General features: G+C 59.9%; 76 protein-coding genes, 1 pseudogene and 1 riboswitch (1 of these 78 cut by a window edge). Of the genes and pseudogenes, 43 read left to right on the top strand and 34 right to left on the bottom strand.

Annotation, left to right across the window (positions count from 1 at the left end; genetic code table 11):
* Nucleotides 1-302: 302 nt before the first annotated feature.
* Nucleotides 303-1,052, bottom strand: coding sequence for a LuxR C-terminal-related transcriptional regulator (locus ACIOWE_RS06570; RefSeq protein WP_401388840.1), 750 nt, complete (start codon nucleotides 1,050-1,052; stop codon nucleotides 303-305).
* Between the two features lie 381 nt (nucleotides 1,053-1,433).
* Here ACIOWE_RS06570 and ycaC point away from each other — a divergent pair, with 381 nt between their 5' ends.
* Entirely contained in the window at nucleotides 1,434-2,066 is a 633-nt protein-coding gene (ycaC, locus tag ACIOWE_RS06565) for an isochorismate family cysteine hydrolase YcaC (protein WP_401388837.1), read from the top strand.
* A gap of 120 nt (nucleotides 2,067-2,186) precedes the next feature.
* On the opposite strand, the gene ACIOWE_RS06560 is transcribed toward ycaC, so the two are convergent.
* The 6 genes from ACIOWE_RS06560 to ACIOWE_RS06535 all read right to left on the bottom strand — a co-directional run bounded on the left by ACIOWE_RS06560 (nucleotide 2,187) and on the right by ACIOWE_RS06535 (nucleotide 10,381).
* A complete protein-coding gene (locus ACIOWE_RS06560) occupies nucleotides 2,187-2,450 on the bottom strand; it encodes a hypothetical protein (protein ID WP_401388835.1) in 264 nt (87 codons plus the stop codon).
* Nucleotides 2,451-2,522: 72 nt separating this feature from the next.
* Nucleotides 2,523-3,761 carry an MFS transporter gene (locus ACIOWE_RS06555; RefSeq protein ID WP_401388832.1) on the bottom strand — a complete coding sequence of 413 codons (1,239 nt, stop codon included), beginning with the start codon at nucleotides 3,759-3,761 and terminating at the stop codon, nucleotides 2,523-2,525.
* A 7-nt stretch (nucleotides 3,762-3,768) separates the two neighbouring features.
* The gene (locus tag ACIOWE_RS06550; protein WP_401388846.1) at nucleotides 3,769-6,615 is read right to left on the bottom strand and encodes a PAS domain S-box protein; all 2,847 of its coding nucleotides are present in this window, start codon (nucleotides 6,613-6,615) and stop codon (nucleotides 3,769-3,771) included.
* Between the two features lie 215 nt (nucleotides 6,616-6,830).
* Nucleotides 6,831-8,369, bottom strand: a complete 1,539-nt coding sequence (locus tag ACIOWE_RS06545) for a cryptochrome/photolyase family protein (RefSeq protein WP_401388829.1) — start codon at nucleotides 8,367-8,369, stop codon at nucleotides 6,831-6,833.
* Nucleotides 8,370-8,473: 104 nt separating this feature from the next.
* A complete protein-coding gene (locus ACIOWE_RS06540) occupies nucleotides 8,474-9,598 on the bottom strand; it encodes an alkene reductase (protein WP_401388827.1) in 1,125 nt (374 codons plus the stop codon).
* A 105-nt stretch (nucleotides 9,599-9,703) separates the two neighbouring features.
* Nucleotides 9,704-10,381, bottom strand: coding sequence for a type 1 glutamine amidotransferase domain-containing protein (locus ACIOWE_RS06535; RefSeq protein ID WP_401388824.1), 678 nt, complete (start codon nucleotides 10,379-10,381; stop codon nucleotides 9,704-9,706).
* Between the two features lie 210 nt (nucleotides 10,382-10,591).
* Between ACIOWE_RS06535 and ACIOWE_RS06530 the strand changes: the two genes are divergently transcribed.
* Nucleotides 10,592-11,176, top strand: a complete 585-nt coding sequence (locus ACIOWE_RS06530; protein WP_401388821.1) for a TetR/AcrR family transcriptional regulator — start codon at nucleotides 10,592-10,594, stop codon at nucleotides 11,174-11,176.
* 57 nt (nucleotides 11,177-11,233) lie between these two features.
* On the opposite strand, the gene ACIOWE_RS06525 is transcribed toward ACIOWE_RS06530, so the two are convergent.
* The 7 genes from ACIOWE_RS06525 to ACIOWE_RS06495 all read right to left on the bottom strand — a co-directional run bounded on the left by ACIOWE_RS06525 (nucleotide 11,234) and on the right by ACIOWE_RS06495 (nucleotide 18,005).
* Complete coding sequence (locus tag ACIOWE_RS06525; RefSeq protein WP_401388819.1) at nucleotides 11,234-13,672, bottom strand: TonB-dependent siderophore receptor; 2,439 nt, start codon at nucleotides 13,670-13,672, stop codon at nucleotides 11,234-11,236.
* A gap of 99 nt (nucleotides 13,673-13,771) precedes the next feature.
* A complete protein-coding gene (locus ACIOWE_RS06520) occupies nucleotides 13,772-14,740 on the bottom strand; it encodes a FecR family protein (RefSeq protein WP_401388816.1) in 969 nt (322 codons plus the stop codon).
* The gene (locus ACIOWE_RS06515) at nucleotides 14,737-15,243 is read right to left on the bottom strand and encodes a sigma-70 family RNA polymerase sigma factor (RefSeq protein WP_401388813.1); all 507 of its coding nucleotides are present in this window, start codon (nucleotides 15,241-15,243) and stop codon (nucleotides 14,737-14,739) included. The genes ACIOWE_RS06520 and ACIOWE_RS06515 overlap by 4 nt, the downstream gene beginning before the upstream one ends.
* A 96-nt stretch (nucleotides 15,244-15,339) precedes the next feature.
* The gene (locus tag ACIOWE_RS06510; RefSeq protein ID WP_401388810.1) at nucleotides 15,340-16,263 is read right to left on the bottom strand and encodes a LysR family transcriptional regulator; all 924 of its coding nucleotides are present in this window, start codon (nucleotides 16,261-16,263) and stop codon (nucleotides 15,340-15,342) included.
* Nucleotides 16,264-16,375: 112 nt separating this feature from the next.
* Nucleotides 16,376-17,086 (bottom strand): SDR family NAD(P)-dependent oxidoreductase, encoded by a 711-nt coding sequence (locus ACIOWE_RS06505; protein ID WP_401388807.1) that lies wholly within the window; start codon nucleotides 17,084-17,086, stop codon nucleotides 16,376-16,378.
* Between the two features lie 50 nt (nucleotides 17,087-17,136).
* Nucleotides 17,137-17,793, bottom strand: a complete 657-nt coding sequence (locus tag ACIOWE_RS06500; RefSeq protein ID WP_401388804.1) for a DsbA family oxidoreductase — start codon at nucleotides 17,791-17,793, stop codon at nucleotides 17,137-17,139.
* Nucleotides 17,790-18,005, bottom strand: coding sequence for a 4-oxalocrotonate tautomerase family protein (locus ACIOWE_RS06495; protein WP_401388801.1), 216 nt, complete (start codon nucleotides 18,003-18,005; stop codon nucleotides 17,790-17,792). The genes ACIOWE_RS06500 and ACIOWE_RS06495 overlap by 4 nt, the downstream gene beginning before the upstream one ends.
* Before the next feature lie 242 nt (nucleotides 18,006-18,247).
* Between ACIOWE_RS06495 and ACIOWE_RS06490 the strand changes: the two genes are divergently transcribed.
* A complete protein-coding gene (locus tag ACIOWE_RS06490) occupies nucleotides 18,248-18,865 on the top strand; it encodes a hypothetical protein (RefSeq protein WP_401388799.1) in 618 nt (205 codons plus the stop codon).
* A 113-nt stretch (nucleotides 18,866-18,978) separates the two neighbouring features.
* Nucleotides 18,979-19,338, top strand: a complete 360-nt coding sequence (locus ACIOWE_RS06485) for a hypothetical protein (protein WP_401388796.1) — start codon at nucleotides 18,979-18,981, stop codon at nucleotides 19,336-19,338.
* A 202-nt stretch (nucleotides 19,339-19,540) separates the two neighbouring features.
* Here ACIOWE_RS06485 and ACIOWE_RS06480 read toward each other — a convergent pair whose 3' ends face one another.
* The gene (locus ACIOWE_RS06480) at nucleotides 19,541-20,236 is read right to left on the bottom strand and encodes a tRNA (adenine(22)-N(1))-methyltransferase (protein ID WP_401388793.1); all 696 of its coding nucleotides are present in this window, start codon (nucleotides 20,234-20,236) and stop codon (nucleotides 19,541-19,543) included.
* A 115-nt stretch (nucleotides 20,237-20,351) separates the two neighbouring features.
* A complete protein-coding gene (locus tag ACIOWE_RS06475) occupies nucleotides 20,352-21,350 on the bottom strand; it encodes an NAD(P)-dependent alcohol dehydrogenase (protein ID WP_401388790.1) in 999 nt (332 codons plus the stop codon).
* 178 nt (nucleotides 21,351-21,528) lie between these two features.
* Between ACIOWE_RS06475 and ACIOWE_RS06470 the strand changes: the two genes are divergently transcribed.
* A complete protein-coding gene (locus ACIOWE_RS06470; RefSeq protein ID WP_401388787.1) occupies nucleotides 21,529-22,461 on the top strand; it encodes a Gfo/Idh/MocA family protein in 933 nt (310 codons plus the stop codon).
* Between the two features lie 247 nt (nucleotides 22,462-22,708).
* Here the strand turns inward: ACIOWE_RS06470 and ACIOWE_RS06465 are convergent, their stop codons facing one another.
* The 5 genes from ACIOWE_RS06465 to ACIOWE_RS06445 all read right to left on the bottom strand — a co-directional run bounded on the left by ACIOWE_RS06465 (nucleotide 22,709) and on the right by ACIOWE_RS06445 (nucleotide 29,201).
* The gene (locus ACIOWE_RS06465; protein WP_401388784.1) at nucleotides 22,709-23,971 is read right to left on the bottom strand and encodes an NAD(P)/FAD-dependent oxidoreductase; all 1,263 of its coding nucleotides are present in this window, start codon (nucleotides 23,969-23,971) and stop codon (nucleotides 22,709-22,711) included.
* The gene (locus ACIOWE_RS06460) at nucleotides 23,961-25,553 is read right to left on the bottom strand and encodes an aldehyde dehydrogenase (NADP(+)) (protein ID WP_401388781.1); all 1,593 of its coding nucleotides are present in this window, start codon (nucleotides 25,551-25,553) and stop codon (nucleotides 23,961-23,963) included. The genes ACIOWE_RS06465 and ACIOWE_RS06460 overlap by 11 nt, the downstream gene beginning before the upstream one ends.
* 70 nt (nucleotides 25,554-25,623) lie before the next feature.
* On the bottom strand, nucleotides 25,624-26,571 hold the full coding sequence (locus ACIOWE_RS06455) for a dihydrodipicolinate synthase family protein (RefSeq protein ID WP_401388778.1): 948 nt from the start codon (nucleotides 26,569-26,571) through the stop codon (nucleotides 25,624-25,626).
* A 55-nt stretch (nucleotides 26,572-26,626) separates the two neighbouring features.
* Nucleotides 26,627-27,553, bottom strand: coding sequence for a 4-hydroxyproline epimerase (locus ACIOWE_RS06450; protein ID WP_401388775.1), 927 nt, complete (start codon nucleotides 27,551-27,553; stop codon nucleotides 26,627-26,629).
* A gap of 22 nt (nucleotides 27,554-27,575) precedes the next feature.
* Entirely contained in the window at nucleotides 27,576-29,201 is a 1,626-nt protein-coding gene (locus ACIOWE_RS06445; protein WP_401388772.1) for an APC family permease, read from the bottom strand.
* Between the two features lie 221 nt (nucleotides 29,202-29,422).
* Here ACIOWE_RS06445 and ACIOWE_RS06440 point away from each other — a divergent pair, with 221 nt between their 5' ends.
* A complete protein-coding gene (locus tag ACIOWE_RS06440; RefSeq protein WP_401388770.1) occupies nucleotides 29,423-30,193 on the top strand; it encodes a helix-turn-helix domain-containing protein in 771 nt (256 codons plus the stop codon).
* Nucleotides 30,194-30,299: 106 nt separating this feature from the next.
* Here the strand turns inward: ACIOWE_RS06440 and ACIOWE_RS06435 are convergent.
* Nucleotides 30,300-30,479: pseudogene (locus ACIOWE_RS06435) on the bottom strand (DUF6124 family protein); the annotation flags it as partial.
* 457 nt (nucleotides 30,480-30,936) lie between these two features.
* On the opposite strand from ACIOWE_RS06435, the gene ACIOWE_RS06430 reads away from it, so the two are divergent.
* Genes ACIOWE_RS06430 through ACIOWE_RS06420 form a run of 3 tightly spaced genes read left to right on the top strand, consistent with a single transcriptional unit; the run spans nucleotide 30,937 to nucleotide 31,709 of the window.
* Nucleotides 30,937-31,224: a hypothetical protein gene (locus tag ACIOWE_RS06430; RefSeq protein ID WP_401388767.1), complete on the top strand. Its 288-nt coding sequence runs from the start codon at nucleotides 30,937-30,939 to the stop codon at nucleotides 31,222-31,224.
* Nucleotides 31,225-31,237: 13 nt separating this feature from the next.
* A complete protein-coding gene (locus ACIOWE_RS06425) occupies nucleotides 31,238-31,435 on the top strand; it encodes a DUF3885 domain-containing protein (RefSeq protein WP_401388764.1) in 198 nt (65 codons plus the stop codon).
* Complete coding sequence (locus tag ACIOWE_RS06420) at nucleotides 31,425-31,709, top strand: hypothetical protein (protein ID WP_401388761.1); 285 nt, start codon at nucleotides 31,425-31,427, stop codon at nucleotides 31,707-31,709. The genes ACIOWE_RS06425 and ACIOWE_RS06420 overlap by 11 nt, the downstream gene beginning before the upstream one ends.
* Nucleotides 31,710-31,754: 45 nt before the next feature.
* On the opposite strand, the gene ACIOWE_RS06415 is transcribed toward ACIOWE_RS06420, so the two are convergent.
* The gene (locus ACIOWE_RS06415; protein WP_401388758.1) at nucleotides 31,755-33,299 is read right to left on the bottom strand and encodes a class I SAM-dependent methyltransferase; all 1,545 of its coding nucleotides are present in this window, start codon (nucleotides 33,297-33,299) and stop codon (nucleotides 31,755-31,757) included.
* 257 nt (nucleotides 33,300-33,556) lie between these two features.
* On the opposite strand from ACIOWE_RS06415, the gene ACIOWE_RS06410 reads away from it, so the two are divergent.
* From ACIOWE_RS06410 to ACIOWE_RS06325, 18 genes are all read left to right on the top strand, one after another.
* Complete coding sequence (locus ACIOWE_RS06410) at nucleotides 33,557-34,513, top strand: AraC family transcriptional regulator (RefSeq protein ID WP_401388755.1); 957 nt, start codon at nucleotides 33,557-33,559, stop codon at nucleotides 34,511-34,513.
* Between the two features lie 141 nt (nucleotides 34,514-34,654).
* Nucleotides 34,655-36,010: a benzoate 1,2-dioxygenase large subunit gene (gene benA / locus ACIOWE_RS06405; protein WP_401388752.1), complete on the top strand. Its 1,356-nt coding sequence runs from the start codon at nucleotides 34,655-34,657 to the stop codon at nucleotides 36,008-36,010.
* Complete coding sequence (gene benB, locus ACIOWE_RS06400; protein ID WP_401388749.1) at nucleotides 36,010-36,498, top strand: benzoate 1,2-dioxygenase small subunit; 489 nt, start codon at nucleotides 36,010-36,012, stop codon at nucleotides 36,496-36,498. Before benA ends, benB begins: the two co-directional genes overlap by 1 nt.
* A gap of 20 nt (nucleotides 36,499-36,518) precedes the next feature.
* Nucleotides 36,519-37,526, top strand: coding sequence for a benzoate 1,2-dioxygenase electron transfer component BenC (gene benC, locus ACIOWE_RS06395; protein WP_401388746.1), 1,008 nt, complete (start codon nucleotides 36,519-36,521; stop codon nucleotides 37,524-37,526).
* A gap of 178 nt (nucleotides 37,527-37,704) precedes the next feature.
* The gene (locus ACIOWE_RS06390; RefSeq protein ID WP_401388743.1) at nucleotides 37,705-38,466 is read left to right on the top strand and encodes a 1,6-dihydroxycyclohexa-2,4-diene-1-carboxylate dehydrogenase; all 762 of its coding nucleotides are present in this window, start codon (nucleotides 37,705-37,707) and stop codon (nucleotides 38,464-38,466) included.
* A 22-nt stretch (nucleotides 38,467-38,488) separates the two neighbouring features.
* The gene (locus tag ACIOWE_RS06385; protein ID WP_401388740.1) at nucleotides 38,489-39,610 is read left to right on the top strand and encodes a muconate cycloisomerase family protein; all 1,122 of its coding nucleotides are present in this window, start codon (nucleotides 38,489-38,491) and stop codon (nucleotides 39,608-39,610) included.
* Between the two features lie 14 nt (nucleotides 39,611-39,624).
* The gene (gene catC, locus ACIOWE_RS06380; RefSeq protein ID WP_401388738.1) at nucleotides 39,625-39,915 is read left to right on the top strand and encodes a muconolactone Delta-isomerase; all 291 of its coding nucleotides are present in this window, start codon (nucleotides 39,625-39,627) and stop codon (nucleotides 39,913-39,915) included.
* Nucleotides 39,916-40,032: 117 nt separating this feature from the next.
* Entirely contained in the window at nucleotides 40,033-40,950 is a 918-nt protein-coding gene (gene catA / locus ACIOWE_RS06375) for a catechol 1,2-dioxygenase (RefSeq protein WP_401388735.1), read from the top strand.
* A 285-nt stretch (nucleotides 40,951-41,235) separates the two neighbouring features.
* Complete coding sequence (locus ACIOWE_RS06370; RefSeq protein WP_401388732.1) at nucleotides 41,236-42,282, top strand: isopenicillin N synthase family dioxygenase; 1,047 nt, start codon at nucleotides 41,236-41,238, stop codon at nucleotides 42,280-42,282.
* Between the two features lie 27 nt (nucleotides 42,283-42,309).
* Nucleotides 42,310-43,119: a MetQ/NlpA family ABC transporter substrate-binding protein gene (locus ACIOWE_RS06365; protein ID WP_401388729.1), complete on the top strand. Its 810-nt coding sequence runs from the start codon at nucleotides 42,310-42,312 to the stop codon at nucleotides 43,117-43,119.
* A complete protein-coding gene (locus tag ACIOWE_RS06360; protein ID WP_401388726.1) occupies nucleotides 43,116-43,916 on the top strand; it encodes a methionine ABC transporter ATP-binding protein in 801 nt (266 codons plus the stop codon). Before ACIOWE_RS06365 ends, ACIOWE_RS06360 begins: the two co-directional genes overlap by 4 nt.
* A complete protein-coding gene (locus tag ACIOWE_RS06355; RefSeq protein WP_401388724.1) occupies nucleotides 43,913-44,584 on the top strand; it encodes a methionine ABC transporter permease in 672 nt (223 codons plus the stop codon). The genes ACIOWE_RS06360 and ACIOWE_RS06355 overlap by 4 nt, the downstream gene beginning before the upstream one ends.
* A gap of 8 nt (nucleotides 44,585-44,592) precedes the next feature.
* Nucleotides 44,593-46,149 (top strand): sugar ABC transporter ATP-binding protein, encoded by a 1,557-nt coding sequence (locus tag ACIOWE_RS06350; RefSeq protein ID WP_401388722.1) that lies wholly within the window; start codon nucleotides 44,593-44,595, stop codon nucleotides 46,147-46,149.
* On the top strand, nucleotides 46,142-47,167 hold the full coding sequence (locus ACIOWE_RS06345; protein ID WP_401388720.1) for an ABC transporter permease: 1,026 nt from the start codon (nucleotides 46,142-46,144) through the stop codon (nucleotides 47,165-47,167). Before ACIOWE_RS06350 ends, ACIOWE_RS06345 begins: the two co-directional genes overlap by 8 nt.
* 24 nt (nucleotides 47,168-47,191) lie before the next feature.
* A complete protein-coding gene (locus ACIOWE_RS06340) occupies nucleotides 47,192-48,247 on the top strand; it encodes a substrate-binding domain-containing protein (RefSeq protein WP_401388718.1) in 1,056 nt (351 codons plus the stop codon).
* A 219-nt stretch (nucleotides 48,248-48,466) separates the two neighbouring features.
* A complete protein-coding gene (locus ACIOWE_RS06335) occupies nucleotides 48,467-49,132 on the top strand; it encodes a sulfite oxidase-like oxidoreductase (protein WP_401388716.1) in 666 nt (221 codons plus the stop codon).
* Nucleotides 49,133-49,564: 432 nt separating this feature from the next.
* The gene (locus tag ACIOWE_RS06330; RefSeq protein ID WP_401388714.1) at nucleotides 49,565-51,952 is read left to right on the top strand and encodes a TonB-dependent receptor plug domain-containing protein; all 2,388 of its coding nucleotides are present in this window, start codon (nucleotides 49,565-49,567) and stop codon (nucleotides 51,950-51,952) included.
* Nucleotides 51,942-53,312 carry an APC family permease gene (locus ACIOWE_RS06325; protein ID WP_401388712.1) on the top strand — a complete coding sequence of 457 codons (1,371 nt, stop codon included), beginning with the start codon at nucleotides 51,942-51,944 and terminating at the stop codon, nucleotides 53,310-53,312. The genes ACIOWE_RS06330 and ACIOWE_RS06325 overlap by 11 nt, the downstream gene beginning before the upstream one ends.
* On the opposite strand, the gene ACIOWE_RS06320 is transcribed toward ACIOWE_RS06325, so the two are convergent.
* The 3 genes from ACIOWE_RS06320 to ACIOWE_RS06310 form a co-directional block, all read right to left on the bottom strand.
* On the bottom strand, nucleotides 53,309-53,770 hold the full coding sequence (locus ACIOWE_RS06320) for a DUF3574 domain-containing protein (protein WP_401388709.1): 462 nt from the start codon (nucleotides 53,768-53,770) through the stop codon (nucleotides 53,309-53,311). The two genes, ACIOWE_RS06325 and ACIOWE_RS06320, sit on opposite strands and share 4 nt — an antisense overlap.
* Before the next feature lie 185 nt (nucleotides 53,771-53,955).
* Nucleotides 53,956-54,834, bottom strand: a complete 879-nt coding sequence (locus ACIOWE_RS06315; protein WP_401388706.1) for a LysR family transcriptional regulator — start codon at nucleotides 54,832-54,834, stop codon at nucleotides 53,956-53,958.
* Between the two features lie 89 nt (nucleotides 54,835-54,923).
* The gene (locus ACIOWE_RS06310; RefSeq protein WP_401388703.1) at nucleotides 54,924-56,105 is read right to left on the bottom strand and encodes an MFS transporter; all 1,182 of its coding nucleotides are present in this window, start codon (nucleotides 56,103-56,105) and stop codon (nucleotides 54,924-54,926) included.
* Between the two features lie 481 nt (nucleotides 56,106-56,586).
* Nucleotides 56,587-56,799: riboswitch (cobalamin riboswitch) on the top strand.
* A 97-nt stretch (nucleotides 56,800-56,896) separates the two neighbouring features.
* Between ACIOWE_RS06310 and cobW the strand changes: the two genes are divergently transcribed.
* The 6 genes from cobW (at nucleotide 56,897) to ACIOWE_RS06280 (ending at nucleotide 67,512) form a co-directional block, all read left to right on the top strand.
* The gene (gene cobW / locus ACIOWE_RS06305; protein WP_401388700.1) at nucleotides 56,897-57,970 is read left to right on the top strand and encodes a cobalamin biosynthesis protein CobW; all 1,074 of its coding nucleotides are present in this window, start codon (nucleotides 56,897-56,899) and stop codon (nucleotides 57,968-57,970) included.
* Nucleotides 57,971-57,973: 3 nt separating this feature from the next.
* Entirely contained in the window at nucleotides 57,974-61,822 is a 3,849-nt protein-coding gene (cobN, locus tag ACIOWE_RS06300) for a cobaltochelatase subunit CobN (protein WP_401388697.1), read from the top strand.
* 239 nt (nucleotides 61,823-62,061) lie between these two features.
* Nucleotides 62,062-63,063: an ATP-binding protein gene (locus ACIOWE_RS06295; protein WP_401388694.1), complete on the top strand. Its 1,002-nt coding sequence runs from the start codon at nucleotides 62,062-62,064 to the stop codon at nucleotides 63,061-63,063.
* A 53-nt stretch (nucleotides 63,064-63,116) separates the two neighbouring features.
* Nucleotides 63,117-63,719, top strand: a complete 603-nt coding sequence (locus tag ACIOWE_RS06290; protein ID WP_401388691.1) for a VWA domain-containing protein — start codon at nucleotides 63,117-63,119, stop codon at nucleotides 63,717-63,719.
* Nucleotides 63,720-63,920: 201 nt separating this feature from the next.
* Nucleotides 63,921-65,567: a phospholipase D-like domain-containing protein gene (locus ACIOWE_RS06285; protein ID WP_401388688.1), complete on the top strand. Its 1,647-nt coding sequence runs from the start codon at nucleotides 63,921-63,923 to the stop codon at nucleotides 65,565-65,567.
* Nucleotides 65,568-65,952: 385 nt separating this feature from the next.
* Nucleotides 65,953-67,512, top strand: coding sequence for a transporter associated domain-containing protein (locus ACIOWE_RS06280; protein WP_401388685.1), 1,560 nt, complete (start codon nucleotides 65,953-65,955; stop codon nucleotides 67,510-67,512).
* A 93-nt stretch (nucleotides 67,513-67,605) separates the two neighbouring features.
* On the opposite strand, the gene ACIOWE_RS06275 is transcribed toward ACIOWE_RS06280, so the two are convergent.
* Nucleotides 67,606-68,052 (bottom strand): thioredoxin family protein, encoded by a 447-nt coding sequence (locus ACIOWE_RS06275; RefSeq protein ID WP_401388682.1) that lies wholly within the window; start codon nucleotides 68,050-68,052, stop codon nucleotides 67,606-67,608.
* A gap of 341 nt (nucleotides 68,053-68,393) precedes the next feature.
* Here ACIOWE_RS06275 and ACIOWE_RS06270 point away from each other — a divergent pair, with 341 nt between their 5' ends.
* From ACIOWE_RS06270 to ACIOWE_RS06235, 8 genes are all read left to right on the top strand, one after another.
* Nucleotides 68,394-69,242, top strand: a complete 849-nt coding sequence (locus ACIOWE_RS06270) for a transporter substrate-binding domain-containing protein (protein WP_166225486.1) — start codon at nucleotides 68,394-68,396, stop codon at nucleotides 69,240-69,242.
* A 50-nt stretch (nucleotides 69,243-69,292) separates the two neighbouring features.
* The gene (locus ACIOWE_RS06265; protein ID WP_059405928.1) at nucleotides 69,293-69,955 is read left to right on the top strand and encodes an amino acid ABC transporter permease; all 663 of its coding nucleotides are present in this window, start codon (nucleotides 69,293-69,295) and stop codon (nucleotides 69,953-69,955) included.
* A gap of 9 nt (nucleotides 69,956-69,964) precedes the next feature.
* Entirely contained in the window at nucleotides 69,965-70,627 is a 663-nt protein-coding gene (locus ACIOWE_RS06260; protein ID WP_201238421.1) for an amino acid ABC transporter permease, read from the top strand.
* The gene (locus ACIOWE_RS06255) at nucleotides 70,624-71,421 is read left to right on the top strand and encodes an amino acid ABC transporter ATP-binding protein (protein WP_401388678.1); all 798 of its coding nucleotides are present in this window, start codon (nucleotides 70,624-70,626) and stop codon (nucleotides 71,419-71,421) included. Before ACIOWE_RS06260 ends, ACIOWE_RS06255 begins: the two co-directional genes overlap by 4 nt.
* Nucleotides 71,422-71,451: 30 nt before the next feature.
* Complete coding sequence (locus ACIOWE_RS06250; protein ID WP_401388675.1) at nucleotides 71,452-71,841, top strand: RidA family protein; 390 nt, start codon at nucleotides 71,452-71,454, stop codon at nucleotides 71,839-71,841.
* Between the two features lie 148 nt (nucleotides 71,842-71,989).
* On the top strand, nucleotides 71,990-72,754 hold the full coding sequence (locus ACIOWE_RS06245; protein WP_401388672.1) for an IclR family transcriptional regulator: 765 nt from the start codon (nucleotides 71,990-71,992) through the stop codon (nucleotides 72,752-72,754).
* A gap of 43 nt (nucleotides 72,755-72,797) precedes the next feature.
* Nucleotides 72,798-74,012 carry an amino acid deaminase gene (locus ACIOWE_RS06240; RefSeq protein WP_401388669.1) on the top strand — a complete coding sequence of 405 codons (1,215 nt, stop codon included), beginning with the start codon at nucleotides 72,798-72,800 and terminating at the stop codon, nucleotides 74,010-74,012.
* A 131-nt stretch (nucleotides 74,013-74,143) separates the two neighbouring features.
* Complete coding sequence (locus tag ACIOWE_RS06235; RefSeq protein WP_401388666.1) at nucleotides 74,144-75,076, top strand: sugar kinase; 933 nt, start codon at nucleotides 74,144-74,146, stop codon at nucleotides 75,074-75,076.
* A gap of 113 nt (nucleotides 75,077-75,189) precedes the next feature.
* On the opposite strand, the gene ACIOWE_RS06230 is transcribed toward ACIOWE_RS06235, so the two are convergent.
* Nucleotides 75,190-75,465, bottom strand: a complete 276-nt coding sequence (locus tag ACIOWE_RS06230) for a peptidylprolyl isomerase (RefSeq protein WP_025112520.1) — start codon at nucleotides 75,463-75,465, stop codon at nucleotides 75,190-75,192.
* A 51-nt stretch (nucleotides 75,466-75,516) separates the two neighbouring features.
* Nucleotides 75,517-78,054 (bottom strand): PAS domain-containing protein, encoded by a 2,538-nt coding sequence (locus ACIOWE_RS06225; protein WP_401388663.1) that lies wholly within the window; start codon nucleotides 78,052-78,054, stop codon nucleotides 75,517-75,519.
* A 128-nt stretch (nucleotides 78,055-78,182) separates the two neighbouring features.
* Between ACIOWE_RS06225 and ACIOWE_RS06220 the strand changes: the two genes are divergently transcribed.
* Nucleotides 78,183-79,292: a PilT/PilU family type 4a pilus ATPase gene (locus ACIOWE_RS06220; RefSeq protein ID WP_401388660.1), complete on the top strand. Its 1,110-nt coding sequence runs from the start codon at nucleotides 78,183-78,185 to the stop codon at nucleotides 79,290-79,292.
* Between the two features lie 136 nt (nucleotides 79,293-79,428).
* Entirely contained in the window at nucleotides 79,429-83,196 is a 3,768-nt protein-coding gene (locus ACIOWE_RS06215) for a hypothetical protein (protein ID WP_401388657.1), read from the top strand.
* A gap of 48 nt (nucleotides 83,197-83,244) precedes the next feature.
* Here the strand turns inward: ACIOWE_RS06215 and ACIOWE_RS06210 are convergent, their stop codons facing one another.
* The 5 genes from ACIOWE_RS06210 to ACIOWE_RS06190 form a co-directional block, all read right to left on the bottom strand.
* Nucleotides 83,245-85,200, bottom strand: coding sequence for an acetoacetate--CoA ligase (locus ACIOWE_RS06210; RefSeq protein WP_401388654.1), 1,956 nt, complete (start codon nucleotides 85,198-85,200; stop codon nucleotides 83,245-83,247).
* A gap of 52 nt (nucleotides 85,201-85,252) precedes the next feature.
* Nucleotides 85,253-86,026, bottom strand: coding sequence for a 3-hydroxybutyrate dehydrogenase (hbdH, locus tag ACIOWE_RS06205; protein WP_401388651.1), 774 nt, complete (start codon nucleotides 86,024-86,026; stop codon nucleotides 85,253-85,255).
* A gap of 7 nt (nucleotides 86,027-86,033) precedes the next feature.
* Nucleotides 86,034-87,425, bottom strand: coding sequence for a GntP family permease (locus ACIOWE_RS06200; protein WP_401388648.1), 1,392 nt, complete (start codon nucleotides 87,423-87,425; stop codon nucleotides 86,034-86,036).
* Nucleotides 87,426-87,701: 276 nt separating this feature from the next.
* Nucleotides 87,702-89,117: a sigma-54 interaction domain-containing protein gene (locus ACIOWE_RS06195; protein ID WP_401388645.1), complete on the bottom strand. Its 1,416-nt coding sequence runs from the start codon at nucleotides 89,115-89,117 to the stop codon at nucleotides 87,702-87,704.
* Nucleotides 89,118-89,283: 166 nt separating this feature from the next.
* Nucleotides 89,284-89,397, bottom strand: partial view of an ABC transporter ATP-binding protein gene (locus ACIOWE_RS06190; RefSeq protein WP_401388642.1) — the end only. It continues 1,461 nt past the right edge of the window; 114 of the gene's 1,575 nt are visible here — the last part of the coding sequence; the start codon falls outside the window, past its right edge; it ends in the stop codon at nucleotides 89,284-89,286.

The following is an 89,397-nucleotide window of genomic DNA, read 5'->3' as shown; positions in this document are numbered from 1 at the left end:
TCTTCCCAAGACACAGGTCATCTCCTTCGCGATGAGCAATGTGTCTATTAAAAAGTGTCCACCATGTGTCCGAACACCTGTCCACCATGTGTCCGAACACCTGTCCACCATGTGTCCGGTACATACACCCGGGGGGAGAGGGGACTGACTGGGTTGAACTTGCGAGCTAAACCGACTTGAACCACCGAGCCGAACTCGGGGTTTGAAAAACATGAAGATCGGCTCCCTTTCCCCCTCGCCCTCTGGGGGAGAGGGCTGGGTGAGGGGGATGGATCTGAAGTCGTACGCAAAAACCGGGGTTGTCAGGCCGCGCTTGAGGCTGAGGTTTCCAGCGGCGAATACATCCAGCGCATCAATGAATGCCGGCCGCTGATCCCGAGTTTGATGGCGGCGCGTTTGAGATAGCTTTCCACCGTATTGACCTTCAACTGCAACTGCTCGGCCAGTTCCGGCGCGGTGCGTCCGGCGAGCAGGCCGACGCACACTTCGGTTTCGCGATTCGACAGGCTCAACCCCAATTGCTGCAAACGCTCGGTAAAACGCCCTCGCAGGGTTTCCAGTCCCGAGCCTTCCGCCGTCTCTGAGGGGCGTTCTGCGTCAATGCTGGCGGGTTGCAGTGCGTCGATGTGTTTTTCCACCATGGGCAACAGCACTGGGGAAATATCTTGCAAGAGGCTGCGTTCCTGCGCGGAAAAACGCTGGGACTCACCGTTGCGGTAGACCGAAATCACATAGCGGTAACCGTCCTTGCGGCGTGTCAGATGCAATTGCGAGGCGTCGGCGCTAGCCGATGACTCAGAGGTCGGCAGGGCATCGGGCGCCGCGGCACTGTGTTCGGAAAATATCGTTTCGGCCAGCAGGGCCGAATCTTTCAGCGGTTCGAACTCACTGCTGCTGGCGGTGCGCCCCAACGGTTCGACGCGCATCTGCCGAATGTGCGTGGCATCGACCGCCAGTTGGGTGCGGATGAGGTCATGCAGCATGCGCGGGAAATGCCGGCTGCCGGTGCTCGCAATGACTTTGCCGATGTGGGGGAACAGGTATGAATTCATCTACGTCATCCATGAAATTGCGTGATTACAAACGTCCTTTCAGCTTCGTCGACGATCTCCTTGAACGAGCAATTGCTGCAGGAATTGGATCCTATCCTAGTACAACGTACGAGCGACGGCTTAATGAAGGGGTTATTAGTTAATAACCGCTTCGCCTGATCTCCCTGGGTTTCATTGCATACGCGAAGCCTTGCAACCGTATGACAAGGATCGCCGGAAAGTCGGGAAGACGCTGGAAGTCCGCAATCAGTATCGCGCGATTGTCCTTTTTGAGTTGACGGTGAAACGCTTTTCAGCCGATTTATCCCGTTTCAGTGTGTCAGTAATCTGTGCCCATCTTGAACGCAACAACAAATCACACAACTGAAAAGGACTGCACAGATGAACACTCCAACCTACAACCGCCTCAACAAAGACGACGCCGTAGTACTGCTGGTCGATCACCAGACCGGTCTGATTTCGCTGGTGCAGGACTTCTCGCCGAACGAGTTCAAGAACAACGTGCTGGCGCTGGCCGATCTGGCCAAATTCTTCGAACTGCCGACCATCCTCACCACCAGTTTCGAACAAGGCCCGAACGGCCCGCTGGTGCCGGAGCTGAAAGAGATGTTCCCGGACGCGCCGTACATCGCTCGCCCAGGCCAGATCAACGCCTGGGACAACGAAGACTTCGTCAAGGCGATCAAGGCCACTGGCCGCAAACAGATCATCATCGCCGGTGTGGTGACGGACGTCTGCGTAGCGTTCCCGACACTGTCGGCGCTGGCGGAAGGCTTTGATGTGTTCGTGGTGACCGATGCCTCCGGCACCTTCAACACCACCGTGCAACAGGCCGCGTGGAGTCGCATGACCCAGGCCGGTGCGCAAATGATGAACTGGTTCTCGGTCGCCTGTGAGCTGCACCGCGACTGGCGCAACGATATTGAAGGGCTGGGCAATCTGCTGTCGCAGCGGATCCCCAACTATCGCAACCTGATGAACAGCTACTCGGCGCTGACGGCTTTGCAAAAATAGTCGCCACCGCTAATCGAAAGCCTGCCCTGACCAGCAGGCTTTTACTTTTTTCTGACGTTTCAATCCGAATCGTAAGGCCGCGTCAATACTCAGTCTCGAAATTGCCGAAGGGGTCAAAGGTCATGCGCTGAGTTGCTTTTTGCAACGTCTCTTTTCCTGCAGGTAACGTCCTTGCAGGGCCATGATCTCTGTTTTGCTAAGAATGCCCTTTCTTTTGAGGTTCACGAGTAATTGCTCAATTCCGTCCAGTTCCACGACATCACCCGCCAGGCGCGTGATCGTGACCGCCATGCAGCTCAGGCTGTCACGGTCGGCGGTAATCTTGTGTTTCCGGGCGAGCAGGCGAACTTCATTCGCAACGTTGTCAGTGGTTGATCCAGACATTTGGAATCCCTCGTATTCTGTTTCGGAGCATAGCACTGCGTCGTTTCTGCAGGCACACGAGCGAGTTCTCGACTACCCATATCTGGAGGCGAGTCCGGAAGTCGGCGACCCACGCAACGTCTCCGGAACTCCCACCCAAAGCAGCATCACGGCTGTCGCCGCAATCCCCGCCAACGTCAGAAACGCCGCGCTGTAACCCGCCCCTTGCACGACAAATCCGGCCAGACCATTACTCAGCGCCGCGCCGAGACCGAACACGGTGGTCAATGCGCCCAGGCTGATATTGAAATGGCCGGTGCCTTGCGTGAGGTCTTTGACCATGATCGGAAACAGCGCGCCGAACAGACCCGCGCCGACGCCATCGAGCATTTGCACCGCGACCAGCCAATAAGGGTCGTCAGAGAGTGTGTAGAGCACGCCGCGCAGGGGCAGGATCAGAAAACCCGCGAGCAGCAAGGGTTTGCGCCCCCACACATCGGCTTTGGCGCCGACCAGCAGCGCAGCCGGAACCATCACCAGTTGCGCCGCGACAATGCACGCGGACGTCAGTGGCGTGGCCATTTGCAAATTGGTTTGTGCGAGTTTCTGGCTTACCAGCGGCAGCATGGCGGCATTCGCCAGGTGAAACAGCGCGCAGCAAATGGCAAACAGCAGCAATGGCCCGTTACTGAGCAACACTGTCAAACCGGAGGGTTGATGTTGACCTGCGGCGACGGGGTCGAGGCCGCGTGCGAGGTCATGGTCGATGGCATCTGCGCTGACAAAGTACAGAGCGATCACACTGGCGAGGGCCATGCCGGCCATCAGATAAAACACTGCAACGGGACCGAACAGATACGCGAACACCCCGGCGAGCAAAGCGGCGCAGGCATTGCCGGCATGGTTGAAGGTTTCGTTGCGCCCGGTTCGCCGGGTGAACGCTCGCGGGCCGGTCATGCCCAGGGTGATCGCGCAAATGGCCGGGGCAAATATCGAGGCAGCCGCTGCGCTCAAGGCTTGCGTCAACGCCACCAGACTGAAGGACGTCACGAAGGGCAGCAGCAGGCAACTGCCGGTGACGATCAGTGCCGCGATGGCGATCAGTGCGCGTTTGGCGCGGCTGCTGTCGACCAGTGCGCCGGCCGGTGTTTGGGTAATCAGCGCGGCGATGCCGGCAATTGTCATGACCACGCCGATACTGGCCGGGTCCCAGTGGTGCACGGCCAGCAGATAGATCGCCAGATACGGCCCGAGGCCGTCGCGCACATCCGCGAGGAAAAAATTAAGGCTGTCCAGCGACAGATTATTGCGGCGATCCAGATGATTGCTCACAGCAGCCTCACTCGACGTTGGTGGACATCAGATTGCTGACTCGGGCCACCAGGGTGTCGACGGCAAAAGGTTTGGTCAGGACCTGCATGCCCGGTCCGAGCTGGCCGCCACCGATCACCGCGTTTTCGGCGTAGCCGGTGATGAACAAAGTTTTCAGTTTCGGCCGGATTTCCCGGCCCGCATCGGCCATTTGCCGTCCGTTCATGCCGCCGGGCAAACCGACATCGGTGATGAGCAGATCGATGTGTACACGGGATCGCAACGTTTCCAGACCCTCGACACTGTCGGCGGCCTCCAGCACGGTGTAGCCAAGTTCGCTGAGCACATCCTTGAGCAACATCCGCACCGTCGGTTCGTCGTCGACGATCAACAGAGTCTCGCCAGCTTTCGCCACCGGCGTCGCGGTGCTGTGGGTGGCATCGTGACTTTGCTGCGCCTCACCACGATAGCGTGGCAGGTAAATGCACATTGTCGTGCCTTGGCCGACTTCAGAGTGCACGCGCACCTGACCGCCCGATTGCTTGGTGAACCCATAGATCATCGACAGCCCAAGTCCCGTGCCCTGACCGAGCGGTTTGGTGGTGAAAAACGGGTCGAAGGCCTTGGCGATGACTTCGGCGCTCATGCCGGTGCCGGTGTCCGTGACGCAGAGACACAGGTACTCGCCTTCGGGCAGATCGAGGGTTTGCGCAGACTGGACCGCAATCGATCGATTGGACGTTTCCACCGTGATGCGCCCGCCATCGGGCATGGCGTCGCGGGCGTTGATGCACAGGTTGAGCAGGGCATTTTCCAGTTGACTGGCGTCGACCAGCGCCGGCCATAGATCGGGGGCTGCCAGCGTTTGCAAACGAATGCTCGGGCCGACGGTGCGCTGGATCAATTCGGTCATCCCGACAATCAACGTGTTGACGTCGGTCGGACGCGGGTCGAGCGTCTGGCGGCGGGAGAACGCCAGAAGCCGATGGGTCAGGGCGGCTGCACGACGGGTCGCGCCTTGAGCGGTGACCATGTACTTGTCGACGTCTTTCAAGCGGCCCTGAGCGATGCGTTTTTCCATCAGCTCCAGCGCTGCCGATATGCCGGCCAGCAGGTTGTTGAAGTCATGGGCCAGACCACCGGTCAACTGCCCGACTGCTTCCATCTTCTGTGACTGGCGCAGCTTCTCTTCGGCCTGCATGAGATCGGCCGTGCGCGCCGACACGCGTTGTTCGAGATTGTCGTTGAGCGCGCGCAACGCTGCGTTGGCGCGGTCACGTTCGGCCTCGACATTGCGCCGCTCCTCGACATCGATCAGCACGCCGGGGAAGCGCAGCGGGGTGCCGTCGTCAGCGCATTCGACGCGGCCATTGGCTTCGATCCAGTTGTATTTTCCATCGGCGCCGCACACCCGGTACTGATGGGAATAAGCGCCGCCGCGGGCAATCGCTACGGTGATTGCGCCGGTGAGTCCGTCCTGGTCATCGGGGTGTACGGTCTTCGCCACTTGTTCCAGGCTCAGGCCGTCGCGACCCAGCGCCGGGTCAAGGTTGAATACGCGGGCAAAGCCTTCGTCTACGGAGAAGCGATCGCTCGGCAGATCCCAGTGCCAGGTGCCGATAATGGCGCCGGCGGCGAGGGCGAGTTGTACGCGCTCGACGTTTTCCCGGGCGACCGCCTCGCTGATCCGTAATCGTTCTTCCGCGTCTCGGCGTTGGGTGACGTCGCTGAAAAAGATCGCGATCTGCCGATCGGCTGGAGCACCCACGCGAACGGCGCGCACGTCGAACCAGCGCTCAAAGGTGTTGGCGTAACTTTCGAAATTCGCCGGCTCGCCGGTCTTGGCGACATGACCGTAAGTCTCGAACCAGAAGCTTTCCAGATTCGGCGCGAACTCGGTCACCCATTTGCCGCGCAGATTGACCCCGCACTGACGCTCGAATGCCGGGTTGGCCTCGACGAAGAAGTAATCCACCGGGCGGTCGTCGGCGTCGAATTTGACTTTGACAATGGCGAAGGCTGCTTCGATGGTTTCCAAAATAGTGCTGAAGCGTTCTTCGCTCAGGCGCAATGCGGTTTCGGCACTGCGCGAACGGGTCAGGTCGAGCATCGCGCCGATCATGCGTTCGGCTTTGCCGTCGGTGTTGCGGATCAAGTGGCCGCGATCAAGCACCTCGGCGTACGACCCGTCGTCGCAGCGGAAGCGATATTCGGCGCTCCAGGTCGATTCGCTGCCGGCAATCGCCGAACGGATCGAGGCCTGGACGCTGTCGCGATCCTGCGGGTGGACCTGGGCAAAGCGCCAATCACTGGTCGAATCGATGGCGGCGGGCGGGAATCCATAAGCTTGCTGCAGTGCTTCGTTCCATAAGATCTGTCCGGTTTGCAAATCCCAGTCCCAGACCGCATCGCGGGTCGCCTTGACCGCCAGACGATAGCGCTCTTGAGTCTCGAAGAGTGCGCGTCCGGCCAGATGTTCGTCGGTGCGATCACGGAGGATTTTCACAAAGCCCAGATGATCCTGATTGTCAGCGTACAGTGGCATCAGCTCACCCGATGCCCAGAACAGTTGGCCGTCCTTGTGCAGGTGCCAGCGTTCATCAGAGGCACGTCCTTCCAGCAACGCGCGCTGCATTTCCAGTCCGACACGGCCGGCGGCACGATCCGCCGGAGTGAAAAAGCGCTCGGCGCTCTGGCCGAGCATTTCCTCGGCGGTCCAGCCCATGACATTGGCGGCACCGGAGTTCCATTCGGTGATGATGCCCAGTGGATCGGTGACGACCATGGCGAAATCGACCGCGCATTCGAAAATCGCCCGCTGGCGTGCCTCGCTGCTGGCGAGCGCGACCCGGCTGGCAGCAAGTTGCGTGGCCATGTCGAATTGAGCGACGGCTGGCGAAGCCACTGCGCCGCTTTCGAGCGCCTGGCGCAGACGCAGGACCTCTGACTCAAGCGCCTCACGAGTAAGATGTTTCAGGGATTCCACCACTCATGCCTTATTGATTGTTGTGCTCTGAGCTCATTCAACGTACTGCAAACGAACACTCTGGATCACCCATTGACACGGCGCCTCATGCTTAAGTTGCAGCTTCAAAACGACTGACCGTTATCCAGCCTGTCGAGCAGCCCCTGGCCACGCTGCCAAAGTGCCTGTTGCTTGTCCGCAGACATGCGGTCGAGGTTTTTGTAGAGCATGCCCATGCGTTGATTGCCGCGCAGAACATCGCCATGACGGATCAGGAAATGCCAGTAAAGAGAATTGAAGGGGCAGGCGTCATCAGTGGTGCTTTCAGCCACTTTGTAAGCACAGCCGCGACAGTAATCGGACATCCTTTTGATGTACTGGCCGCTCGCGCAGTAGGGCTTGGAACCGAGATAACCACCGTCGGCATGCATCACCATGCCCAACGTGTTGGGCAGCTCGACCCAGTCGAAAGCGTCCATGTAAATGGCCAGATACCATTCGCAGATCTGCTTCGGCGCAATGCCGGTCAGCAAGGCGAAATTGCCGGTCACCATCAGCCGCTGGATATGGTGGGCATAGGCGTGTTTCAGGCTTTGACCGATGGCCTGGCGCATGCAATTCATCTGCGTGTCACCGGTCCAGTAGAACTCCGGTAATGGCCTGCTGTTACCGAATGCATTGCCCTCGGCGTAGTCGGGCATCTTCAGCCAGTAAACGCCACGCACGTATTCGCGCCAGCCGATCAATTGCCGAATAAAGCCTTCGGCGGCATTCAGGGCAACGCTGCCCGACCAATAGGCGGCCTCCACGTCGCTGCACAGCTGACGCAGATCGAGCAGCCCGATGTTGAGCGCAGCGCTGATCCGCGCATGAAACAGAAACGGTTCGTCGCTGGCCATGGCGTCCTGATAATCGCCAAAACCGGCCAGGCCGAAATCCATGAAATATGCCCACAGCGCCTGAGCATCGGCGTGTGTCACCGGGTAGTTGAAGTCGTCTACGGAACCGTAGTGGTTGGCAAAGCGTTCTTTCACCAGCGCGATGACTTCGTGGGTGATGGCGTCTGTAGCGAAGTTGAGCGGGTAGGGCGGCTTGACACCTTTGGGCAGCGACTTGCGATTGTCGGCGTCGAAATTCCACGCGCCGCCAACCGGCGTTCCGTCGCCGTTGAGCAGGAGTCGACTCTTGCGGCGCATCTCGCGATAGAAGAACTCCATGCGCAGCTGCTTTTTACCGGCCGCCCAGTCGGCGAATTCGCCACGTGTGCAGAGAAAACGGCTGTCGCTGTGCCATTCAATCGGCAAACCACAGTCCTTCAACGACTGCTCCAGACGCCAGTCACCGGTTTCGGTCAGGTGCACCTCGTCCGGCTGTAATAGCGCATGCCAGCGCTGCAATTCGCTGGGCACGGTGCCGGTATTGTCTGGGTCGTCGAGCGTGACGTACTGCACCCGAAAGCCCTGGCCGCGCAACGCCTCGGCAAAGTGCCGCATGGCGCTGAACACCAGCACGATCTTTTGCGGGTGATGAGGAACATGGCTGGCTTCCTCCATCACCTCTACCAGCAGAACGGTGTCGCGTTCGCGATCCAGCCCCAGCAACGAGGCGAGATCGAAAGATAACTGGTCGCCGAGGACCAGGCACAGCCGGTGGGTTGCTTTCATGCGAACGGATTCAGCCTGATGAGAGGCAATAGAGTTAGCCAGCGGTCGAGGGGCCTTTGTTCAGATAGTTGTACGGAAATGTGATTTTGTATAGGTTTTTCTGATCAGCCGGGATACATCGGGTAATCGACGTAGCCTTCAGCAGTGCCGCCGTAAACCGTGGCCGGGTTGAGGGCGTTCAACGGCCAGTCGTTGGCGATTCGCGCCGGCAGATCCGGGTTGGCCATGAACGGGCGACCGAAAGCGACCATGTCGGCGAGGCCGGAATCGAGTAACCGCGCGCCGGATTCGGCGTTGTAACGCCCGGCGTAAATGATCGCGCCGCTGAAGGTTTCGCGTACCGCTTGGCGGAAGGTTTGCGGCATGGCGGGTGCATCGTCCCAATCGGCTTCGGCGATAGACAGATAGGCGATGCCGACTGCTTCGAGGATTTTGATCGCTTCAATGTAGGTGGTGTAGGGATCTTCCTCGACCATGCCCAGATACGTCCGCGCTTCATCGGTGGTGCTGAACAGCGGCGCGAAACGCACACCGACTTTTTCCTTGCCGATGCATTCGGCGACGCCTGCCACCACTTCGCGCAGAAAACGCAGGCGGTTTTGCAACGAACCACCGTACTGATCGATGCGCAGATTGCTGTGGGCGGAGATGAACTGGTTGACCAGATAACCGTTGGCGCAGTGCAGTTCGATGCCGTCGAAGCCGGCCTCCATCGCATTGCGCGCGGCCTGAATATACAGCTGAACCAGTTCTTCAACTTCGTCGGTGCTCAGTGCGCGAGGTGTCGACGGCGGCACCAGTTCGCCAGTGCCGGGCGCGGTTTCGATGAACACGCTGACCCGGTCGGTGGCGACGGCGGAAGCCGAAACCGGCGCGGCGCCACCCGGTTGCAATGCACTGTGGGACACGCGACCGACGTGCCAGAGCTGGGCAAATATCACGCCGCCGACCGCATGCACGGCGTCGGTGACTTTGCGCCACCCGGCAATTTGTTCCGGCGTGTGAATGCCCGGTGTCCAGGCGTAACCCTGGCCACGCGGTTCAATCTGCGTGCCCTCGGTCACCAGCAAACCGGCGCCGGCACGCTGTTGGTAATACTCGGCCATCAATTCATTGGCGATGTTGCCCGGCTGGGTGCTGCGCTGGCGGGTGAGGGGTGGCAGGACGATACGGTTTTTCAGGGTGTGCAAGCCAAGCTTGGCGGGAGTGAAGTAAACGCTGTTGTTCATGGGGAACCTTGTGCAGGGATTTATTAGACCAGTCGTCTATTGGGCGGGCAAAAAAAACGCCGTGCGGCACGCGCACGGCGTTCGGGGGTATCGACGCGGCAGGTATCAGCCGAGCATCTTCAACAGTTTCTCGGCAACAGCGGCGGAGCTGGCCGGGTTCTGGCCAGTGACCAATTGCCCATCAGCGACCACATGCACCTGCCAGTCAGCCACTTTGGAGTAACGGCCGCCGAGGCGCTGAAACTCGTCTTCGATCAGGAACGGCACCACGTCGGTCAGGCCAACAGCAGCCTCTTCCGAATTGGTGAAACCGGTGACTTCGCGATGCTGGATCAACGGTTTGCCTTGAGCATTCACAACGTGACGCAGCACGCCCGGCGCATGGCAGACGAAACCGTGGGGCTTGTTGCTGCGGTCAAACGCTTCGATGAGGGCGATCGACTGTTTGTCTTCGGCCAGATCCCATAGTGGACCGTGGCCACCTGGATAGAACACAGCGTCGAAATCATCTGCGCTCACTTCGGCCAGGCGCCCGGTGTTGGCCAGTGCCTGTTGAGCTGCCGGGTCTTGGCGGAAGCGGTCGGTCTCGGCGGTCTGGGCGTCGGGCTCATCACTTTTCGGATCGAGCGGTGGCTGGCCGCCGGCTGGCGAGACCAGGGTGACGTCGGCACCGGCGTCCTTGAAGGCGTAGTAGGGGGCGGCGAATTCTTCCAGCCAGAAGCCGGTTTTCTTGCCGGTGTTGCCGAGTTGATCGTGCGAAGTCAGAACCATCAAGATTTTCATAGAGCACCCTGGGGTTGATCGAGTGGCGTCACTGCGCAACGGATTTGCGCAGCGGCGACACCGGAAGATTGCATGTCGGAGCGCAGCATAGTTTCCAATTAGACCAGTCGTCTAGTAATTTTTTATCCGAAGCTTTTTCAGTGACAGGTGTGGCAAACTTCCGTTCCTCTGAAATAAACGACTGGTCTATTGCCTGGTATTTTGCGCCCCATGAAACCGACCTACGACGATACCCGCCAACACTTGCTCGATACCGGCCACCGGATGATGGCCGAGAAGGGCTTCACCAGTGTCGGCCTCAATGAGATCCTGCAAACCGCCGGTGTGCCCAAGGGCTCGTTCTATCACTACTTCAAATCCAAGGAACTCTACGGCCAGGCCTTGCTTGCGGACTACTTTGTCGGTTATCTCACTGACATGGAGCGACGCCTGACATTGCCGGGGCTGAGTGCTTTTGAACGGCTGATGGATTACTGGCAGGGCTGGCAGGATCGCTGCACCCTCGAAGGGCACGGCGACGAATGTCTGGTGGTGAAGCTCAGTGCCGAAGTCGCCGACCTGTCCGAGTCGATGCGCCTCACGTTGCGTGATGGTGCCGAACAAGTGGTGTCGCGCATTACCCTGTGCATCGAGCAGGGCCAGGCGGAAAAGAGTCTGCCCGGCGGCGATGCCCGCCATCTGGCGGAAACCCTTTATCAGCTCTGGCTGGGGGCGAGCCTGCTGAACAAGTTGCAACGTACCGGGCAATCGTTGAATACGTCGATGGCGACCACCCGGCAACTGTTGGCTGTTTGACGTTCAGGTTGATCCGCCGCAAACCGGCATCCGGCGGATCGACGCTGAACAGATGACTCAGAACTCCGGTGTGTACTTCACGCTGAACATCACATTGCGCGGGTCGCCGAAGTTGTTGTTGCCGTTGAGCTGGTTGTAGGCAGCGGTGTAGTAGCGCTTGTCGAAGAGGTTGTTGGCGTTCACCGCCAGACCGATTTCCTTGCTCAACTGGTAGCCGAGACGGGCACTCCACACGGTGTAACCGGCGACGTCGTAGGTGTGTTCATAACCCAGCGTGTGGCTTTGGGTGGTGAAACCCAGACCAGTGCTGACGCGTTCCCAGTCGCCGCTGAACTGGTAGTCGCCCCAGACCCGCAGCATGTGTTTCGGCGTCCAGGTGCTGAAGACTTTGCCTTCATTGTCCGGGTCATCGAGGTATTTGGTGGTGTTGTAGGTGTAGCCGGCGAACAGTTGCAGGTTGTTCAGGACTTCGCCGCTGATCTCGGCTTCGATCCCCTGACTGCGGACTTTGCCGGCGGCGTTGGAGCAATACCAACCGTCGCAGACCATGCCCGAAGCGAGGTCGTTGACGGCACGGTTTTCCTGGTCGTAGCGGAATAGCGCCAGCGAGGTGTTCACCCGGCCATCCAGCAATTCGCCCTTGAGCCCGACCTCATAGTTGCTGCCCACCACCGGTTTGAGCGCCGAGCCGCTCGCCGTGCGGTTGGTCTGCGGCTCGAACACGTCGGTGTAGCTGGCGTACACCGCCCACTCGCGGCTCAGGTCGTAGACGATGCCGGCATACGGTGTGACTTCGCCGGTTTCGTTCATGGTGCTTTCCGGTTGAGGGATCGCCACATTACTGAAGGCTCTTTGCGTTGCGTACTTGTAGCTGTAATCGAACCAACTGACGCGCGAGCCCAGCACCAGAGTCAGCGAGTCGATCGGTTTTACCCGCCAACTGCCATACAAGCCCTTCTGGCGAATGTCGTATTTGCTCGGCGTTCCTTGGCCGCCCGGTGTGTTCAGTAGCCCTTCGTAACTGATGTCCGGACGGTCATGATCGATGTCGAAAATCGTGTCAGTGGTGTTGTTGTTAAAGGTTCGAGCGTATTTGTCGTCGGACGTGTACTTGGCGTAGTTACCGCCGAGCATGACTTCGTGCTCCATCGACAAGGCTTCGAAATGGCCGGTGAGATTCATGTCGAGACCGAGTTTGGTCGCATCGAAATCCGTCACGAAGTCAGCGTATTGAATACCGCTGCCATCAGGCTTGATCCCGTCGCCGCTGGTTTGCAGCCGCTGACTTTTGCCCTTGTTGGTTTCATCCATGCGCACGGCGCCGACCTTGAACGCCCAATCGTCATTGAAGCGGTGCTCCAGATCGGCGTAAAGCGTGGTGACGTCGATGTCCAGATGGTTCCAGCGCGCGCCGCCGTAGGTCGATCGCGGCACATTCAGCGGCTTGCCGTCGGAGTAGCGGGGCAGGCCACGGATCATCGGGCGTGACTCGCCATCCGAGTTGCTGATGGCCAGACCGAGCGTGGTGTCGTCGCGCAGATCGAAGTCCAGCGCGCCGTACAGCGAGTGGGTTTTGCTCCATTCGTAATCGACGAACGACTGGCTCTGGTCTTCGTCGGCAACGAAGCGCCCGCGCACGGTGCCCGTCGAGTTCAGCGGGCCACCGGCATCCAGTTGCAGGCCGTAGTGATCCCAGGAGCCGGCCTTGCCGGTGATGGTCACGGTCGGCGCATTCTGACCGCGTTTACGCACCAGATTGATCGCGCCACCGGGGCTGCCGGTGCCTTGTAGCAGGCCGGATGCGCCACGGAGAATTTCCAGGCGATCAAAGAAAATCAGGTCCTGTGTCGCCCAGTTACCCAGGGCGTAAGAGTTACGCATGATCGGCACGCCGTCGTACTGCCAGTCGTCGATCTGAAAACCGCGCGAAGTGAGGATCATGCCTTTGCCCACGCCCTGAACACCGACCAGCCCTGTGGTTTTGTTGGCCGCGTCCTTGAGATCGGTAAGGCCCTGATCGTCCATTTGTTTGCGGGTCATCACGGTGACCGACTGCGGAATTTCCTTGAGCGTGTGCGTGCCTTTGCCGATGGTCACGGCCTTTGCGGCGTAGGATCCCGAGCCTTCGGTGGTGGCGCCGTAGCTGCGTTCAACGATGTTGGTGGCACCCAGTTGCAGCGCCGCGTTGCTGTCAGTGGCCGGCTCGACGCTGAAGTTGCCTTGCCCTGTCACGCGTAGCTGCAAACCGCTGCCCGACAGCGCCTTTTGCAGCGCCTGTTCAGCCGGCATCTGGCCGATCACCGCCGGCGCCCGTTTGCCTTGCACCAGCGCTGGCTCCAGCGAAATGATTTGCCCGCTCTGGCCGGCAATCGCATTGAGCGTGCTGGCGAGAGGGCCGGCCGGCAGATTGAAACTCAGGTCTTGCGCCAGCGCTGAGCTCGCCAGGGTTGCCAGGGCAACGGCGACGGGAAGGGTACGGGGCCACGTGTTGAGCACAACATTCTCCTGTTTGTTTTGAAGTGTCAGGAGATAGGAGGGATGAGAAATGAAAACCGGACACAAACAAGAACGATTTTCAAAAAAACTTTTCGCCCATCACTTTTTGCTGATCAATGTCAGCCACGGACTGTAACGATTCACGCGAATCGGCAGGGTTTCGGCCAGGGCGCCGAGGGTGCGTTCGGGGTCGTCCAGCGGGAACACGCCTTGCACGCGCAGACCGCGAATCTCCGGTGCCACGCGGACGAAACCACGATGGTAAGGACGCAGCGCTCCGACCACTTGCTCCAGCGACTCATCCAGCACATTCAAACGCCCGCTCAACCAGTCGGCGCGTCGACGCTCATCGCCGCTGGCCAATGTGATGCTGCGCGGGGAGAGCAGCGCTGCCTGGCCTTCATGAACGATTTGCGTGGTGCCATCGAACAACCGGGCCTGCACGGAATGCTGCAGCACCACGAGGCGACTGGCGTCCTGTTCTTGAATGACCAGGAAACGCGTGCCCAGTGCACGCATTTCGCCTTCGGCGGTGCATACGATTAGCGGACGGCGCGGATCGGGCGCGACATCGATGACCAATTCGCCGTGGCGCAGAATGACCACCCGCTGCTGATCATCGAAACGCAGATCCACCGCGCTGTCGGCGTTCAGGCTCAGGCGGCTGCCATCGGCCAGATTGAACGTCTGTCGCTGACCGCGTCCGGTATGCAGATCAGCCAGCAGCGTTTCTCCCAGGCGGGTTTTACTGCCAAGCAACAGACTGCCACCCAGCAGACCCAGGCCGGCGAGCAAGCGCAAGGCGTCGCGGCGCGAGGCCTGTGGCTGCAACAAAACCTGACGCGCCTCACTCGCCTGGCCGGGCAGGCGTCGATCCAGCGTTCGTACCGTGTTGAACGATCCGCCGAGGCGTTCCTGCAAGTTGTTCCAGGCCTGGCTATGCGCGCGGTCCATCGCCAACCAGGCGTCGAAACGTTGTTGCAGTGCGGCATCCGGGGTGCCGGCGCGAAGCTTGACCATCCAGTCGATGGCCTGCTCGCTGATCGGGTCCAGGCGGGTTTTGCTCATGGCGCCATGTCGCACAGGTAGCACTGGCGCAAGGCCTGTTTCATGTAACGGCTCACCGTCCGCTCCGACAGCCCCAGTTTCTGCGCAATCGCCACGTAGCTCAGCCCATCCAGTTGGCTGTAGAGGAACGTCGCCTTGACGATCAACGGCAAGCCGTCGATGGCCCGGTCGATGGCCACAAGGGCTTCGATCAATTGCAGTTGTTCTTCAGGGGAGGGCGCCAAGGCTTCGGGCAATGCCGAGAGGCGCTCAAGGTAAGCCAGTTCCAGCTTGCGTCGACGATGACGGTCGAAGATCAACCGGCGCGCAATGGTCGACAGGTAGGCGCGTGGCTGCTCGATGCTGTCAGGGTCCACTCGCGCCACCAACAACTGGCAAAAGGTATCGGCGGCGGTGTCCTCGGCGTCCGCGTGGTTACGTACCTGCCGATTGATGTGTTGCAGCAGCCAACGATGATGATCGCTGAAAAAGAATCCCAGCTTGCTGGACGGAAGAGAATGCACTGGTGAGCTTTCCAGATGTTAGTGAGAATCTCTCTCAATACTACCTGCGTGGCCAGAGCCAGTGCAATCGGTCTGTCGTGTCGGGCGTATTTGCCGCTAAAGCGCCGCCCATTGCTCGCGGTATTGCAGAAGAAAATCGACGAAGGCGCGCACGTGTTGCGGCACATAGCGGCCGTGCGGGTACAGCAAGGTGTAAGGCCTTGAGCGACCGCTATAGGTTTGAAGAACCTCGACGAGGCGGCCGTCCGCCAGTTCCTGTTCGACAATGAATTTGTAGGTCTGGAACAGTCCCGCGCCATGCTTGGCCAGGGTTACGCCGCCGAGCACATCGTCTGAGCAGGAGTAACCGCCGTCGGAGAACACTTCACGATCCTTGCCATCTTCCTGAAACAGCCAGGAAATCCGCCGCCCGCTGCTGGGCAGTTCGAACTGGATGCACTCGTGCTGCGCCAGATCTTCCAGGGTCTGCGGTGCGCCCGCTTTGTGCAGGTAGTCGGGCGACGCCACCACCACCAGTCTGGCGTCTTCAAGCAGGCGTGCAATCAGGGTCGAGTCCGGTTGTGCGCGGACGCGGATCGCCAGATCGTAGCCCTCGGCGACGAAGTCGATATTGCGATTACCCAAGTGGATGTCCACTGTGACTTGTGGGTAAAGCGCTCGAAATGCTGGCAGCAACGGCAGAATGCGGTGATGCCCGTAAGTGGTCGGAAGACTGATGCGCAAGCGTCCTGACGCGGTCGTTTGCGCGCCCATGACTTCTTGTTGCGCCTCGACCAGTTGGGTCAGGGCCTGGCTGCACTGGACGAAAAAATTTCGCCCGGCCTCAGTCAACCGAATGCTGCGCGTGGTTCTGGCGAAAAGCCGCGAACCCAGGCGTTGTTCCAGACGCAGAATCGATCGGCTCACCGCTGCCGGTGTCACCCCGGCTAGCTGTGCGGCAGCGGTGAAGCTGCGGGCCTCGGCGGCGAGGCAAAAGAGTTCGATACTGCCCAACTGCAAGTCATCAAAGTGGCGTTTCATAAAGGCGGACACCGAGTCTCAACGGACATTTCATCCCGGTGTTTACTACATGAAACGGCACCGCCGGTATACACCGACAGTGCCGTTTTCTGTTGCAGGGACAACCGAGCAATCAATGCCCCGCGCTCTGACCGCCATCGACGTGCAGGATTTCACCGGTCACGAAGTTCGCGCTGTCCAGATAGAGGATCGCTTGCACGATGTCGTCAATCTCACCCATATGACCCAGCGGATGCAGGCTGCCGAGCGCTTCGTGAGTCTCCACACCATGCATCGGCGTCTTGATGATTCCCGGCGACACGGCGTTGACCCGAATCCCGCGCTTGGCGTATTCGATCGCCAGCGATTTGGTTGCCGCGTTGATGCCGCCCTTGGTCAGCGAGGCCAGCACCGAAGGTACGCCGTCGATGGCATGGTCAACCAGGCTCGTAGTCACGCTGACGATGTGGCCGCTGCTGTGCTTCTCCATCTCGTCAATCGCCAGTTGCGAGATGTGGAAGAAGCCGCTCATGTTGGTGGCCACGACCTGGGCGTAATCTGCCTGGCTGTATTCGGTGAATGGCTTCGCGACAAAGATGCCCGCGTTATTGACCAGCGTGTCGATGCGACCGAAACGGGCCACGGCTTGGCGAATCACGCGCTCGGCCGTTGCAGGATCAGCGATGTCGCCAGCGACGGTCAGAATGTCCGGATCCGTTGAAGGCTGGATTGAACGGGACGTCGCGACCACTTGATAACCGCGCTCACGGAAGCCTTTGACCAGGCCTGCGCCAATGCCCTGAGATGCGCCGGTAATCACTACGACTTTATTGGACGTGCTCATGATGATTCCTCATGTAATCGAGATGAATTGAGTGAACAGATTTTCAAGGGTCAGACGTGAGCGACAACCTGCGCCGCCTGGAGCAGCGCTTGCCGGTAATCAGCGACCGATTGCGATCCGGACAGGAGGTGCCGGTCGTTGATGATCATCGCCGGGACCGACTGGACGCCGCGCTGCTGGTAAAGCGCTTCCAGCTCGCGGACTTCGCGAGTGAACTCCGCAGAGGCCAGCACGGCTTCTGCACGCTGGCTATCGAGCCCCGCGTCCTTGGCCAGATTCACCAGTGTCTGGCGGTCATCAGGTTTTTTTCCATCCGTGAAATAAGCCCGCAACAAGACTTTTTTCAGCGAACGCTGGCGCCCCTGTGTCGAGGCCCAGAACAGCAAGCGGTGGGCATCGAACGTGTTGTAAAAATGACTGCGTTTTTCCAGGTCGAAGCGAAAGCCGATTTCTTCACCGCGTTGAATGATCATCGCGTTGCGCTGCGCCACTTGCTCCGCGGTGCGGCCATATTTGCGCATCATGTGCTCGATCGCGTGTTCGCCCGCCGCTGGCATGTGCGGATTCAGTTCGAACGGCTTGTAGCTCAGTTCAACCTCAACTTCACCGGCCAGACTCTCGATCGCTTGCTCAAGTGCGGTAACGCCAAGCGCGCACCATGGGCAGACAACGTCCGAGACAACATCGACTTTCACCACGCGGCTCATGATGGCGAGTCCGACAACTGTTTGCGGTACTGCGTGGTCGTCATGCCGGCGTAACCCCAGTTATCGGTGTCGACTTCCTCGATGACGATGTGCGTGAGTTTCGGATCCTTGTTGAGCACCCGTTGCATCGTTTCCGTGATCTCCTTGATCACTTGGGCTTTCTGCTCGCGGGTGACGCCATCACGGGTGATGCGCACGCTGATGAAAGGCATTTGAGTATCTCCAGTGGTCAGCCTGTCGGAGTGACGGGCTGCTGTTGGAGAGAACTTTAAGAAGTTGCAGATGGTTGATAAATGGGGTTTCAGGTACATCATTTATGATGTGGTGTATCAAATGCCAAAAACACAGAGCCGGCCTTTGGACCCTGTTCGGCGACAAAACGACGGGGGCGGGTAAGTCAAGTCTGCCTAAACGAGGGGCGCTGCCATAACATCGCGGTCTTACGGAGCAATCGATGATCGATGAAGAACAGCTAGTGGATCTTTATGAAGCCGGCGATGCGTTGGCTGGCGGAGATAGCAGTGCAATGCAGCGTTTGCTTCCACACATGAAAAACCGCGAGTCGTACAGCGACATCCCGGTGCTGTTCTACGTCGCTGAAAACGTGGAGACACTCGATTTTCTTGCGGAAAATGACGTGGATTTTTTTCAAAAAAACAGTTTGGGCGGTGGCTGCTTGCTGCATCGCACGGCGCTGGAAAGTAATGATTCCGTCTTCGCATGGGTACTCGGCTGGTACAAAACCCACAACCTGATTGACGTCCCTGATGACGCGGGCGTTACGACGTTGTCGGCACTTTTGAAACTCGGCCCGATAGAGCGTGCAAGTCAATTGATCGACGCTGGAGCAAGTGTTGACTCAGTGGCGGACAACGCTCTGACCCCGGCGCGACAAGCCGTTTTCCATATGGGAGAAGAAGCGCAGGCCATTGAAGGTCTGAGGATACTTCTAGCGCATGGATTGACCGTGCGTGCGGACGAGGCCGTCTATTTGGCGGACGCCGCGCGACGCATTGAGAGGCACGTTCTTGCCCAGTGGATTGAGGATTGCTTTCAGGAAGTAATACGTTGATATGTTCCGCTAGGTTCAAAACTCGTGCGGCAGGGCTTAAAGGTATGCAGTTCACGCCGTTGGAAAACGTGCTCTGGTCGGCCGGCAAACCAATTTGAAACAAGGACTTGTTTATGCAAAAGGCTGATTCTGTAACGCCGGACCCATCGCAGCAGCAGGTGTGCGACAAATATGGGCTGACACCACACCCTCCCGAGGCGATGGTTGCCATTGCCTTGGACACTCTGCACAAATCACCGATCTACGGGAGCAGAATCACCTTGCCCGAGGGTGGCACAGTCAGTTGGTTCATTCACTGCGGCGAGCACTCGCCGGCCATTGATTTTTATCAAGCGCTGCACGCAAGCCATTTGGTCGATGAGTTGCCGGAGGTAGTGAAGTATCTTTTCCTGCCCGAAGGATCCAGATTCATTATCGACAGAGACGGCTACGAAGACGTCTGGATGGCGGGCGCGGAATCGTCTACCGATTGAAAGTGCAGAGAGTCACGCCACCAGTGAAAGCACGAGATCGACAACACACCGTATGGACTTGGATGGTCCTTAATGGCGACCTCATACAAACCGTGTGAGTCAGACGTTGCAATGAGCCAGGCAGGAAAGAGCCCAAGCGCATTCAATCGCTTGATATCGACCTTGGCGCGAATACTCTGAGCGATGCCTGTATCTATCCAGCTCAGGCCAACATTTCACTGATCCATTGAACTTGCCGGGCCACGTCTTGCACCTTCGCCTCTGGTAAAGCCTGCTGCGCCCGAGCGAACTGGGCCAGCGTCTTCTGCTTTTCATGCAGCCGGTGTTGCCACTTGTTCAGGAACTGCGGACTGCGCGCCTGCATCTGCAGCGGGCCGAAGTACAGTTCTTGATCGGTGTAGAAAACAGACTCTGCACGTTCTGCGACGATGATTTCGTAGTCGAAACGGTTTTCCCGCAGCAGTTCCTCGTGGAGGATGCGGTAGCCGTTGTCCATCAGCCATTGGCGCAGTGGTTGCTCGCCGCCGTTGGGTTGCAGGATCAGGCGTTCTTCGCCGCTCAAATGCGCCTTGCCGCTGTCGAGGATGTCGCGGATCGTCTCGCCACCCATGCCGCAGATACTGACGGCGGTGATCCCGTCGCCAGGCTCGATTGCCGCCAGACCATCGGCCAGGCGCACGCTGATGTGTTGCTGCAGGTCGTTGTCGCGCACCGTGCGTTCGGCCGCATGAAAGGGCGTCAACGCCACCTCACCGGCCACGGCCGCTGCAATCACTTCGCGACGCATCAGCGCCACCGGCAGATAGCCGTGATCGGAGCCGATATCGGCCAGCCTTGCGCCGCTCGGCACATGCGCCGCCACGCGCTCCAGGCGCATGGACAAAGTCTGTTCGTTCAACGGCAACCCCTGATCAATACAAAACTGCGGCAGCGATGGCCGCAAAAGGGCTGCGACTTTGTCGAGCAACGCGCTGGCTGTCAAATCCCGGCGACGAGGATCACGGTGCGAGCCTTCAGCCTGCCAGCGTCGCGTTGTCGATCACAAAGCGATATTTCACGTCGCCCTTGAGCATGCGCTCGTAGGATTCGTTGATCTGATCAGCACGGATCAATTCGATGTCGGAGACGATGCCGTGTTCGGCACAGAAATCCAGCATCTCCTGAGTTTCCGGGATGCCGCCGATCATCGAACCGGCAATCGTGCGGCGTTTCATGATCAGGTTGAACACGTTTGGCGAGGGATGCGGCGAGGCGGGTGCGCCGACCAGCGTCAACGCACCATCGCGCTTGAGCAGCACAAGAAACGCATCGAGATCGTGCGGGGCCGCGACGGTGTTGAGGATGAAATCAAAGCTCTTGGCATGCGCCGCCATCTCTTCGGCATTGCGCGACACGACAACCTCATCGGCGCCCAGTTGTTTTGCCGCTTCGCGTTTCGATTCGGACGTGGTGAACGCCACGACATGCGCGCCCATGGCATGGGCCAGTTTGATCCCCATGTGTCCGAGGCCGCCGATGCCGACCACGCCGACTTTCTTGCCCGGCCCGGCATTCCAATGACGCAGCGGCGAGTAGGTGGTGATCCCCGCGCAGAGCAGTGGCGCGACGGCTGCCAGTTGCGCCTCGGGATGGCGGATGCGCAGCACATAGCGCTCATGCACGACGATGTTTTGCGAATAGCCGCCAAGCGTCCAGCCGGGGGCATCCGGCGTCGGGAAGTTGTAGGTGCCGATCATGCCGTCGCAGTAATTTTCCAGACCGGTTTCGCAGTCGTCGCAATGTTTGCAGCTGTCGACGATGCAGCCGACGCCGACCAGGTCACCGATCTTGAAATCCGCGACATGTGCGCCGACGGCCGAGACGCGCCCGACGATTTCATGGCCTGGTACGCAGGGGAATTGCGTGCCGGCCCATTCGGCGCGCACCAGATGCAAGTCCGAATGGCAGATGCCACAGAAGGCGATGTCGATCTGCACGTCATGGGCGGCCGGCGCGCGGCGGTTGATCTGCATTGGCTCAAGGGGTTTGTCGGATGCCCATCTTTGCTGTTTTGCGCGACGAGGGAATAGCGCATTTCTGTGTAATGCTTGCCTGATCCTGCGAGGCCTTGTGACGTTGTGCAGACAGACGACCGCAGTGTTTGCAGGTAATCTGCCGGTTCGCTGACTAAAACAAAAACAGGAGCCATTGATGCAACCGATCCGTCTCGGTCTGGTGGGTTACGGCAAGATTGCCCAGGATCAACATGTCCCGGCGATTCTCGCCAATCCCGCATTCCAGTTGCTGTCGGTCGCCACGCAAGGCAAACCTTGCGCCGGTGTCGAGAATTTCCAGTCGTTGCGCGAATTGCTCGCCAATGGCCCAAAGGTCGATGCGATTGCCTTCTGCACGCCGCCGCAGGGGCGATTTGCGTTGGTGCAGGAAGCGCTGGCCGCCGGCAAACATGTACTGGTGGAAAAACCGCCCTGTGCAACATTGGGTGAGGCAATGGCATTGGTCAGTCTGGCTGAGCAGCAAGGCGTCAGTGCGCTGTTCGCCTGGCACTCGCGCTATGCGCCCGGCATTGCCGCCGCCCGCAACTGGCTCGCCAGCCGCACCCTGCAAAGCGTGCACATCGACTGGAAAGAAGACGTGCGCAAGTGGCACCCCGGCCAGACCTGGATCTGGCAGCCGGGTGGTCTGGGCGTCTTCGATCCGGGCATCAACGCCTTGTCGATCGTCACGCACCTGCTGGCGCTGCCGTTATTTGTCGAGTCCGCCGAACTGCGCGTGCCCGACAACTGCCAGTCGCCGATTGCCGCTTCGATCAAAATGTCTGACGCACAGCATCTCGATGTGCGCGCCGAATTTGACTTCGACCATGGCCATGACGAACTCTGGAGCATCGAAATTCGCTGCGCCGAGGGTGTTTTGCGTCTGGATAACGGCGGCGCGTTGCTAAGCATCGATGGCGTGCGTCAAGCGGTATCGGAGGAGGGCGAGTACGCGGCGGTGTATCGGCATTTTCAGCAGTTGATTGGCGATAGGGCCACTGATCTGGATCTGCAGCCGTTGCGGTTAGTGGCGGACAGCTTCTTTGTCGGGAGTCGGGTGTTGGTGGAGCCGTTTTACGACGCCATTTGAGTCTGACGCCATTCCAGTGTGGGAGCGGGCTTGCTCGCGAATGCGCAGGGTCATTCAACAACGATGTTGGCTGGCCCGACGCCATCGCTGGCAAGCCCGCTCCCACAGTGATTGTGGTTGTACCCTTCACCTACGTTCACCGCAAAAACCTGTGGGAGCTGGCTTGCCAGCGATGGCGGAAGGTCATTCAACAGAAACTTTGGCTGGCTGGACAATTTCGCGAGCAGGCTCGCTCCCACAATTTTGCTTAGAAACGATCAAGTGTGTAAGGCTCGATACCCGGCAGGCCAGATTCCTGTTGAGCCATCGGCAACACCATCCGCACAACCATCTCCGCCGTCACCGCGGCCTGCGTCAGCCCCAGATGCTGATGTCCGAAAGCAAGTAACACTTTCCCCCCGCACACCTGATCAATCACCGGCAGTGAATCCGGCAACGACGGCCGAAAACCCATCCATGGCGTTGCCGCTTCAGCACTCAGGTCCTTGCGAAACAAGCCCTGACTCAACCGATGCAACTGCCACGCACGTTCCATGCTTGGCGGACGTTGCAGCCCGGCGAATTCGACCGTGCCCGCCAAGCGCAAGCCTTCGGACATCGGCGTCATGATGAACTTGCGTTCGAGCGAGGTGACGGGGAAGGGCAGGCGGTTGTGTTCCTGCGGCAGCATCAGGTGATAACCACGCTCGGTGTCCAGCGGGACTTTCTTGCCGGTGAGTGCGGCGGTGAGTTTTGCCGAGTGCGCGCCGCAGGCGATCAACACGCGGCTCGCGGTCAAGTCCCCCGCAGCGGTCATCAACGAAACACCGTGTGCCTGCACATGGCCGCCCTGAACCTGTTGCTGCACAAAGCTCACGCCGCTGGCTTTCGCCGCTTCGACCAATGTGCACACCACCTGAAAAGGATCGATGAAATGCCCGGTGCGCGGGAAGAACAGGCCGCCCTGAATCTGTTCGCTGAGCTGTGGCGCGGTTTCCTGTATCGCGCCTGCCGACCAGAAATCGACCGGCACTTGCTGTTGACGCATACGAGTCTGGAGCGCCTCGATGGCCTGACGTGATTCGGCACGTTCGAACACCAGCAGCGAACCGTCGACTTTCAATAGTTCGGGATGGCCGATGTCATCGAGCAAACGGTGCCAGGCCTCCAGGCTGCTTTCGTTGAGTGCGCGCAAACCGGCGACGGTTTTCTGGAAAGGCTGCGCCCGCAGGTTCAATAACAACCGGGTGAACCAGGGCAGGGCGCGGGGCATGTATTTCCAGTCCAGTCGCAGTGGCCCCATCGGGTCCATCAGCATCGCCGGCAAGCGTTTGAGAATCGACAAGTCAGCAATCGGAAACACTTGCTCGGTCGCCAGATGCCCGGCATTGCCGAACGATGCACCGTGGCCGGGCTCCTGCTGATCGATGACGACTACTCGCTGGCCCTGACGGGCGAGACGCACTGCACAGGCAACGCCGATGATGCCGGCGCCGACCACGGCGATATCGTACGCGGCGTTATTGGGCATTTTTCGCGGCTTCCCTTTGCCCGTCGAGCAGGCGGCGCAAGTGCAATGGATTGGCTTGCTTCAGTGCGGTGGGCAGCAGGCTGTCGGGGAAGTCCTGATAGCAGACCGGTCGCAGAAACCGCAGGATCGCCGCGGTTCCGACCGAAGTCGTACGCGCGTCGGAAGTGGCCGGGAATGGCCCGCCGTGGACCATCGTGTCACAGACCTCGACCCCGGTGGGCCAGCCGTTGACCAGCAGGCGCCCGGCCTTGCGTTCCAGTGTCGGCAGCAACGCATGGGCTTGTTTGAGGTCTTCGTCGTCAAGGTGCAGCGTGGCGGTCAACTGGCCTTCGAGGTGTTCGATCACCTGACGGATTTCGTCGTCATGGCTGCATTGCACGATCAACGACGCCGCGCCGAACACTTCGGCTTGAAGAGACTGATCTGCAAGAAAGTCAGCGGCTTCGGTGACGAAAACGTGGGCCTGACACTGGTTCGGACCATCACCCCTCTGACCCACAGCAGCAATATGTGCGCGGGCGTTCTCAGACAAGGCATTCACGCTCGCCTCATAGGCATTGAAGATGCCGGGCGTGAGCATCGTCTGCGCCGGGCTACGCTGGATCAGCTCGGTCACGGCAGCCACAAAGCCGTCGAGCGTCGGCCCCTTGCGAGCAATCACCAGACCGGGATTGGTGCAGAACTGCCCGGCACCCAAGGTCAGCGAACTGACAAAACCCTCGGCCAACGCTTGCGCACGATGGTGCAGCGCTGCCGGAAACAGCAACACCGGATTGATCGAGCTCATTTCCGCATAGACAGGTATCGGTTCGGGCCTTGCCTGTGCGGCTTGAAGCAGCGCCAGCCCGCCGCTGCGCGAACCGGTAAAACCGACGGCTTTGATCCGCGGATCGCTGACCAGCGCGATGCCGACTTCGCGGCCAGAGCCGTACAACAGCGAAAACACGCCCTGCGGCAGATCGCAGGCTTTCACCGCCCGCGCCAGTGCCTGGCCGACCAGTTCACTGGTGCCGGGATGCGCGCCGTGCGCCTTGACGATCACCGGGCAACCGGCCGCCAGTGCCGAAGCGGTATCGCCACCGGCCACGGAGAATGCCAAGGGAAAATTACTCGCGCCAAACACCGCCACCGGTCCCAATGGCACCTGCCGTTGCCGCAGATCCGAGCGCGGCAGTGGCTGGCGCTGCGGTTGCGCGGTATCGACGCGTACATCCAGCCATTCACCGGCCCGTACCGTGCGCGCAAACTGGCGCAGTTGCTGACAGGTGCGGCCTCGCTCGCCGAGCAGACGCGCACGCGACAGGCCGGTTTCGGCTGCGGCGCGGTCGATCAGTTCATCGCCGAGGGCTTCGATTTCACTGGCAATGCTTTCAAGAAATTCGGCACGGGTATCCAGGGATGTCTCGCGATAGCGGTCCAGCGCCGCCCAGGCCAACGCGCAGGCTTGCTCGACATGCTCGGCCGATCCGCCGGCATACGCCGGTTCCAGCGCGGCATCCGTGGCCGGGTTGATCCCTCGAATGGCTTCGCGGTTGCCCGCGATACTGTGCTGCCCGATCAGCATGTGGCCCGTCAGAGTCATGGTGCATTCCTGATGAAAAAAGTGATGCCTGCCGCGCATCAAAGATTCACGGCAGGTGAAAGGTGACGAATCAGGCCAAGTCCTGTTCCGCCGACCAGTTTTCGTACCAGTGACGGAACAGCGAATACTGGTTCTCGGCGTAACGACGCTGGGCGTCACTCAATACATCGGTCTCGTTGAAATGCAGGGTGTATTCCTTGTCCCCGTTGAGCACCATCAGGTGTTTGTAATACAGCACCAGATCGCAGCCCTCGTCGAACGACGACAACACCGCCAGCGCCGATTCCAGCTCCCGTGCCTGACGCCGTGCCTTGGCATCGCCCTTGGCCGCTTGCTTGCTCAGGGCCACCAGTTGCAGTACTTCGCGGGGCAGGGCGTTGCCGATTCCGGTGATCGCGCCGGTGGCGTTGCAGTTGACGAAGCCGTGTACCACTTGCGTGTCGACACCGACCATCAGGGTCACTTCGTCATCCTTGGAAGTGATGTTTTCGGCGGCGTAGCGCAGGTCGGCGCCACCGCCGAATTCCTTGAAGCCGATCAGGTTCGGGTACTCGCGGCGCAGTTCGAAGAACAGATCGGCACGGGTGGCAAAACCGTAGTAAGGGCTGTTGTAGATCACCGCCGGCAAATCGGGCGCGGCTTGCAGAATCGCGGCGAAATGGGCTTTCTGCGCGGCAGCCGAAGCGCCCCGGGACAGCACGCGGGGAATCACCATCAAACCCTGCGCACCAACTTTCGCCGCGTGGGCGGCATGGGCAACCGCTTCACGGGTATTCACCGCACCGGTCCCGACAATCGTCGGAATCCCCGCCGCCACCAGCCGCGCCACGCCTTCCTGACGTTCGGCTTCGGTAAGCAACGGCCAGTCGCCCATGGAGCCGCAGTACACCACCGCGCTCATGCCGATATCGATCAGCTCGCGCCCCTTGGCCACCAGTGCATCGAAGTCCGGTTTGCGCTGGGCGGTGCACGGGGTCATCAGGGCTGGCATGCAGCCGGTGAAGATGTTGTCGCTCATTGTTTTAACTCCTTGGCACATCGTTCAAATTGCGGTGAAAAGTCGGCGCGGCAGCTCAGATGCCCCACGCGAACGGGTCTGTTTCGTCGATCAGCAACGTGCTGTCGGCGGTCATGAAGGCGCGGCCGGTGATGTAGGGGCGAATACGTTCGCCTGCCCATTCGAAGCGGCCTTCGAACTGGCTGCCGGTAATGCTTGCCTGCACCCAGCGCGCACCGGGCTGCAACTTGTCGTCGGCAGCCAGGCAGGCGAGTTTGGCGCTGGTGCCGGTGCCGCACGGCGAGCGGTCGTAGGCTTTGCCGGGGCACATGACGAAGTTGCGGCTGTCGGCGTTGGCGTCGTCCGCAAACAGTTCGATGTGGTCGATTACGGCACCGTCCTCGCCGTAGATGCCTTGATCTTCGAGGGCCTTGAGCATCGCCCAGGTGTACGCGGTGAGGTGCTCGACGTTGTCCATCGTCAGCGTCTGGCCATGCTCGGAAACCAGGAAAAACCAGTTGCCGCCATAAGCGATATCGCCCAACACCCGGCCAAATCCCGGCACGTCCACCGGCACCTGTTTGCGGTAGCGGTAGGACGCCACGTTGCCCAGCGTCACGGCGCCGTCGTCATGCAAAGTCGCACTGACCGGGCCGACCGGCGTGTCAATCTTGTGCACACCTGGAGCGATCAGCCCCAGGTACTGCAACGAATTGATCAGGCCGATGGTGCCGTGGCCACACATGCCGAGGTAACCGGCGTTGTTGAAGAAAATCACCCCGCAAGTCGCGTCCGCCGACACCGGCTCGCAGTACAGCGCGCCGACCAGCACGTCGTTGCCGCGCGGTTCCAGCAGGCAGGCGCGGCGCCATGCATCATGTTGATCGCGCAGGGCATCGCGTTTCTCAGCCATGGTGCTGCCGGGCAGATCGGGAAAACCCTTCATCACCAGACGTGTGGGTTCGCCGCCGGTGTGGGAATCGATGACGTGTACTCGTTTCATGGACGTCTCTCGTTTGCAGATTTCAGTAAGCGCCGGCAGGGCGCGCATTCACGGAGGTGGCGGGGGCGGCGACTTCGCTTTCTTCATCGTCCTCTTCAAGGCGCAGCAGATGCGCCGGTACGCCGGTCGCGGCGCCCCAGTAATAAATACCGGTCGCACAGGCGGCCACGACGAGGGTGTCAAATGGATGGGCGAGAATGCCGAGGCCACCGAAGGTGCCGAGTTTCGACAGCACGATAGTCACCGCGTAGAAGGCGATCAGCCATGCAGAGGAACGCACCTGACGCGCCAGACTCAGGTGTGCGGTCGGCACAAAACGACCGCACAGCAGGTATACGACGAACATCAGGATTTGCAGGCCGAGCAGCCACGACACAGTGCTCCAGCCCGACCAGTAGACGATCAGCGCAGCGATGATGAACGACACCGGTCCGAGCACGCCCATGCACTTGACCCGGAACGGCCGCGGCATGTCCGGCGCATTGCGCCGCAATGCAGCCACCGACACGGGTGCCACGGCGTAGCTCAACACCAGTGCTGCGGAGACCACGTTGATCAACGCTTCCCACGACGGGAACGGCAGGGTCCAGAACACCGACAGGGCAAACGTCAGCCACAGTGCCGGGCGCGGGATGCCAGACTTCTCGTCGATGTGGGTGAACACCTTGAAGAAGGTGCCGGTCTGCGCCCAGCCGTAGATCACCCGTGGCGTGGCGTTCATGTAGATGTTGCCGCAGCCACTCGGCGAGATTACCGCGTCGGCGACCACCAGATACGCCAGCCAACCCACACCGAGCGCCAGTGCGATGTCGCGATACGGCAGGGCAAATTCCTTGCTCACACCGGCCCAGCCGTTGGCGAGCATTTCAGTCGGGATGCCGCCGAGGAAAGCCATTTGCAGCAGCACATAGATCAGGGTCGACAGCAGCACCGAGAGGATCAGTGCGATCGGAATCGTGCGCTGCGGATTCTTCACTTCGCTGGCCACCGAGATGATCGGCGTCAGGCCCAGATACGCGAAGATGATCCCGCCCGCCGAGACCGCCATCTCCACACCTGACAAGCCGAACGGCGCAAAGCCTTGTACGTGGAAGTTTTCCGGTTTGAAGAACGTGAACAGCACACCGATCACCAACAACGGCACGATGAACTTGAAGATGCTCACCAGATTATTGGCCTTGGCGAAGGTCTTCACGCTGCGATAGTTGAGCACGAAAAACAGGCACAGCAGCCCGAACTGCACCAGCCAGCCAAGCAGCGTCGGATCACCGGTGCCGGTCTTGGTCAGGCCGGGAAACCACGCCGCCGCGTATTGGCGCGAGGCAACCACCTCGATCGCCACCAGGCTGGAAAACGCGATCAAAGTGATGAAGCCCATCAGGTAACCGAGCAGCGGTCCATGGGAATAAACCGGGTAGCGCACCACGCCGCCGGCACGCGGCAGTGCGGCGCCCAGTTCGCAGTAGACGATGCCCAGCAGCAACACGGCGAAACCGCCCAGCAACCAGGAAAAAATCCCCGCCGGCCCGGCAATCGCCGACACGTGACTGGCCGCGAACAACCAGCCGGAGCCGAAGATCGCACCGAGCCCGATAAATGTGAGGTCGATCAGTGAAAGCTGTTTTTTGAACTTGCCTTGGCCTGACATGGCATCGCCTTCTTGTGAGTTATTGGATAGGCAGTTGTGTCACTGGGACGGCCAGACTTTGAACTCATCAGAGGTTGGGCGATTGATGTTTTGCAGTGGGATCGATGACGAATTCAGCACAATTGCGCCGACGGATCGCGGCGCTCGACAGGGCCGCGGTGTTGCTGCAATCTGCACGCGAACGCTGCTGGGCTATCCGCGAACAGGGGAGAGAATCCTTGATGCAGAACGCGTTTTCGATCCTCTGCCAGGCTGGCGACGGCAACCGTCCGCAAACCCTCGAAGAGCTGGTGGCCAGCACTGCGCTGCTGTTGCCGATGCTCGACGTGATCCCCAACGCGGTGATTTTCATCAAGGATGTTCAGGCCCGATACGTCCTGGCCAACCGCACACTGGTGCAGCGTTGTGGCTTGAAAGACTTGCGTCCGCTGCTCGGTAAAACCAGCGCGCAGGTGTTCCCGGCGCAGCTGGGGCCGGGCTATACCGAGCAGGATCGCAAAGTGCTGGAGGAGGGGTTTGTGCTGGAGGATCAGCTCGAATTGCATCTTTATGGCAGTCGCGAACCGGGTTGGTGCCTGACCCACAAACAGCCGCTGTACAACCGCGAGGGTCAGATTATCGGCCTGGCCGGTATCTCCGTGGATGTGCAGTCAGCCAGCGAAACCCATCCGGCCTTCCAGCGCCTGGCGGCGGTCGACGAGCACATTCGCAATCATTTCAACCGCCGCGTCACACTGGGCGAACTGACGCGCATCGCCGGTATTTCCGTCGCGCAACTGGAGCGCTACTGCAAACGGGTGTTTCACCTGACGCCCCGGCAAATGATCCAGAAAGTAAGGCTGGAACACGCCCATCGACTGCTGCACACCGAACTGCCGATTACCGAGGTTGCGCTGCAATGCGGCTACACCGACCACAGCGCTTTCACCCGCCAGTTCAAGGCCTCGACCGGGTTCACCCCCCGGCAGTATCGTCAGGCGACATCCCCGTAGGAGCTGCGGCACGCTGCGATCTTTTGATCTTGTTTTTAAAAACAAAAAGCAAAAGATCGCGGCCTGCGGCAGCTCCTACGCGATCACTGTGGTGAGGGAGCAGGTGTCAGTCCGGCATCTGCTGATTATCCAGCACCCAATTCACCGCCAGTTCCGCGAGCATGATCAGTTGTGCAATGCCCAGCAGCGCCCGACGCTGCGACGGGGGCAACAGACTGGCAACGTCCTGAGCAATGGTTTTGGCCGAAGCGAGCGCTTCACTGGCATCAGTCAGCAGTTCTTCGTTTTATTTAGCCGCCACGGCTCATCGCTAAACAAGTAAAGGTGGCGGCTGTACGCAGGTTAGCGATCCGGGTCACAGAAACCCCGGGTAGACCCGAAGGTCTCCCACGCACAGCCACCATGACGCCAAATGCAGATCGATAAAAACTGCAATTGAGACTGGGCATGTTGCGTCTGTAAGGTGCCGGATCGCTAAACCCGATCGCTGATTCGTCAGCGACCGCACCACAATAGAACCCGCCCCCAAGGCGCACAAGCCGGCGGATTCTGGCGTAGCTGTAGGCAATTACGCAAGGTCGTGTAGCCTGATTACGTGTCTTGGCGTTTCATTTAAACGTGAGTGTTTAAAAGCAAAAAATTGCAGGTGCGGAGGGCGTTATCGACCAACGGCAGAAGCCTGAGCGCCTCTCATACCCGCTAGACTGAATAGGCCACGAACCTCTTAAGACAGGAATTCCGCGATGATCGGAACACGAAAAGGCCGACACCCGCTGTGGCTCCTGCCCATCCTGATCGCCTTCAGCCTGACGCTCACGTCCGGTTGCTCAAACCGCAAACACTATCCACCCTCGGGCGTCGGCGACAGTTGCTACGCCAAAGCGCTGCCGACGGTCGGAGAAGGTGGCCTCGCCTGGGGCTCCAGCCTGAACATGGCCCGGCAAAAATCCATGGCTAACTGCATGCGTTATGCCGGACGCTCCGGGGGTACGCCGGGTACGTGTCAGGTGGTGTTGGCCAAGTGCAAATGACTAGGGACGAGCAATGTGGTTTCCCAGAGGGGCTGGAGTTGATTGCGGCGCCGCCGATACAGGATTACGGCAGAAAGGGGGTCAGTCAGGCCCGGTTGCATATCTGTATCACCGCCACAATGCCTGGCTGCTGGATTACGACCGGGCTGTAATGGATAGCACATTTGCGAACGCCGCTGTCGTTGCGGGTATCAAACGTCATGACCGATAAAGCCATGCAAGCCTGTCCTCGCTGTAAGTCCGCCGAACAGGTCAGGCTCAAAGCCATTCTGATTGGTGCAGCCAGCCCCGCAAAACGCTTCAACGGTGAGGAGAAAGCAGGTTATCAACGCCTTGATCAACTCGCCGTCGATGAGTGCAGACCCGAGCGCTTGAAAGACTCGCCACTTGAACAACTGGTTGACGGTTTTTACTGCGACCAGTGCGGGCACGGTTTTGTCGCCAGTGAGTGGCTAAAAGCCGAAGGCAACACGCGCTCGCGGTGACAAGACGGGTGACGGCAAGCGAGCTTCACCCGTCTTGTCACCGGATCAAGCAATACCCAACGCCTTGAGAATCACCAGTGATTTCTCGGCAAACACGTGAGCCCGTGCAGTGAACTCAGCGATGTTTTCTTCGGCGGTCATCAGCGGTTTGCCATCCTTGACGAGGACTTCGCCTTGTTCGCCGAGGATCGCCCACGCCAGTTGCGCCCATTCAGTCGGGTGCTGTTGGCCTTGCTTGATCGATATCAGGAACAGTTGTTCGAAGCGGCTGACGGTGACGCCGCCGCCGGTAACCGGGCTGGCCAGCACCTGAATCTTGTCGCTCAACAACGAGCGCGAGCACAGCAACAAATTGAGCTCGTTGCAGCGTGCCCGTACCTGGTTTTCCGCCGCGACGCTCTGGCACGGTGCGACAGCACTCAGTCCGATCAGAACGTTGAGGGCCTGCAATACGTCGTCATAAGGCAGCGCAGATGCTGCGTTGGCCAACTGGCGCAAGGTTTTCGGCGCGTAGTCGTTGGCGGCCAGCGCTTGCAGTACCGGGCCGTAGATTTCGCTCTGCAGCGAGGCTTCGCCCGCAGGGCCGCGGACATGCAGAGGGACGCTTTCGGCTGCTTGCAGCAAGATGAAACGAGTGTTGAACAGGCCTTGGCGCTGTTCCGCAGAGGACAGCCGGGTTGAGCCGCGCACATAGAGGTCGCGACGGAAGCTCTGGTTGACGAAATAGTCACGCGCCTGCTCACGCATGATCGGGTGCTCGATCCCTTCCAGGAAGTCCATGCCATCGGCCCTGAGGTTGAGCGGGTCGACCGAGTCCAGCGGCACAGCGGTGGTGACGTAGTCGAGTTTGGCCGGGGCCATGGCATCGACGACGTCGGTGAAATACATGCAGTCCCAGCTGCGATTGAAGTATTCATGGGCGATGTACTGACGATTCTGCCCCTTGATGCTCTGCAGTTTGGCGTCGAGGTTCGGCACGCTGCTGGCGTAGTTGGGGTTGGCGGCCAGCAACGCTTCGGAAAATTGCAGCGCGGCATCGATGCGTTGATCCGGGCCGGCAGATGCCGACTTGGCGAAGCGATCGTGCAGGCTGAACAGATTGCGCAGCGGCGCCGCAGGCGACCAGCCGGGGAAGCAGTTATAACTGACGTACAGCATCCCGCCGGGTTTGAGATGCCGACGGGCAAACTCGACGATGAGTTTCTGGTTGTCGCGACTGACCCAGGTCCAGATGCCATGCAGGCTGATGCTGTCGAATTGGGGCAAATCATCGCGGGCCAGCAGTTGCTCGAAGCTGTCGTCATACAGTCGCGCGTCGCTGTTCCATTCGCTGGCGAGGGTGCTGGCGTGGGCGGCCTGAGAGGGCGTGAAATCGGTGCCGACCCAGGAACCCGGGTTGGCTGCGGCATGGATATTGATCGAAACGCCTTGGCCAAAGCCCAACTCGCAGTGATAGGCCTGCGTGGATTCCAGAGTGGCAAAGCCGCGCAACAACAAGCAGTAGCGCTGGAAGACAGGATTGATTTCCCGGCTGTAGCTGTAGGTGTAGCCTTCGTCGGTGAAATAGCCTTCGTTCCAGGCGTCGCTCATGCTTTCGTATCCTTTTGTTTCGAGGCTGAAAAGTTGCTCTTATAAGGGGTAGGGAGGAGGCGCCACAAGGACAAAATGCCGCTGAGTATGTCTTTTCGTTTCCCGGTTTCTGCCCAAGACGCCTGAAAACCTTGAAAGTGTTCGATCACCGCCCGCCAAACCTTGGTCCAATTGCCCGTTTCAGCACTCGAGCGTACTGTGGCCTGAGTTACCGCACACCGTGACTCACCATAACGACAAGATCGAGTACCCGCCCCATGGACAGCCATCTGCTGAGTGATCGCAGCAGCGTGTTTCGCCTCGCTGACCCTTATGCCGTCTCCGACTACGTCAACCAGCACGTCGGCCAGCATTTCATCGGCCTGTCGCCATCCACCCATCCGCAAGCCAGCCTCAATCATCGCAAACTGGCCGACCTCGATCTGGCGCGCATCAGTTATGGCGGCAGCGTGCGGGTAACGTCATTGGCGCTGGAAACCGTTTACCACCTGCAAGTCTTGCTGCAAGGCAATTGCCTGTGGCGTGGGCACAAGCGTGAGCAGCATCTGGTGCCGGGCGAGTTGCTGCTGATCAACCCGGACGATCCGGTGGACCTGACCTATTCGGACGATTGCGAGAAATTCATCCTCAAGGTCCCGGTCAGCGTGCTGGAGTCGGTGTGCGACGAGCAGCGTTGGTTGCGCCCGTCGAGTGGCATTCGCTTTCTGCGCAACCACTATCGCCTCGATGAACTGGAAGGCTTTACCAACCTGCTCGCGATGATCTGCCAGGAAGCCGAGGCCAGTGATCCGTTGCTGCGGGTGCAGGAACATTACGCGCAGATCATCGGCAGCAAACTGATCTCGCTGATGAGCACCAACGTCAGCCGCGAATGCCTGAGCCCGCCGAACGTCAGCTTCGAGCGGATCCTCGATTACATCGAACGCCACCTGAAAACTGATCTGCCGGCCGAACATCTGGCCGCGCAAGCGAACATGAGCCCTCGCTCGCTGTATTCACTGTTCGAGCGCCAACTCTGCGTCACCCCGATGCAATACATCCGCCAGCGCAAACTCGAACGCATCCACGCTTGCCTGAGCGATCCGCGCTGCCCGGTGCGCAACCTCACCGAACTGGCACTGGACTACGGCTTCCTGCACCTGGGCCGTTTCTCCGCCAGCTATCACCAGCAATTCGGCGAACTGCCGTCGCAGACCTTCAAACGCCGCCACTGAATCCCCGCCTCGAAACAATCCGAATCACCTGCCGCACCGTCCTGCACAAAACGGATAGCGATCTGCAGGATTCGGATATTGCCCGCCGCAACGTCTCCCTAATCTGACCTGGCCTGAACAATAACAATGGAGGCCCCGGCCATGTCCCTGGGAATCGACTACCTCAATGCCATGCTTGAAGAAGACAAGGAGAAGGGCGCCTATCGCTGCAAGCGGGAGATGTTCACCGATCCGCGTCTGTTCGAACTGGAGATGGCGCACATCTTCGAAGGCAACTGGATTTACCTCGCCCACGAAAGCCAGATCCCCGACAACAACGATTTTCTGACCACCACCATGGGGCGCCAGCCGATCTTCATTGCGCGCAACAAGGACGGTGTACTCAACGCCTTTCTCAACGCCTGCAGTCATCGCGGCGCCATGCTCTGCCGACACAAGTCCGGCAACCGCTCCAGCTATACCTGCCCGTTCCACGGCTGGACGTTCAACAACAGCGGCAAACTGCTCAAGGTCAAGGACCCGAGCGAGGCCGGTTATCCCGAAGGCTTCAACTGCGAAGGCTCGCACGACCTGACCAGGGTCGCGCGCTTCGAGTCGTATCGCGGTTTTCTGTTTGGCAGCCTGAATGCCGAGGTGAAATCCCTCGCCGAGCATCTGGGCGAGTCGGCGAAAATCATCGACATGATCGTCGACCAGTCGCCGCAAGGCCTGGAAGTGCTGCGCGGCTCCAGTTCCTACATCTACGAAGGCAACTGGAAACTCACCGCCGAAAACGGCGCCGACGGCTACCACGTCAGCTCCGTGCACTGGAACTACGCCGCCACCCAGAGCCAGCGCCAGCAACGCGAAGCGGGTGAAGCGATCAAGACCATGAGCGCCGGCAGTTGGGCGAAGAAGGGCGGCGGTTTCTACTCCTTCGATCACGGCCATCTGCTGCTCTGGACCCGTTGGGCCAACCCCGAGGATCGCCCGGCTTACGAGCGCCGCGACGAACTCGCCCGCGACTTCGGTCAGGCCCGCGCCGACTGGATGATCGAGAACTCGCGCAACCTGTGCCTGTATCCCAACGTGTATCTGATGGATCAGTTCAGCTCGCAGATCCGCATCGCCCGGCCGATCTCGGTCAACAAGACTGAAATCACCATCTACTGCATCGCCCCGAAAGGCGAAAGCGCCGAGGCACGGGCCAAACGTATCCGTCAGTACGAAGACTTCTTCAACGTCAGCGGCATGGCCACCCCGGATGACCTCGAAGAATTCCGCTCGTGCCAGACCGGTTACGGTGCCGGCCGTGGCTGGAATGACATGTCCCGTGGTGCCACACACTGGGTCGAAGGCGCGGATGCGGCCGCCGAGGAGATCGACCTGAAACCGTTGCTCTCCGGCATGCGCACCGAGGACGAAGGCCTGTTTGTGCTGCAACACAAGTACTGGCAGGAAACCCTGCTCAAGGCTGCAGCGGCCGAACCCGATCTGATCCCCGTGGAGGCCGTGTGATGAGCAACCTCTACGCCACCGTGCGCGATTTTCTCTACCGCGAAGCGCGTTATCTGGACGACGGCCAGTGGGATCAATGGCTGGAACTGTACGCCGCCGACGCGACCTTCTGGATGCCGGCCTGGGACGACAACGACACCCTCACCGATGACCCGCAAAGTGAAATCTCGCTGATCTGGTACGGCAACCGTGGCGGCCTCGAAGACCGGATATTCCGGATCAAGACCGAGCGCTCCAGCGCGACGCTCCCGGACACCCGCACCTCGCACAACCTCAGCAACATCGAGATCGTCGAGCAGGGCGAGGGTCAGTGCCAGGTGCGTTTCAACTGGCACACCTTGAGCTTTCGTTATCAGGTCACCGACAGCTACTTCGGCAGCAGTTTCTACAGCCTCGATCTGCGCGGCGAACAGCCGCTGATCACGGCCAAGAAAGTCGTGCTGAAAAACGATTACGTCCGTCAAGTCATCGACATCTACCACATCTAGTCGGCACGGCGAGGTCCACCATGAGTTTCCAGATCGCACTGAATTTTGAAGACGGCGTGACCCGTTTCATTGAAGCCACTGGCGATGAAAGCGTCGCTGATGCGGCGTATCGCCAAGGTATCAACATCCCCCTGGACTGCCGCGACGGTGCTTGCGGTACCTGCAAGTGTTTCGCCGAAGCCGGGCGCTATGCCATGGGCGACAACTTCATTGAAGACGCGCTGAGCGACGATGAATTGGCCCAGGGTTACGTCCTCACCTGCCAGATGCGCGCCGAAAGCGATTGCGTGGTGCGCGTGCCGGCGGGGTCGCAGGTGTGCAAGACCGAACAGGCGAATTTCGAGGCCTCGATCAGCGCCGTCCGGCAGTTGTCCGAAAGCACCATCGCGCTGTCGATCAAGGGTGAGGCGCTGAGCAAACTCGCGTTTCTGCCGGGGCAATACGTCAACCTGCAAGTGCCGGGCAGCGAGCAGCGTCGTGCGTATTCCTTCAGCTCGTTGCAGAAGGACGGCGAGGTCAGTTTCCTGATCCGCAACGTGCCTGGCGGCTTGATGAGCAGTTTCCTCACCGGGCTGGCCAAGGCCGGCGATAGCATGAATCTGGCGGGACCTCTGGGCAGCTTTTACCTACGCGAAATCAAGCGGCCGTTACTGCTACTCGCGGGCGGCACCGGGCTGGCGCCATTCACCGCGATGCTGGAGAAAATCGCCGAGCAGGGCAGTGCGCACCCGGTGCATCTGATCTACGGCGTGACCAACGATTTCGATCTGGTGGAGCTTGATCGCCTCGAAGTCTTCGCCGCGCGCATCCCCAACTTCAGCTTCGGCGCCTGTGTGGCTAATCCGCAGAGTGCGCACCCGCTCAAGGGGTACGTGACCCAGCACATCGAACCGCGCCACCTCAACGAAGGCGACGTTGACGTCTACCTGTGCGGCCCGCCGCCCATGGTTGAGGCCGTCAGCCAATACATCCGCGAGCAGGGCATCACCCCGACGAATTTCTACTACGAGAAATTCGCCGCTGCGTGACATCCATTAACCGGGCCAGCACTGACCTGTGGCGAGGGAGCTTGCTCCCGCTGGGGCGCGCAGCGGCCCTTGCTTTTGACCCAGAAAAAGACGGGCCTGCTGCGCAGTCCAGCGGGAGCAAGCTCCCTCGCCACAATGGGCTGCGCGTACTTACGGAAGTGTTTTAGTCGAGGTTGTCATGAACAACAGATTCTCCAACAAAGTCGCACTCGTCACCGGCGCTGCGCAAGGCATCGGCCGCCGTGCCTGTGAACGTCTGCTGGCCGAAGGCGCACAAGTGGTCGCGGTCGACCGTTCCGAACTGGTTCACGAACTGCAAGGCGAGGGCGTGCTGGCGTTGACCGCCGACCTTGAGCAATACGCCGATTGCGCACGGGTAATGGCTGAAGCGATCAACACCTTCGGCCGCCTCGACGTGCTGATCAACAACGTCGGCGGGACGATCTGGGCCAAGCCGTTCGAGCACTACGAAGTCGAGCAGATCGAGGCCGAAGTGCGGCGTTCGCTGTTCCCGACGTTGTGGTGCTGCCACGCGGCGCTGCCGTACATGCTCAAGCAGGGCCGCGGCGCCATCGTCAACGTCTCGTCGATTGCCACCCGCAGCATCAACCGCGTGCCGTACGGCGCAGCCAAGGGCGGCATCAATGCGCTGACCGCGTGCCTGGCCTTCGAAAACGCCGAGCGTGGCATTCGCGTCAACGCCACCGCTCCGGGAGGCACCGAGGCACCGGCCCGACGCATTCCGCGCAATGCCAGCGAGCAGTCGGCGCAAGAGCAGGCCTGGTATCAGGAAATCGTCGCGCAAACCCTCGATAGCAGCCTGATGAAACGCTACGCAACGCTCGACGAACAGGTCGGCGCGATCCTGTTTCTTGCCTCCGACGACGCCTCCTATATCACCGGCGTGACCTTGCCGGTCGGTGGCGGCGACCTCGGTTGAGCACTCTTCAAGGAATACTGAAATGAACCGAATCCTGATTGAAAGTCTGGCCACGATCATCGTCGACCTGCCGACCATTCGCCCGCACAAACTGGCCATGCACACGATGCAGAAGCAGACGCTGGTGATCCTGCGCCTGCGCTGCAGCGACGGTATCGAAGGCATCGGCGAAGCCACCACCATCGGCGGTCTTGCTTACGGTTACGAAAGCCCCGAGAGCATCAAGACCAACATTGATGCCCACCTCGCGCCAGCTCTGATCGGCATGGACGCCGACAACATCAACGCCGCCATGCAGCGGCTGGACAAAATCGCCAAGGGCAATACTTTCGCCAAGTCCGGCATCGAAAGCGCCTTGCTCGACGCGCTGGGCAAACGCCTTGGACTGCCGGTCAGCGAATTGCTTGGTGGCCGTGTGCGCGACAGCCTCGAAGTGGCGTGGACCCTGGCCAGCGGCGACACCGTCCGCGACATCGCCGAAGCCGAACAGATGCTCGATTTGCGCCGCCATCGGATCTTCAAATTGAAGATCGGCGCCAACCCGCTGGAGCAGGATCTCAAGCATGTCATCGCGATTAAAAAAGCCTTGGGTGAACGCGCCAGTGTGCGGGTCGACGTCAATCAGTATTGGGACGAATCCCAGGCGATTCGCGGCTGTCAGGTGTTGGGCGACAACGGCATCGACCTGATCGAACAGCCGATCTCGCGGGTCAACCTATCCGGGCAGGTTCGTCTGAACCGGCGCAGTCTGGCGCCGATCATGGCCGATGAGTCGATCGAAAGTGTCGAGGACGCCTTCAGCCTCGCTGCCGACGGCGCCGCCAGCGTTTTTGCCCTGAAGATCGCCAAGAACGGCGGCCCGCGTGCGGTGTTGCGTACTGCGCACATCGCCGAAGCCGCCGGCATCGCCCTGTATGGCGGAACCATGCTCGAAGGTTCGGTCGGCACGCTGGCCTCGGCGCATGCCTTCCTCACGCTCAACCAATTGACCTGGCACACCGAACTGTTTGGCCCGCTGCTGCTGACTGAAGACATCGTCACCGAAGCACCGAAGTACCACGATTTTCACCTGCACATCCCGAGAACGCCGGGCCTTGGCCTGACGCTGGATGAGCCACGTCTGGCGCATTTCCGCCGCCACTGAACCAGGAGAACAACATGCTCTTCCACGTAAAAATGACCGTGAAATTGCCCGTCGACATGGACTCGGCCGTCGCCACCCGGCTCAAGGCCGACGAGAAAGAACTGGCCCAGCGTCTGCAACGCGAAGGGCAATGGCGACATCTGTGGCGCATCGCCGGGCACTACGCCAATTACAGCGTGTTCGATGTGCCAAGCGTCGAAGCGCTGCACGACACGCTGATGCAGTTGCCGTTGTTTCCGTACATGGACATCGAGATCGACGGGCTCTGCCGCCATCCCTCGTCGATCCACAGCGATGACCGCTAATCCCAATCGACCCATCCACCCCTGAAACCCGTGGGAGCTGGCAAGCCAGCTCACACAGGGAATTTGGTTGTTCCGAGAGAACTGCGTTAACAAAACAACAAGACGAGGTAAACCATCATGACCGTGAAAATTGCCCACACCGCCGAACTGCAAGCCTTTTTCAAAGAGGCCGCCGGTTTTGCCAGCGACGCCGGCAGCTCGCGTTTGAAAAACATCGTCCTGCGGGTGTTGCAGGACACCGCCCGGATCATCGAAGACCTCGACATCAGCGAGGACGAGTTCTGGAAAACCGTCGATTACCTCAATCGCCTCGGTGGGCGTTCGGAGGCGGGATTACTGGTGGCCGGTCTCGGCATCGAGCATTTCCTCGACCTTTTGCAGGACGCCAAGGACGCGCAGATCGGCTTGACCGGCGGCACGCCACGCACCATCGAAGGCCCGCTGTACGTGGCCGGTGCGCCGATCTGCGAGGGCGAGTGCCGGATGGATGACGGCAGCGAGGAGGGCGTCGCCACGGTGATGTTTCTCGAAGGGCAGGTGTTCGATCTGCGCGGCCAGCCCTTGGCAGGCGCTACCGTCGATGTGTGGCATGCCAATGCCAAGGGCACTTACTCGTTTTTCGACCCGAGCCAGTCGGAGTACAACCTGCGTCGCCGGATCATCACCGATGCCGAAGGTCGTTACCGCGCCCGCAGTATCGTGCCGTCCGGTTATGGCTGCGATCCGCAAGGCCCGACCCAGGAATGCCTGAACCTGCTCGGCCGCCACGGCCAGCGCCCGGCCCACGTGCACTTTTTCATCAGCGCACCGGGGCACCGGCACCTGACTACGCAGATCAATCTGTCGGGCGACAAATATCTGTGGGATGACTTTGCCTATGCGACCCGCGAAGGTCTGGTCGGTGAAGTGCTGTTCCGTGAGGACGGCGCCGGCAAACGCCATGCCGAACTGAAGTTCGACTTCCAGCTCCAGCAGGCGCCCGATACTGCCGCCGAACAGCGCAGCCAGCGCCCCCGGGCACTGCAGAACACCTGACCCGCATTCACCTCCACCCTGTAGGGGCTGGCGGAGGCTGCGATCTTTTGATCTGGATTCTAAACAAACAAGATCAAAAGATCGCAGCCTTCGGCAACTCCTACGGGGATGTGCGCGTACAGACTAAGCTAATGCAAAAAAGGTATTTGTCCGGCGTTTTATATATCGATTAGTTTTGGTTCACCAACGAATCAAAGCATCAAACCGATAGACCCCCGATTGCCATGACGGCGCACGCTGAATCGATCAAAGGCTCTTCTGGTTTGGTTCACATGGGAGTGAATCATGCCGCATACCCTCGACATCACCGCATTGCCGACGCTCGACCTTTCGCAGTTCGAAGGCACGGCGCAACAGCGTTATGAATTTCTGGAAAACCTGCGTCACGCCGCTCGCGATGTCGGGTTTTTCTATCTGACCGGCCACGGCATCGACAGCGCTTTGCTCAAGCAAGTGCAAGACCACGCCCGGCAATTCTTCGCCTTGCCTGACAGTGAAAAAACCGCCGTCGGCATGATCAACTCGCCGCATTTCCGAGGTTACAACCGCGCCGCTTCCGAGATCACCCGAGGCAAACCCGACCTGCGCGAACAGTTCGATCTGGGCGCCGAACGTGAAGTCTTGCCGTTGCAACCCGACAGTCCGTTCTGGGCGCGTCTTCAAGGTCCGAATCAATGGCCAGCGGCGTTGCCTGAATTGAAACCGCTGCTGCTCGATTGGCAGCGAGCCATGACGCGGATGTCCCTGCGCCTGCTGCAAGCGTTCGCCCAGGCGCTGTCGCTGCGTTCAGATGCGTTCGATCAGCTGTACGGCGACAAACCCAACGAACACATCAAGTTGATGCGCTATCCGGGACAGCCGGTTGACGCGAGCAATCAAGGCGTGGGCGCGCACAAGGATTCTGGTTTTCTGAGCTTTCTGTTGCAGGACGAACAGGCCGGTCTGCAAGTCGAGATCGAAGAGGGCCGCTGGATCGACGCGCTGCCTCGCGAAAATACCTTGGTGGTGAACATCGGCGAATTGCTGGAACTGGCCACCAACGGCTATTTGCGCGCCACGGTGCACCGGGTGGTCTCGCCGCCGCCGGGCAGCGAACGCCTGTCCATCGCCTTCTTCCTCGGCGCGCAACTGGACGCCACGGTGCCACTGTATCCCTTGCCGACGGCGTTGTTGCGCGAGGCACGCGGGCCGGCCAGTGATCCGCTCAATCCCCTGTTTCGCGATGTCGGCTGGAACTACCTGAAAGGTCGATTGCGCTCGCATCCCGATGTCGCGCAGCGCTTTTATGCCGATGCGCTGCTGCCCGAGCCGCCGGTTCGCAAGACCGCCTGAATCATCATTCGCTCAAGGACACAAAACATGTTGAAAAAAGCAGGTTTGACCCTGGCCGTCCTCGGCGCACTGGTGACCTCGTTCGGTGCGCAAGCGCTGGAGCCCTTGCGTGTCGCCGCCGACCCGGTGCCCCACGCGCAGATTCTGGCGTACGTGCAAAAAATCGATCCGCAGTTAAATCTCAAGGTCATCGAAATCCCCAACGGCGTGAACTCCAACGAGCTGCTGGTGCATGGTGATGTCGACGCCAATTACTTTCAGCATCTGCCGTACCTGAAATCCCAGGAGCAGGCCCTCGGCGAGAAACTCGCGGTGGCGGCCACGGTGCATATCGAGCCTTTGGGCATCTATTCGCACCGGCACAAAAGCTTCGCTGACGTGCCGGTCAAAGGCACCGTCGCCGTGCCCAACAACGTCACCAACCTGAGCCGTGCGTTGTACCTGTTGCAGGACAACGGCCTGATCAAACTCAAGCCTGGATTCAACGACCCGGCAACCGATCAAGCGACGCCCAAGGACATCGCCGAAAACCCCAAACAGCTGAAGATCCTTGAAATCGAGTCGCCACAGATTCCGCGCTCGCTGGACGATGTCGATCTGGCGGTGATCAATGGCAACTACGCGCTCGACGCCGGTCTGGTGCCGGCCAAGGATGCGCTGGGTCTGGAGAAGGCTGAGCACAACCCTTACGCCAATATCCTGGTGACTACGCCAAAACTGCAGAATGATCCACGCATCGCGCAACTGGCCAAGGACCTGACTTCGCCGCAAGTGGCCCAGTACATCACTGATAACTTCGCCGGTTCGGTAATCCCGGTGGCGGGCGGCAAGCCATGATCGTCGTCGAGCAGTTGAGCAAGACGTACCCGTCGGCAGCGACACCTGCGCTGGATCAGGTGTCGCTGAGCATTCCCAACGGCGCGGTCTACGGCATTCTCGGGCGCAGCGGCGCGGGTAAATCGACGCTGCTGCGCTGCCTCAATCTGCTCGAACGGCCGGACAACGGGCGCATTCTGCTGGGCGGTGTTGATCTGACGACGCTGTCCGACCGTGACTTGCGCCGACAACGCCAGCGCATCGGCATGATTTTCCAGGGCTTCAACCTGCTGCATTCGCGCAATGTCTTCGACAACATCGCCGTGCCGCTGGAGATCGCCAAGGTCGCCAAGCCGCAGCGTCATGAACGAGTTCGCGAACTGCTCGATCTGGTCGGTTTGAGCGACAAGGCCGAGGCCTTTCCATCGCAATTGTCTGGCGGCCAAAAACAGCGCGTTGGCATCGCCCGGGCCTTGGCGGCGCGTCCGGCCTATCTGCTGTCGGACGAAGCCACCAGCGCCCTTGACCCGCAAACCACTGCGTCGATTCTTGAACTGCTGCGCGATATCAACCGGCAATTGGGCCTGACCATCGTGTTGATCACCCATGAACTGGACGTGGTCAAGTCGATCTGCGATCACGCGGCGTTCATGGCCAATGGTCGCTTGGTCGAGTCAGGCCCCGTGCCGCGACTGCTGGCCGATCCGCTCTCGAATCTGGGCAGTTCGCTGCGTCCTACCTGCGGACTGCCGCTGGGCCACGACGCGCCCGGGCTGAGCTTCCTTAAACAATACGGCGTACGGGCGGCCCACTCATGAACCGCTCGATCAATTGGCCTGAAATTCTCCAACTTGTGCTCAACGCCACTGGCGAAACTCTGTACATGGTCTTGCTCGCCGGGCTGTTCACGTTGCTGATCGGTCTGCCGCTGGGGGTGTTGCTGTTCATCAGTCGCCGCACCGGTTTATTGCCGATGCCGCGCGTCAATGCGGCGTTGAGTGGCCTGGTCAATCTCGGGCGCTCATTGCCGTTCGTGGTGATGCTGATTGCTCTGATCCCGCTGACCCGGCTGGTGGTCGGCACGACGCTGGGCAGCACCGCCGCCGTGGTGCCGATCACCATTGGCGCTTTTCCGTTTTTCGCCCGCATCGTCGAAAACGCCCTGGACGAAGTCGACAAGGGCCGCATCGAAGCGATCCTCGCCATGGGCGGCGACATGGGTCATGTGATTTTCAAAGTGCTGTTGCCCGAAGCGCTGCCGGCGTTGCTGGCGGGGATCACCCTGACGCTGGTGATGCTGATCGGTTTTTCCTCGATGGCCGGGGTGATTGGTGGCGGCGGGCTCGGCGATCTGGCGATCCGCTACGGCTATCAACGGTTCAACAATGAAGTGATGGTCGCCACCGTGGTGGTGCTGGTCATCCTCGTTCAGGGCGTACAAAGCCTGGGCGATCGGCTGGTGCGTGCGCTGGCACATCGACGTTAAGGAATTTTATGAGTGCACCTGTCGCCGTGGCCTCGGAGCCGCTGATTCGGGTACGTGAGGTCAGTAAGGTATTTGCTTCGAACCGGGCGCTGGATCGGGTCAGCCTGGAGATTTATCCCGCCGAAGTGGTGGCGTTGCTCGGGGCCAATGGCGCGGGCAAATCGACGTTGGTGAAGATTCTCGCCGGCAGCCAAACCGCTGATGGCGGCGAGATTCTGGTGGAGGGGCAGGCTCGGTATTTCAACTCGCCGCTGGCGGCGCGCAGGGTCGGCATCGTCGCGGTGCATCAGCAGATCAACGAAGGCATTGCGCCGGGATTGAGCGTGGCCGAGAACCTGCTGCTGGATGAACTGTGCCGGCCGGATGCGGATTTCTGGCTTAACCGCAAACGTCTGCTGGAGCGGGCGGCGAGCATTGCCGCCGGGCTTGGGTTGACGTTGCCGCTGGAGCAGCCGATCGAACATCTGGGACAGGCCGAACGGCAACTGGTGGTGCTCGCCAGGGCATTCGCCTTGCAGCCGCGTTTGCTGATTCTCGATGAGCCGACGGCGGCGCTATCCGATGCCGAAGCGCAGCGTTTGTTCGGTTTGATCGACACCCTGCGCAGCCGTGGTGTAGCGATTCTGTACATCTCGCATCGGCTGTCGGATCTGCAACGGGTGGCGGATCGCGCCATCGTCCTGCGGGACGGGCGCCTGGCCGGAGAGTTCAGCGCCCGGCAATTGCCCGAGGCGGTGCAAGCGATGCTCGGGCAGGCGCTGGGCGCGCATGTGTATACGCCGCGAGTGGCGGGGCGCGTGGTGCTTGAGCTGAGCGCGATGAAAATTCTGCCGCGTTCGAAGGCCTTCGATCTGACCCTGCACGAAAACGAAGTCGTGGTGCTGACCGGGTTGCTTGGCGCCGGTAAAAGCGAGATCGCCGAGGTGCTGTTCGGCCTGCGTAAAGCGCTGGCCGGCAGCGTGCAACTGGACGGTGCTGACTGGCTGCCGGGCTCGCCCCGTGAGGCTATTCGCAGCGGGGTTTTCTTCGCCGCCGAGGATCGGGCGAGTCAGTCATTGGTGCCTGACTTTTCCCTGCGTCGCACGCTGACCTTGCCGTTTCTCGAACGCTTCACCCGGGGCGGCTTTATCCGCAATCGCGCTGAAGCGGCGGCGGTCGAGGCACAAGTCGCCGCGCTGGGCATCAAGACCGCCGGTATCGACGTGCCGATGACCGCGTTGTCTGGCGGCAATCAGCAGAAAGTCGTGCTGGGGCGCTGGCTGCTCGGGGACGGGCGCGTGCTGATCCTCGACGAACCGTTCCAGGGTGTCGATGTGCGTGCGCGCCGCGAGATCGGCCAACTGCTGCGCGACAGCGCCCACGGCCGCGCAACACTGGTGATTTGTGCCGATGTCGATGAAGCGCTGGACATCGCCGACCGGATTTTGCTGGTGCGCGATCACGCGGTGGTCGCCGAGTACCCGCGTGCCGGTCTCGACCGCGCCACGCTGGTCGCTGCGCTGGCCGGAACCGATGATGATTTTTCTTCCCTTCAAGCCACGCCAAGGAGCAGAGCGAGTGCCTGATTCGAGTTCCCTGATATCGACCGTGCCGGCGCCTGCCGAGCGCCTGCTGCAAACGTTGATTCGCTATGGCCTGTTGTGGCTGCTGGCGTTGATCGTGGTGTTTTTCAGTTTTGCCGAGCCGGCGTTTCTGCGCGTCGGCAACCTGTTCAGCATCCTGCAATCGGTGTCGATTGTGGCACTGCTCGCGCTGGGCGTGACCCTGACCATGGCCGTCGGCGGCCTCGATCTGTCGATCGGCGCGGTGGCGGCGATGAGCCTGATGATCGCCAGTTACGTGATGGTCGTGCTCGGCTGGGGCGCGGTGCCGGCGGTTTTGATCAGTCTGGCGGGCGGCGCGCTGGTCGGGCTGCTCAACGGCTGGCTGATCGTCAAACTGCGCGTACCGGACATTCTGGCGACGCTGGGCAGCATGTTTCTGGTGATCGGTGTGCAACTGATTCCAACCGGTGGGCGTTCGATTGCGGTGGGCATGACCTTGCCCAACGGCGTTGAAACCGAAGGCACTTTCAGTACGGCGTTTCTGGCGCTGGGGCGTGGGCGGCTGTGGGACGTCGTGCCGGTTCCGGTGCTGATCACGGCGGTGGTTGCGCTGGCGGTCTGGCTGTTTCTGGAGCGCACGCGCATTGGCCGCTTGTTCTACGCCATTGGCGGCAACGAGCAGGCTGCGCGGCTGGCCGGGGCGCCGGTGCAGCGTTTCAAACTGCTGGCGTACGTGCTCTCGGCGTTGCTGGCCTCGCTGGGTGGATTGTTGCTTGCGGCGCGGCTGGGGCGCGGCGATGTCAGCTCGGGCAACGGTCTGGTGCTCGATGCGCTCGGCGCAGCGCTGATCGGTTTTGCCGTTCTTGGGGCGAAGAAGCCCAACGCCTTTGGCACGCTGGTCGGTGCGCTGCTGGTGGCCGCGTTGCTCAACGGCCTGACCATGCTCAACGCGCCGTATTACGCGCAGGATTTCGTCAAGGGACTGGTGCTGGTGCTGGCCCTGATGTTCACGTTCGGCCTCGCGCATCGGGCGCGTTGAGCCGCTTTCAGTCAAGGAAGTTGTATGCACGGTTCAATCAGAAATTTCGCCCGGCATTGCCTGGCTGGCGCGGTGTTCTCGGCGCTGGCGCTTAGCGCCCAGGCCAAGGCATTGCCTGGCGCACCGGCACCGTTCGACAAAGGTCAGGTGCAGATCGCGTTGGTCGGTTATCTGTTTTCCGGGGATTTCCCGGAGGCTTATCTGCGCGGTGTGGAGAAGCAGACAGAGGCCTTGGGCGCCAATCTGCGCGTGTTCGATGCGCGGCAGCAGGCGGCGAGTCAGGGCGAGATGATCGATCAGGCGATTGATCTGGGGGTCGACGGGATCATCGTGCAACTGGGCCTGGCGGAAACCCTCAAGGCGTCGATCGACCGGGCCATCGCCAAAGGCATCAAAGTTGTCGCATTCGATGTCGATCTGAATTCGCCACAGGTGACTCAGGTCGAGCAGGATCACCACGCATTGGCGCGTTTGGCGCTGGATCAAGCGGTAAAGGACAACGGCACCCAGTTCGATGCCGGCTACGTGTACATCAGTGGTTTCACGCCGATGGAGCGGCGCGACGAGATCTGGAGTCAGGTGAAAAAGGCCAATCCGGGGATCGTCGAGAAGGCACGCTTCGGCACACTGAATCCGCCGATTGCCAACTCGGTGGCGGATCAGGCCAGCGCCGTGCTGCGGGCGAATCCGGGGATCAGCGTGATATTTGCGCCGTTCGACGAGTTCGCCAAAGGCGCGAAAATTGCCGTCGACGAGGCGGGACTGGCGAGCAAGGTGAAGATCTACAGCGCCGATATTTCCACCGCCGATATCCAGATCATGAAAGAGCCGGACAGCGCCTGGGCAGCGACGGCGGCGGTCAATCCGCAAGTGGCGGGGGCGATCAGTGTGCGCAGTCTGGCGATGTTGATTGCCGGGGAGAATCCGGGGCACCAGGTGCTGGTGCCGCCGACGTTGATCACCCGCAAGCAACTGCTCGATCTGGACGTGAAAAACGTTCGCGACCTGGCACAGAAACTCCCGGCGTTTGGCGATACCGCCAATGTGGCGCGGGCTGAGTGGATACCTGTTTCCAACTGAAAGGCCTCGGCTGACTGAACCACCGCTTTTGCGATCAGGCTCGCTCCCACACAGGATATGTGACGGTCGCAGAAAATTTGCTCACCACAATCAAAACTGTGGGAGCGAGCCTGCTCGCGAAGGGGCCGGAACCTTCACCACTTCGGTGGCTGATCCACCGCTTTCGCGAGCAGGCTCGCTCCCACAGGGTCAGGTTTCACTTTTGAGGTTGGGGTGAACATGCACAACAAAGCTGCGCGATTACGCAAAAGCCGTTCGCCGAAAGCCGATCCCGCATTTGGCGGGCGGTTACCGGCGGGCCAGGTATTGACCGAGCGTTTCCCGATCCTGCACGAAGGTGCGGTGCCGGAATACGACCTGGCGAACTGGTCGTTGCGACTGTTCGGTTTGCTCAACCATCCAGTCGAATTGCGCTACGCCGACCTGCAAGCCTTGCCGCAACGTCAGCTGCAATGCGACATCCACTGCGTCACGCGTTGGTCGAAGTTCGATACGCAGTGGAGCGGGGTGCATCTGCAAGACGTGTTGCTTGCGTTCGATGTTCAACCGCAAACAGCTTTCGTCATGGCCCACGCCGATCACGATTACCAGACCAACCTGCGGCTTGACGACTTGCTGCATCCGCACACGCTGCTGGCCACTCACTACGCGGGCCAACCGTTGACCGCGCAACATGGCTGGCCCCTGCGCCTGGTGGTAGCCGGGCGGTATTTCTGGAAGAGCGCAAAGTGGCTGCGCGGGCTGGAATTTGTCGATCAGGAACAACCGGGGTTCTGGGAGAGAAACGGCTTTCATCTGCACGCAGATCCGTTTGCGGAACAGCGCTTCAGTGCAGAGGATTTGGACATTGCAGAGGATGCCTGGCTGGAAAAGGACTTCGACTAAGAAACTTACCCTGTGGGAGCTGGCTTGCCAGCGATGAGGCCCGCTCACCCACTATCTCTGTTGCCTGACACACCGCCATCGCTGGCAAGCCAGCTCCCACAGGGGGCTGTGTTTACAGTTGTATTAGTTGATTGTTAGTTGGTTCAGGTGTTGGCTCAGCAACACTTTTGTTGAACTAAGGACAGTGCTTTATAGCGATCTAACCTAAGTGTTATTGGTTCTTTTGCGAAAGCCTTCCGCTCGTCTAGCATCCGGTTTCAAGGGGTAACCATCCAATCTGGGGATACTGCGCGTCACCACGTATTTAACGTTTCAACAGCCTTCGCTGCCTTCCTGATTTCTAAAACTACAGCAGACATTGCCGTGCATTGAATGCCGACTTTCTTTTGTCGGTGACGGCCGGGTATTAACTGCGATTCAAGGAGCTGTTACATGCATTACCGTTCCCGTTCATTACTGGCCGCTGCTGTTGTGAGTGCGATCTGGCAACTTCCTGCACAGGCCGAAGAGACATCTGCCAGCGCCGAAAACGAGTCCCGACTCGGCACCGTTCTGGTCACTGGCACCCGCGGCACGTCGCGCACCGTGCTCGACTCGCCGGTTCCTGTGGATGTGCTGACCGCCGAAGACCTGAAAACCGCCGGCGCCGCTGACGGTGAACTGGGCGCGGCGTTGCAGACGTTGCTGCCGTCGTTCAGCCTGCCGCGCCAGTCCAATTCCGGCGGCGCCGACCATATCCGCGCCGCACAACTGCGCGGCATGAGCCCGGATCAGGTGCTGGTGCTGGTCAACGGCAAGCGCCGGCATACGTCGGCGGTGGTCAACGACTCGTCGAAGATCGGTCGCGGCACCGCCCCGGTGGATTTCAACTCGATCCCCATCAGCGCGATCAAACGTATCGAAGTACTACGTGACGGCGCGGGTGCGCAGTACGGCTCCGACGCCATCGCCGGGGTGATCAACATCATCCTCGACGACGCCCCTGAAGGCGGCGAAGTGTCCACCAGCTACGGCGCTTATCACACCCATCAGGACGCCATCGACAAGACCACCACCGACGGCCAGAACAGCGTGACCACCGCCAAGATCGGCACGCGTCTCGGCGAGGAGGGCGGTTTCATTCGTGGCGGCACCGAGTACAAGGATCGCAACCCGACCAACCGCGCAGGCTTCGACGGTTTCGCCGACACACCGGGTCAGCGCAACTACGTGATGGGTGACGGCCTCGCCCGCGACGTCAATCTCTGGTTCAACAGCGAACTGCCGCTGGCGGGCGGCAAGGCTTACAGCTTCGGCACCTACAACCAGCGCCACACCACGGGCGCGGAGTTCTATCGCTACCCGTATGAACAACCGCAGTTCTACCCCAACGGTTATTTGCCGCAGTCATTGGGCGACAACAAGGACGTCTCCGCCACCGCCGGTTTCAAAGGCATGATTGGCGACGACTGGGACTTCGACAGCAGCGTCACCCACGGCCGCAACCGCTTCGAATCATCAACCCGGCGCACCCTCAATGTCAGCCTCGGCGAAGACTCGCCCACCGAGTTCGACACCGGTGATTACGAGCTGCGCCAGACCACTGGCAACCTCGATTTCAGCCGCGAACTGCGCCTCGGCGAACGCTCGTTTGTGCTGGCGGTCGGCGGTGAATACCGCTACGAAAACTACCTGACCTACGCCGGTGACCAAGCCTCTTACATCGGTTCCGGGGCCGACGGCGCCAACGGCCTGCGCCCGAGCGAAGAGTCGGATCTGGATCGCAACGTGTTCGGCAGCTACGCCGAATTGTCTGGCGATCTCACCGATAACTTCTTCGTCGACGCCGCCACTCGCTGGGAACATTACGACGACGCCGGCAGCAAACTCACCGGCAAACTCAGCGGCCGCTACAAACTCACCGAGCAATGGGCATTGCGCGGTGCGGTGTCGAACAACTTCCGCGCGCCGTCGCTGGCGCAGAGCGGCTTCCAGAACACCACCAGTAACTTCGGCGATGGCGGCACGCTCACCGACATTCGCGTGCTCTCGGTCAACGACCCGATCGCCCGCGCACTTGGCGCGGAAAAACTCGATCCGGAAACCTCGAAAAACTTCAGTCTCGGGCTGACCTTCCAGTTGAACGATCGCTTCGACGCATCGCTGGACGTGTTTCGCATCGACGTCAAAGACCGCATTACTCTGTCGCAGCGCATCGGCAGCGATGCCCTGGAAGCCTTCATCAACGACAATTACGGCGTGGCCGGCGTGCACGACGTCAACTTCTTCACCAACGCCGCCGACACCAGCACCCACGGCGCAGAACTGGTGCTCAACTACCACCAGCCGTTTTATGAAGGGCTACTGGGTCTGACCACCGCGTACACCTACAACCACACCAAAGTCACCAGCACCAAAGGCACGCCGTCACAGCTGACCGCACTGGGGATTGGCAATGACGCGCTGGTCGGCGTCGAGGAAACCAACACCCTGACCGACGCCGCGCCGAAGGACCGCTTCATCTTTTCCGCGAACTGGGCGAGTGAGCATTGGGGCCTGCTCGGGCGCCTGACCCGTCAGGGCGAGACCACGCGGGTGTTCGATTTCGGCGACTCGCAACCGGAACAGACCTATGGCGCGGTCTGGCAGCTGGATGCCGAGGTGACGTACAAATTCACCCCGAAATTCAACCTCGCCGTGGGCGGCAACAACGTCACCGACAACTATCCGGAGCGCTCCGGTTCGGCGATCAATTACGGCGGCAACCTGCCGTATGACGTGCTCTCGCCGATCGGCACCAACGGCGCTTACTACTACGCCCGCGCCACCTATGGCTTCTGAGTCGGGGCAGGGACCGGGTCGGCATCTGCCGGTGTTTCAGGCGCTGTTGATCACGCTGGGCATGGTGATCACCACTGACATCCTGAAAACCGCGCCGACCGTGGCGCTCAACGTCGGGCCGGAACATTTCTACCTGGTGTGGGTGCTCGGCGGCGTGGCGTCGATGATCGGCGCGCTGTGTTTTGCCGAGATGGCCACGGCGTTTCCGCATCCGGGGGGCGACTATCACTTTCTGCGCATGGCCTATGGCGAACGCATGGGGTTTGTGTTCGCCTGGTCGCGTTTTTCGGTGATGCACACGGGGTGGATCGCGTTGTCGGCGTTCATGTTTGCCGATTACGTCAATGCCGTGGTGCCGCTTGGGCAGTACGGCTCGGGATTGTTTGCCGGTGCGGTGATCGCTTCGCTGGTTTTGCTCAATCTCACCGGCAAACACATCGGCTTCATTACCCAGACATTGCTTGTCGGGCTATTGGCGTTGGGGTTTCTGAGCATTGCCAGTGCGGGTGTTTTTCTCGCCTGGCAAGGCATCGAACCACCCGCGCCGAGCGTGTCGGCAGTAGCGGAAAACACCGGCATGGCCGGGTTTTCGGCGGCGATGATTTTTGTTTTCCTGGCGTTCGGTGGCTGGAGCGATGCCGCGACATTGTCGGCAGAAGTACGTGACGGTCGGCGCGGGATTTTCATCGCCATGCTGGGTGCGTTGACGGTGTTGATGGTGATTTATCTGGCACTCAACTGGGCGTTTGTCCGGGGCCTGGGATTTGCCGGACTGGCGGCCAGCAATGCGCCGGCGGTCGAACTGTTGAACCGCGCATTCGGCGCGCCCGGGGTGATGCTGATTCTGCTGATGGTCGGCATCGCTGCGATCGCGACCATCAACTCGACCCTGCTGGTCGGCGCCCGCACCACTTACGCCGCCGCTCGCGATGTGCCGCAGTTGCGCAGCTTCGGTGACTGGGACGACCGTCACGGTGTACCGCGTAAAGCGCTGCTCGCGGAAGGTGCGGTGGCGTTGCTGTTGGTGCTGTTTGGCAGCTTCACCCTGAGCGGGTTCAACACCATGGTCGAGTACCTGACGCCGGTGTACTGGCTGTTTTTAAGCCTGAGCAGTGTGGCGCTGATCATTCTTCGCCGGCGGTTTCCCGAGGTACCACGGCCAGTGAAGGTACCGTTGTATCCATTGTTACCATTGCTGTTTTTTTGCTTGTGCCTGTACATGCTTTATTCAAGCGTGACGGTAGTCGGGTGGGGCGCGTTTCTGGGGATTGCGGTGTTGCTGGTGGGGGCGGTGCTTTTGACCGGGTTGAGCCGCGTGGCGTCGACGCCTCGGCAGGCTCTCGAGCAGACTGCGGACTAGAACGACACCTGCGCCGGCTGCGACAAGCGCAACACCGAAAGATCCCCGGTAATACGTTTATACGCCAGGCGAATCGCCTCGATACTCCCCTCATTCTTCGCACTGTTCTCATGCAAAATCACAATGACCTTGGTGCTCAGTCGCTCAGGCTCTTTCGCCCCATGATCTTTCCACTGTCCATACGCATCGAGAACAGTAAAGCCATCGGGAAACCGCGACGTAACTTCCTTGTCGAGAAACTCACGCCAGCGCGCCGGGCTGACCGCGCCTTCCTTGCCATCCAGCGAGCCGACCGAAAAGTACAACTCGGTACGCGTCCATTGCGCCTGCGCCGGGCGCGTCGCGTCTCCCTGCAAGGTCGAACTGGCGGGATCTTTGGTGTGCACGGAAACAGGAGAGGGGCTGGCACAACCGGCGACCGCCACAAACAGTGCCGCCAGTAATAGACGTTGAGGCATGGAATTTCCTTATTGTTGACAGTAGTTGGCAAGTATAAGGGGGCAGATTAATAGCGAGAAAAGACTAAAAAGTGGGTTGAAGCTCTATTTGTGGAATATGCGAAGTGTGGTCAATTAGTTCTACTTCGAATAGCTGTTTACCAAGCGAGGCGGGCGCACCTGAAGTTTCATGCGCCGGCCAGACATCAGCGGAATGCGTTGAGCAGGAAATCGCGCACGTACAACAGGCTGGGGCTCTTGATCACGCTTTTGCGCCACACCAGATACAGCGCGTTGACCGGCGCTTCGCTCGGCAACGTCGGCGAAATCAAGCGACCGTCAGCGATGGCGTCGGCGCATTGGTAATCCGGCAGGACGCTCCAGCCGTGGCCGCCGAGCACCAGGTCCATGATGATTCGCAGATCAGGAATGGTCAGCGCTGCCTGCAACTGTGGCGCGACCTGAAACATCGTCGTCCACAAGGGTCGTACCAGCGCCAGATCTTCGTCAAAGGCAATCAGCGGCACCTGCCTGAGTTGTTCTTCGCCGGGCTGTTGCCCGAGGCGTTCCAGCAGACTCGGTGCGTACACCAGCAACATGCGCTCGGTGAGCAGATGTGCGTAGCCGTGGGAGTGTTCGTCGGGCATCGAGGCGGTGATCGCGAAATCGATCTGAGTAGCTTCTAGCATCTCGTAGATGCGCGTTTTGGTGCCGGTGTGAAAGCGCAAGGTGAAACCTTCGTCCAGCAACGGCGCGAGGCGGGCGGCGACTTGTGCGTGGAAAAAGTCCGGAGGACCGACCAGATGCACCGTGCCACCCTTGATCAGGCCCGGGCGTAGCGAGGCGATCTTGCTTTCCAGACCATCGAGAAACGGCGCCACGGAACGCGCCAGTTCGTCCGCCGCTTCAGTCGGCTCGACACCGCGTGGCAAGCGCCGGAACAGCGGCTTGCCAACCAGCGCTTCGACCGCCTGAATGTGCATCGATGCTGCCGGTTGAGTGATGCCCAAGTGTTCCGCAGCCTTGGAAAACGACTTGGCACGGTACGCTTCGAGGAACGTTCGCAGGTGGGTGAGGTGGCTCATGGTGCTCCGGCGCCCAAAGGGTGAAGGTTGCTTTTACCACTGTGCCTGCCGGAACGGAACGCCATGGCGGCGTTCCGTGCGCTGAGGGCTTATAGAGTCTCAGCCGCCCGATAGCGTGGTGTTGCGGCCATCTGACTCAATACCAGCAACAAGCCCAGCGCCGAAACCGCTGCACCGGTGAGTCCGACGAAGCTCAGACCAACCTGACTGATCGTGACGGCGCCCAGCACCGATCCCAACGCGATCCCGGAATTGAATCCGGCAATATTCAAACCTGCCGCGACCCCATGAGCGTGCGGCGCATGACGCTCGGCAACCCCGATCAAACGCGCCTGCAACGCCGGCACTGCGGCGAAGCTGAACATACCCAGCAGGGCGACCAGCACGCCCATCATCAACGCTGAACCGGAGAATGCCCACATGCCCGCCGTCACCACCACAATGCCGGCGATCAATGCAGCGCTGGCGCGGTCGACGCCCCAGGCATCCGTCAGTTTGCCGCCGAGCACATTGCCGATAGCCGCCATCACGCCATACAACAACATGAACACGCCGACGGTGGCGGCGGTGGTGCCGGTCACCTCGGTGAGCACCGGTGCGATGTAGGTGTAGGCGACGAAGGAACCGGCATAACCCAGCACCGTGACCAGTGCGCCGGCCAACAGCTTGCCGTTGAGCAACGCCTTCAGACTGTGCAACGCCGAGCCGCTGTCGGCAGCGGTTGGCAGCGGATCACGCATGCCGAACAGCAAACCGAAGAAGCCAATCGCACCGAACACCGCAATCGCCGCCAACACCAGACGCCACGACATCACGCCGCCGAGATAGGTACTGATCGGCACGCCAATAGCCATGGCCAAGGTAAAACCACCGAACACCACCGCCACCGCACTACCGGCGCGCCCGGGACCAGCCAAGCGCGCCGCCGTACTCGAAGCCACTGCCAGAAACAGACCATGCCCCATGCCGGCGATGAATCGCGCCACCAGCATCAGCGTCAACGTCGTCGAAAACGCCGCCGCGAGGCTACCGACGCTGAACACCAGCGCCGTGGCGAGCATCACGTTCTTGCGTGACCAGCGGGCGGTCAATGCACTGAACAACGGCGCCGACAGCGTGGCGCCCAAGGCATACGCGGTGATGGTCGCCCCGGTGGCTTCGACGTCGACGCCGAGACTGCGGGCCATGACGTCGGTTAAACCAATCGGCACGAATTCGGCCAAACCCAGAGCGAAAGCGCTGAGGGTGAAGATGTAAATGACAAAGGGCATGTGAGCCTCTCTCGGAAGGGGAAGATGGCGAGAGGCTAGAGAGCAATGATCTATAAATGAAATTGGTTATTCGGTGTATGGGTATAAATCTATTTATGACAACCCCCTGTAGGAGCTGCGGCACGCTGCGTTCTTTTGATCTGCTTTGGCTTTTGCCCTTTAGCCCCTTCGGCAGGCCGAGTGAAGGTGTTCATCCGGGGGTTAGGCGCGCAGCGCCGTTTGGCGAAGCCAAACACATCGAGAGGAGGTGCAGCGCAGCAAACCGTAGGCGATGCCCCCGGATGGACACCGTAGCGAGGGAACACTGAGCCCAAGCGAAGTGCCGTACGCCGGGGGCCAAGCCTTTTGCTTACTTTTCGGCGTCTGGAAAAGTGAGTCGCTGTAAGAGCGAAACCGCCAGAGGCAACACCCGCAGCAACGGATATGCACGCAAAACGAAAAACCCGAAACCCAATCCCATTGACCCTAAACCACACCATGCGTAGCCTTGCACCTTCGAGGTTCTCCGGCAAAAACCGGAGCTAAGAAGGGAACGCGGTCCAAGCCGCGGCTGCCCCCGCAACTGTGAACGGTGAAATTCACTGCCACGCCACTGCCAGCTCAACCCATGAGCCAGCGGGAAGGCGCAGCGAATGCCAGGCTCAAGGCCTGAACACCGTCAGCCAGGAGACCTGCCTCGTCACAGATTTCTCACTACAACCGGGCGGGGTGATCCGGTGGCGAATTCTTCCGCGCGCAGCTGCGCCGCGGATCTCGTCCCGTTTGCCCGCCACCTTGCCAAAGGGCATCCGATGAAAACACTGGCCAAACTCCCCGTCACCATCGTCACCGGCTTCCTCGGCTCGGGCAAAACCACACTGCTGCGACACATGCTCGACAACGCTCAGGGCCGGCGTATCGCGGTGATCGTCAACGAGTTCGGCGAGTTGGGCATCGACGGTGAAATCCTCAAGCAATGCACCATCGGCTGCACCGAAGAAGAAGCCACCGGCCGCGTTTACGAACTGGCCAACGGCTGCCTGTGCTGCACCGTTCAAGAAGAATTCTTCCCGGTGATGCGCGAATTGGTTGCCCGTCGCGCCGACCTCGATCACATCCTCATCGAAACCTCCGGCCTGGCCCTGCCAAAACCGCTGGTTCAGGCCTTCCAGTGGCCGGAAATTCGTAGCGCCTGCACCGTCGACGCGGTGATCACTGTGGTCGACAGCCCGGCCGTGGCCGCCGGCACCTTTGCCGCGTTCCCGGATCAGGTCGATGCCCAGCGCAAACTCGATCCGAACCTGGATCACGAATCGCCGCTGCACGAACTGTTCGCCGATCAACTGGCCAGCGCCGACCTGGTGATTCTCAACAAGGCCGACCAGACCAGCCCGGAAGATCTGGCTCGCGTACGCGCCGAAGTCGCCGAAGAACTGCCGCCAGCGGTGAAGATCATCGAAGCCAGCAACGGTCGTCTGCCGCTGGACGTGCTGATCGGCCTCGGCGCCGGTTCGGAAGAACACATCGATAGCCGCCACAGCCATCACGACCATCACCACGGTGAAGGCGATGACGATCACGACGACCACGATCACGACGCCTTCGATTCGATTTCCATCGAACTGCCGCAAGCCGACGAAAGCCTGTTGCTCGACGCGCTGACGCAACTGGTGGTCAAGCACGGCATCCTGCGTGTGAAGGGTTTCGCGGCCATCCCGAACAAGCCGATGCGCCTGCTGATTCAAGGCGTGGGTACGCGTTTCGACAAGCATTTCGACCGTCAGTGGGGCGCCGATGAAGCGCGTGTCACGCGTCTGGTATTGATCGGTCAGGAACTCGACGCGGCGCAACTTGAAGCGCAACTGCGCGCCGCGCTCAGCGTTTAAGCCATGCACCTGCTCAGGACCCAGCCCGGCGGTTTCGTGTCGGATGACAACATTGCCGACCTTGGACAAACCCCCGCCGAGCTGGTGATCCTGTGCAGCGGCGACTCCAGTCTGGCGCTGCTCGCCGAGGCCGCGCAGCAGTTGCCCGAGGATTATCCGAGCCTGCGTCTGGCCAACCCGATGCAGGTGCAGAATCATGCTTCGGTCGATTTGTACGTCGATGAAGTGCTGCGTCATGCCAAGGTCATTCTGATTTCGCTGCACGGCGGCATTGCTTATTGGCGCTACGGCGTCGAGCGTTTGATCGAGCTGTCCGAGCGCGGTGTGCAAGTGATTCTGGTGCCGGGTGATGATCGCCCCGATCCGGAACTCAGCGACTTGAGTACCGTCGGCGCCGAGGAACGCGACCGGCTCTGGCAGTTCCTGCGTCAGGGCGGCATGGGCAATGCGCTGGATTTCTTCCGTTGTCTGGCCAGTCGTTGGCTTGCTCGCGATTACGTTTGGGGCGAGCCGCAGACCCTGCCACGCACAGCGATTTACCACCCCGATAAAAACACCGCGGCACTGCGCGACTGGCAAGCCGATTGGCTGCCGGATCAACCGGTCGCGGCGGTGTTGTTTTACCGTTCACACCTGCAAGCGGCGAACACGGCGTTCATCGATGTTTTCTGCCAGCGCCTGCAAGCGGCGGGGCTTAATCCGTTGCCGATTGCCGTGGCCAGCCTGAAAGAGCCCGGCTGTCTGGCAGTCGTCGAAGATTGGCTGGATGAGGTCGAGGCGGGGGTGATTCTCAACACCACCGGTTTCGCCCAATCCAGCCCTGAAGCCCCGCACTTACGGCCGTTTCGTCGCAATATTCCGGTGATCCAGGCCATCTGCGCCCAAGACAACGAACCCGGCTGGCGTGACAGCGAGCAGGGCCTCGGCCCACGGGATCTGGCGATGCACATTGCCCTGCCGGAACTCGACGGGCGCATCATCAGCCGCCCGATCAGCTTCAAGGATCTGGCCTGGCGCAGTGAGCGCAGTCAGTCCGACGTGGTCTGTTATCGCGCGCAACCCGAGCGCATGGATTTCGTCGCCGAACTGGCGCGACGCTGGATCGATCTGGCGCGCGTGCCGAATGCCGAGAAACGCATTGCGCTGATTCTCGCCAACTACCCGACTCGCGACGGGCGCATCGGCAACGGTGTCGGTCTGGATACGCCGGCGGCGGCGCTGAACATCCTGCGCGCCTTGCAGGCCGAGGGTTATCCGCTCACTGCGCAACTGCCGGACAGCGGCACCGAACTGATCCAGCAGTTGCTCGGCGGCGTCAGCAATGACCTCGACACGATTGATTTGCGTCCGTGCCAGCAAAGCCTGGCGATGGACGCTTACCTGACGATGTTCAGCGCGTTGCCTGAAGCCAATCGAGCTGCCGTGATCGAACGTTGGGGCACGCCGCAAAACGATCCGATGTGCCGCGATGGGCGCATGATGATCGCCGGTCTGCGCTTTGGCCTGACCTTCGTCGGCATTCAGCCGGCGCGTGGTTATCAGGTCGACGCGAGCGCGGTGTATCACGACCCGGATCTGGTGCCACCCCACGGTTATCTCGCTTTCTACTTCTGGCTGCGCAATACCTATGGCGCCCACGGCGTTATCCATGTCGGCAAACACGGCAACCTCGAATGGCTGCCGGGCAAAGGCGTCGGGCTTTCCGAGAACTGCTGGCCGGATGCATTGCTCGGGCCTCTGCCGAATATCTATCCGTTTATCGTCAACGACCCGGGCGAGGGCGCCCAGGCCAAACGGCGCACGCAAGCGGTGATCATCGATCACCTGATGCCGCCGCTGACCCGCGCCGAAACCTACGGTCCACTGCGTAATCTGGAACTGCTGGCCGACGAATATTACGAAGCGCAACTGCTCGATCCGCGTCGTGCACGTGAGTTGCAACGGGACATTCTGCAACTGGTGCGCGACACACAGATCGACCGAGAGCTGCAACTCGATGCGGCGCTCGACAGCGACGCCGATGCGGCGATCTGGCTGCCGCGTCTCGATACCTATTTGTGTGATCTGAAGGAATCGCAGATCCGCGACGGGTTGCACATTTTCGGCGAATCACCGAGCGGGCGTTTGCGTATCGATACGTTGCTGGCATTGCTGCGCATTCCACGCGGCGATGGCAAGGGCGCGCAATCGAGTTTGCTGCGGGCATTGGCCAAGGCGTTTGAATTGGGCTTCGACCCGCTGGATTGTGCACTGGCCGATCCGTGGACTGGCCCGCGTCCCGATGAGTTGCAATCGCTCAGCGAAGAGGTCTGGCGCACCGCCGGCGACACCCGCGAACGCCTGGAGTTGTTCGCCACAGACCTGATCTCCCAAGCACTGCAAACTCCTTGTGGGAGCGAGCCTGCTCGCGAAGGCGTCGTATCATTCGCTATAGATTTACCTGACCCACCGCTTTCGCGAGCAGGCTCGCTCCCACAGGGACCGGGTTGGTCAGATGTAAATCTGATCACCCAGTCCCTGCGCGAAGTCGTCGCCCCACGCCTCGACGGCTGTGGCCCCGCCGAAATGCGCGGCCTGCTCGATGCCCTCGGCGGCCGTTTCGTCCCCGCCGGTCCCAGCGGTGCACCCAGTCGCGGTCGCCTCGACGTATTGCCAACCGGCCGCAACTTCTACTCGGTGGACGTGCGCAACCTGCCGACCACGACCGCGTGGCGCATCGGTTTCCAGTCGGCCACGCTGATTCTCGAACGGCACCTGCAGGATCACGGCGATCACCTGCGTCAGCTCGGCCTGTCAGTCTGGGGCACGGCGACCATGCGCACTGGCGGCGATGACATCGCCCAGGCCATGGCCTTGATGGGCGTGCGTCCGGTGTGGGCCACCGGCAGCCAACGCGTCGATGATTTCGAGATTCTGCCGCTGAGCCTGCTCGACCGTCCGCGTGTCGATGTGACGCTGCGGGTGTCGGGTTTCTTCCGCGACGCCTTCGCCAATCTGATCCGTCTGTTCGATGCGGCGGTGCAAGCGGTGGCGGCGCTGGATGAACCGGACGATCTCAACCCGCTGGCCGCCAAAGTCCGCGCCGAACGCGAGGCACTGCTGCAGTCGGGTCTCGATGAAGACGCTGCTCGGCGTCAGGCCGGATGGCGGATCTTCGGTGCCAAACCGGGTGCCTATGGCGCGGGCGTGCAGGGCGCCATCGACGGTCGACTCTGGCAGAGCCGCGAGGATCTGGCCGAGGTTTACCTCAACTGGGGCGCCTACGCCTATGGCGGTTCGGACGAAGGCACCGCCGCTCGCGAACAATTCGTCCAGCGTTTGAGTCAGGTGCAAGCGGTGTTGCAAAACCAGGACAACCGCGAGCACGACTTGCTCGATTCCAACGACTATTACCAGTTCCAGGGCGGCATGCTCGCCGCCGTGGAAACCCTGCGTGGCGAAGCGGCGGCCAGTTATCACGGCGACCACAGCCAGCCGGATCTGCCGAAAATCCGTACCCTGAAAGAGGAACTCAACCGGGTGATTCGCTCGCGGGCGGCCAATCCGAAATGGATCGACGGGGTCAAGCGCCACGGCTATAAAGGCGCGTTCGAACTGGCGGCAACGGTCGATAATCTGTTTGCCTTCGATGCTACAACGCAGTTGATCGACGATCATCAGTACGCATTGTTGGCCGATGCGTATCTGCTCGATCCGGCGACCCGGGAGTTTGTCCGCGAGCACAATCCGCATGCACTGCGCGACATGACCGAGCGCATGCTGGAAGCGCAGCAGCGCGGGATGTGGCAGGAGCCGGGTGCTTATAAAGAGGCGCTGGAGAATCTGCTGCTGGATATAGAAGAAGAGATGTAGCGCATTCAAGAAAGCCACCCCCTCACCCCAACCCTCTCCCCCAGGGGGGAGACGGGGAAAGGGAGCTGATTTGGGTGCTGTTCAAAATCTGAGTTCGACTGGATAGTTCAAGTCGGTGGATCAGAAGAGCACCACGGTCTGTTCCCTCTCCCTCTGGGAGAGGGCCAGGGTGAGGGCGTTTATACCTGACACTCTGCAACCTTCAAGCACACCAACGACCACGAGAGAGAAAAACCCAAATGACCGATACCCCACATTTCCCGCTCTCCGCCGTGGTCGGCGCCGATGACCTGAAACTCGCCCTGTGCCTCACCGCCATCGACCCGAAAATCGGCGGTGTGCTGATTGAAGGCCCGCGTGGCATGGCCAAGTCCACCCTGGCCCGAGGCCTCGCGGACCTGCTCGCCAGCGGTCAGTTCGTCACGTTGCCGCTGGGCGCGACCGAGGAGCGTCTGGTTGGCACGCTCGATCTCGATGCCGCCCTCAGCGACGGCCGTGCGCAGTTTTCTCCCGGTGTGCTGGCCAAGGCTGACGGCGGCGTGCTCTACGTCGATGAAGTCAATCTGCTGCCCGATCATCTGGTCGATCTGCTGCTCGACGTTGCCGCCAGTGGCACCAATCTGATCGAACGTGACGGCATCTCCCATCGGCATTCGGCGAAGTTCGTGCTGATCGGCACGATGAATCCGGAGGAGGGCGAGTTGCGTCCGCAGTTGCTTGATCGCTTCGGCCTCAACGTCGCGCTCGGTGGCCATACCGCACCGACCGAGCGCGGCCAGATCATCCGTCGTCGGCTGGATTTCGACAGCGACCCACAAGGATTCTGTGCGCAATGGGAAAGCGCACAACAGGCCCTGCGCGAGCGTTGTGAAAACGCCCGTAGCACGTTGGCCGGCATTCCTCTGGACGATGCCGCGCTGGCGCACATCACCGAGCGTTGTTTCGCTGCCGGCGTCGATGGCTTGCGTGCCGATCTGGTGTGGCTGCGCGCTGCTCGCGCTCACGCGGCATGGCGTGGCGCCGTGGCCATCGACGAAGAGGATATCGACGCCGTCGCCGAATTTGCCCTACGCCATCGTCGTCGCGAACAAACTGCTTCGAGCGCTCAACAACCCGCGCAATCTCCGACTAACGCTGCGGCTAGCCCAAGCGAAGGGCAGGGCCAGTGGGGTGACATGCCGGCCCCGGCACTTGCCACCGGCAGCCGTCGCGAAGTGCCGAGCTGGCCAAAAAAGCTTTAGGCATTCGCCCCCGGTCCGACGCGGGGGCGAATGCCAGACCCCGCGCCGGACGGTTGGATAACGGACGCCAGGGCAAACGTCATGCGGCTCGCAGTGGTTCGGTGAACTGGCCGGGAACGCTGCTCAAGGGCCGCCCGCAAAGCCGTGAAGACCTGCTGTTTCAACTGCGCACGCGTTCGCCCCATGAGTTATGGCTGGTGATCGTCGATGCCTCGGCCTCGACGCGCCGCCACCACGCATTGAGTGACGCCAAAGGTCTGCTCGCGCAACTGTTCGATGACGCCTATCGCCAACGCGCGCGGCTGGCATTACTGACCGCTAGCGGTACGGCGCCGAAATGGCAGGTGCAAGGGTTACAGGCGTCCAGCGGTTTGCGTGTCTGGCTCGATGCATTGGGCGCGGGCGGCGGCACGCCGTTACTCGCGGCGCTGGCGCAGGCACAGCAATGGCTGACCGTGCGGCGCAAGCGTTTTCCTGCCGAGCAGCAGCGCTTGCTGGTGGTCACCGACGGGCGCTTGAAAGCCTGGTCAGGCTTGCCGCTGCTCGACTGTCCGGGACTGTTGATCGATATCGAGCGCGGGCCGATTCGGCTGGGTCGGGCGAGAGACCTGGCTGAGGCGTTGGCTGCGGATTATCGGCACATCGACGACCTTTGATCCTGGTGTCGTTTGATCGGGCCTCATCGCGGGCAAGCCCGCTCCCACAGGTTTTTCTGTTGAACCCGGGAAGTGTGCCCGCCTCGGGAACTGTGGGAGCCGGGCTTGCCCGCGATGGCATCCACGCGGATTCGGATCTGTTGACCAGAATTCGCATCACTGCTCTATGCTGCACTCCAGCCCAATCACAAGGAGTGAGCGATGCGTATTCTGGTCAAGAACCCTCAAGACGACTTCCGCGTCAAAGCCTACGCAGGCACCAATGGCGTGCTGCTGGCGATGGATCTGGCCGAACCCCGGCGCAAAGGCCTGCTCGGATTCGCCATCGAAAAACAGCAAGGCGACAAGCCGTGGCTGTTTCTCTTCAACAGCCTGACCTTCCCCGGCAAAACCCATACGTTCCCGCAGTTTCACGCCACGCCCAGCGATAAGGCCCCACTGCAGAAATTCCGCTGGGCCGATTACGCGGTCAATCCGGGGATGACGATTCACTATCGCGTCCACCTGGCTTATGGCACGCCGGATGCTCCCCAACTGGGTGAGTTTCTCGAACTGACCGTCACCAGCGACGACGGTCATCCGGCCGATCAAAGCGTGATCTTCAACCGCGCCGTGGCCGCCAGTCAGGCGTTCCAACGCAAATTTCCCGACCTCGATGCGCAGATCAGCGCCAACAAAAACATGCCCATCGAAGCCTGGCCCGATGCCGCGAGACAATGGCTGGAGAACGGCTTGCTCGGGCGTTTGCTGGGGTTTATCGAGCGCGCGGTCGATGGGCAATGGGCGCTGGACATCGCCATTTACGAATATCAATTGCAAGCCATCGTCGACGCCGTGAATGCGGCCTTTGAGCGCGGCGTACAGATTCGCGTTTTGTACCACGCCCGGCCCGATGATGAAGACACCACGCTCAACGAGGCGAGCCTGGCCAAACTGCCGGCGTCGGGCAAGCGTGGGCGCGTCACGCATAACATCTTTCACAACAAATACATCGTTCTCAGCCGACTCGATGCGGCGGGCCAACGCCAGCCCCAAGCCGTGTTGTGCGGCAGTACCAACTTCACCGCGAACGGCGTTTATCGCCAGGCCAATGTCGTGCACGTACTGGACGAGAAGGCGATGGCGGCCAGTTACCTGCAAGTCTTCGAGCAGATCTGGGCGCTGCCCGACGACGTCGGCAAGACCCGCGACTGGATCACCGAACACAACCCGATGGACCCCGCGCAGCCACTGTTCGCCGGGTTCTCGCCGCGTACCGGCGGCGGTGATCTGCGCGAGTTCGTCGAGATCATTGAAGCGGCACGCAAGGACGTCTTGTTTGTCACCGCGTTTACCTTGCCCGAATCGATCCTCAACGCCTTGCTCGGCCAGCCGCACGACGACATTTTGCGTTACGGCCTGCAAAATACGGCCAGTAGCATCACCGGATTTCACGCCGACCGCACGGCTGAGTTCGCGGCAACGGCGTTGCTCAATACCGGTCTTGAAGGCTGGCTGCGCGAAAACATGAAAGGCCAGAAAGGCAATTTGCTGGTGCACACCAAAGCCGTGGTCACCGACTTCACCACGGACGCTCCGACCATCATCAGCGGCAGTCACAACCTCAGCGTTTCGGCCAGCAACGGTAACGACGAGAACTACCTGATCATTCGTGGCGATACCGATCTGGCGGATCGTTATGGTCTGGAGCTGCTACGGTTTTATGAGCATTACCGCTTTCGTTATTTCGCGAAAAAACTGGCGTTGAAGCAGGTCAGTCCGTTGGCGGTGGATGACAGTTGGACCAATGATTACTACGTCGAAGGCGATCTGCGCGAGCTGTCCCGATTGCGCTTCGCCGGTCGCTGATGGCGCTGTGTTTACAGTGCTCTTCGCGAGCAGGCTCGCTCCCACATGTTGAACGCAATCCAGGTGGGAGCGAGCCTGCTCGCGAAGGTGTCGTCACAAACAACGCATTTTCCTGGTGTACAGATTTTGAAATGATTTCGCGCTGTAGGAAAAGTCGCTTCAGCCTGTACGATTCAAGGCCTTTTTTCATTCAGGAACTACATGAACACCCTCTCGGAGCCTCCCAGTCGTACCTTCCCTTCGCGCCACGGCGCGGTCTTGACGCACTCGCAGCATCCAGTTTTCCGACACCTGACTATCGTTGATAACGCGGCTCCAGAGCCTTCGCGTTGCGCTTTGCCGTGTCCGGCAGCCTGAATTCACTGAAGAGAGATAGAGACATTTTATGGAATGGTTAGCGGATCCCACGGCCTGGTTAGGCTTGTTGACCTTGATCGTGCTGGAACTGGTGCTGGGCATCGACAACCTGGTGTTCATTGCAATCCTTGCCGACAAACTGCCGCCGCATCAGCGTGACCGTGCACGCATCATCGGCCTGTCGTTGGCGCTGATCATGCGTCTGGGCCTGTTGGCGAGTATTTCCTGGCTGGTCACTCTCACGCAGCCGCTGTTCGAGGTATTCGACAAGAGCTTCTCCGGCCGTGACCTGATCATGCTGTTCGGTGGTGTATTCCTCTTGTTCAAAGCCACCATGGAGTTGCACGAACGCCTTGAAGGCCATGTCGGCGAGCGCTCGACCAACAGCGCTTATGCGCTGTTCTGGCCGATCGTCGCGCAGATTGTCGTGCTCGATGCGGTGTTCTCGCTGGACGCGGTGATTACCGCCGTGGGCATGGTCGATGAGCTGGCGGTGATGATGATCGCCGTGATCATCTCCATCGGCCTGATGATTGTCGCGAGCAAGCCGCTGACGCGTTTCGTCAACGCGCACCCGACAGTGATCATGCTGTGTCTGGGCTTCTTGATGATGATCGGTTTTGCCCTGACGGCCGAAGGTCTGGGTTTCCACATCCCGAAAGGTTATCTGTACGCGGCCATCGGTTTCTCGATCCTGATTGAGGTGTTCAACCAGATCGCCCGGGCTCGACGCAAACGCTCGATGCAGGGCCTGCGGCCGATGCGTGAACGTACGGCCCATGCGGTGATGCGTTTGCTGGGTGGTCGCAAACTGGCGGTGGAAGAGGTCGGTGAAGAGATTTCCGACCTGCTGGATGATGGTGATGCGCCGAGCGCTGAGCTGTTCGACCGTCGTGAACGGGTGATGATCAGCGGCGTGCTGCAATTGGCCGAGCGGCCGATCCGCAGCCTGATGACCGTGCGCGCCGACGTCGACACCATCGATCTGGCCGACGACGCGGAGGCGATTCGCACGAAGTTGATGCACTCGTCCTACTCGCGTCTGCCGCTGATCCGCAACGGTGTGGTAGATGAACCGCTGGGATTCGTGCACAAAAAAGAGTTGCTCAAGGAATACCTGGCCGGTGCCGAACCCAACCTGGAGCATCTGGCGCGCAAGACCATCAACCTGCTCGACAGCTATTCGATCCTTAATGCATTGGAACAGATGCGTGCGGCGTCTACGCACATTGCGTTTGTGGTCAACGAGTTCGGTGACTTCGTCGGCGTGCTGACCATGACCGACATTCTCGAATCGATTGCCGGTGAGCTGCCCGATGCCAGTGAAATTGAAGGCCCTGATGTGGTTGAAGAGCAGGGCGGTTTTCTGGTCAGTGGTGCGTTGAACCTTGCACGTGTACGCCAGCGCACCGGTTTTGGTGCCGAACCGACCGAGGACTATCAAACGATGGCCGGGCTGGTGATGAGCTTGCTTGATCGCTTGCCGGTCATCGGTGATCGTCTGGAGTACGAAGGCTGGCAAATGACCGTCAAAGCCGTTGAGGAACGGCGCGTGACACGGGTGTTGCTGACCCGCGATACCGCCTAAACCACAACTCCCTTGTAGGAACTGCCGCAGGCTGCGATCTTTTGATCTTGCTTCTAAAAAACAAAGTCAAAAGATCGCAGCCTGCGGCAGCTCCTACAGGGGATTAGGGACTTGGCAAAGTTGTCGGCGCCCGCGGGGGACGGTGCAGAGGTTGCGCATTGTGCAACGAAGCCAGTCCAGGTCATGTTGCTGCTTTCGCCGCACCGTCGGTGCCTTGGTCCTGCCAATATGCGTGGCGAAGTCCGCCGCCAGTGTTTCCTCGTCGCCAATCCCTTTGAGCTTTTTCACCAGCCTGCCGTTCTTGTAGAACAGCACGGTCGGCGTGCCCGTCACCTGTGGGTGGCGTGGCGATTCGCTGGTGTTGAGCATGTAGATATTGGCGCGATGCCGATACGGCTCGGCGATCTGCCGGAAAACCGGCCCGGCCCATTCACAGGCGGGGCAGTGTTCGTTGGCAAAGTAGAGGATCACCGGGCGCCAGGTTTTCAGGGCTTTGCGGTAGGTGGGCGCCAATTCGGAGAGAGGTGCATTCACGCTCATGGAAATCTCCCTTTTCAGATCCGGCTGCGAATGTACCCAAGTTAAGCGAGTCTGAGTTGCGCGCCTACTGTCAGAGTTGACAGGTGCACTGTGCGTTGTTTTGTGTCAGTTGCTCCGAAATGTGGCGCGAATACCCGGCGTGTGTAGCCAACGGTAGCGGGGTCTCTTGCTAAAAGCCGTAACAACGTAATTGATCCTTTTTTTCATCTCCTTGAATCCAAAAACATTTCTCCTCACTGCAGATTCCACCCGAAACCTGTGGCACACTTTCTGCTGTCTATTCCGTAGTAACAAACCGTGTTCCGGTATAGCGGAATAAACACCATCCTGGAGTGCTTGCCATGCATCGCCGTCCTTCGTTGTTCAAAGCGTGTGTTTTTGTTCTTGCAGCTTCTTCCACTGTCATGGGCCTGGCCCAGGCCGCCGACAGCAAGCTAGACAGTGTTCTGGCCCGTGGGAAGTTGATCGTGGGCACCGGCAGCACCAATGCGCCGTGGCACTTTCAGGGCGCGGACGGCAAGTTGCAGGGTTTTGATATCGATATCGCCAGGATGGTCGCCAAGGGTCTGTTCAATGACCCGAGCAAAGTCGAGTTCGTGGTGCAGTCGTCTGATGCGCGAATTCCCAACCTGCTCACCGACAAGGTCGACATGAGCTGTCAGTTCATCACCGTCACCGCCAGCCGTGCCCAGCAAGTCGCGTTCACCTTGCCGTACTACCGCGAAGGTGTCGGTCTGCTGCTGCCGAATAACAGCAAGTACAAGGAAATCGAAGACCTGCAGGCCGGCGGCGACAGCGTCACTGTGGCGGTGCTGCAAAACGTCTATGCCGAAGAACTGGTGCATCAGGCATTGCCCAAGGCCAAGGTTGATCAGTACGACAGCGTCGACCTGATGTATCAGGCCGTTAACTCCGGCCGCGCCGATGCCGCCGCCACTGACCAGTCGTCGGTCAAATACCTGATGGTGCAGAACCCGGGCCGTTATCGCAGCCCGACTTACGCCTGGAGCCCGCAGACCTACGCCTGCGCGGTCAAACGCGGCGATCAGGACTGGTTGAACTTCGTCAACACCACGTTGCATGAAGCGATGACCGGTGTGGAGTTCCCGACCTACGCCGCCTCCTTCAAGCAATGGTTCGGTGTTGATCTGCCGTCTCCAGCCATCGGTTTCCCAGTCGAATTCAAATGATCCCGTGAGAGTGGGGCGATCCAGTCGCCCCGCTCAAGGTACTGCTGACCATGAACTATCAGTTGAACTTTGCCGCCGTGTGGCGCGATTTCGACACCTTGTTGGCGGGGCTCGGTTTGGGCCTTGAACTGGCGCTGGTGTCGATCGCCATCGGCTGCGTGATCGGCCTGCTGATGGCGTTTGCCTTGCTCTCGAAGCATCGCGCCTTGCGGGTGCTGGCCTCGGTGTATGTGACGGTGATCCGTAACACGCCGATTCTGGTGTTGATTCTGTTGATCTACTTCGCGTTACCGAGCCTGGGGATCCGGCTGGACAAGATCCCGTCGTTCATCATCACCCTGTCGCTGTATGCGGGGGCGTACCTGACCGAAGTGTTCCGTGGCGGCTTGCTCAGCATCCCCAAGGGACAGCGCGAAGCCGGGTTGGCCATCGGCCTCGGTGAATGGCAGGTCAAGGCCTACGTCACGGTGCCGGTGATGCTGCGCAACGTGTTGCCGGCGTTGTCGAACAACTTCATTTCGCTGTTCAAGGACACCTCGCTGGCCGCCGCGATTGCGGTGCCGGAGCTGACCTATTACGCGCGCAAGATCAATGTGGAGAGCTACCGGGTGATCGAAACCTGGCTGGTGACCACGGCGCTCTATGTTGCGGCCTGTTACCTCATTGCCATGCTGCTGCGTTACCTCGAGCAGCGTCTGGCGATCCGCCGATAGGAGGCTGCGATGTACCAATCACCTAGTTGGTTGCATGAGTTGTGGGTGGCGCGGGAAACCCTGCTGCAAGGGTTTTTGACCAGTGTGCAGGTGTCGGCGCTGGCGATTCTGTTTGGCACGCTGCTCGGTGTCGTCACCGGTCTGGTGCTGACTTACGGCAGATTCTGGATGCGCGCACCGTTTCGCTTTTACGTCGACCTGATTCGCGGCACCCCGGTGTTTGTGCTGGTGCTGGCCTGCTTCTATATGGCCCCGGCGCTGGGTTGGCAGATCAGCGCGTTTCAGGCCGGCGCCCTGGGCCTGACCTTGTTCTGCGGCTCGCACGTTGCGGAAATCGTCCGTGGTGCGCTGCAAGCGTTGCCCCGTGGGCAGATGGAAGCGGGCAAAGCCATCGGCCTGACGTTTTACCAATCACTCGGCTATGTGCTGTTGCCGCAGGCGTTGCGGCAGATCCTGCCAACGTGGGTCAACTCGTCCACCGAAATCGTCAAGGCCTCGACCTTGCTCTCGGTAATCGGCGTCGCCGAATTGCTCCTCAGTACCCAACAGATCATCGCTCGAACTTTCATGACGCTCGAGTTTTACCTGTTCGCCGGATTTCTGTTTTTCGTCATCAACTACGGCATCGAGTTACTCGGCCGGCACATTGAAAAGCGGGTGGCCTTGCCATGACTGAAGCTCAAGTTTCCAACCTTCCAAACGGCCAGCCACTGCTCGACATCCGTGGCCTGCACAAACAGTACGGCGCGGTCGAAGTGCTCAAGGGTGTCGACCTCAGCATGCAGCGCGGCAACGTGGTGACGCTGATCGGTTCCAGTGGCTCCGGCAAGACCACGCTGCTGCGCTGCGTGAACATGCTTGAAGAGTTTCAGGGCGGGCAGATCCTGCTCGACGGCGAGTCCATCGGCTACGACGAGGTCAACGGTAAACGCGTACGCCATGGCGAAAAAGTCATCGCCCGGCATCGTGCGATGACCGGCATGGCGTTTCAGCAATTCAACCTGTTCCCGCATTTGACGGCGTTGCAGAACGTCACTTTGGGTCTGCTCAAAGTGAAGAAGATGCACAAGGACGAAGCCGTGGTACTGGCCGAGAAATGGCTGGAGCGGGTCGGCCTGCTGGAACGCCGCAATCACTTTCCCGGTCAGTTGTCCGGCGGTCAGCAACAGCGCGTGGCGATTGCCCGGGCGATTGCGATGAACCCGAGCCTGATGCTGTTCGACGAAGTCACCTCGGCCCTCGACCCGGAACTGGTCGGCGAAGTGCTCAACGTGATCAAGGGGCTCGCCGAAGACGGCATGACCATGCTGCTGGTGACCCACGAAATGCGTTTTGCCTTCGAGGTTTCGGACAAGATCGTTTTCATGAATCAGGGGCGCATCGAAGAGCAGGGACCTCCCAAGGAACTGTTCGAACGCCCGCAATCGCCGCGGCTGGCTGAGTTTCTCAAGAGCACGCGGTTTTAATCTTTGGTTTTGTAATCAGGAGAAGTACCCATGAGCATTACTCGTTACGGCACCGGCAGCACCGCCGCCGGTGGCCAGCCTCGCCCATTCGCCCGCGCCGTTGAAGCCGATGGCTGGCTGCACGTGTCCGGCCAGGTGCCGGCGCTGGACGGCGAGATCATTGTTGGCGGCATCGTCGAGCAGACTCACCAGACCATGAAGAACCTGATCGCGATTCTCAAAGAGGCCGGTTATGGCCTGGAGGACGTCGTTCGTGCTGGAGTGTGGCTGGACGATCCGCGTGATTTCAGCAGTTTCAACAAGGTTTTCGGTGAGTACTTCAAACCCGAACACGCCCCGGCGCGGGCGTGTGTGCAGGCGACCATGATGGTCGATTGCAAGGTCGAGATCGATTGCATCGCGTACAAGAAAAAGGCCTGAAATCTGTGCTGGCTTCTTCGCGAGCAGGCTCGCTCCCACATTTGAAATGCAACTCTCTGTGGGAGCGAGCCTGCTCGCGAAAGCGGCCTACCAACCGACTCAATACTCTCGGTAAACTCCCGGCGACTTTGAATGGGAACCCAATGACATGACCGAAGACACCATCAAACGCCGGGCCCGCGGTCTGGACCGGGCGTTCGATATCCTCGATTTCCTCAAGGAGATCGGCCAGCCGCTGCGCCCCAACGATATCGCCAACGGCATTGGCAGCCCGAAATCCACGGTCTACGAACTGGTCGCTTCCTTGCTGGAGCGGCGGATTCTGGAGCCGGTGGGCAAGGACGGTCATGTCTATCTCGGCCGTCAGTTGTATTTCCTCGGGCAGGCGCATTTGCGTCATTTCGACCTCAGTCGTGAGGCCGATCACGCCCTGCAGGAGATCGTCAGCCAGACTCACGAAACTGCGCAGATGTGCCTGCTCAACGGGCGCAAATACACGGTGGCGTTGATGAAGGAGGGCGAGCGGCATTTCCGCATTTCTTCCGACATCGGCGAAAACGCACCGATCCCGTGGACCGCTTCCGGTCGCCTGCTGCTGGCGCATTTGAGCGATCAACAGATCATCGACCTGATCGACGAAGACGACTACATCCTGCCCGACGGCGAGCGCCTGCCGCTGGAACGTTTTCTGGCGGAAATCCGTCAGGCCGGCATCGATGGATTTTTCTCCTTCGACAGCGTCGCCGACACCTTCACCCATTGCTTCGCCGCCCCGGTCAAAGACCCATACGGCGTGGCCATTTGCACCCTGTGCATCGTCGCCCCACGGGCCGATGCGAAGAACAATTACAACGACTATCGCCGGGTACTGATCGAGAGCGCCAACAGCCTCGCCCGGCGAATCAACGAATAATCGCGGCTGCGTGCGGCCGCGAATGAATGCGAGGAGTTTGACCATGACGACTGCCATCAATACTGCTGTGGAAAAGGGCGATGCCGCCATCGGCGCGCACCTGGTGCGTGACGTCAGCCTGCCGGCGCTGGTGCTGCACCGCGAGGCGCTGGAGCACAACATTCGCTGGATGCAGAAGTTTGTCAGCGACAGCGGCGCCGAACTCGCGCCCCACGGCAAAACCAGCATGACCCCGGCGCTGTTCAAGCGTCAGCTCGACGCGGGCGCGTGGGGCATCACCCTCGCCAGCGCCACGCAAACCCGTGCCGCTTACGCCCACGGTGTGCGGCGGGTGCTGATGGCCAACCAATTGGTCGGCACCCCGAACATGGCGCTGATTGCCGATCTGCTCGCTGATCCTTCGTTTGATTTTTATTGCATGGTCGATCACCCGGACAACGTCGCGGATCTCGGCACCTACTTCGCCTCGCGCGGCGTGAAGCTCAACGTGATGATCGAGTACGGCGTGGTCGGCGGCCGCTGCGGTTGCCGCAGCGAGCAGGAAGTCATCGAACTGGCCAAGGCGATCAACGCGCAACCGGCGCTGGCGCTGACCGGTATCGAAGGTTACGAAGGCGTGATTCATGGCGATCACGCGGTCAGCGGCATCCGCGAATTTGCCGCGTCACTGGTGCGTCTGGCCGTGCAGTTGCAGGACAGCGGCGCTTTCGCCATCGCCAAACCGATCATCACTGCGTCGGGTTCGGCTTGGTACGACCTGATTGCCGAATCGTTCGAAGCGCAGAACGCCGGTGGCCGCTTCCTCAGCGTGTTGCGTCCGGGCAGTTACGTCGCGCACGACCACGGCATCTACAAAGAGGCGCAATGCTGCGTGCTCGACCGTCGCAGCGACCTGCACGAAGGCCTGCGTCCGGCACTGGAAGTCTGGGCGCACGTGCAATCGCTGCCGGAGCCGGGCTTTGCGGTGATTGCCCTGGGCAAACGTGATGTCGCCTTCGATGCCGGTCTGCCGGTGCCGTTGCTGCGTTACGAGGCTGGAGTGGTGCCGGCGGTTGGCGACGATGTCGGTGCGTGCAAAGTGACAGCGGTGATGGACCAGCATGCGTTCATGACCGTAGCGCCGGGCGTTGAACTGCGCGTGGGTGACATCATTTCGTTCGGCACTTCGCACCCGTGCCTGACCTTTGACAAGTGGCGTGTGGGATTGCTGGTGGATGAGCAGTTGTCGGTGATCGAGAGCATGGAGACTTGTTTCTAAGTCTCGAAACCGAGGCGCGGCTATTCGCGAGCAGGCTCGCTCCCACAGAGATACTTATTCCATATGTGGGAGCGAGCCTGCTCGCGAAAGCGCCCGTCCAGACACCAGCGATCAACCAGAGACACCACAACATGACCACCCTAAGCCCCTTGGGCCCGAACACCCCGCGCATCGCCCTGATCGGCGAATGCATGATCGAACTCCAGCAGCGTGCCGAGGGCAGCCTGCAGCAAAGCTTCGGCGGCGACACCCTTAACACCGCCGTTTACCTGTCCCGCGCCTTGGGCGACAAGGCTCAGGTCGACTACGTCACGGCGCTCGGCGATGACAGCTTCAGCGACGCCATGTGCGCCAGTTGGGCCAACGAAGGCATTGGCCTGCAAAGGGTGCAACGCCTGCCCGGGCGTCTGCCCGGCCTGTATTGCATTCAGACTGACGCCAACGGCGAACGCCGCTTTCTCTATTGGCGCAACGAAGCCGCCGTGCGTGATTGCTTCACCACGCCGGCCGCCGAGCCGATTCTGGCTGCGTTGCCGGATTATGACGTGCTGTATTTCAGCGGCATCACCCTGGCGGTTCTCGGTGCGCAGGGTCGCGACCGATTGATCCAGACCCTGATCGAAGCCCGCCAGCGCGATGCGCGGATCGTCTTCGACAACAACTACCGGCCCCGTTTGTGGGCTTCACCGGAAGAGGCACGGGCGGCGTATCGCAGCGTTCTTCCGCACATCGACCTGGCGTTGTTGACGGTGGACGACGAGCAGGCCCTGTTCGGTTTTGCCGATTGCGATGCGGTGTTCGAGGCTTACGCGATGATCGGCACGCCGGAAGTGGTGCTCAAGCGCGGCGCCGAGGCGTGCCTGATTCGTTGTGATGGCGAAGCGTTTGAAGTGCCGGCGCAAAAGGTCGAAAAAGTGGTCGACACCACGGCGGCGGGGGATTCGTTCAGTGCGGCGTATCTGGCCAGTCGTTTGATGGGGAGCAGTCCGGCCGAGGCGGCCGAGGCCGGACATATGCTGGCCAGCAAGGTGATTCAAGTGCCGGGGGCGTTGATTCCGAAATAGGCTTTGTATGGCCGCCTGCTGCGCAATCGATTCGCGAGCAGGCTCGCCCCACATTGGAATACGTTCTCCTGTGGGAGCGAGCCTGCTCGCGAAGGGGCCCGAAAGCCATCCTCTCAATCCCGGTAAAACACCTGCACCAGGTGATAACCGAACTTGCTCTTGATCGGCCCATGCACCGTGCGCAACGGCTTCTTGAAAATCACCGCGTCGATTGCGCCAACCATCTGCCCCGGCCGCACTTCACCCAGATCACCGCCGCGTTTGCCGGACGGGCAGGTCGAATATTTCTTCGCCAGCACATCAAACGCTTCGCCCTTGGCAATGCGTTGTTTGAGCTGTTCGGCCTCTTCGGCGGTTTTCACCAGAATGTGGCGGGCTTGGGCTTTCATCTTGCGGTACCTGATAACGGGGTGACGGCGGGGCGCGGATTATGCCTCAACTCAAGGCGTTTGGCTGAGCATCGTGCGGATCTTGCTGGCCAGCAGCTCAATCGAAAACGGTTTGGCCACCATGTCCATGCCGTCCTCGAGGAAACCCTGACGCTCGGCGGCGTTCTGCGCATATCCGGTCATGAACAACACTTTGAGGGTCGGACGGCGCTGGCGGGCGATCTCTGCCAGTTGCCGGCCATTCATGCCCGGCAGGCCCACGTCGGTGACCAGCAGATCCACACGCAAATCGGACTCCAGCAGCGGCAGGGCGGTCTTGGCGTCTTCCGCTTCATGCGCCTGATAACCCAGACCTGTCAGCAGATCGATGACCAGCATGCGCACCGCCGGATCGTCCTCGACCACCACCACGGTTTCACCCGTTGCAGTCGGCGACGTCTGCTCAATGGCTACAACAGTCGGGCTTTGCGCTTCGATGCCATACAAACGCGGCAAGTACAGGCGCACGCACGTGCCCTGGCCCGGCAAACTGTCGAGGCCGACATGGCCGCCGGATTGCTGGGCAAAACCGTAAATCATCGACAGCCCGAGGCCCGTGCCCTGACCAATGGGTTTGGTGGTGAAAAACGGATCGAAGGCCTTGGAGCGTACCGAAGGCGTCATGCCGGTGCCGTTGTCGCTGACCGCCAACATCAGGTAGTCGCCGGCGTTGACCGGCTCCAGCGTCGAAAGGTCGCTGCCATCGAGATAGACGTTGGCGGTCTCGATCAGCAGTTCACCGCCCTCGGGCATGGCGTCGCGGGCGTTGATCACCAGATTGAGCAGGGCGTTTTCCAGTTGGCTGACGTCGGTGCTGACTGGCCAGACGTTTTCGGCCAGGCGCAAGGTGAGTTCGATCGGATCGCCTTTGGTGCGACGGATCAGATCCTCCAGCGAATGGATCAGCTCATTGACGTTCAAGGTCTTGCGATCCAGCGACTGGCGCCGCGAAAACGCCAGTAACCGGTGGGTGAGGGCCGCTGCACGGTTGGCCGAGGACACCGCTGCGTCAGTGAAGCGGCCGATCTCGTCCGCTCGGCCGTCGGCGATATATCGCTGCATCAGGTCGAGGCTGCCGATGATCCCGGTGAGCATGTTGTTGAAGTCATGGGCGATGCCGCCGGTGAGCTGGCCGACCGCTTCCATCTTCTGCGCATGGCGCAAGGCATCTTCGGCGCGCTCACGCTCGAACATCTCGTTCTGCAAACGCTGATTGGCCTGCGCCAATTGATCGGTTCGGGCGCTGACTCGCTCCTCAAGGGTTTCATTGAGATTGCGCAGCGCTTCTTCGGTCTTTTTACGTTCGGTTTCGTCGATCACGAAAATGTAGAAACCGTTGACCGCTCCATCAGGCCCGTGACGCGGCAAGTAGTTCATCAGCGCATGCCGGGCGCTACCGTCGCGGTGATTGGTGTATAGGCTGAACGAGCAAGGGCGGCCGGCCAGCGCTTCGGCGATATACGGAGCGCGCAGAAAATACGCTTCTTCGCCGATCACTTCACGAATCGTGCGGCCATACAACTCCTGCGGGGTCAGCCCGTACCAGTCGAGATACGCCGCGTTGTTCAGGCGAAACCGTTCTTCGTGGTCGACGTAGCTGATCAGGATCGGCATGGCGTTGATGATCAACTGCAACTCAGTCTGGCTTTGGCGCAACGCCTGTTCGGTCTGTTTGCGCTCGGTCAGATCCAGTGCTGCGCCGAGGAAGCGCACCGGGCGGCCATGGTGATCCTTGTAGCAGCGCCCGCGGGCAAACACCCAACGCTGCTCGCCTCCGGGCAGCAACAAGCGGTATTCCTCGGCGTATTCGGTGCCGTGGGTGATGCAATGTTTGATGCTGCGGGCGACCAGCGCGCGGTCTTCGGGGTGCACGCCGTGCAGGTAATCACTGATGGGCAATTGTCCGGCGCGCAGCGGGTCAATGCCGTGCAACTGGGCGAAATGCGCATCGGCGATGAAGCGATCTTCGCCGATGTCCCAGTCCCAGGTGCCGACCGCATCGGTCGCGGCAAGCGCCAGTTGCAGGCGCTCTTCGGTTTCGCGCTGGGCCTTGAGGCTGTCATCGGAGCGTTGTTGCAGTTCCAGCGCGATACGCCGACGCTCGTTGGTTTCGATGGCGGTGACCAGAATCCCGGCCACTTGCGCGTTTTCATCGCGAATCGGGCTGTAAGTCAGATCAAGCCAGAAATCCGAATCCTTGCCTTCACGCTGCAGGGTGAAACGCCGTTCACTGTAGGTGCGCACCTGGCCTTTTAGGACGGCGCTGTAAATCGGGTCAGTGAAGTCTCGAAGTTCTGGCCATATCTGGTGTGCAGGTTGTCCGAAAGCGTGTGGATGCTTGCTCCCGGCGAGCAGGGCAAAGCCGTTGTTGTAGATCTGCGTCAGCTCCGCGCCCCACAGCAGCAACATCGGCATCGGCGAGTGAATCACGATGTCCACGGCGGTTCGCAAGCTCTGCGGCCAGGTGCCGGCCGCGCCCAACGGGGTACGATTCCAGTCGGTACGGGCGATCAGAGCCTGGGCATCGTCAGTGGTGGGTACAGCGTTCATTGCATCAATCCTGAGCGTCAGTCGGTGAGGCGGCGTCTACTATCCTAGTTCGGTAGACGCTGTTTGGCCCCTTGCGTCACTGCGCGGGCCTTATCTGTTCATTACACGCTTCGCGGGTGTTTTTTGTCATGGAAATCGACGTACTGCTTAAACAACTGGCGAGCCGTCATGGTTCGGATCTGTTTCTGTCCACGGGCGCGCCACCCAGCGCACGGTTCGATGGTGTGCTGACGCCATTGAGTGAGCAACCCTTCAAGCCCGGCGAGGTGGCGACTGTCGCTACCTCCCTGATGGACGCCGAGCAGCGTCGGGAGTTCGACCGGGATCTGGAAATGAACCTGGCGATCTCGCGTGCGGGGATTGGCCGCTTCCGGGTCAACATTTTTAAACAGCGTAATGATGTGTCGATTGTGATCCGAAACGTCAAACTCGACATCCCGCGTTTCGAAGACCTGAAACTGCCGCCAGTTTTACTTGAAACCGTGATGCTCAAACAGGGTTTGATCCTGTTTGTCGGTGCCACCGATTCGGGCAAATCGACCTCGCTGGCGGCATTGATCGACCACCGCAACCGCCATAGTAGCGGGCACATCGTCACCATCGAAGACCCGATCGAGTACATCCACCGGCATCAGCGCTCAATCATCAATCAGCGTGAAGTCGGCGTCGACACCCGCAGCTTTCACGCCGCATTGAAAAACACCCTGCGCCAGGCGCCGGACGTGGTGCTGATCGGCGAAATTCGCGACCGCGAAACCATGGAGCATGCGCTGGCGTTTGCCGAGACCGGGCATCTGGTGCTTTCAACGTTACACGCCAATAACGCCCATCAGGCGCTGGATCGAATGATCAACATGTTCCCGGAAGAGCGGCGGCCGCAGTTGTTGCAAGCGCTGGGTAATAATTTGAAAGCATGTATCTCGCAGAGACTTGTGCAGACGGTTGATGGGAAACGAAGGGCTGCCGTGGAGGTGTTGTTGGGTACGCCGACCGTCGTCGATCTGATACGACGGTCTGAGTTCGAAGAGCTTAAACCGATAATGGAAAAATCCCCGCTGCTGGAAATGCAGACATTTGATGCAACCTTGTTCGCATTGGTGATGGAGGGTGTAATTACTGAAGATGAAGCGTTGAAAAATGCCGATTCGGTGAATAATCTGAAGTTGCGTCTGAAGTTGGTTGGCGATAGTAAGGGTGCCCAGGATTCATCGGTGGGAGAGTGGGGGTTGATGGATTGATTGGGTGTTTTGGTTGGTTTTAGTTATGGTGGTGGTAACACTGTTTAATATTTTTTAATTGGACGTGTTTAATCAAGAAAAGTAGAACGTTATCGGGCTGAAGTGTTCAGCAAGATTAACTTGATGAGGTTCTACGATGAGTTTTTTGACGAGAAATAAAGCCTTCCGGTCGTCACCGATTATCTTTGCCGAGTGGCAGCGCAGGTCTGACGCAGATGCTGTTGAGCGCCTTCTGGTTCTGGAACAACTGGAAAGTGCATTAACTGAATACTCTGACGATCAGGTGATCGATTGGTACGCGCATGAAGTGGAACTGCAGGAGGGATCGTCACTTTACGAAATCTATAATCCTGGCAGGCTGTTGTTCAACCAGATGCTCGAACATGGTGCGATAAAAACAGGAGTTTTTCGCGCAGGAGCGTACAACCATAACGGTCTGATACGCATCACATCTAATGGGGCATTTGAAGCCCGTGCCGTTGACGGTTGGGTAGACCTGATCTATATCAGCTCTCTTTATGTTTATGAAGAACTACACTCTGCACTAGACATGATTGCTGACATAGCAAGGGCAACGGGTGGATATGTATGGCCTGATCTGAATATAACACTCGATCAGTGGTTTACCTTCCATGAGATAAATCTGCCGAAAAACAAGGCCGACGTCAGGAATCTGCTGGCCTTGTTCAACTTTGATCCTCAAGTCAACGAACCCGAAAACTACTGGGAGTATTTTCAAACGGATGACCAGACGTTAGTTGCCCTGTCAGAAGAGCAATTTTCGGCCATTCGCAAAGCGACATCCAAACTCATTCCGGGAGTAAAGCTGCTGACCGCCCTGTACGGTGCCAGCAGACACGCCGTTGTATCACATGCGAACGCCGCGCAGATAATCACCGAACTTGTCAGCCAGCCGGATAGCCAGATTATCGCCAGACAATATGTGCAAGAACTGGGCTGGTATGGCAAAACCACGGGGCAGACAGTTTCGGTAAATATTCTCCGGCAATTGTTGATGACGGCGGTACTGCTCGATCTGGATCCGTCAATTGGTCAAAACCGCCCGCGTAAAAAGGTTCTCGGGTTAGATCTGAATTCTTCTATCAATGTTGGCCGTCATCCCTCCAGCGTACTGGAAGATGTGACAACGTATCTGCAGAACAAACATGGAATTGACTCGGATTTGGCACCCTTGGCTGCACACCTTCTACTGGCGCGAACGGCACCAGAGTTTCTGGTTCGGGAAGTTCCGTCGTCCATTACCATCGGGTCGATTGCATGGATCAGTTTCTGTCGTGGCGTCTTGCTGGTAGAGGCGGTGAAGGCTGGCTCATCTCGAGTACTGAACTATGCGCAGATCATGGCTTATGCCGAACTGGACCCGGTCAGTGAGGCGCAGAAGCATTTAAAAGATCTGGCCATGATCGACCCGATAATCGATTGGGCGCTGCTCAACCAGATTGTCACAAGCTCTGAACTTGCTCAGTCTGAGGAGGCTAGCACACGGCGTGCACTTGATGAATTCGAAAAGCACGCTGAGACGTTTGCCCACATTGCTCGAACTTTTTCCACGCCGTTACCCAGCAGGGCGAACATTGCCCGTAAGGCACTTAAAGTAGCAGCACCGGGCTGCGATACGCTGGACGAAAAGGCACTCTCCGAGAAGGGAGGGCAGCAGGTCATGTCCATGGTTGATCTGCATCAATCGGGCGATTTGGTCACGGCTAAGTGGGACAGGCGTACAGTGCGCCTGGTAACAAACGGGGTGCCCCGACCGCCGATCAATTACAACCAGTCTGGTGTCAGCCTCTACACGCGCTACCCGAAACTGCTGCAACTCAAATCCTGTGACGAGGAACTGGATCGTCAGTTGGAGCTACATCTTGATGATCTGAACAATGCCATGTTGTCCACCGTCAAACTTGCCATAGCGCAGATGGCGGAGGCTGACCTGAAGGTCTTTTTGAATTCAAAAGTACACTTTTTTACGGTGCGTGAATCCGCTGTTTATACCAGTACGTATCGTGCCGGAGGCCCATTTACGTATGATGCTCCAAGAGAAACACAGCAGAGCAGAGATGCTGCAACGGGACGTTTTGGCGTTGTCATGTGTGCGATGCGCGAAAACACGCTCCTCTGCTATGAACTATTCACTTCGCGCGGAGAAATTCGGAAAAACGACGCCTTGGGAGATTTCATCACTCGAGAGGGGAAGTTGCAAGAATCCACAAGGTTGCGTTTCCACGGCAATGTGAAAGACCAACAGAAGGTCACTGCCACGCAAAGTCTGCCGCTCGATGTGAAGCGCTATACCCATGCGACGGCTGAAAATACTTCTATTACCTCCAGCATGGCCATCCTCGATAAGCTGGGAACGCAGCCTAAACCGCGACAATCTTATGCTCCCAAGCACGGTTTTTATCAAACCTTCAACGATCCGAATGTCGAGGACCTCGCCGGATTCGTTTTCAGACATCGACCGTTCTTCAATGCACAAGAACTCAGGGAGTTGGTTCGCATACCAACGGACTTGGAACTCTCCATATTGGAGGGGGATCGACTGCTGACGTACTTCATCGACTTGGTCGTGCCGTTCAAGAGATGCATCGAGGACATTGCATCCGGTGAGCATGACAAGGTTGTAGACGGGGTTTATGGCTGTTTAATGGATGGTATCGGTTTGGTGGGAACCGTAGTGGGTGCCAGTACCAAGGCGTTGAGCATTTCGGCCAAGGCTATTTCCAGGACGTCGAAAGCCGCGCAATTCACCAAGTTGGCATTCACCTCAGCCATTTCCCTTTTCAACCCGCTTGACGGTGTGCCCTCGGGCCTGCAGGCCGGTGGGAAGCTGGTGCACAAGGGCCTGCTCAGATTCAACAAGAATACCCATGAGATCATTGCCAAGGCCAACACGCAGTTGCATAGGCTCAGCGGCCGCCGTCAATCCTATGCGTTGACCGACGTCACCAATAACGCGCATATGGGGCTGGGTAACTGGAAGCCGCGTGCTGCTGCCGGCGAGGCGACTGCCGTTCTGGCCGCACGCGATAACAACAAATGGTATGCGTTGAATCGTCGCGGCAATCTATGGGGTAAACCACTGGACGGATTTGCTTTTCAAGCGCCCTTGCAGTTGCCGTATTCACCCAAGACATTGCCGGTCGGTTACACGCGTAACTTCATCGAAAAAAGTCTGCCCCGGGCTCGAGCGAAAATTGATAACGCCATCGATACATTGATCAAACATGACTTCAAACGTGATCGCGATCTGGTGATGAAGACGTTATTCGGCGATACATCGGCGATTGCCACTGATCGTCTGGTGAAATATCTGCGTCTGGTTCGCTTCGACTTTGCCGGCTTTTCACTGAGCAACATCGTTCTCGATGTACTCAAGGATACTGACGTGCTCGCGTCCTTCGATGTCGACAGTTACAAGCGCTGGAAGAAGGCGAGTTCCAGCGACGCGTCTGGAATAGCATTTGTTGAAATCTACACAAAAAACCTGAATAAACATTTTGTCAGTCTGGGTTTCAACCATGACGTAGTGGCAGATGACCTGATCCATGAGCTGTTTCATGCCAGTGCGCAAACCGCCGATGTCGGCTACGCCAGCGACGCAGAACTTAAAAGCGACAACGGGCAGAGGCTGGATGTGGCGTCATTGCTGAATCTCGCGGCCGGTCGCCTACCGGTGACAGAGGCGAGCATGGCCCGTCATGAGTCGTCCAAGGCTTTTGAAAACGCCGACTCCCTCGCAGTGGCCACTTCGTTGCTCAGTCAGCTGAGTACAGACAAAGTCACGTACGACCAGAACATGACGATAATCAATGCCGCACTCGCTGCCAGCAACGGAAAAGCGATTGTCGAACCTGTACTCATCACGTTGAACAAACCCCTCTGACGAGCAGCGCTGTCGCCAGCGCTTCTGGTCAGATTGATCGCGCCAGGATCAGTTGCTCAGCTCCAACCGATCCCGAAACTGCACTAGCGCTTCGGGATTGGCCAAGGCATCGGTATTTTTCACCGGCTCCCCGTGCACCACGTTTCTCACGGCAAGCTCCACGATCTTGCCGCTGATGGTGCGCGGAATATCCAAAACGGCAACGATCTTCGCCGGCACATGCCGCGGTGTGGTGTTCGCGCGGATCACCTGACGGATCTGCTCTTGCAGGGGTTCATCCAGTTCAACGCCATCGTGCAATCGCACAAACAGCACCACCCGCACGTCATCCTGCCATTGCTGCCCGATAGCCACGCTGTCGAGCACTTGCGGGACCTTTTCCACCTGTCGATAAATCTCCGCTGTACCAATGCGCACGCCGCCGGGATTGAGCACAGCGTCGGATCGCCCGTGAATCATCATCGCGCCGTGGGGCAGTTGTTCGGCGTAATCGCCTTGCGCCCAGACGCCAGGGAACAGACTGAAATAGGATTTGCGCAGCTTTTCTCCATCGGGGTCGTTCCACAGGCCAATCGGTATCGCCGGAAAATGCCGGGTGCAGACCAGTTCGCCTTTCTCGCCGATCACTGCTTGGCCGGCGTCGTTCCACACTTCCACTGCCATGCCCAGACTTTTGCCCATGATCTCGCCGCGACGTACCGCCGACAGCGGATTGCCGTTGACGAAGCAGGAAACGATGTCGGTGCCACCGGACATCGAGGCCAGGCACACGTCGGCTTTGAAGTCGCGGTAGACGAAGTCATAGCTCTGCGGTGATAACGCCGAGCCGGTGCACAGCAGGGTTTTCAGGCTGCTCAGATCATGGCTTTCGCGGGGCTTGATGCCGCTGCTCTCCAGCGTCGCGAGAAATTTTGGGCTGGTACCGAAGACGCTGACGCGTTCGTCCTGGAGCAGATCCGCCAAGCGCTGTTGTTCCGGATGAAAGGGCGAGCCGTCGTACAACACCACGGCACTGCCGACCGCAAGCGCCGAGACCAGCCAGTTCCACATCATCCAGCCGCAAGTGGTGTAGTAGAACAGGCGATCAGCGGGGCCAAGGTCGACATGCAGCCCGTGTTCCTTGACGTGTTGCAGCAGTACACCGCCGGTGCTGTGGACGATGCATTTCGGTACGCCAGTGGTGCCACTGGAATACAGCACATACAGCGGATGCGCGAACGGTACCGGCACGAAACGCGGCTCGTCGCCGGGTTGGTAAAAATCCTCCCACAGCGTGACATCCGCCTGCGTCCGATAATCCTGCACGCGGGCCTGCGGGCGCGCGTAAGGCACGATGATCAACTGTTGCAGCGTCGGCAGTTGCGCGAGGATTTCATTGAGCTTTATTGTCTGGTCGATTTCCTTGCCGGCGTAGCGATAGCCGGCGCAGGTGATCAGTACCTTTGGCTCGATCTGGCCGAAACGGTCGATCACGCCGTGGGTGCCGAAGTCCGGAGAAGAACACGACCAGATCGCCCCGAGGCTGGTGGTCGCCAGCATCGCCACCAGTGTCTGCCAGGTATTGGGCATGCACGCTGCCACGCGATCGCCGAGGCCAACGCCCGCCGCTTGCAGACTTGCTTGAAACCCGGCGACCTGACTGGCCAGTTCGGCCCACGTCAATTGCTCGCGCTGACCGTTCTCCGCCACGCTGACGACAGCAACGGCATCATCGCGCCGCCGTAGCAGGTGTTCGGCGAAGTTCAGGGTCGCGCCAGGAAACCATTCGGCGCTGGGCATTTTCGCGCCTTCACGCAGGACCGCGTCGGGTTGGGTGTGGAAGCTGATGCCGAAAAAATCGACGATGGCCTGCCAGAACGCTTCGCGCTGATCGATGCTCCATTGGTGCAGGGCAGGGTAGTCGTCAACGTTCAGTGAGTGACGCTGATTGATCAAGCGCCGGAACGTGTCCATGCGCGAATGGGCGATACGGTTGGCGTCGGGTTGCCAGAGGATTTCGGACATTTGTTTGCCTCTTGTTATCTAATCACGCACAAGGTCAGGATCAATTGAAGATTTACTGCGCCAGCCAGCCACCATCAATATTCCACGCCGCCCCACGCACCTGGCTGCCGGCCTCGCTGCACAGGAACAACACCAGTTCACCCAGGTGCTGCGGTGTGACGAACGCCAGCGACGGCTGCTTCTCGGCCAGCAAATCGTGTTGCGCCTGCTGCGGATCGACACCGGTGGCGGCACGGTCATCGATCTGCTTCTGCACCAGCGGCGTCAGGACCCAGCCCGGGCAGATCGCGTTGCAGGTGACGTTGCTGGTCGCGGTTTCCAGGCCGACCACTTTGGTCAGGCCGATCACGCCGTGTTTTGCCGCGACATAGGCAGCCTTGCCGGTTGAACCGACCTGACCGTGCACGGAAGCGATATTGATGATCCGTCCCCAGCCCTTGGTGCGCATGCCCGGCAAACTCAGGCGCGTGCTGTGAAACACCGACGAGAGATTGATGGCAATGATCGAGTCCCAGCGCTCGATCGGGAACTCTTCAACGGCGGCGACATATTGAATGCCGGCGTTATTCACCAGAATGTCGACGCCGCCAAACTCGCGTGCGGCGTAGCTGACCATCTCGGCGATCTGCGCCGGGTCGCTGACATCGGCCGGGTGATGGCCGACCTTGCCGCCGAACTGCGCCACCTCGGCAATCACCGGGGCTGCATCGCCGAAACCGTTGAGAATCACGTTGGCCCCGGCCTTTGCCAGCACGAGGGCGATGCCCAGACCGATGCCGCTGGTGGAGCCGGTAACCAATGCGGTCTTGCCAGAAAGAGTCGTCATGAATGCCTCACACAATGCCAGTGGCGTAGAAAGTGCCGATCACTACAAAAACCGCGAGGGTCTTGATCAGCGTAATACAGAAAATGTCTTTATAAGCTTCGCGATGGGTCAGGCCGGTGACCGCCAGCAGCGTGATCACCGCGCCGTTGTGCGGCAGGGTGTCCATACCGCCACTGGCCATGGCGGCCACGCGGTGCAGCACTTCCAGCGGAATGTTCGCTGCGTGTGCCGCGCTGATGAACTGCTCGGACATCGCCGCCAGCGCAATGCTCATGCCGCCCGAGGCAGAGCCGGTGATACCGGCCAGCAACGTCACGGTGATGGCCTCGTTGACCAGCGGATTGGGGATTTGCTTGAGCCAGTCGGCCAGCACCAGAAAACCCGGCAACGACGCGATCACCGCGCCGAAGCCGTATTCCGAAGCGGTGTTCATCGCCGCCAGCAGGGCGCCGCTGACCGCACTTTTGCTGCCCTCGGCAAGTTTGCTGCGAATCGCCTGAAAGCCGAACGCCAACACCATCAGAATCCCCACCAGCAATGCCGCCTGCACTGCCCAGATCGCCGTCAGTTTGGCGATTTCGGTGGTCACCGGCGTGGCCATGCCCGGCAGTGCGAGACTGTGGGTCTTGCCGTACCACTGCGGAATCCACTGGGTAAACAGCAGATTCATGATGCCCACCGCCAGAAGGGGTGACAGCGCAATCCATGGGTTCGGCAACTTCAGATCGGCAGCGGTTTCCGGCTCGTTGCGCAGTTCGCTGCCATAGCCTTCACCGTTGCGCTGGGCCTTGTTGCGCTGGCGCTGGAGAAACAGCATGCCGGCGCAGAACACGAAGATCGTGCCGATCACCCCCAGCCACGGCGCCGCCCATGCGGTGGTGTTGAAGAAGGTGCTGGGAATGATGTTCTGGATTTGCGGTGTGCCGGGCAGGGCGTCCATGGTGAACGAAAACGCGCCGAGGGCGATGGTGGCCGGGATCAGGCGTTTGGGGATATTGCTTTGGCGGAACATCTCTGCGGCAAACGGATAGACCGCGAACACCACCACAAACAGCGAAACACCACCGTAGGTGAGCAAGGCGCAGACCAGCACGATCACCAGCATCGCTTGTTTGGTGCCCAGTAGGCGAATCGCCGCCGCGACGATTGAGCGCGAGAACCCCGACAGTTCGATCAACTTGCCGAACACGGCGCCGAGCAGGAACACGGGAAAGTACAGCTTGATGAAACCGACCATTTTTTCCATGAACACCCCGGTGAAGGCGGGGGCGACGGCGGAAGGATCGGTGAGCAGAACAGCGCCGAGGGCGGCGATCGGGGCGAAAAGGATGACGCTGTAGCCACGGTAGGCCGCGAGCATCAGCAGCGCGAGGGCTGCCAGGGCAATGATCACACTCATGGTGTGTCTCTCCGGAATTGTTATTTTTGTGGTTGAAACGGGTGTGGGAGAGCGGTTAGCGAGTTTTGTGCCAGATTTGTAAGGTATTGAAATATATAGATTTAATGAGTTTTATTGGTGGCGGAGGAAAGAAATTATCTCTATTTAGAGATTTTCGCTGGATTTACTGACGTCATCGCTGGCAAGCCAGCTCCCACAGGAACTGTGATTAACCTGTGGGAGCTGGCTTGCCAGCGATGTTTTTGATTTTGTCTTTGTTTAGAGAGTCAAGTCTCTTTAATGAGATTCAACCATCCCTAGCGCCACCATTTTTTTGTACAGCGTCGACCGCCCAAGCCCCAGCCGAGCCGCTGCCTCCGGCACCTTCCCCGCACACTGCGCAAGGGCAGATTGAATCAACTGCCGGTCAAATCGTTCCCGCGCCTGAGCGAATGTCTCTTCCGTCAGCGCTTCAGCCATCGGTGCCGAAGTTCGCTCAACCGGGGTAAACGTGCCGATGGCCACGCGTATGTCATGTTCTGTCAGCATCAGGTCATCACTGAGCAGCGCCGCCCGTTCCAGTACATTGCGCAACTCGCGGATATTCCCCGGCCAGGCATGCTGGCCAAGCAGGGCCAGCGCTTCGCGGTTCAGTTCATGCTGGCTGCGCAGCTCTTCAAGAATGGCTTCGCTGAGCGCAGGCAAGTCATCCAGTCGGTCCCGCAATGGCGGCACATTGATCGGCAATACATTGAGTCGGTAATACAAGTCGGCACGGAATTCGCCGCGCTTGATCGCCGCTTGCAGATCCGTCGACGTGGCGGCGATCACCCGCACATCGCTCTGAATCACTTCGTTGGAGCCCACGGGTTCGAATTCCTTTTCCTGCAATACGCGCAGCAGTTTGCTTTGCAGTGGCAGCGGCATGTCGCCGATTTCGTCGAGAAACAACGTCCCGCCCTGAGCGATTTGCAGTTTGCCGGTGCGGCCCTTGCGATCGGCGCCGGTGAAAGCGCCTGGCGCTGTGCCAAAAAACTCGGCCTCCAACAAGGCTTCGGGAATCGCCGCGCTGTTGATGCTGACAAAGGCTTTGTGCGCCCGCGGCGAGGCGTTGTGTATGGCTTGGGCCAGCAACTCTTTGCCAGTGCCGGTTTCGCCGAGCAGCAGGACCGGCGACTCGGCGCTGGCACTGCGGCGGGCCCGGCGTTTGACTTCGAGGCTGGCGGCGCTGGTGCCGATGAAATGCGCAAAGTTGTACTTGGTCTGTCGCGCTCGCAGCAAAGAGCGGGTCGACGCCAGTTCTTCCTGCATGCTCAGGTAGCGCTTGAGCATCGGCGAGAGGGTGCGCAACTCATCGAACAGGGCAAAACCGATGGCGCCGATCACGCTGCCGGCGTCGTCGTGAATCGGCAAGCGCATGACCACCAACGGCTCTTTTGGCGTGTCCTGCATATCGAGCAAGATCGGCCGGCCGGTGCGCACCACTTCCCGCAAGAGGCTGCCGGGGATCACGCTTTCACATGGTTTGCCGATGGCGACGGCGGCGGACTCCAGACCAAACCGGCGAGCGTAGCGCTCGTTCATCCAGACGATATTGGCATCCCGATCGACAATCACCGTGCCTTCGCTCGATTGCTCGATGATCTCGAACAGCGAGCGGATCGCCAGGGTGCGAACCCGTTGGTAGTCCTTGAGGCTTTCGGTGGTGTTCATGAAGGCTGATCCGGGGTTTTGGTTGACAGTGCCGACGCCATCGCTGGCAAGCCAGCTCCCACAGTTTTTTGGGTGAGCAAAACATTTGTGAGCGGCCGAAAGTCCTGTGGGAGCTGGCTTGCCAGCGATGGCCGCGACTCGGTTTCAAATCGAGTGCGGATTATGCCTACCCCGGATGTGCCGCCGCCAACAGCTCTTTGGTGTACGGATGCTGCGGCGAATCAAACACGTCATGACTGGCACCGCGCTCGACCACTTTGCCGTCCTTGATCACGATCAT

This window comes from Pseudomonas sp. NPDC087598, from assembly GCF_044743525.1.
GTDB lineage: Bacteria > Pseudomonadota > Gammaproteobacteria > Pseudomonadales > Pseudomonadaceae > Aquipseudomonas.
The sequence above is the reverse complement of the archived record's forward strand: the minus strand, read 5'-3'. Positions and strand labels throughout refer to the sequence as shown.

Excerpts from the sequence above, each read along its gene's own strand:
- ACIOWE_RS06540 (WP_401388827.1), bottom strand. The coding sequence starts at position 9,598 with ATGAACAACAGCGTTTACTTCACTCCCGCCAAGCTTGGCTTGCACACC.
- ACIOWE_RS06490 (WP_401388799.1), top strand. The coding sequence starts at position 18,248 with ATGATCGATGAAGAACAGCTAGTGGATCTTTATGAAGCCGGCGATGCG.
- ACIOWE_RS06570 (WP_401388840.1), bottom strand. The coding sequence starts at position 1,052 with ATGAATTCATACCTGTTCCCCCACATCGGCAAAGTCATTGCGAGCACC.
- ACIOWE_RS06390 (WP_401388743.1), top strand. The coding sequence starts at position 37,705 with ATGAACAACAGATTCTCCAACAAAGTCGCACTCGTCACCGGCGCTGCG.
- ACIOWE_RS06465 (WP_401388784.1), bottom strand. The coding sequence starts at position 23,971 with ATGCCCAATAACGCCGCGTACGATATCGCCGTGGTCGGCGCCGGCATC.
- hbdH (WP_401388651.1), bottom strand. The coding sequence starts at position 86,026 with ATGACGACTCTTTCTGGCAAGACCGCATTGGTTACCGGCTCCACCAGC.
- ACIOWE_RS06235 (WP_401388666.1), top strand. The coding sequence starts at position 74,144 with ATGACCACCCTAAGCCCCTTGGGCCCGAACACCCCGCGCATCGCCCTG.
- ACIOWE_RS06315 (WP_401388706.1), bottom strand. The coding sequence starts at position 54,834 with ATGAGCCACCTCACCCACCTGCGAACGTTCCTCGAAGCGTACCGTGCC.
- ACIOWE_RS06340 (WP_401388718.1), top strand. The coding sequence starts at position 47,192 with ATGCACGGTTCAATCAGAAATTTCGCCCGGCATTGCCTGGCTGGCGCG.
- catA (WP_401388735.1), top strand. The coding sequence starts at position 40,033 with ATGACCGTGAAAATTGCCCACACCGCCGAACTGCAAGCCTTTTTCAAA.
- ACIOWE_RS06350 (WP_401388722.1), top strand. The coding sequence starts at position 44,593 with ATGAGTGCACCTGTCGCCGTGGCCTCGGAGCCGCTGATTCGGGTACGT.
- ACIOWE_RS06475 (WP_401388790.1), bottom strand. The coding sequence starts at position 21,350 with ATGCAGATCAACCGCCGCGCGCCGGCCGCCCATGACGTGCAGATCGAC.
- ACIOWE_RS06505 (WP_401388807.1), bottom strand. The coding sequence starts at position 17,086 with ATGAGCACGTCCAATAAAGTCGTAGTGATTACCGGCGCATCTCAGGGC.
- ACIOWE_RS06265 (WP_059405928.1), top strand. The coding sequence starts at position 69,293 with ATGAACTATCAGTTGAACTTTGCCGCCGTGTGGCGCGATTTCGACACC.
- ACIOWE_RS06210 (WP_401388654.1), bottom strand. The coding sequence starts at position 85,200 with ATGTCCGAAATCCTCTGGCAACCCGACGCCAACCGTATCGCCCATTCG.
- ACIOWE_RS06310 (WP_401388703.1), bottom strand. The coding sequence starts at position 56,105 with ATGCCCTTTGTCATTTACATCTTCACCCTCAGCGCTTTCGCTCTGGGT.
- cobW (WP_401388700.1), top strand. The coding sequence starts at position 56,897 with ATGAAAACACTGGCCAAACTCCCCGTCACCATCGTCACCGGCTTCCTC.
- ACIOWE_RS06330 (WP_401388714.1), top strand. The coding sequence starts at position 49,565 with ATGCATTACCGTTCCCGTTCATTACTGGCCGCTGCTGTTGTGAGTGCG.
- ACIOWE_RS06530 (WP_401388821.1), top strand. The coding sequence starts at position 10,592 with ATGAAACCGACCTACGACGATACCCGCCAACACTTGCTCGATACCGGC.
- ACIOWE_RS06250 (WP_401388675.1), top strand. The coding sequence starts at position 71,452 with ATGAGCATTACTCGTTACGGCACCGGCAGCACCGCCGCCGGTGGCCAG.
- ACIOWE_RS06485 (WP_401388796.1), top strand. The coding sequence starts at position 18,979 with ATGCAAAAGGCTGATTCTGTAACGCCGGACCCATCGCAGCAGCAGGTG.
- ACIOWE_RS06430 (WP_401388767.1), top strand. The coding sequence starts at position 30,937 with ATGATCGGAACACGAAAAGGCCGACACCCGCTGTGGCTCCTGCCCATC.
- ACIOWE_RS06560 (WP_401388835.1), bottom strand. The coding sequence starts at position 2,450 with ATGTCTGGATCAACCACTGACAACGTTGCGAATGAAGTTCGCCTGCTC.
- ACIOWE_RS06425 (WP_401388764.1), top strand. The coding sequence starts at position 31,238 with ATGTGGTTTCCCAGAGGGGCTGGAGTTGATTGCGGCGCCGCCGATACA.
- ACIOWE_RS06245 (WP_401388672.1), top strand. The coding sequence starts at position 71,990 with ATGACCGAAGACACCATCAAACGCCGGGCCCGCGGTCTGGACCGGGCG.
- ACIOWE_RS06215 (WP_401388657.1), top strand. The coding sequence starts at position 79,429 with ATGAGTTTTTTGACGAGAAATAAAGCCTTCCGGTCGTCACCGATTATC.
- benC (WP_401388746.1), top strand. The coding sequence starts at position 36,519 with ATGAGTTTCCAGATCGCACTGAATTTTGAAGACGGCGTGACCCGTTTC.
- ACIOWE_RS06275 (WP_401388682.1), bottom strand. The coding sequence starts at position 68,052 with ATGAGCGTGAATGCACCTCTCTCCGAATTGGCGCCCACCTACCGCAAA.
- ACIOWE_RS06510 (WP_401388810.1), bottom strand. The coding sequence starts at position 16,263 with ATGAAACGCCACTTTGATGACTTGCAGTTGGGCAGTATCGAACTCTTT.
- ACIOWE_RS06360 (WP_401388726.1), top strand. The coding sequence starts at position 43,116 with ATGATCGTCGTCGAGCAGTTGAGCAAGACGTACCCGTCGGCAGCGACA.
- ACIOWE_RS06450 (WP_401388775.1), bottom strand. The coding sequence starts at position 27,553 with ATGAAACGAGTACACGTCATCGATTCCCACACCGGCGGCGAACCCACA.
- ACIOWE_RS06520 (WP_401388816.1), bottom strand. The coding sequence starts at position 14,740 with ATGAGCAAAACCCGCCTGGACCCGATCAGCGAGCAGGCCATCGACTGG.
- ACIOWE_RS06535 (WP_401388824.1), bottom strand. The coding sequence starts at position 10,381 with ATGAAAATCTTGATGGTTCTGACTTCGCACGATCAACTCGGCAACACC.
- ACIOWE_RS06220 (WP_401388660.1), top strand. The coding sequence starts at position 78,183 with ATGGAAATCGACGTACTGCTTAAACAACTGGCGAGCCGTCATGGTTCG.
- ACIOWE_RS06545 (WP_401388829.1), bottom strand. The coding sequence starts at position 8,369 with ATGAAAGCAACCCACCGGCTGTGCCTGGTCCTCGGCGACCAGTTATCT.
- ACIOWE_RS06200 (WP_401388648.1), bottom strand. The coding sequence starts at position 87,425 with ATGAGTGTGATCATTGCCCTGGCAGCCCTCGCGCTGCTGATGCTCGCG.
- ACIOWE_RS06230 (WP_025112520.1), bottom strand. The coding sequence starts at position 75,465 with ATGAAAGCCCAAGCCCGCCACATTCTGGTGAAAACCGCCGAAGAGGCC.
- ACIOWE_RS06325 (WP_401388712.1), top strand. The coding sequence starts at position 51,942 with ATGGCTTCTGAGTCGGGGCAGGGACCGGGTCGGCATCTGCCGGTGTTT.
- ACIOWE_RS06355 (WP_401388724.1), top strand. The coding sequence starts at position 43,913 with ATGAACCGCTCGATCAATTGGCCTGAAATTCTCCAACTTGTGCTCAAC.
- ACIOWE_RS06470 (WP_401388787.1), top strand. The coding sequence starts at position 21,529 with ATGCAACCGATCCGTCTCGGTCTGGTGGGTTACGGCAAGATTGCCCAG.
- ACIOWE_RS06270 (WP_166225486.1), top strand. The coding sequence starts at position 68,394 with ATGCATCGCCGTCCTTCGTTGTTCAAAGCGTGTGTTTTTGTTCTTGCA.
- ACIOWE_RS06370 (WP_401388732.1), top strand. The coding sequence starts at position 41,236 with ATGCCGCATACCCTCGACATCACCGCATTGCCGACGCTCGACCTTTCG.
- benA (WP_401388752.1), top strand. The coding sequence starts at position 34,655 with ATGTCCCTGGGAATCGACTACCTCAATGCCATGCTTGAAGAAGACAAG.
- ACIOWE_RS06255 (WP_401388678.1), top strand. The coding sequence starts at position 70,624 with ATGACTGAAGCTCAAGTTTCCAACCTTCCAAACGGCCAGCCACTGCTC.
- ACIOWE_RS06365 (WP_401388729.1), top strand. The coding sequence starts at position 42,310 with ATGTTGAAAAAAGCAGGTTTGACCCTGGCCGTCCTCGGCGCACTGGTG.
- ACIOWE_RS06550 (WP_401388846.1), bottom strand. The coding sequence starts at position 6,615 with ATGGCCACGCAACTTGCTGCCAGCCGGGTCGCGCTCGCCAGCAGCGAG.
- ACIOWE_RS06440 (WP_401388770.1), top strand. The coding sequence starts at position 29,423 with ATGCAGAACGCGTTTTCGATCCTCTGCCAGGCTGGCGACGGCAACCGT.
- ACIOWE_RS06385 (WP_401388740.1), top strand. The coding sequence starts at position 38,489 with ATGAACCGAATCCTGATTGAAAGTCTGGCCACGATCATCGTCGACCTG.
- ACIOWE_RS06260 (WP_201238421.1), top strand. The coding sequence starts at position 69,965 with ATGTACCAATCACCTAGTTGGTTGCATGAGTTGTGGGTGGCGCGGGAA.
- ACIOWE_RS06500 (WP_401388804.1), bottom strand. The coding sequence starts at position 17,793 with ATGAGCCGCGTGGTGAAAGTCGATGTTGTCTCGGACGTTGTCTGCCCA.
- ACIOWE_RS06445 (WP_401388772.1), bottom strand. The coding sequence starts at position 29,201 with ATGTCAGGCCAAGGCAAGTTCAAAAAACAGCTTTCACTGATCGACCTC.
- ACIOWE_RS06285 (WP_401388688.1), top strand. The coding sequence starts at position 63,921 with ATGCGTATTCTGGTCAAGAACCCTCAAGACGACTTCCGCGTCAAAGCC.
- ACIOWE_RS06195 (WP_401388645.1), bottom strand. The coding sequence starts at position 89,117 with ATGAACACCACCGAAAGCCTCAAGGACTACCAACGGGTTCGCACCCTG.
- ACIOWE_RS06420 (WP_401388761.1), top strand. The coding sequence starts at position 31,425 with ATGACCGATAAAGCCATGCAAGCCTGTCCTCGCTGTAAGTCCGCCGAA.
- ACIOWE_RS06225 (WP_401388663.1), bottom strand. The coding sequence starts at position 78,054 with ATGAACGCTGTACCCACCACTGACGATGCCCAGGCTCTGATCGCCCGT.
- cobN (WP_401388697.1), top strand. The coding sequence starts at position 57,974 with ATGCACCTGCTCAGGACCCAGCCCGGCGGTTTCGTGTCGGATGACAAC.
- ACIOWE_RS06415 (WP_401388758.1), bottom strand. The coding sequence starts at position 33,299 with ATGAGCGACGCCTGGAACGAAGGCTATTTCACCGACGAAGGCTACACC.
- catC (WP_401388738.1), top strand. The coding sequence starts at position 39,625 with ATGCTCTTCCACGTAAAAATGACCGTGAAATTGCCCGTCGACATGGAC.
- ACIOWE_RS06460 (WP_401388781.1), bottom strand. The coding sequence starts at position 25,553 with ATGACTCTGACGGGCCACATGCTGATCGGGCAGCACAGTATCGCGGGC.
- ACIOWE_RS06410 (WP_401388755.1), top strand. The coding sequence starts at position 33,557 with ATGGACAGCCATCTGCTGAGTGATCGCAGCAGCGTGTTTCGCCTCGCT.
- ACIOWE_RS06335 (WP_401388716.1), top strand. The coding sequence starts at position 48,467 with ATGCACAACAAAGCTGCGCGATTACGCAAAAGCCGTTCGCCGAAAGCC.
- ACIOWE_RS06495 (WP_401388801.1), bottom strand. The coding sequence starts at position 18,005 with ATGCCTTTCATCAGCGTGCGCATCACCCGTGATGGCGTCACCCGCGAG.
- ycaC (WP_401388837.1), top strand. The coding sequence starts at position 1,434 with ATGAACACTCCAACCTACAACCGCCTCAACAAAGACGACGCCGTAGTA.
- ACIOWE_RS06280 (WP_401388685.1), top strand. The coding sequence starts at position 65,953 with ATGGAATGGTTAGCGGATCCCACGGCCTGGTTAGGCTTGTTGACCTTG.
- ACIOWE_RS06240 (WP_401388669.1), top strand. The coding sequence starts at position 72,798 with ATGACGACTGCCATCAATACTGCTGTGGAAAAGGGCGATGCCGCCATC.
- ACIOWE_RS06295 (WP_401388694.1), top strand. The coding sequence starts at position 62,062 with ATGACCGATACCCCACATTTCCCGCTCTCCGCCGTGGTCGGCGCCGAT.
- ACIOWE_RS06455 (WP_401388778.1), bottom strand. The coding sequence starts at position 26,571 with ATGAGCGACAACATCTTCACCGGCTGCATGCCAGCCCTGATGACCCCG.
- ACIOWE_RS06320 (WP_401388709.1), bottom strand. The coding sequence starts at position 53,770 with ATGCCTCAACGTCTATTACTGGCGGCACTGTTTGTGGCGGTCGCCGGT.
- benB (WP_401388749.1), top strand. The coding sequence starts at position 36,010 with ATGAGCAACCTCTACGCCACCGTGCGCGATTTTCTCTACCGCGAAGCG.